We start from the raw sequence: 115,343 nt of genomic DNA, 5'->3' as shown, positions 1-115,343 counted from the left end.
GCAGATTATTGCTGAAGAAATGCAGATCCGCAAGCAATTAGACTATCACAGTCTTATTGAAATGCAAGACCGCATTTACCGTTCGCTGGGTCTGCTGCGCTATAGCCGTATGATTTCTATGGAAGAAGCATCAACGCGTTTGAGCGAAGTCAAATTAGGTATTGATTTAGGCTACATTGATGAATTGCCTGACTTTAATTTCAACCAAATGATGGTCGCAATTCAATCGCCATTCTTAATAGACGAAAACAATCGAATTTCAATTAAAGAACAAAGAGCAAATGTAATCAGAGAACATATAAAATAGGAGGTTTTGCTATGTTATTCGGCAGATTAACAGAACGTGCACAACGTGTATTAGCACATGCACAAGAAGAAGCGATTCGTTTGAATCACTCAAATATCGGAACGGAACACTTGCTGCTTGGATTAATGAAAGAACCTGAGGGTATTGCAGCAAAAGTATTAGAAAGTTTCGGTATTACAGAAGACTTGGTTGTATCAGAAGTTGAAAAACTGATCGGTCAAGGCCAAGAACAAATCGGTACATTGCACTATACACCAAGAGCTAAGAAAGTCATTGAACTTTCAATGGACGAAGCACGCAAATTACACCATAACTTCGTCGGAACAGAGCATATCCTGCTTGGTTTAATCCGCGAAAACGAAGGTGTAGCTGCACGTGTATTCGCAAACTTGGATTTAAATATTACAAAAGCACGCGCACAAGTGGTTAAAGCACTTGGCAGTCCTGAAATGAGCAATAAAAATGCACAAGCTGCTAAATCAAACAACACACCTACGTTAGACGGCTTGGCACGCGACTTAACAGTCATCGCAAAAGACGGCACATTAGATCCGGTTGTCGGACGCGATAAAGAAATTACACGTGTCATTGAAGTATTAAGCCGCCGTACTAAAAACAACCCAGTATTGATTGGTGAACCTGGGGTAGGTAAAACAGCAATTGCTGAAGGCTTAGCACAAGCAATCGTAAATAATGAAGTACCAGAAACATTAAAAGGCAAACGTGTAATGTCTCTTGATATGGGTACAGTTGTTGCCGGTACAAAATACCGCGGTGAATTCGAAGAAAGATTGAAAAAAGTTATGGAAGAAATTCACCAAGCAGGCAACGTTATCTTATTCATCGATGAATTGCACACATTAATCGGTGCCGGCGGTGCTGAAGGTGCTATTGATGCTTCAAACATCTTAAAACCAGCATTAGCACGCGGTGAACTGCAAGCAATCGGTGCAACAACATTAGATGAATACCGTAAACACATTGAAAAAGATGCAGCATTAGAACGTCGTTTCCAACCTGTACAAGTTGATGAACCGACAGTTGAAGATACAATTGCTATCTTAAAAGGTTTACGCGATCGTTACGAAGCGCATCACCGTATTAATATTTCTGATGAAGCGGTTGAAGCAGCTGCGCGTTTAAGCGACCGTTATGTTTCAGATCGTTTCTTACCAGACAAAGCAATCGACTTAATCGATGAAGCAAGTTCAAAAGTAAGACTGAAAAGTCATACGACACCTTCAAACTTGAAAGAAATCGAACAAGAAATTGAAAAAGTTAAAAATGAAAAAGACGCAGCAGTACATTCACAAGAATTCGAAAACGCTGCGAACCTTCGCGATAAACAAACAAAATTAGAAAAACAATATGAAGAAGCGAAAAATGAATGGAAAAATGCACAAGGCGGTTCTAACACATCATTAACAGAAAACGATATCGCTGAAGTTATTGCCGGATGGACAGGCATTCCATTAACACGCTTGAACGAAACAGAATCTGAACGTCTGCTTAACTTAGAGGACACATTGCACAAACGTGTAATTGGTCAAAAAGATGCTGTGACTTCAATCAGTAAAGCAGTACGTCGTGCACGTGCAGGTCTTAAAGACCCTAAACGTCCAATCGGAAGCTTCATCTTCTTAGGACCGACAGGTGTAGGTAAAACTGAATTAGTACGCGCATTAGCAGAATCAATGTTCGGCGACGAAGATGCAATGATTCGTGTCGACATGAGTGAATTCATGGAAAAACACGCAGTGAGTCGTTTAGTCGGAGCGCCTCCGGGCTATGTAGGTCATGATGACGGCGGTCAATTAACTGAAAAAGTAAGACGCAAACCTTACTCAGTTATCTTATTCGACGAAGTCGAAAAAGCACACCCTGATGTATTCAACATCATGCTTCAAGTTTTAGATGATGGTTTCTTAACGGATACAAAAGGACGTCGTGTAGACTTCCGCAATACAGTGATTATTATGACTTCAAACGTCGGCGCACAAGAACTTCAAGATCAACGCTTCGCTGGTTTCGGCGGCGGTAATGATGAAGGTGCGGACTATGAAACAATCCGCAGTACAATGTTGAAAGAACTGAAAAATGCATTCCGTCCAGAGTTCTTAAACCGTGTCGATGATATCATTGTCTTCCACAAACTTGATAAAGCTGAATTGAAAGAAATTGTTACGAAAATGGTTAACCAGCTTACAGATCGTTTATCTGAACAAGATATTAATATCGAAGTAACTGAAGCAGCGAAAGAAAAAATCGCTGAAGAAGGTTATGACCCTCAATACGGTGCACGTCCATTAATCAGAGCAATTCAAAAAACAGTTGAAGATAACTTAAGTGAATTGATCTTAGACGGCAACCAATTAGAAGGCAAAGATGTTGTAGTGGACCATAACGGTGAAAAATTCGAATATAATATTAATGATCGCAAAACAGATGAAACTGAAACTACAGCAACAAAAGCATAAGCGATGTTGAAGTAATATCAGTATTTGTTGAGCAAAGGCTCCTTTTGAAGCAGCAGCTGAAATCAGTGCTGCTTAAAGGGAGTCTTTTTATATTTTGAGGTTATAATAGGTTAAAGGTGTTATAATATGTGACCGCAAAGAAATCTGATATGATTATTTTAAATCATACTATTTATGATTGTGAGCAGACAGGATTCAGGTATAAAATAGTAAAGCAATCATTAATAGCATTTAAATGCATAAAGCGGTAAAATAGATATGTTTTTCACATAAAAATAGGTGGTGTAAATTTGGCGAAAAAGAAAGTGACATTCGAGTGTATGGCTTGTGGTTACCAATCACCGAAATGGATGGGGAAATGCCCGAATTGCGGAGCTTGGAACCAAATGGAAGAGGTAATCTCTCAAAAAGAAACACCCAGCGGAAGAGGGATGCGTACACGCGAACAAACAGCTAAAGTAACAAAATTAAATCAAGTGCAGCATGAAACGACACCGCGTATCCACACGAGCTCGCCTGAATTTGATCGTGTCTTGGGCGGAGGTATTGTACAAGGTTCGCTAGTGCTTATCGGCGGCGACCCGGGTATCGGGAAATCTACATTGCTGCTGCAGATTTGTTCTGCATTATCTCAAAATAAGAAAGTATTATATATTACCGGTGAGGAATCACTGAACCAAACCAAATTGCGTGCAGATCGCTTAGAAGAAGATTCAAGTCAATTGAATGTATTTGCGGAAACGGATTTAGAAGTGATTAAAGAGGCCGTAAAACAAACACAGCCTGATTTAGTCGTAGTAGACTCTATTCAAACTGTCTATCATCCTGATATCAGTTCAGCACCAGGTTCAGTATCGCAAGTCAGAGAAAGTACGCAAATCTTGATGGGAATCGCAAAACAGATGAACATTGCGACATTTATTGTGGGACACGTGACCAAAGAAGGTCAAATTGCCGGACCGCGTTTATTAGAACATATGGTGGATACCGTCTTATACTTCGAAGGCGATGAGCACCATGCATACAGAATTTTGCGTGCAGTGAAAAACCGTTTCGGTTCAACCAATGAAATGGGTATTTTCGAAATGAAACACAGTGGTTTAAAAGGAGTCAAAAACCCTTCAGAAATGTTTTTAGAAGAACGTTCAACGAATGTTGCGGGTTCAACGATTGTGCCGACTATGGAAGGAACACGTCCTTTATTAATTGAAGTACAAGCCTTAGTCACACCGACGACATTCAATAACCCGAGACGTATGGCGACAGGGATTGATCATAACCGCTTGAACTTGCTGATGGCGGTCTTAGAGAAGAAAGAAAGCTACCTGCTTCAGCAGCAAGATGCGTACGTTAAAGTGGCAGGCGGTGTACGTCTGACAGAACCTGCAGTCGACTTGGCTATCATCGCAGCAGTTGCATCCAGCTTCAAAGACCAGCCGGTCAATGGTATGGATTGCTTTGTCGGTGAGGTTGGTTTAACGGGGGAAGTACGTCGTGTATCACGTATTGAACAACGTGTGCAAGAGGCAGCGAAACTCGGATTTAAACGTGTCATTATTCCTAAAACAAATATAGGAGGTTGGGATTTTCCTGACAATATTCAAGTCATCGGTGTAACCAGTGTGCATGAAGCATTGAATTTTGCATTGATGAAAAGCTGATACCAAATATAAAGAAAGGGGGCTATCAGATGAATATTATAAAGACAATTGTCATTGTAAGCTATTTCATTTTGGGAATCAGCTTAGGCATTTTGATTATTCCTGACATTGCGAAAGATACGAATTTGGTACATACGTATCCATGGCTGACAAACAAGTATATCGCAGCATTATTAGGAATTATCGGCTTCTTTATCATTTTCGGTTTGTTAATACCGAAAATCACGCGGACACTGCGTCGATTAGAAGTGTTTATTATGCGTCACAGTGCTGTTGAAATTCTATTTGCGGCAATCGGATTGATTATGGGACTCTTTATTTCTGTAATGATTGCCTTTATTTTAAATATTATAGGTTCATCACTGTTCCTTCATGTCCTACCTATTATCATTACAGTCTTTTTAAGTTATTTAGGGTTCCAGTTCGGCTTGAAGAAAAGGGATGAGATGTTAGCATTCCTGCCAGAAAAGATGGCACGTTCAGCTTCTATGAACGCACTGCGCGCAACACCGAAAATTATCGATACCAGCGCTGTGATCGACGGTAGAATTTTAGATGTGATTCAATGCGGTTTCTTAGACGGTGAAATCTTGATTCCTCAAGGTGTAATCAATGAGCTGCAAGTGGTCGCAGATTCGACAGACAGCGTCAAAAGAGAGAAAGGCCAAAGAGGTTTGGATATCTTGAATAAAATTCATGACGCAGATCATCCTTCGCAAGTAGTGCATCCGCAAAAATCATATAATGATATCGACGCTTTATTGATTAAACTGGCACATAAATACAAAGCAGACTTGATTACGACAGACTTTAATTTAAATAAAATTTCACGTGTGCAAGGCATTAAAGTACTGAATGTCAACGACTTGTCAGAAGCAGTGAAGCCTACAGTACGTCAAGGGGATCAAATCAACCTTTTATTGACGAAAATGGGTAAAGAGCCGGGACAAGGTGTCGGCTATTTAGAAGATGGCACAATGGTAGTAATTGATGATGCTAAAACATTAGTCGGCCAGCATGTCGATATTGAAATCACAAGCATTCTGCAAACATCATCAGGACGTATCGTCTTTGCGAAATTGATGAAACGCTAGTTTGTTTATTGTTTCACATGGAACAAGGATGCATTTACAGCCGTTTAGTTGAAGCAATGGGCTTACCAAATACGGCTTGTAATGCTACAATAAGTAAGAATGGGTACAGAATTGCCTGGCTATTTCTTGTCAGTCAAAGTCATGCCGATACACAGGTTTTTGACCTTGTCTTGCAAACGATAATCAAGCATTTTCTGATTAATCACTATCTCAAAAGGAAGTATAAAATGTACGGACATTTTGCCGCTTTCTTTTTAATAATCTAAAAATACAGGAGTGAACGAAATAATGAGTGATCGCGTAAGAGTCAGATATGCACCGAGTCCAACAGGTTACTTGCATATCGGAAACGCTAGAACAGCACTATTCAACTATTTATTTGCTAAACATTATGATGGAGACTTTATTGTACGTATTGAGGATACGGATAAAAAACGTAACTTAGAAGACGGCGAATCTTCACAATTCAGCAACTTGAAATGGTTAGGTCTTGATTGGGACGAATCTGTTGATAAAGACAATGGTTATGGTCCGTATCGTCAATCTGAACGTGGTAAATTCTACGATCCTTTAGTAGAACAATTATTAGCAGAAGATAAAGCATATAAATGCTATATGACTGAAGAAGAATTAGAAGCGGAACGCGAAGGCCAAATTGCACGCGGAGAAACACCGCGCTATGCAGGTAAACATGCTCATTTAACACAAGAAGAAAGAGAAGCATTCGAAGCAGAAGGACGTCTTCCGGCAATTCGTTTCCGTGTACCAAAAGGCAAAGTCTATAAATTCGATGATATGGTTAAAGGCGAAGTATCATTTGAATCAGACAACATCGGCGACTGGGTTATTGTGAAAAAAGACGGTGTTCCGACTTACAACTTCGCAGTAGCTGCAGATGACCACTACATGGAAATCTCTGACGTTATCCGCGGTGATGACCATGTTTCAAACACACCTAAACAATTAATGATTTATGAAGCATTTGGTTGGGAACCGCCGCGTTTCGGCCACATTTCATTAATCGTGAACGAACAACGTAAAAAATTAAGTAAACGTGATGGTCAAATCCTTCAATTCATCGAACAATATCGCGACTTAGGCTACTTGCCGGAAGCATTATTCAACTTCATTACATTGCTTGGCTGGTCACCTGAAGGCGAAGAAGAAATCTTCTCTAGAGAAGAATTTATTAAATTATTCGATGAAAATCGTTTGCAAAAATCACCAGCATTCTTCGATAAGAAAAAATTAGCTTGGGTTAACAACCAATACATGAAACAAAAAGACTCAGAAACAGTCTTCGAACTTGCATTGCCGCATTTAATCAATGCAGGATTGATTCCAGAATCACCATCTGAAAAAGATTTAGACTGGGGTCGCAAATTAATCGGTTTATACCAAAAAGAAATGAGCTATGCAGGTGAAATCGTACCGCTTTCTGAAATCTTCTTCAGAGACGAAATCGAGTTAGGAGAAGAAGAACAAGAAGTTATCAACGGTGAACAAGTGCCAGAACTTATTGAACATTTATACGGTAAGTTAGAAGCGTTAGAACCGTTTGAAGCGGCTGAAATCAAAAAAACAATCAAAGAAGTTCAAAAAGAAACAGGTATTAAAGGCAAACAATTATTTATGCCGATTCGTGTTGCAGTAACAGGATCAATGCATGGTCCGGAATTACCGAATACGATTGAAGTATTAGGTAAAGAAAAAGTACTGAACCGTTTAAAAAAATATCTATAATTTCAATGGGGGACACTGCTTGAATTTTCAACGCAAACCACCTATTATTAGAAGTAATTACTGAGGATTAGTAGATAAAGTTTCAAGTCCAGAGAGTGTGCGGCTGCTGCGAGCACATCTTGAGCGTTATTGAATGCACCTTGGTTCAGACAATGATAAATACGGGATTTGAGAGAGTATGTCTTGAAACATTTGTATCACGCATACTGAAGAAGAGTGGAACCGTGCGAAGCACCTCTGACATTAAGTTGTTAGAGGTGCTTTCGTTATATATAGGAGGGGAATAACTTGTTTAAAAGAATGAGAGACGATATAAAAATGGTATTCGAACAAGATCCTGCGGCTAAGACGTCATTTGAGGTTGTGACAACTTATGCAGGATTGCATGCAGTTTGGAATCACTTGCTGGCACACAAACTTTATAATAAAAAGCACTACGTTGCTGCACGTATTATTTCACAAGTATCACGCTTTTTCACTGGGATTGAAATTCACCCCGGTGCCAAAATAGGCAAACGTTTATTTATTGACCATGGTATGGGAGTGGTTATCGGCGAAACTTGTACAATCGGCGATAATGTAACGATTTACCAAGGTGTCACACTCGGCGGTACAGGTAAAGAGAAAGGTAAACGCCACCCTGATATCGGAGATAACGTGTTGATTGCAGCGGGTTCAAAAATTTTAGGCAATATCAAAGTAGATTCAAACGTCAATATCGGCGCAAACTCAGTGGTATTAACGAACGTACCAAGTTATTCAACGGTAGTCGGTATTCCTGGTCATATTGTAAAACAACATGGCAAACGTATTGGTAAAAACTTCGACCATCTCAACTTACCAGACCCAATCTACGAACAAATGAAACAATTAGAGAAACAACTAGAGCAAGTTAAGAATGGAGAGATTCAAGATGATTACATTATATAATACATTAACAAGAAAAAAAGAACCGTTTAAGCCTTTAGAAGAAGGCAAAGTTAAAATGTATGTCTGCGGTCCGACGGTTTACAACTATATTCATATCGGGAATGCGCGTCCAGCTATCAACTACGACGTAGTCCGCCGCTATTTTGAATATAAAGGCTACGATGTGAACTATGTATCTAACTTCACGGATGTGGATGACAAATTAATCAAACGTTCAAAAGAATTAAACGAAAGTGTGCCTGAAATCGCAGACCGTTATATTAAAGCGTTCTACGAAGATACAGGCGCATTGAACGTTAAAAAAGCAACATCTAATCCGCGTGTTATGAATCATATGGATGATATCATCCAATTTATTCAAAACCTCGTGGACCAAGGTTATGCTTACGAAAGTGAAGGCGACGTATACTTCAGAACACGCAAGTTTGAAGGCTACGGCAAACTCAGCCACCAATCTATTGATGACTTAAAAGTCGGTGCACGTATTGAATCAGGCGAGCAAAAAGAAGATGCGTTAGACTTCACATTATGGAAAAAAGCAAAACCGGGCGAAATCAGCTGGGACAGCCCGTTCGGCAAAGGCCGTCCAGGCTGGCATATCGAATGCTCTGTTATGGCATACAATGAATTAGGCGAAACAATCGATATTCACGCAGGGGGCAGCGACTTGCAGTTCCCTCACCATGAAAACGAAATCGCACAATCTGAAGCACATAACCATGCGCCTTTTGCGAACTATTGGATGCATAATGGTTTCATCAATATCAACAATGAAAAAATGAGTAAATCATTAGGCAACTTCGTATTAGTACACGACATCATTAAAGAAGTAGACCCGGATGTACTGCGTTTCTTCATGATCAGCGTACATTACCGCAGTCCAATCAACTACAATATGGAGTTAGTAGAATCAGCGAAAGCAGGATTAGAACGTATCCGCAATAGTTATCAAGCTTTAGAAGAAAGAGAAGCGATTGCATCTGATATCGAAGATCAATCAGAATATATTGAACAAGTGGATGCATTGTTAGAACAATTTGAAACAGTGATGGACGATGACTTCAACACAGCGAATGCGATTACAACTTGGTATGACTTAGCAAAATTAGCGAATAAATATGTCATGGAAAATACGACATCTAAAAAAGTCATCGAACGCTTTAAAGAAGTCTTCCAAATCTTCAGCGATGTCTTAGGTGTACCGTTAAAAGGCAAACAAGAAGAATTGTTAGATGAAGAAATCGAAGCATTAATCGAAGAACGTAATGAAGCACGAAAAAATAAAGATTATGCGCGTGCTGATGAAATCCGCGATGAATTAAAAGCGAAAAATATTATTCTTGAAGATACGCCGCAAGGTGTGAGATTCAAACGTGGATAATGCGCAAAATATTAAACTGCTGAACCCCTTATCACTCGCATATATGGGGGATGCAGTTTTAGACCAATATGTCAGACAGCACATTATCTTAAAGCTGCGTGCTAAACCTAATCGTTTGCATCAGCAGGCGAAACGTTTTGTTTCGGCTAAAAGCCAAGCACTGACGTTGGAAAGCTTAATCGAAGCAGAGTGGCTGACTGAAGAAGAGTTGGAAATTGTCCGCAGAGGCCGCAATGCGAAAAGCCATACCAAAGCAAAAAATACAGATATTCAGACTTACCGCAAAAGTTCAGGGCTGGAAGCTGTTATCGGTTTCTTATACCTAGAAGGCCGTACAGAGCGCCTTGAAGCTTTGCTTTGTCGTATTGTATCTGAAGTAGAAGAAAGGGTGTGATGGATGTGGAAGATTCAGTGATTGTAGGAAGACATGCCGTTAAAGAAGCGATTACTTCTGGGCATCCAATCAATAAGATTCTGATTCAAGATGGTGTAAAAAAGCAACAACTTGATGAAATCTTAAAAAATGCAAAAAAGCAAAAATTAATCGTGCAAACCGTACCAAAAACGAAATTAGATGGATTAGCTGAAGCACCGCACCAAGGTGTTGCGGCCCTCGTTGCGCCCTATGAATATGTTGAGCTGGAAGACTTGTTAGCAAAATTAAAAGCACAAGATCATCTGCCGACTTTAATGTTGTTAGACGGCCTGGAAGATCCGCATAATTTAGGGTCGATTCTAAGAACAGCAGATGCGGCCGGAGTAGACGGTGTCATTATTCCCAAACGCCGTTCAGTGGCTTTAACGCAAACAGTAGCTAAGGCATCTGCAGGTGCGATTCAGCATATACCGGTCACACGTGTTACCAATTTAGCCCAAACAATGGATAAATTGAAAGAAGAAGGCTACTGGATTGCCGGAACTGCAGCTGATAACGCAACAGACTACCGTCAAATGAGTGCAGATATGCCGATTGCAATTGTAATCGGCAATGAAGGTCATGGCATGAGCCGTCTTGTCAAAGAGAAATGCGACTTTTATATTAAAATTCCAATGGTAGGGCATATCAACAGCTTAAATGCATCTGTAGCGGCAAGTTTGATGATGTACGAAATTTATCGCAAACGTCATCCGGTTGGAGAGTAAGTTATGAAGAATAAGGACCGTTATCTAATCATCGACGGCTACAATATGATTGGCCACAGTACCGCTTTGTCTAATCTTGCAAAAGAAAATTTAGAGGAAGCAAGAGAGAAGTTATTACTGGCCATTGGTAATTACAATGCGACTGTGGCAGACGAAGTCATTTGTGTTTTTGATGCATATGAACAAGAAGGTACTGAAAGCGAGTTCTATTATCATGGCGTAAGAACGATTTTTACGAAAGAAAACGAAACAGCCGACAGCTTTATTGAGCGCTTTGTATATGGGTTATATGACAAACATACAACCCATATTGCGGTTGTGACAAGTGATCTGAGCGAACAGCACGCTATATTCGGAACAGGTGCATACCGTATTTCATCCAGAGAAATGTGGCAAAACATCAAATTAAGCGAAGCAAGTGTCAGTTCGACCATGAAAACGTTCAATAATAACAAACCGCGTACACGTATTCAGCTTTCTGATGAAGTATTATCAGAATTTGAAAAAATCAGAAGAGGAGACAATGAAAAATAAGTTTTCTGTATCTTGCTTATTTGATAAGCATTCCGCTATGATAAGTTCACTTTTATGAAAGGATAGAACTTACAGCGATGCAGAAAACTCCATTTCCTCAAGACATTGTCCCTTTAATACAACTTGTACAAGCACATGATGCACAAGCAATGCATAAGCTGCTGAAAAAGCTGCACCCTGAAATTTGCAGGCGTGTTATGCATACATCAATTGCACCGCATGATTGCGAAGACTTGTTGCAAGATATCTCCATAAGAATCAGCAGAAATATTCATCACTTTAAAATCATCGAAGCGACACCCTTCGAGCATTACTTCAATCGCCTTGTCAAAACATCTAAATATGATTACTACCGAAAGCAAGAACGTTTAAAACTTCAGCAAGAGCACTTAATTGAAGAAGCAAAAAGTGTTTACCGCAGTGCGCGTCCTTCAATAGAAGAACAGCTTATTTTAAAAGAGCGTATAGAAATTCTTATGGACTGCTGCAAGAAATTAAGCAAATTAGAGCAAGAAGTAGTACAATATATGTTGGATGATTATTCCCCAAGTGAAACAGCAAAAGCGATGGGCATTAGTGAAAAAACGGTTTATAATGCATTGCACCGAAGTAAAACGAAGCTGCGCAAAATGCATGAATTATTGGATAGTTAAGTGCATTTCGTTACACTTATAGATACAAAGTACAATTCACTAGACGTTTGACAATTTGAGGGTTTCTTATGTATAGTTAGTGAGTATTTAATATAGGTAAGGTGAAGGTATTATGAAGAAAGTCCCGCTTAACTGTGAAATTTGCGGCAATAGAAACTATACCGTACCAAAAAACAGCAACCTTGCAGAAAGACTCGTGTTGAAGAAGTATTGCAAAAAATGCAATGCGCATACAATACACAAGGAATCGAAGTAATTGCTCTTAAGGCCAAGATGAAATTAATGATTAATTGGAGGTACGACAATGGCTGAAGATAAAAACAAAACACCGAAAGAAAGTTTCTTCAAAGGCGTTATATCTGAGATGGAGAAGACGAGCTGGCCGACTGGACCAGAACTCGTAAAATATACAACTATTGTAATTGTTACAGTAATATTTTTCTTAATCTTCTTCTATGCCTTAGATTTGGGAATCGGTAGATTAATAGAATTAATTAGTTAATGAGGAGTGACAGCATGTCTGAAGAAGTTGGAGCAAAGCGTTGGTATGCCGTGCATACTTACTCTGGCTACGAAAATAAAGTTAAGAAAAATTTAGAGAAACGTGTTGAATCAATGAATATGACAGAACAGATTTTCAGAGTTGTCATACCAGAAGAAGAGGAAACACAAGTTAAAGACGGTAAAGCGAAGAAATTAACGAAAAAGACATTCCCTGGTTATGTATTAGTGGAATTAGTCATGACAGATGAGTCTTGGTATGTCGTAAGAAATACACCAGGTGTTACAGGCTTTGTCGGTTCAGCAGGTGCTGGATCAAAACCTAACCCGCTGCTGCCGGATGAAGTTCGCTTTATTTTGAAACAAATGGGAATGAAAGAAAAAACTATCGATGTAGAAGTCGAAGTCGGAGAGCAAGTACGTATCAAATCCGGCCCATTTGCCAACCAAGTCGGTGAAGTTCAAGAGATTGAAGCAGACAAATTCAAACTTACAGTATTAGTAGATATGTTTGGCAGAGAAACTCCTGTAGAAGTAGAGTTTGATCAAATCGAAAAATTGTAATGCAATTCGGGTATTGATTTTACATTTTTTCAATGATATAATATTATGGTCGTGCTTTGGAAGAAGGCGGCCATTTCGTCACGAAATGTTTTAAGAGTGGGAGGGCAAAACTGAGCCCTGTGACCACATCACGATATCAAGGAGGTGCACATCGTGGCTAAAAAAGTAGAAAAAGTAGTTAAATTGCAAATTCCTGCAGGTAAAGCGAACCCAGCACCACCAGTTGGTCCAGCATTAGGTCAAGCAGGTGTGAACATTATGGGATTCTGTAAAGAATTCAACGCGAGAACACAAGAACAAGCAGGTTTAATCATTCCGGTAGAAATCAGTGTATATGAAGACCGTTCATTTACATTCATTACAAAAACTCCACCGGCTCCAGTACTACTTAAAAAAGCAGCTGGCGTTGACAAAGGTTCTGGTGAACCTAACAAAAACAAAGTTGCTACAGTAACTAAAGATCAAGTACGTGAAATCGCTGAAACAAAAATGCCTGACTTAAACGCGGCAGATATTGAAGCGGCAATGCGTATTGTCGAAGGTACTGCACGTAGTATGGGTATCACTGTAGAATAATAGCGTACTTATAAGCAGCTCAATGCAAATTGAGTACTTATTAAACGAAAACGAATAACAATTAGAAACTTGAAACAAATGCGGCAGATGACAAATAAGTGAATCCAATGAAACATGTTGCGAACAATTATGGCGTCATCTGCTCTTAACTTGCGATAGCAAGTAATGTGGGAGGACATTCCGCTAAAACCACTAAAGGAGGAAAATATAAATGGCTAAAAAAGGTAAAAAGTATCTAGAAGCTGCTAAAAAAGTTGACCGTAATGAATATTACGGTGTTGAAGATGCAATCAGCTTAGCTAAAGAAACTAGCGTTGCAAACTTCGATGCTTCTGTTGAAGTAGCATTCCGTTTAGGTATCGATACTCGTAAAAACGACCAGCAAATCCGTGGTGCAGTAGTATTACCGCACGGAACTGGTAAAACTCAACGTGTATTAGTATTCGCGAAAGGTGATAAAGCGACTGAAGCTCAAGAAGCTGGCGCAGATTACGTAGGCGAATCAGAATACGCAACTAAAATCCAACAAGGCTGGTTCGATTTCGATGTAGTAGTAGCTACACCGGACATGATGGGCGAAGTTGGTAAATTAGGTCGTGTATTAGGACCTAAAGGTTTAATGCCTAACCCTAAAACTGGCACAGTAACAATGGACGTTAAAAAAGCGGTTGAAGAAATCAAAGCAGGTAAAGTAGAATACCGTGCTGAGAAAGCTGGTATTGTCCACGCTTCAATCGGTAAAGTATCATTCAGTACTGAAGATTTAGTTGAAAACTTCAAAGCGTTGCAAGACGTTTTAACAAAAGCTAAACCAGCTTCAGCTAAAGGTACTTACTTCAAGTCTGTTGCAGTGTCAACTACAATGGGCCCTGGTGTTAAAGTAGATACTTCAAGCTTCAAACTTTAATATATAAATGAAACTAAGAACTAGAGAAAATGCTAAAGTTGCACAGTGCCAATCGTATAGATTCATATCTGCAAGGCTTTAAAAATATTTTCTCTAGTTTTTTTTAAAACATATTGACATATTACATCGTAACAGTTATATTTATTGATGTGATTATTTTACCTAAGACAGTAGGAGTTAGAAATAACTTAAAATAGTGATCCTACCGAGGCTAAAATTGACTTGAACGTGAACTATAAAACTTTCAAGCACTTTTTGCCGTGGGGTGAAAGTGCTTTTTTTATTGGGTAAGGCTCAAATAAAAAGCACCGAACAAAATTTATATGGAGGTGTCTAAATGTCTGGAATTATTGAAGCTAAAAAACAATTAGTTGACCAAATCGCTGATCAACTTAAAAATTCTGTTTCAACAGTAATCGTGAATTACCGTGGTTTAACAGTAGCTGAAGTAACTGAATTACGTAAACAATTACGTGAAGCAGGTGTTGAGTACAAAGTTTACAAAAACACTATGTTACGTCGTGCTGCAGAACAAGCGGGAATCGAAGGTATTGACGAATTCTTAGTAGGTCCGACTGCTATTGCAACAGCTACTGAAGACGTAGTTGCTCCTGCAAAAGTTATCGCTGGATTTGCTAAAGAACACGAAGCTTTAGAAATTAAAACAGGCGTGATGGACGGTAGTGTTATCTCAGCAGAAGAAGTTAAAACTGTTGGTTCTTTACCATCTCACGACGGTCTTGTATCTATGTTACTTTCTGTATTACAAGCTCCTGTACGCAACTTCGCTTATGCAGTTAAAGCAGTTGGCGAATCAAAAGAAGAAGAAAGTGCTGAATAATCAGTACGCACAAATAATTATTTAAAAAATGGAGGAAATATATAATGGCTAATCAAGAACAAATCATTGAAGCAATTAAAGAAATGTCAGTATTAGAATTAAATGACTTAGTAAAAGCAATCGAAGAAGAATTTGGTGTAACTGCAGCAGCTCCAGTAGCAGCAGCAGGTGCAGCAGGCGGCGGAGACGCAGCAGCAGAAAAAACTGAATTTGACGTTGAGTTAACTTCAGCTGGATCATCAAAAATCAAAGTTGTTAAAGCTGTTAAAGACGCAACTGGCTTAGGATTAAAAGACGCTAAAGAATTAGTAGACAACGCTCCTAAAGTAATCAAAGAAGCTTTACCTAAAGAAGAAGCTGAAAAACTTAAAGAAACATTAGAAGAAGTTGGCGCAACTGTAGAATTAAAATAATTCTATTTAAACAGCCAATAACTAAATGAAAAGAGAACGAGGCTAATTACCATTGTTAATATCGTGAAACATCGTTTCACAGCCTGAATTCTTTGAGAAATGAAAACCCCGTTATTGAGTTAACGGGGTTTTTCTAATGAGTGCAGTTCAATTTTGAATAAAAGGTATTTATAGCAAAACACTGATGTTATGTGTATCCTTAGAGTAAAGGGTGTGCTTGCCTTTATTTAGAATGAAACAAACAGGCTCAAATGATTTCTAAAGAAAAGCAATGAGGTGTAAGTATGAGTCATTATTATGACAAGGATCCAAATGTTGAAAGTCATAAAGAGACGTTTAAATACCATTATCATCAAAATGAATTGAATCTCGTGACAGATGCCGGTGTATTTTCAAAAGGAAAAATCGACTTCGGTTCGGATTTGCTTGTGCGTACGTTCTTAAAAGAACATCCGCCAGGACCGAGCAAAACCATTGTTGATGTCGGCTGCGGCTACGGTCCAATCGGATTGATGATCGCAAAAGTATCACCGCATCATCAAATTATCATGTTGGATGTGAACCACCGTGCACTGGATCTAGCAAAAGAAAATAGTGAAAAGAATCATATTGATAATGTCACTATTTTAGAGAGCGATGGTTTAGCTGAAGTTCAGGATGATTCATGCGACATGGTTGTGACGAATCCGCCAATCAGGGCAGGAAAGTCAGTGGTCCATGGTATTTTAGAAGATGCATATGAGAAGTTGAAGGCAGACGGCGAGTTGTATGTTGTGATTCAAAAGAAACAAGGCATGCCTTCAGCGAAAAAGAAAATGGAAGCTGTTTTTGGGAACGTTGAAACCCTGACTAAAGAGAAAGGGTATTATATTTTAAAAAGCAAGCGTTAACCATTGACAACCATATGAGTTTCTGATATAGTTATAGAATGTAAAAATTTATGTTCAAGAAGTGTGTACTTTTACGTATAAAATAACAAAGTAAATCTTTAATAACACAGAATAGAAAATGGTGTCATCGGGTGTGCTGCCGTTTTCTTTTTGTCTTGTTACCGTTTTGTTTATTTTATAATGTAAGAGACATTCGAACAATTTTTGAGGGGTGAATCTGTTTGGCAGGTAAATTTGTCCAATATGGAAGACATCGTAAACGTAGAAATTACGCGAGAATTTCTGAGGTTTTAGAATTACCAAACCTTATTGAAATTCAAACTAAATCTTATGAATGGTTCTTAAAAGAAGGCTTATTAGAAATGTTTAGAGACATTTCTCCAATCGAAGACTTCACAGGCAACCTTTCTTTAGAATTTGTAGATTATAGATTGGGTGAACCGAAATACGATTTAGAGGAATCTAAGAACCGCGACGCAACTTATGCTGCACCTCTTCGTGTCAAAGTGCGTCTTATTAACAAAGAAACAGGAGAAGTGAAAGACCAAGAAGTCTTTATGGGTGATTTCCCATTAATGACAGATACTGGTACTTTCGTAATTAATGGTGCGGAACGTGTTATTGTTTCGCAATTAGTACGTTCTCCATCCGTATACTTCAATGAAAAAATAGATAAAAACGGTCGCGAAAACTATGATGCAACAGTTATTCCTAACCGTGGTGCTTGGTTAGAGTTTGAAACTGATGCAAAAGATATTGTTTATGTGCGTATCGACAGAACAAGAAAATTACCGTTAACTATATTATTACGCGCGCTAGGCTATTCAACTGATCAATCAATTATTGATTTATTAGGCGATAATGAATACTTGCGCAACACATTAGAAAAAGACAGTACTGAAAATACTGATCAAGCTTTATTAGAAATTTACGAACGTTTACGCCCTGGCGAACCACCTACAGTAGAAAACGCGAAAAGCTTGCTTTATTCTCGTTTCTTCGATCCAAAACGCTATGATTTAGCAAGTGTTGGTCGCTATAAAATGAATAAAAAACTTCATTTAAAACATCGTTTATTCAACCAAAAATTGGCTGAACCGATTGTTAATACTGAAACAGGTGAAATTGTTGCTGAAGAAGGCACAGTTTTAGACCGTCGTAAACTAGACGAAATTATGGATGTTTTAGAATCTAATGCAAACATCGAAGTAGATGAATTAGATGACAGCATCGTTAACGAACCTGTTGAAACACAATCAATTAAAATCTATGTACCTAATGATGAAGAAGGCCGTACAACAACAGTAATCGGCAACGCATTCCCTGATTCAGAGGTTAAATGCATTACACCGGCTGATATTGTTGCTTCAATGTCTTACTTCTTCAACTTATTGTATGGTGTAGGTCAAACTGACGATATTGACCACTTAGGCAACCGTCGTTTACGTTCAGTAGGCGAATTATTGCAAAACCAATTCAGAATCGGTCTTTCAAGAATGGAACGTGTGGTACGTGAAAGAATGTCTATCCAAGACACTGATTCAATTACACCGCAGCAATTAATCAACATTCGTCCGGTAATTGCATCTATCAAAGAATTCTTTGGCAGCTCTCAATTATCACAATTCATGGACCAAGCGAACCCATTAGCAGAATTAACACACAAACGTCGTTTATCTGCATTAGGACCTGGTGGTTTAACACGTGAACGTGCCCAAATGGAAGTACGTGACGTGCACTATTCTCACTATGGCCGTATGTGTCCAATCGAGACACCTGAGGGTCCGAACATTGGTTTAATCAACTCGTTATCAAGTTATGCACGTGTTAACGAATTCGGATTTATCGAAACACCATATCGTAAAGTAGACCATGATAAAAATGCGGTAACAGATCAAATCGATTACTTAACTGCTGATGAAGAAGACAGTTATGTCGTTGCCCAAGCGAACTCTCGTTTAGATGACGAAGGTCGTTTCTTAGACGAAGAAATCGTTTGTCGTTTCCGTGGTAACAACACAACTATGGACAGAGAGAAAATGGACTACATGGACGTTTCTCCTAAACAAGTTGTTTCTGCTGCGACAGCATGTATCCCATTCTTAGAAAACGATGACTCTAACCGTGCGTTAATGGGTGCGAACATGCAGCGTCAAGCAGTACCATTGATGAATCCTGAATCTCCATTTGTAGGTACAGGTATGGAACATGTTGCTGCACGCGACTCAGGTGCTGCAGTTATCAACAGACATTTCGGTCGTGTTGAACATGTTGAATCAAACGAAATTAAAGTTCGCCGTATCATCGAAGAAGATGGTCAAGAATATGATGGCGAAGTAGATACGTATAGATTAGCTAAATTCAAACGTTCTAACTCAGGTACATGTTATAACCAACGTCCGATTGTTAAAGTCGGAGATGTTGTATCACAAGGCGAAATCTTAGCTGACGGTCCTTCTATGGAACTTGGCGAGATGGCACTTGGACGCAACGTAGTTGTAGGTTTCATGACATGGGACGGTTATAACTACGAGGATGCTGTAATCATGAGTGAACGTCTTGTTAAAGACGACGTTTACACTTCAATTCATATCGAAGAATATGAATCAGAAGCACGTGATACAAAATTAGGACCTGAAGAAATCACACGTGATATTCCGAACGTTGCAGAAAGCGCACTTAAAAACCTAGATGAACGCGGTATTGTTTATGTAGGTGCAGAAGTTAAAGACGGCGACATTTTAGTTGGTAAAGTAACACCTAAAGGTGTCACTGAATTAACTGCTGAAGAACGCTTATTACATGCAATCTTTGGTGAAAAAGCACGTGAAGTCCGCGATACTTCATTACGTGTACCACATGGTGCAGGCGGTATTGTTCTAGACGTTAAAGTCTTCAACCGCGAAGACGGCGACGATTCATTATCTCCAGGTGTAAACCAACTTGTACGTGTTTACATCGTTCAAAAACGTAAAATCCACGTTGGGGATAAAATGTGCGGTCGTCACGGTAACAAAGGTGTTATCTCTAAGATTGTTCCTGAAGAAGATATGCCTTACTTACCAGACGGAACACCTATTGATATCATGTTAAACCCATTAGGTGTACCATCACGTATGAACATCGGACAAGTACTTGAATTGCACTTAGGTATGGCGGCTAAAAACTTAGGTATTCATGTCGCATCACCAGTATTCGATGGTGCCAACGATGATGATGTTTGGTCTACAATCGAAGAAGCAGGTATGGCAAGAGATGGTAAAACTGTATTGTATGATGGACGTACAGGCGAACCATTCGATAACCGTATTTCTGTTGGTGTAATGTACATGTTGAAACTTGCACACATGGTTGACGACAAATTACATGCGCGTTCAACTGGACCATACTCACTTGTTACGCAACAACCACTTGGCGGTAAAGCTCAATTCGGTGGACAACGTTTCGGTGAGATGGAGGTATGGGCACTTGAAGCATATGGTGCTGCATACACATTGCAAGAAATCCTAACTTACAAATCTGATGACACTGTAGGTCGTGTAAAAACTTATGAAGCGATCGTTAAAGGTGAAAACATCTCTAGACCAAGTGTTCCGGAATCATTCCGCGTATTGATGAAAGAATTACAAAGTTTAGGTCTTGATGTTAAAGTCATGGATGAAGATGATAAAGAAATTGAAATGTCAGATATGGATGATGATGATGTGAACGAACATAAAGTGAACATCCAACAATCTTCAATCCCTGAATCTCAAAAAGAAATCACTGACTAATATATTTCAATGTTCAATAAGCAAATAGCGTAATGTTTAAAATTCAAATATCATAAGGCAGCATTAGGCAATGTACTGCATTGCCTTTATGCACCTTTAATATTTTTCAATTTATTGATCATTTATCAATCAAATAGCACAGCTAATCTAAATTGAAGGAGGTAGGCTCCTTGATTGATGTAAATAATTTCCATTATATGAAAATCGGCCTTGCTTCACCTGAAAAGATTCGTTCATGGTCATACGGTGAAGTTAAGAAACCTGAAACAATCAACTATCGTACTTTAAAACCTGAAAAAGATGGTTTGTTCTGCGAAAGAATTTTCGGACCTACAAAAGACTGGGAATGTAGTTGCGGTAAGTACAAACGTGTACGTTATAAAGGTATGGTTTGTGACCGTTGCGGCGTTGAAGTAACTAAATCAAAAGTACGTCGTGAAAGAATGGGCCACATTGAACTTGCGGCACCTGTATCACACATTTGGTACTTCAAAGGTATCCCAAGCCGTATGGGTCTATTATTAGATATGTCTCCAAGATCATTAGAAGAAGTCATTTACTTCGCATCTTATGTTGTGGTTGATCCAGGCCCAACAGGTCTTGAGAAAAAATCATTGCTTTCAGAAGCAGAATACAGAGATTACTATGACAAATTCCCTGGTCAATTCGTAGCAAAAATGGGTGCTGAAGGTATCAAAGACCTATTAGCAGAAATTGACTTGGATGAAGAGTTGAAAGAGTTGCGTACTGAATTAGAATCAGCTACTGGTCAAAGATTGACACGTGCAATCAAACGTTTAGAAGTAGTTGAATCATTCAGAAACTCTGGTAACGAACCTTCATGGATGATTTTGGATGTACTTCCGATTATCCCGCCGGAAATCCGTCCAATGGTTCAATTAGACGGCGGACGTTTTGCGACAAGTGATTTAAACGACTTATATCGTCGTGTCATCAACCGTAACAACCGTTTGAAACGTTTATTAGATTTAGGTGCACCTGGCATCATCGTTCAAAACGAAAAACGTATGCTGCAAGAAGCAGTAGACGCATTAATCGATAACGGTCGTCGCGGCCGTCCAGTAACTGGTCCGGGTAACCGTCCTTTAAAATCACTTTCACACATGCTGAAAGGTAAACAAGGTCGTTTCCGTCAAAACTTATTAGGTAAACGTGTCGACTACTCTGGTCGTTCAGTTATCGCCGTTGGTCCAAGCTTGAAAATGTACCAATGCGGATTACCTAAAGAAATGGCGTTAGAATTATTCAAACCTTTCGTAATGAAAGAATTAGTTCAACGCGAAATCGCAACAAACATCAAAAATGCGAAAAGCAAAATCGAACGTATGGAAGACGAAGTATGGGATGTTTTAGAAGATGTAATCAGAGAACACCCAGTACTTTTAAACCGTGCGCCTACACTTCACAGATTAGGTATCCAAGCTTTCGAACCAACATTGGTTGAAGGCCGTGCGATTCGTCTGCACCCATTGGTTACAACAGCTTACAACGCTGACTTCGATGGTGACCAAATGGCTGTTCACGTACCTTTATCTAAAGAAGCACAAGCAGAAGCACGTATGTTGATGCTTGCGGCACAAAACATCTTGAACCCTAAAGACGGTAAACCAGTTGTTACACCATCACAAGATATGGTACTTGGTAACTATTACCTTACTTTAGAGCGTGAAGATGCTGTGAATACAGGAGCTATCTTCAATGACGCTAATGAAGTCTTGAAAGCTTACCAAAACGGTTATGTACACTTGCATACACGTATCGGTGTACACGCAGGTTCATTCCATAACCCTACGTTCACAGAAGAACAAAACAGCAAGATTCTTACAACAACAGTTGGTAAAGTAATCTTCAACGAAATTATTCCGGATTCATTTGCTTACATTAATGAACCATCACAAACAAACTTAGAAGATAAAACACCTGATAAATACTTCGTCAGCGCAAGCGAATTAGGCGAAGGCGGCTTGAAAGCATACTTTGAAGAACAAGAACTTGTTGATCCATTCAACAAAAAATTCTTAGGAAATATCATCGCAGAAGTGTTCAATCGCTTCAGCATTACTGATACTTCAATGATGCTTGACCGTATGAAAGACTTAGGTTTCAAATTCTCTTCTAAAGCAGGTATCACTGTTGGTGTATCTGACATTGTGGTATTACCGGATAAACAAGAAATCTTAGACGAACACGAAAAATTAGTTGAACGTGTTCAAAAACAATATAACCGTGGTTTAATCACTGAAGAAGAACGTTATAATGCTGTCGTTGAAATTTGGACAGATGCTAAGGATGAAATTCAAGGCAAATTGATGAAATCCCTAGAGAAAACGAACCCTATCTTCATGATGAGTGACTCTGGTGCCCGTGGTAACGCATCTAACTTTACTCAGTTAGCCGGTATGCGTGGTCTGATGGCCGCTCCATCAGGTAAAATCATCGAGTTGCCGATCACATCTTCATTCCGTGAAGGTTTAACAGTGTTAGAGTACTTCATCTCTACTCACGGTGCGCGTAAAGGTCTTGCCGATACAGCACTTAAAACTGCCGATTCAGGTTACCTTACTCGTCGTCTGGTTGACGTGGCACAAGATGTTATTGTTCGTGAAGAAGACTGCGGAACTGACCGCGGCTTGCTTGTATCTGACATTAAAGAAGGTACAGAAATGATCGAACCATTCATCGAGCGTATTGAAGGCCGTTACTCTAAAGAAACGGTACGTCATCCAGAAACAGATGAAGTGTTAGTAGAACCAGATCAATTAATCACACCAGAAATCGCAAAACGCATTACAGATGCTGGTATTGAGCAAATGTATATCCGTTCAGCATTTACATGTAACACACGTCATGGTGTATGTGAAAAATGTTACGGTAAAAACCTTGCGACTGGTGAAAAAGTTGAAGTTGGTGAAGCGGTTGGTACAATCGCAGCACAATCTATCGGTGAACCAGGTACACAGCTTACAATGCGTACCTTCCATACAGGCGGGGTAGCCGGAAGCGATATCACACAAGGTCTTCCACGTATCCAAGAGATCTTCGAAGCACGTAACCCTAAAGGTCAAGCTGTTATCACTGACATTGAAGGTACTGTTGAAGACATCAAACTTGCGAAAGACCGTCAACAAGAAATCGTGATTAAAGGTGCAAACGAAACAAGATCTTATCTTGCTTCAGGTACTTCACGTCTTAAAGTTGAAAAAGGCCAACACGTTGAACGCGGTGAAGTCTTAACTGAAGGTTCTATCGAACCTAAGCACTACTTATCAGTAGCAGGCTTAAATGCGACTGAAAGTTACTTGCTTAAAGAAGTTCAAAAAGTTTACCGTATGCAAGGTGTAGAAATCGACGATAAACACGTTGAGGTTATGGTACGTCAAATGTTACGTAAAGTACGTATCATCGAAGCTGGCGATACTAAATTATTACCAGGTTCATTAGTAGACATCCATAACTTCACAGATGCGAACAGAGAAGCATTCAAAGAACGCAAACGTCCAGCAACTGCTAAACCAGTATTGCTTGGTATTACTAAAGCGTCTCTTGAAACAGAAAGCTTCTTATCAGCCGCATCATTCCAAGAAACAACACGTGTCCTTACTGATGCAGCTATCAAAGGTAAACGTGATGACTTGCTTGGACTTAAAGAGAACGTTATTATCGGTAAATTGATTCCTGCAGGTACAGGTATGAGACGTTACAGCGATGCTAAATACGAAAAACATATCGATCCTCAAGTTAAAGAGGCAGTTGAAGTACTTGCGGAAGATACACCGCAACAATAATAAATATTAATTTTGAAGCCAATACTGCTTTCGCAAGAAAGCGGGTATTGGCTTTCTTTTATTGGATAATTTGAAATAAAAATTGTAAGAAATCAGTGAAGATGTTTGAAATTCTTTCTGAATTTGTTATGATTAAAAAAGTCGACAGTATATTTAATAATAGTGTTGACGCAACCTATGGAAAGTGTTACTATTATAAAGGTTGATGCAAGCAAAACTTTGGAGGATAGTCAATGTCTAATGAAAAAGTTGCACGCTTTAACAAACACCATAGTGTTGTTGGTTTGAAAGAGACGCTCAAAGCGCTCAAAAAGAACCGAGTTACATCATTGATTATTGCTCAAGACGTTGAAGTTTATTTGCTGTCAGACGTGTTAAGTAAGATCAATCATAGCGATATATCTGTTTCATTTTTCGAAAGCAAGAAAGCTTTAGGAGAATTTGCAGGTATCAACGTAGATGCAGCAATTGTTGCTCTATTGAAATGAGAATTAGTAAGTAATTATGCTTACTAAATTTTATTTAACCTAAAAATGAACCACCTGGATGTGTGGGATTATAAAACAGGAGAGGAGGACATCTTAAATGCCTACTATTAACCAATTAGTACGTAAACCAAGAAAAAGCAAAGCTAAGAAATCAGATTCACCAGCTTTGAACAAAGGTTTTAACAGTATGAGAAAACAATTTACTGACTTGAACTCACCACAAAAACGTGGCGTTTGTACTCGTGTTGGTACAATGACACCTAAAAAACCTAACTCAGCGTTACGTAAATATGCGCGTGTTCGTTTATCAAACAACATCGAAGTAAACGCATATATCCCTGGTATCGGCCATAACTTGCAAGAACACAGTGTTGTACTTGTACGTGGAGGTCGTGTAAAAGACTTACCTGGTGTGCGTTACCATATCGTTCGTGGTGCACTTGATACTTCAGGTGTAGAAGGTCGTATGCAAAGCCGTTCATTATACGGTACTAAACGTCCTAAAAAATAAGTTTAAGATTACGTAAATTTTCGAGATAGATTATGAGATTATACTATAATATGAAGGGAGGACTCTGATTATGCCTCGTAAAGGATCAGTACCAAAAAGAGACGTTTTACCAGATCCAATTCACAACTCTAAGTTAGTGACAAAATTGATTAACAAAATCATGTTAGATGGTAAGCGCGGAACAGCTCAAAGAATTCTTTATTCAGCATTCGACCTTGTACAAGAACGCAGTGGTCGCGACGCAATGGAAGTATTCGATGAAGCAATCAACAACATCATGCCAGTATTAGAAGTTAAAGCTCGCCGTGTAGGTGGCTCTAACTACCAAGTACCTGTTGAAGTACGTCCAGAACGTCGTACTACTTTAGGTTTACGTTGGTTAGTGAACTATTCACGTCTTCGTGGTGAAAAAACTATGGAAGAACGTTTAGCTAACGAAATCTTAGATGCAGCTAACAACACAGGCGGCGCAGTTAAGAAACGTGAAGATGTACACAAAATGGCTGAAGCGAACAAAGCATTCGCTCACTACCGCTGGTAAGATTCAAGGTTTAACCCTGAGTATGTTCGCATGGTACTACCATAGGCATGCTTAGGGCATCGCCATATACAAAGTATTTACTCAGTAATTACTGGAAGGAGAAACAATACAATGGCTAGAGACTTTTCTTTGGAAAAAACTCGTAACATTGGTATCATGGCTCACATTGACGCAGGTAAAACAACGACTACTGAACGTATCCTGTTTTACACTGGACGTATCCACAAAATTGGTGAAACTCACGATGGTGGGGCACAAATGGACTGGATGGAACAAGAACAAGACCGTGGTATCACAATCACATCAGCAGCAACAACTGCACAATGGCATGATCATCGTGTCAACATTATCGATACTCCAGGACACGTAGACTTCACAGTTGAAGTTGAACGTTCATTACGTGTACTTGACGGTGCGGTTACAGTACTTGATGCGCAATCAGGTGTTGAACCACAAACTGAAACAGTTTGGCGTCAGGCTACTACTTACGGAGTTCCTCGTATCGTATTCGTAAACAAAATGGACAAATTAGGTGCTAACTTCGAATATGCAGTAAGTACTTTACACGATCGTTTAGACGCTAACGCTCAAGCGATCCAATTACCAATTGGTGCCGAAGACGAATTTGAAGCTATCATTGACTTAGTTCAAATGAAATGTTTCCAATACAATGGTGACTTTGGTGAAGAAGTAGTAGAAATCGAAATTCCAGATGACTACAAAGACAAAGCAGCTGAAGCTCGTGAAACATTAATCGAATCAGTAGCTGAAGTTAACGAAGAGTTAATGGAAAAATATTTAGAAGGCGAAGAAATTTCAGTTGATGAATTGAAAAAAGCTATTCGTCAAGCAACTCTAGATATCGAATTCTACCCAGTACTTTGCGGTACTGCTTTCAAAAACAAAGGTGTTCAATTAATGCTTGACGCAGTAATTGACTACTTACCATCACCATTAGATGTTAAACCAATCGTTGGTCACCGTGCTAGCAACCCTGATGAAGAAATCATTGCTAGAGCAGATGACGATGCAGAATTCGCTGCATTAGCATTCAAAGTTATGACTGACCCTTACGTTGGTAAATTAACATTCTTCCGTGTGTACTCAGGTACAATGAACTCTGGTTCATACGTGAAAAACTCTACTAAAGATAAACGTGAACGTGTAGGTCGTTTATTACAAATGCACGCAAACACTCGTAAAGAAATCAGCACAGTTTACTCAGGCGATATCGCTGCTGCGGTAGGTCTTAAAGAAACTGGTACTGGTGATACTTTATGCGGTGAGAAAAATGACATTATCTTGGAATCAATGGAATTCCCAGAACCTGTTATTCACTTATCAGTAGAACCAAAATCTAAAGCTGACCAAGATAAAATGACTCAAGCTTTAGTTAAATTACAAGAAGAAGACCCAACATTCCATGCACATACTGATGAAGAAACTGGACAAGTTATCATCGGCGGTATGGGTGAACTTCACTTAGACATTCTTGTAGACCGTATGAAAAAAGAATTTAACGTTGAAGCTAACGTTGGTGCGCCAATGGTTTCATACCGTGAAACATTCAAAACACCAGCTAAAGTTCAAGGTAAATTCTCTCGTCAATCTGGTGGTCGTGGTCAATATGGTGACGTTCATATTGAATTCACTCCAAACGAAGTTGGCGCAGGTTTCGAATTCGAAAACGCTATCGTTGGTGGTGTAGTTCCACGTGAATACATTCCATCAGTTGAAGCTGGTCTTAAAGATGCTATGGAAAACGGTGTATTAGCTGGTTATCCATTAATCGACGTAAAAGCTAAACTTTACGATGGTTCTTACCATGATGTCGATTCATCTGAAATGGCCTTCAAAATCGCTGCTTCATTAGCACTTAAAGAAGCTGCTAAAGTTGCAGATCCAGTAATCTTAGAACCAATGATGAAAGTTGAAATCTTAATGCCTGAAGAATACATGGGCGACATCATGGGTGACGTAACAGCTCGCCGTGGACGCGTAGATGGTATGGAACCACGTGGTAATGCTCAAATGGTTCGTGCATACGTACCGCTTTCAGAAATGTTCGGTTACGCAACTTCATTACGTTCTAATACTCAAGGTCGCGGTACTTACACTATGTACTTCGATCACTATGAGGAAGTTCCAAAATCAATTTCTGAAGAAATCATCAAGAAAAATAAAGGTGAATAATTGATTCATCTTTAGTTCTGAGCCAAGTTTCCGCTTGGCAGGGTTCCTTAATTGATTTTTTGAACCAAATGCTTTATAAAGGAATTAGCCCTTTACAACTTAACAATCAGCTCTCATGGTGGTGAGAAACTATCATGAGAGATAATTTAAATAACTTTTTAACAAGAAGAGGAGAGATTTCATAATGGCTAAAGAAAAATTCGATCGCTCAAAAGAACATGCCAATATTGGTACTATCGGTCACGTTGACCATGGTAAAACAACTTTAACAGCTGCTATCGCAACTGTATTAGCAAAAAATGGTGACACTGTAGCACAATCATACGACATGATTGACAACGCTCCAGAAGAAAAAGAACGTGGTATTACAATCAATACTTCACACATCGAGTATCAAACTGACAAACGTCACTATGCTCACGTTGACTGCCCAGGACACGCTGACTATGTTAAAAACATGATCACTGGTGCTGCTCAAATGGACGGCGGTATCTTAGTAGTATCTGCTGCAGATGGTCCAATGCCACAAACTCGTGAACACATTCTTTTATCACGTAACGTTGGTGTACCAGCTTTAGTTGTATTCTTAAACAAAGCTGACATGGTTGATGACGAAGAATTATTAGAATTAGTTGAAATGGAAGTTCGTGACTTATTATCTGAATACGACTTCCCTGGTGACGATGTACCAGTTATCGTTGGTTCTGCATTAAAAGCTTTAGAAGGCGACCCAGAATACGAACAAAAAATCTTAGACTTAATGCAAGCTGTAGATGACTACATTCCAACTCCAGAACGTGACTCTGATAAACCATTCATGATGCCAGTTGAGGACGTATTCTCAATCACTGGTCGTGGTACTGTAGCTACAGGCCGTGTTGAACGTGGTCAAATCAAAGTCGGTGAAGAAGTTGAAATCATCGGTATCACAGAAGAAAGCAAAAAAACAACAGTTACAGGTGTAGAAATGTTCCGTAAATTATTAGACTACGCTGAAGCTGGTGACAACATCGGTGCTTTATTACGTGGTGTTGCACGTGAAGACGTACAACGTGGACAAGTATTAGCAGCTCCTGGCTCTATTACTCCACACACTAAATTCAAAGCTGATGTTTATGTTTTATCTAAAGATGAAGGTGGACGTCACACTCCTTTCTTCACTAACTACCGCCCACAATTCTACTTCCGTACTACTGACGTAACAGGCGTTGTTAACTTACCAGAAGGTACTGAAATGGTAATGCCTGGGGATAACGTAGAAATGACTGTTGAATTAATCGCTCCAATCGCGATTGAAGACGGTACTCGTTTCTCTATCCGTGAAGGTGGACGTACTGTAGGATCAGGCGTTGTTACTGAAATCCAAGCATAATTTCGACTAGCTTAGTTGAATTTATAATAAAGGGTCTCTCTTATGAGGGACTCTTTTTTTACATAATAAAGCAGCAATGCGCCGCCCTTTTACGGTGTGCATTGCTGCTTTGTGTTTATAAATATTATTAATCCAGTTTGCTTTGATTATAGCCTCTCAGGAGATAAAACAGTCTCAAGTTCGAGTATTTTCAAGAATTCTGCTGCCGCATATTTAAGTGCAGCTTCATCAATATCGAAATAAGGACTATGGTGCGGGTAGTCAGTACCTTTTTGAGCGTTGCCGCAGCCTGTTAAGAAGAATGCGCCAGGTCTGACACGTTGATAGGCAGAGAAGTCTTCTCCGACCATCATCATTTCTGCTTCTGTAAATCTTAAATTAGAGTCATGTGCTGCTTGTTTTACTGTTTCATACGCTTGTTCATTATTATGAACAGGAACATAACCGCGTTCGTAATCCAGTGTATATTCGATATCATTTGCGACTGCTAAACCTTGCAAGAGTTTATCGAGTTTATTCATAATGTGGGTCTGCAGTTCTGAATCGAATGTTCTTACGGTACCGCGGCAGATAGCTGAGTCAGGGATAACGCTGTCTGATGCACCTGCTTGAATCATACCGAATGTCACCACAGCTTGTTTAATCGGGTCTACAGTACGAGAAACAATCTTTTGCGCACTTAAGATAAATTCAGCTAAGATGACAATCGGATCAATTGTTTCATGCGGTTTTGCGCCATGTCCGCCTTTACCTTGAATACTGACAGTGAATTCATCAGGTGATGCCATCATAGCACCAGGGCGTGAATAGATGATGCCTGTGGGATAGCCGCTCCATAAGTGGTTGCCGTAAACACGGTCTACACCGTCTAAAGCACCATCATCAATCATTTGCTGGGCACCGCCTGGGACAATTTCTTCGCCGTATTGGAAGATTAAAACGACATTGCCTTTTAAATAGGCTAAGTTTTCATTAATAATTTGTGCCACACCCAGTAAGATAGCCGTATGTCCATCATGTCCGCATGCGTGCATGCAGCCTTCGTTTTTAGAACGGTAGGGCTTATCGTTTAATTCAGTGATCGGCAATGCATCAAAGTCAGCACGCAGCGCAACAGTCGGCCCTTCTTCTTGTCCTTTAAACGTTGCGACAACCCCATTTTTACCGACAGGACGGCGGATATCGCAAGCAAGCTGTTCGAGCTGATTGACGATATAGTCATGTGTGTTGTGTTCTTCGAAAGAGAGTTCTGGATATTGATGCAGATGTCTTCTGATTTGAATCATAGACTTCTCTTTCTCTTGTGCAAGTTGATACCAATTAATCATGGTATTCACCTCTTCTGTAATTAGTATAGATGTACTTATTATAGCACGGACCCTTTGATTTAAACCCGAAAAGGGAAAGGCGATATTTTCAAACATTGAAAATGCTAAAAAATGCGAATTTAAAGTTATTTGAAAGTACTCAGCTTTTCTAAAAGAATAAAATGCGTTATGATATATGTAATCAAACACAAGGGGGATTTACTACCAATGGTTCAATCATTACACAATTTTTTAAGTGAAAATATCCAGCATTTAAAAGATAACGGACTTTACAACGAAATTGACACAATTGAGGGTGCAAACGGACCGGAAATTACAATTAACGGTAAAAACTACATCAACTTATCTTCAAACAACTACTTAGGATTAGCAACAAACGAAGATCTTAAAGAAGTAGCAAAAAAAGCAATTGATAAATACGGTGTAGGTGCAGGTGCTGTACGTTCAATCAACGGTACTTTAGATGTGCATGATGAATTAGAAAAAACATTAGCAGAGTTCAAAGGTACTGAAGCAGCAATCGCATACCAATCTGGTTTCAACTGTAACATGGCTGCGATTTCAGCAGTTATGAACAAAAACGATGCAATCCTTTCTGATGAATTAAACCATGCCTCTATCATTGACGGCTGCCGTTTATCAAAAGCTAAAATCATTCGTGTGAACCACTCAGATATGGATGATTTACGCCAAAAAGCAAAAGAAGCGGTTGAATCAGGCCAATACAACAAAGTTATGTACATTACTGATGGTGTCTTCAGTATGGACGGCGACGTTGCGAAATTACCTGAAATCGTTGAAATTGCGGAAGAGTACGGTTTAATCACTTACGTTGATGACGCACATGGTTCAGGTGTGATGGGCAAAGGTGCCGGTACAGTTAAACATTTCGGCTTGCAAGATAAAATCGATTTCCAAATCGGTACACTTTCTAAAGCAATCGGTGTTGTAGGCGGTTATGTAGCTGGATCTCAAGAATTAATCGACTGGTTAAAAGTACAATCTCGTCCATTCTTATTCTCAACTTCATTAACTCCAGAATCTTCAGCAGCAATTATCGCAGCAGTACGCAAATTAATGGATTCTACAGAGTTGCATGACAAGCTTTGGGAAAATGGCGACTACCTTAAAGAAGGTTTGAAAAAATTAGGCTATGATATCGGAAACTCAGATACTCCGATTACACCAGTAATCATTGGTGATGAAAAGAAAACTCAAGAATTCAGTTCACGCTTAAAAGATGAAGGCGTTTATGTAAAATCAATCGTCTTCCCAACTGTTCCAAGAGGTACAGGCCGTGTACGCAACATGCCTACAGCTGCACATACTAAAGAAATGTTAGATGATGCTTTAGCAGCATATGAAAAAGTAGGTAAAGAATTAGGTATTATTTAATAGACAAGTATGAAAAGAAGCGGAAAAGTTCAAGGATGAGCTTTTCCGCTTTATTTTTTGTGTTTTAAGAGTTTTATGTGTTCTGATTTGTTCATAAAATATATTAAGCATCAGGTTCTGCTTCTGTTAAATCAGTAAAGTTCAACTCAGGTTTGACGACATACGATTTTTCTTCGCCAGATGACAGCAATTCTTCGGTAAGTTTGATTTTATAAATATTATTGCTGCTGTAGTCTTTGAAATAATAAGTTAAATGATGTGTATCTGCTATGGCTTGGTATTGCGTGTAATAAATTGTGCCTTCGTCTAAGACAATACCGCGCGGAATACTGACAGTATCCAATAGCTTGAAGAGGTTATTCAAACGTTTGCGATCATCTTCTGTATCTTCGATAAATTGTCTGAAGTGTGCCATTTTCACAAAACGAGATGGTGAAGTATAACCGCCTGGCAATGTTTCAGTACCTGCTTCTACACCTAAGGGACGTATAGTTTCAATCCCAAGCAAAGAAGGTGAAGGTGCTTCGACATTGAAGTTGGTATATTGTCTTAAGTTCTGGTAGTGCCATTCGAGATTCGGATTATTTGTTAAGACACGGACAGGATTTTCTTTAATGATGAGCTGCCCATCTGCAGGAATCACTACAACACTTTGTCCTGTTTGATCTGTGACCATAAAGTGAAGCGGCGGTACACTATCTAAAGCGGGATTGACTTGTTTTAATAAGCGTACACTATCCGCTTGTTCCTTGAGTTCTTTAATAGAATCATTCATGCCTAATGCCCACATAATAAATTCTTCCGGTTCTAAATTAATGTTGTCGCTGGAAGTGGATGTAGCATAAGATGCTTCTTCTTGATAATAAAGCACTGAAACAGCTAAGCCTTGTTCATTTACGCCATCCGCAAAAACAACACCATTCACAGTCATTGCAGTACCGACAAAGCCGTAATCTAATGTAAAGCCGCGACCATTCATTGTCGTCCAATCATGATGTCTTGGAATGACTTTAGGGAATGAGTTTAACGCAAAAGAAAAATCCATGGTGCGTGCTAAATAATTGCTGTCGTACTGCGATGTATAAGTTAAGCTTGTACACATATTGAGTGCCTCCTTAGTTTGAGCAATGTTTACGTGAAATTGTTAGAATAAGCATAACATGAAGGAAGAACGATTATCGAATTAAAGGAAGAAGCGAAAGAGGGAAAGAGATATGAAAATAACAACATGCGAAGATGCAGCGTTATTAGCACGCTTGAATAAAAATGTACACACTTTGCATCATCAAGCCTATCCAGATATCTTCAAACCCTACCATTATTTAGATACATTAGATTTATTTCAAAAGCTGCTTGAGCGTCCAGAACATTATTTGCTAGTCGCAATAGAGAAAGAAGAAGCATTAGGTTACGTGTGGTGTCAGGTGCTTAGTTTGTATGAAACACCTTTTCGATATGCGCAAAAGACTTTATATGTACATCAAATCGGTATAGAACCTGAGTATCAAAATAAAGGGTATGGACATGCGCTTATGGATTATATTGAAAAGATTGCAGTTGAAGAAGCATGCGATACAGTAGAATTGGATTACTGGGTGCAAAATAATCATGCGGCTTTATTTTATGAAAAAGAAGGCTATGAAACTTTACGGCACTGTTGTCGCAAAAAACTTTAAAATGTATGTGCTTATTTAAAATTATAAGTAAAAATAATAAATTAGTGAAAAATTGCAATATGCAAATGTAAGCGCTTTACTTATCTTTGTACATATGATATATACAATAGTAAGGAGATATAGTAAAATATATTCAAATAGAAACAGAATATACATCTCAGAAATACACCTTGTCTTTATAAAAACACACTCAAATTCAAGGGGATGAAATTCATGAAAAGAATTATGATTACTGGTGCACTTGGCCAAATCGGTACGGAACTTGTATTGAAATGTCGTGAAATTTACGGAACAGAGAATGTATTGGCGACAGATATCAGAGAGCCTGAAGCAGACTCTCCAATCAAGGAAGGACCATTCGAAATTCTTGATGTGACAGATATAGAGCGTATGAAGGAAATCGTTTCTGAGTTTAAACCGGATGCGATGATGCACATGGCTGCATTACTTTCAGCAACTGCTGAAAAGAACCCGCAGCTTGCTTGGAATATCAACATGGGCGGTTTAGTCAATGCGTTAGAAACAGCACGTGAATATGACTTGCAATTCTTTACACCAAGTTCAATCGGTGCATTCGGACCGACAACACCTAAGAAAGATACACCTGCACTTACAATCCAACGTCCAACTTCAATGTACGGGGTAAATAAAGTATCGGGAGAATTGTTATGTGAGTATTACCATACTAAATTCGGTGTGGATACACGCAGTGTACGTTTCCCAGGGTTAATCTCATATGTTAAAGAACCAGGCGGCGGAACTACAGACTATGCCGTTGAAATTTACTTTGAAGCAGTACGTAAGGGAGAATACACTAGCTTCATCGATAAAGGCACATACATGGACATGATGTTTATGGATGATGCGATTGATGCAATTATTAAATTAATGGAAGCACCTGAAGATGAATTAAAACATCGTTGTGCTTTCAACTTAAGCGGTATGAGCTTTGAACCAGAAGAAATCGCAGCATCTATTCAAAAACACATTCCAGACTTTAAATTAAGTTACGATGTAGATCCTGTACGTCAAGGTATTGCGGACAGCTGGCCGGATGCGATCGACACAAGCTGTTCAAGAGACGAATGGGGCTTCGCACCCAAATATGACTTAGATAAAATGACTGAAGCTATGTTAAACGGTGTCAGAGAAAAAGAAGCAGCAGCACAAAAATAAATCATAATAGGTAAAGCGCAAAAGCAGGGCTGAATGTAATTAAAAAGACTTTTGTATCCAGCTTTACTTAATAGACAGGCAATAAAGAAGCAGGTGAAGCGGGTGACCTTGGGTTGAGGTGATTCGCATCACCTGTTTTTTAATTTGTATCCAGTTTTATGATGAAGTTGGAGGAGAACTGAATGAAACAGTTAATAGTACCAGAACACTTAAAAAGAGGAGATACGGTTGCGCTGGTTTCACCTTCTTCGGGAGTAGCAGGCGAATCTTTTGTGCAATATCGTGTACAAACAGCAATTGACCGCTTAAAGACAGTATTCGGTTTGAAAGTAAAAGTGATGCCGAATGCATTGAAAGGTCTGGATTTCGTATATCGTCATCCAGAAAAAAGAGCAGATGATATTCATCAAGCACTCTTAGATGGAGAAGTTAAAGCACTGATTACATTCATCGGCGGTGAAGAATCTATGAGAATTGTACCTTTTCTAGATGAGAAGCTGATACAGCAGTATCCTAAAATTTTCATGGGCTATTCAGATGCGACATCAATTCATTTGAAGTTTTTCAAAGCAGGAGTACGCAGTTATTATGGGCCTGCTGTTTTAACAGATTTCGCAGAACATATAGAGATGGACGAATATACAACAGATCATATATTCAAAACGCTGTTTGCCAACCAGATTATCGGAAATATCGACACTGCTACTTATTACCGTCAATTCGGTTTGAAGTGGGGGAAACAAAGCCGCTTTGTATCTCGGCCGAAAATTGAAAATACAGGCTATGAAGTGATTAATGGCAATGGTATTGCTGAAGGAAAGTTAATAGGCGGTTGTTTTGAAGTTCTTAATAACTTGAGAGGTACATCTGTATTTCCTGAAATTGAAGCATTTGAAAATAGTATATTATTTGTGGAAAACTCTGAATCACAATTACCGCCATACTTTTTAAAACAAGCGCTGCGTTCTTTTGTGTACATGGGTATATTCGATAAAATCAGTGGTGTAATTATTGGAAAGCCTCAGAAAATTGAGCAAACACAAATGATTAAAACAACATGGCAAGATGTCTTGAAAGAAAACGGCTATGATGATTTGATTGTTATGATTAATGCAAGTTTTGGCCATAATGAGCCTAAATGTATTTTGCCCTACGGTGCGCAAGCAGTATTAGATACCGAGACGCCTTCATTTTCGATTTCAGAACAAGGATGCAAGTAGAGAAATTATCTGCAAGAAAGCAGGCTTCTTAGTAATTGCTACCCCTCACAGTTGCATTCATCTATCTACTGTACAATAATGGAGATGTAAACAATTTTAGTGACATGCATCTTCAATCAATGAAACAGATACATAGGGGGAAAATGACAGGGAATACTGTTGATGTATCATTTTGATTAGGGGTATATTTTTGAAATTTTCTAAAAACTCATTGAATACAAGGTGTTTGATTGCTATACTTTTAGTATTATCTTATTTATAAGCAAATTTTTAGGAGGCAAAAATCATGTCAGAAAATGTTAAATTCGAGAAACGTGAAGAACTTAAACAAAAACCAGATCCAAGCAACTTAGGATTCGGTCAACACTTCACAGACTATATGTTAAGTTACGACTACGATGAAGATAAAGGTGGTTGGCATGATTTGAAGATTACACCTTATGCACCGATCGAATTAGATCCAGCTGCACAAGGACTTCATTATGGCCAAGCTGTCTTTGAAGGTCTAAAAGCATATAAACATAATGGAGAAGTTGATTTATTCAGACCAGACCAAAACTTCAAACGTATTAACCAATCATTAGCACGTTTAGAAATGCCTCAAATCGATGAAGAATTATTATTAGAAGGCTTAAAAGAACTTGTTAATGTTGAACGTGATTGGGTACCTGAAGGCGAAGGACAATCATTATACATTCGTCCATTCGTATTTGCGACTGAAGCAGGTTTAGGTGTACATCCAGCAACACACTACAAATTATTAATCATCTTATCACCATCAGGTTCTTACTATGGCGGAGATGCATTAAAACCTACACGTATCTATGTTGAAGACAAATACGTTCGTGCCGTACGCGGCGGTGTTGGTTTCGCTAAAGTTGCTGGTAACTACGCAGCAAGTTTATTAGCACAATCTAACGCAAACAAAGAAGGCTACGACCAAGTATTATGGTTAGACGGTGTAGAACAAAAATACATCGAAGAAGTCGGAAGCATGAACATCTTCTTCGTTGAAAACGGCGTACTTGTTACACCAAAATTAAACGGCAGTATCTTACCTGGTATTACACGTAAAACAGTAATCGAACTTGCAAAAGAATTAGGTTACAAAGTTGAAGAACGCCGTGTTTCTGTAGATGAGTTATTCGAAGCATACGACAGAGGCGAATTAGACGAAGTCTTCGGTACAGGTACAGCTGCAGTTATTTCACCTGTAGGTACTTTAAAATATGAAGACCGTGAAATCACTATTAATAACAACGAAACAGGTAAAATTACGCAACACTTATACGACCAATACACTGGCATTCAAAGCGGTAAATTAGAAGATAAACACGGCTGGAGAGTTGTGGTCCCTAAACACTAATAGGAAGTAGATGAATAAGTCGGAAATCGTAATACAGTGCGGTTTTCGGCTTATTCTTTTTTGTTTTGGTTTGATAGAAGTATGTTTCTGATTGTATTTTTATTTACAAGTGTCCGTCCTGTTGTATAATTGGAAATGATTATCGACAGAGGTGCTTTTATGAGATATATTTTGATTGCGATTGGACTCATCGCTGCAATTGTCGGTTTTATCGGAATTGTGGTTCCTTTATTGCCGACTACACCTTTTTTACTTTTAGCAGCTGTCTGTTTCTCTAGAAGCTCAGAGAGATTTAATCGATGGTTAGTCAATACAAAAATTTACGGCGAATATGTCGAGAGCTTTAAAAGAGATAGAGGCTTCACTTTAAAGAAAAAATTTAAGATATTGATGAGTTTGTATATAGTGATTGCTTTTTCAATTTTTATGATAGAACACAGTTTAGTGAGAATCGGCTTATTGATTATGGTAACGATTCAAACAGTTGTCTTGTTTACTTTGGTAAAAACTTTGCCGGAAGATTCGAAAGAAGATAAACAGCGTTAAGCTGAAACGGTTTGAAATAGAATGATTCAAAGTCTTGTATCCAGTTTTCGGAGACAAGGCTTTTTTAAATTTCCTTCATTTCAGCCGAACTGATAAAATGGGATAAAAGGTTAAAGAAAGAAGTGAAATCATTGGCAATTAAGTGGATCTTATTTGATAAAGACGGAACATTAATCGATTTTGATATGAGCTGGATGAAAATTGGTATTCAAATGGTAGACCAATTTGTTGAGCGCTTTATTTCGGATGAAGATCAAGCACACGTGTATCAAACATTAGGTGTGAATAAAGAGACAAATCAAATTGAACCAGGGACACCGATGGCATGTGGTTCACTTGATGAAATTATTCAAAATTTCAATGCGCTGGCAGGTGAAGATGTAGGTGAATGGACGCGTCAAACCAGTCAATATTTGATTGATCACAGAGAACCTGAAATCAAATGGATTGAGGGTATGGTAGAAGCATTAGAAACTTTAAAAGCACAAGGCTATCGCATCGGTATTATTACCAGCGACACTAAAAAAGGAACAGATCAATTTATAGAGACGACCGATACAGAAGCTTTCTTTGATTTAGTTATATCTACAGAAGCCAATGCGGCTGAGAAACCTGACCCTGCTGTATTAAACCCGCTCTTTGACCAAGAGAAGGGGCTTAAAGCAGAAGAAATCGCAATTGTGGGCGATAACCCTAATGACATCCAAACGGCTGTTAATGCCCATCTAGGCCTTTCTGTAGCGGTGTTGACCGGTGTAGGACAAGCACATGAATTTAAGCAGGCCGATTATGTCGTTGAAACGGCCCCTGAAGTGGTGAATATCTTAAAAGGACAATCATCAGATAAAGAATAACAGCGCAGATGCATAAAAAGAGGTGATTAACATGAACAATCCAGGCACAGTAGCAGATGGACGCTACGCAGAATATCAAGGAGAAGTGTTTCGTGTATTGAATGATTCCGGCAAAACATTGCATTTAGTGACTGAAGATGCCGGTGCACGTGCGTTAGGCTTTGAAGCTAAGACCACTAAGCATTCAAGCCATACACTCTATTATAAAGATGTAGCACGCCATGAAGTGGAAGCACTATATGATCTTAAACATGAAGCACGCTACGGCGGTACCTTATTTGATTTGTATTTTGATATGCAAGGTCAAAGTTATATCGGGACCAGCGATGTAAACAAAGCAGAAGCTTTTGGTTTAACAGAAAAGGATGAGGGCTATTTCAGTAAAGCTGTCAATGATGATGAATATGAACCTGTTATTTATCGCGAGGAATTAGAAATATAATTAATGTTGGAGGGGTGATATGATGCGTCAATTAATTCTATTTGATTTTGACGAAACGTATTATAAACATCAAACCACGAAAGAAGATATTCCAAAACTGCGTGAACTTGAATCGACATTGCGACTGGCTGAAGACAAGCATCAAGTGATTACTGCGGTGTTATCCGGCAGTATCTTTGAAAGCATCATGGAGAAAATGGAACATGTTGAAATGGAGTATAAACCGCACTTTATCTTTTCTGATTTATGTTCAAAACTATTTGAGCGAGATGATAAAGGTGTGTACCATCGTTCTAAAGACTATGACCAAGCTGTTTCAGAAACAACATTCACTAAAGAAAAAGTCGATGAAATTATCAACGACTTTGAGTCTGAACACCACGTTGAACTTCATCCGCAAAGAGCCTTCAGAGATGAAGAAACATTGTATGAATACTATTATTATGCACAAGGTGATGAAGCGCAAGATGCGCAGTATTTAAAAGATTTACAAGATAAAGCCGCAGCTTATGATTATGCCGTGCATTATAATAAAACGAATCCTAAAGCAGGCGACCCTGAAGATGCCTATGATGTACACTTTACACCGAAAAATGCTGGAAAGTTATTTGCTGTGCGTTATCTGTTAGATATGTATGACCTTGATTCAGAAGAAGTACTAGGTTTCGGTGACAGTGGTAATGATGAGGTTTATTTAAGTCATATTGGTCATCCGTTTGTGATGCATAACAGCACAGATGATGATATGAAAGAGAAATTCCCAGCCACACATTATGATTATTATAAAGGGTTAAATGATGAAATTAAGCGTTTCTTTGATAAACGAATTAATACAGATTGATTCAAAGTAAAAGAAAATCATGTATCTCACTCAGCTAAGAGAAGAGATACATGATTTTTTGGCTGCTCATTATTTTCTTGGATCTACATTACGGTGGATATCAATGATATGCGCAATTTTATCCAGCACCGGATCTAAGGTATCTGGGCTTTCATGCAAATCGTATTCGTTGATGTTCACGCGTACGACAGGGCAGGCATTGAAACTTGAAATCCATGCTTCATAACGACGGAAGAGTTTCTTCCAGTATTCTGGATCTGTATCGATTTCCATTTGGCGTCCGCGTTGTCGAATACGTTCAATGACTTCATCATAATCGCATTCAAGATAAATTAAAATGTCAGGTTTTGGGAAGTAAGGCGTCATGACCATCGCTTCAAACAACTCTGAATAGGTTTTGAAGTCTTCTGGCGACATTGTGCCTTGTTCTTCATGCATTTTCGCGAAGATATCAACGTCTTCATAAATGGAACGGTCTTGAATGAAACCGCCGCCGTATTCAAACATACGTTTTTGTTCTTTGAAACGTTCTGCCAAGAAATAGATTTGAAGATGGAAACTCCAACGTTCAAAATTATCGTAGAACTTATCAAGGTATGGATTATGATCCACATTCTCAAAAGAAGTGCGGAAATTTAATTTTTCAGCTAAAGCACGTGTTAAGCTGGATTTACCAACGCCCACGGTACCTGCGATAGTAATCACTGCATCTTGAGGGATACCGTAATTATTCATGCGTGTTGCCTCCTATCATTGATTGGACAATGTTTAATATATTGTTGTAATCGTCTGGACGATTAACGAAATCGATATTTGTTGTATTGATGCGGATGACTTGTTTCCCTTGTTGTTTTAAATCTTGATAAAAACGGTAATAAGCATCTTTTAAGTTCAACAGATAATCGTCTTCGATTTGTGCTTCAAAACTGCGATTGCGCTTTGCGATACGCTGTTTTAACACGTCTAAATCAGCATCGAGAAAAACAACAATATCCGGCATCATCAAATCTTCAGTTAAAATATCAAAGATACGATCAAATTTATGGTACTCTGTATCTGTCAAAGTTTGACGTGCAAAAATTTTATTCTTATAAACATGATAATCGCCGACAATACCTTTGTTATGATGTTTGAGGTCTTGAACTTGTTTATAGCGATTGCACAAGAAGAACATTTCTGTTTGGAAACTCCATTTTGAAATGTCGTCGTAGAAATCGGACAAGAAAGGGTTCTCATCCACAATTTCTTGTGCTTCATGGTAGTTAAGAGATTGACTTAATAAGTGTGCTAATGAGGATTTGCCTACTCCTATAGGTCCTTCAATAGCGATATAAGGTTGATTCATAAACAACACTCCAAGTGTTAAAATAGACAATAGATATTGTATCACATGGTAAGGGATTGAACCTATGACATTAGATGAAAAATATATGAAAATCGCATTAGATGAAGCAAAAAAAGCACAAGCCATCGGGGAAGTGCCGATTGGTGCTGTGATGGTTAAAGACGATGAAATTATAGCACGTGCACATAACTTAAGAGAAACCATTCAACTTCCGACGGCACATGCAGAACATATAGTAATAGAGAAAGCAGCAGAAGCGGTAGGCAGCTGGCGTTTAGAAGGGTGTACGCTTTATGTTACTTTAGAACCTTGTGTGATGTGTTCAGGCGCTATCGTTATGAGTCGGATACCTAGAGTGGTATATGGTGCAACAGATCCGAAAGGCGGATGCAGCGGCAGCTTAATGGACTTGCTGCAAGAAGATCGTTTTAACCACCGTGCTGAAGTAGTAAGCGGTGTATTAGAAGCAGAATGCGGACAAATTTTAAAAGACTTCTTTAAACAATTAAGAGATAAGAAAAAAGCAGCAAAGCAACAAAGAACAGAAGAATGATCAAACATCTTTCAGGATATAATTAAAATAAGCAAATAAGACAGACGAATTCTTGTGAGGAAGTTTGTCTTTGTTTTTTGTAAAGAGTGTAAAAAATATGTGAGTTTAAGGCGGTTTTAAGGCGATTTTAATACTTGATAGGGTTTATCTGAGAAATAGGCCGAACAGACGATAGAAGTATCCGGATGAAATTTGATAGAATGAGGTTAGACTACGTTGTAATATATTAAGTTTACGACACTGCGGTAAAGACAATAGAAACGAGGTTAATTCATGATTAAATTAATTGCGACAGATATGGACGGAACATTATTAAATGCAGCACATGAAATTTCAGAGGAAAATATTAAAGCGATTAAAGCAGCGCAAGACCAAGGGATTACGGTAGTAATAGCGACAGGACGTGCTTTCTATGAAGCCAATGCGCCTGTGGAACCTACAGGATTAAAAGTCCCTTATATTTGTTTGAATGGTGCAGAAGTACGTGATGAATCATTTGATATTATGCATACTTCAAGTTTGAATCATGAAATGATTGAACAGATTACACACGTACTGAACCGTGAAAATATTTATTACCAAGTGTATACGAACTTTGGTATTTATACAGAAGACCCGCAAAGGGATTTAGATATTTATATTGATATTGCTGAGCATGCCGGTCAAAAAGCAGATGTTGAAAAGATTAAAAAACATATTCAGCATCGTATTGACCAAGGGACACTTAAAGTTGTCAGCAATTATGACCAAATTGCGGAAACACCAGGTGAAATTGTGATGAAACTTTTAGCATTCGACGGCGATGTCGAAAAAGTAGACCGTGTCAGCAAAGAATTAGCAGAACATCCAAACTTGGCAATTTCATCTTCTGCACGCGGAAATATCGAGATTACGAATGCGTATGCGCAAAAAGGGATTGCGTTAGAAGAAATCGCCAGCCAATTAGGCATTAAAATGGAAAATGTCATGGCTATCGGCGATAACATGAATGATGTATCTATGCTTTCACGCGCAGGTTATCCGGTCGCAATGGAAAATGCGATTCCAGAAGTGAAGGAATACGCGAAATATGTGACAGACACAAACCAAAACAGCGGTGTCGGTAAAGCAATCAATAAAATGTTAGAAGAACAATCAAAATAATCTAGTTGAGGTGACGAATTTCATGAAGGGTGTCATTATTGTCGGGAGTGCACGTGTGGAATCACACACTAAAGCACTGGCACGATTCTTAAAGGGACAGTTTAATGAAAAAGAGGTAGAGGTTGAGATTTTCGACTTAGCAGATCGTCCGATTCATACATTGGACGTTTCAGGAACAAGTAATCCGCCAAGCGACTATCAAGAGAATGTGAAAGATTTACAAACATTGGCAAGAGAAGCGGACTTTATTATTTTAGGTACACCGAACTACCACGGTTCTTATTCAGGTGTACTGAAAAATGCTTTGGATCATCTGACTATGGATGATTTCAAAATGAAACCGGTCGGCTTAGTAGGCAACAGCGGCGGTATTGTAAGTGCGGAACCATTATCCCACTTGCGTTTGATTGTACGTACATTATTAGGTATCGCAGTACCTACGCAAATTGCGACACATGACTCTGATTATGGGAAGTTGGATGACGGAACATTCTTCTTACAAGACGAAGAGTTCCAATTACGTTCACGCTTATTTGTAGAACAAATTGTGTCATTTGCGGAAAGCCGTCCATATGAACATTTAAAATAAGTAGAATAGTAAGCAATCAAAAGCCCTGATTAATGTCATGAGACAAGGTAGTTAAACCTTAATCAACATTAAGTCAGGGCTGTTTAAATGAGTATACATTTAAATATGATTTTCGTACAGTTGTTGTTTTCATTTTTACTTAATTAGTCGTGATAAAATTCTTAAATTCCTTTATAAAATTCAGGGTTATATTTGAAGTATTTGATTTGTTAGTAATTAAATGAATATTAATATATTTAGGTTCTTTAAAATCCCAATAATGTAACGAGTCAATCTTAGGTATAAATGTAGTAGGAACTAACGCAATACCTAAACCAAGTTTAACCGATTCTAACATACCATTAAGAGAGTCAATCACAATAATTGATGGCTCTTGACAAAACTCATTTCTATACCAGGATATGAGTTTTTTTCTGTAGGGACAATTTTTATTGCTTGAAACAATTAATTTAGGTGAGCGTGTTTCTGTTTGTGAATAAGTTGATATAATTTCGAAATGATCTTTAAAACATATGTGTGACAAAAAAGGAGATTCTAAAAATTGTTCATCATCAATAAAGGCACAATCAATTTTATTATCATATAGTAATTGAGTCATTTCTGATTGGCTTGCTGAATATATTGTAATATCCACTAAAGGTTCTTTTTTAGTATATGAAGAGATGAATAAAGGAATAGATTTAGATGCTAAAGATTGAAATGCACCGACTTTAATTGTATGTCGTTTGTTAAACATTTCTTTGTTTGCAGAATCTATTATATCTGTGACTTTTATTGCATAAGACAACAATTTTCTACCTTCCTCTGTTAACTCAACTCCCTTATTACTTCTTATAAGTAATTGGCAATTTATTTCCTTTTCTAATTTTTTGATTTTATGAGTGATATTAGATTGGACATATCCTAAATTTAATGCAGCTTGTGAAATAGATTTTGTGATTGCAACTTCTTTAAAAATCCTTAATTCTAAACTTTCCATATTACATATCTCTCCTGTGGTATTACTTATTTTGATAATGAGCATGTCTTTTTTTCATTATACAACTAGCATTACAGAATGGATAATAAAAATATAAAGTATTGCACGCGTGAACTTTAGGAGGAAGTCAAAGAATAGAGCGAGGAGTACTGACAAAATTATTAGGAGAGGTTACTATAGATGGATTTAAAATTTTATAGATGGATTATTTTATTGATTGGTGTATTAGCACAAATGACATTCTCTATTGGATATGCTGGTGTAGCTGTTTCTGGACTATTTTATAGAGAGTTTTATGGATTTACATTATCGCAAGTTGGATTTATTTTAGGGTGTATGGCATTAGGAGTTGCTTTATCTGAATTAATATGGGGAGCTCTAACTGATTACTTAGGTGATAAACTTGTTCTTCTAATAGGGTTGTTAGGATCAGCAATTTGTTTCTTTATGATTGGGAAAATAAGCGGAAATATACCTAATTATTACATTTACTGTTTGCTTTTAATTTTAGCTGGTACTTTTGGAGGAAGTGTGAACTCAAGTTCTGGTAGAGCTGTTATGTCTTGGTTCACTTATAGCCAACGAGGACTAGCTATGAGTATAAGACAAACAGCAATTCCTATTGGAGCAGCTATTGGTTCGTTTTTATTCCCTACCTTTATATCTAAATATGGTTTTGTAAATACATTTTTTATGCAAGGATCTTTATGTATTATATCTTCGATATGTGTGTGTATTTGGTTGAAAAAATTGGAAAATAAGCAGCATAACAAAACATCTGAAGTTTCTGAAGATAATGATGTCAAATCTCCATATAAAAGAGTCTATGTATGGGAAGTAGCAATTGTTGGAGGGATATTGACTGTTTCCCAGATGGCTATTTTAACTTTTTCTTCTGTATATTTACATGATGTGTACGATGTGAAAATGATAGTTATAGTTTATATATTGATGGTGGTACAAATTTTAGGCGGTATTTTGAGAATAATACTTGGTGGATTAAGTGATAAATACAAAAATCGGGTTACATTTCTAATTTATTTATCACTCGGAATAGGTATAACAAGTATAATATTAAGCTTCATTGCAACGAGTTATATGATGATATCAATAATTTTGTTGTTTATTTTAGGAATTCTTTCTAACTCTTGGACTAGTATAGCATATACCTATATTGCTGAGATTTCAGGAGTTAAATTTGCTGGTAGAGCTTTAGGAATGATAGGTACGACAGTGTTTGTTGTAGCATTTATAATTCCATTCATTATACCTACGATTATTCACTATTTTAATTGGAACGGCTTATGGTTAATAGTAAGTATATTAACATTTCTAGCTATTGTTTTAATTAACAAAAAGAAGGATGAGGTACGAAAAATACTATAGCAATAGTTAATAAGAAGACTGATTAATAGTAAGTGGTTAAATTGAAATTTAAAATATAGAAACGTATTAGAATAAATGATATTAAAGAAAAGCCTGTAAGTTTTGGAGGTGAACTCTGAAACTTACAGGCTTTATGTTTTTCTATTCTAAATTAGCATGATTTTGCTGCATTGCAGTTTCATCAATGTTGAATGTTTCCATTAAGTTTAAGACAACTGCATCTAAGAATAATTGTGCAGATTGTTCGAAAAGACTGCCTAATGGTTGTGCTGAACCTTCAGCATCGTATTTAGTGCCGGCTGGCAACTCGATTGTTGTATCTGCAAGTTCACCGATTTTTGAGTCAGGTTTTGTTGTTACTAATGCAACACGTGCACCTTCGCCTTTAGCTTTTTCAGCTAATAAGCGTAAGTGTTCTGTGCTGCCTGAACCTGAAATAACGATAAATAAGTCGCCTTCATGAATTGAAGGTGTTGTAATACCGCCGATGATGAAAGCAGGTTGTTCAAGTTGATTTAAACGCATTGTGAAGCCATTAGCAACGAATCCAGAGCGGCCTTTGCCTGCGACAAAGATGTTTTTTGCGTCTTTGATTGCTTTTTCAAAGTTTTCAACATCTTCTTCTTTTACGTTAGCTAATGTTGTTTTCAGCTCGTCTAAAATAAGTTGATATTTTAATTCTGCCATAACTTATTTCCCTTCAACTGCGTCGCGGCAAGCTTTAGCAGCTTCTACTGGATCGTCAGCATTTGCGATGCCGCCGCCGACAATGACTAAGTCTGGTCCTTCAGCTACGATGTCTTTGATTGTATCTGGTTTGATACCGCCAGCAACTGCAACTTTAGAATTTTTGATAACTGATTTAACAGTGTGTAAATCATCTAATGGTGATTTACCTTGTGCTTGCAAGTCATAGCCGATGTGTACTGCGATATAGTCTGCACCCATTTCGTCTAATTCTTTTGCACGTTTTTCAATGTCTTGTACAGCAATCATGTCTACTAATAATTGCTTGTCATTTTTGTGTGCTTCTTCGATTGCTGCTTTGATAGAAGCATCTTCTGCAACACCTAAGATTGTTACAACGTCAGCGCCGAATTTCACTGCTTGGCTGACTTCGTAGTCTGCCGCATCCATGATTTTCATATCTGCAAGGACTTTAACACCGTCGATATTATCGTCCATGTATTGAACAGCTGGTAAACCTTCGTTATAAATGATAGGTGTACCGATTTCTACGATATCAACATAATCTTTCACTTTGTTAGCTAACTCTGCAGCGTCTTCTTTATTTAATAAATCAATTGCTAATTGTAGTTCCAAAATGATTCATCCTTTCATAATGTGAGTGTTGTAACTTTTGCTTTACCTAAATTGTATACCCTGTTTGATAATGTACAAACAATAGGCAAGTTTACTTATCAGGTGCTGCCGCATCATCTACATATATTTCTACATTCGGGTGATCATATAATACAGTTGCCGGTACATCTGGATCTTGAATACCGCTCGCAAGTTTGGTAATCGCATCTTTCTTTTTCTCTCCGAATGCTAATAAGATGATACGTTTTGCAGACAAGATTGTAGAAAGTCCCATTGAAATCGCTTGTTTCGGCACATCTTCTTCGTTGTCGAAGTAGCGGCTGTTAGCTTGAATTGTACTTTCTGTTAAATCTACGACACGTGTCACACTGTCTTTTGCTGTTCCTGGTTCATTAAAACCGATATGTCCGTTTTCCCCAATACCCAAGATTTGAATATCTACAGGACCTTGTTCTTTAATGAGTTGTTCGTAGCGTGATGTTTCAGCTTCTAAATCTTTTGCATCCCCAATCGGTAAATGTACATTTTCTTCTTTGAAATGCGGATAGCGATCGAATAGAACTTCATGCATATAATGATGGTAACTCTCAGGGTGATCTGCTGATAAACCAATATACTCATCTAAGTTGAATGTTTCTACATTTGAAACATCTAATTGGTTGCGTTCCAGCAGGTTGACGAAGTTGGAATAAACATCAACCATTGTACCGCCTGTTGCCATGCCCAGCTTACTGTCAGGATGACGGCTGATTTGATTGAATAATTCACATGCTGTATAAAACGAAGCATCGTCTCTATTGCCTAAATTAATAATTTTCATTATGAATGACCTCCTTATTATTTATCTGTTATGAAGACATACATGTCCATTATAACGGGGTGCTATACAAACAGATAGTAAATCCCCCTCATTTTATAGAAATGTTTCAATAACCTCTTTAGAAAGTGTTAGAACAGTTATATAATGTAAATATTGTTTCTAAATATTGAATAATAACCGATAATTCCTATGGTTTTTTATGGAATGAGCAAGTGGTTATATTTATTGACGCTGATTTAGTACAATTAAGTGATACAGAATAATAGATAAATTAAACACGGCACAGTATAGATGGGGTTAACAATTGAATTTGTTTTGTGTAAGGGAGTGAGCGACTTGGAGCCGATAGAATATGAGAAAGTGCAATCTTTATTATCATCTTATGTAGACCAGCCGGTATACTTGCATGTTGAGACGACTAATGGCGCATATGCGAACCATTTTGATCAACGTGTATTTAATGCTGGGACTTTCTTAAGAAATATTAAAGTTGTCTTTGAACATGCAAAGCTTAAAGGCGGCGGTAAAGACCCGTTCAGAGTAGGTTTGAAACTGCAAGATAACGGATGGGTTTATGTACAAGGTTTAACGCATTATGAAGTGAATGAGAATAATGAATTCTTGCTTGCTGGATTTAATTATGAAGGACAGTTAGCGGCAGCGCTGGAAATCAGTACTGTACCGTTTCAAATATAAGGAGGACGTATCATGTCAGAGGAACAACAAGTATTAGTTATCTTTCCGCATCCTGACGATGAGACGTTCTCATCAGCAGGAACATTAGCCAGATATATAGACAACGGTGTACCTGTTACTTATGCTTGCCTGACTTTAGGTCAAATGGCGCGCAACTTAGGGAATCCGCCGTTTGCGACACGCGAATCTTTGCCGGATGTCAGAGAGCGCGAGTTGGAAGAAGCAGCGAGAGTAATAGGTATCAAAGATTTAAGAAAGATGGGGTACCGTGACAAGACGGTAGAATTTGAACCTTATGATAAGATTGATGGAATGGTAGAAAGCTTAATCGATGAACTGCATCCATCAGTAATCATTTCATTCTATCCAGGTTATGCTGTACATCCTGATCATGAAGCGACAGCGGAAGCGGTTGTAAGAACAGTGGGACGTATGCCGAAGGCACAGCGTCCGCGTTTACAATTAGTGGCTTTTAGTAATGATGCAATTGATGAATTAGGGGAACCTGATATTGTGAACGATATCAGTGATTATAGAGAAGTAAAATTAGATGCATTCAAAGCACATGCATCACAATCTGGACCTTTCTTGCAGCAACTTGCTGAACCGCAAGTTCCAGATACAGCCAAAAGTTTCTTAGAACAAGAAACTTATTGGACTTATAATATTGAATCATGAGTGGAGGCGCACACAGATGACTGAATTTGATTTATCAACACGTGAAGGTCGTTGGAAACACTTTGGTTCTGTTGATCCGATTAAAGGTACAAAACCAACAGTAAAAGAAGAAATGACAGACTTGCAAAGCACGCACAAAGATTTCCTATTTGAAATTGAAGAAGTCGGGATTAAAAACTTAGTCTATCCCGTAATTATAGATGAATATCAAACTGCAGGCACATTCGCATTCTCAACAAGTTTAACAAGAGAAGAAAAAGGCATTAATATGAGCCGTATTTTAGAGAGTGTTGAAAGACACTATGACAATGGTGTGAGATTAACATTCGATAACTTACACACTGTATTAGACTCGCTTCAAAAACACATGAAGCAAAGTTCTGCGGGTGTAGATGTATCAGGTAAATGGTTCTTTAACCGCTACAGCCCAGTAACAAACTTAAAAGCTGTCGGCAACGCTGATGTAACTTACGGCATGGCAGTTGAAGGGGATAAAGTGACACGCCAAGAATTAACAGTTCAAGCAACAGTCACAACATTATGTCCTTGTTCAAAAGAAATCAGTGAATACTCTGCACACAATCAGCGCGGTGTGATCACTGTAAAAACGTATATTAATCCAGAGGCGACATTACCATCAGATCATAAAGAAGTTATCTTAGATGCAATGGAAGCCAATGCAAGCTCAATCTTATATCCTATCCTTAAACGTCCAGACGAAAAACGCGTCACAGAACGCGCTTATGAAAACCCGCGTTTTGTGGAAGATTTAATTCGTTTGATCGCAGCGGACTTAGTAGAATTAGATTGGTTAGAAGGCTTCGATATTGAATGCCGCAATGAAGAATCTATTCACCAACACGATGCATTTGCGAAATTAAAACACAGAAAATAATAAATAGGCAATCAACAATAAGCCGCCTTGCGTGATTCGGTACTTTGCCGAATCATGCTGGCGGCTTTTTATGTCTTTCAATAAAAAAAGAGCACTGCATATAACCTGTTGGGACGGCAGGCAACAAGAGAGAAGGGACGGTCTCACTTGTTTAGCAGTGCTCTTATTTTTAGGGTGAGCCGATAAGCAGTGTCAGGGGAAGGGTGTTGCTTATCGGCTTTTTTAATTCAATGATTAGATTAACTGTTAATGCTATCGCAATTTTATTGTTAGGATATGATTACCTTTTATTTAGGAGGTTAAATGCGATTTTTGCATTGTCTATGTCGGTGTAGAGGAAGCACTCAGCCTTTTAGGTGGGTAGAAAGGTGTAACGATTATTTATAGAATTTACATTTAGGATTGATTTAGGATTCACACATTACATTTTGCTTCCTCTACATTGATTATTGTATTAAATTTTTTGGAATGATACATGGGGCTTCGGTATCAACTTTTTCTAGGACTAATTGATGAGAGCGTGAACGTTGATTTTTTTGAATTGCGGTGCTTTTCCTCTTATGTATAAAAAGAGACAAGCTCAAAGAACGAGCTTGTCTGTATCATGAATTGCTATAGGTTTGTTTATACTTCAGCAACGGTTACATCGATTTTTTCGATACGGTTATAGGCACCGTGGTCAACCGGACCTACAAAGTCGTTCATTTTCCAACCGTTTTTAATCGCTGAAGCAACGAATGCTTTAGCGTTAATCACAGCATCTTTAGGTGATTGGCCGTTTGCTAAATTAGCTGTTGTCGCAGCTGCGAAAGTACAGCCAGCACCATGGTTATAACTTTGTTGGAACATGTCTGTTGTAAGTTGATAGTATTTATCGCCATCGTAGTATAAATCATATGATTTATCTTGATCTAAAGCTTTTCCGCCTTTGATTACAACGTTTTGTGCACCTTGTTCATGAATGATTTTAGCGGCTTTTTTCATATCTTCGATAGATTTAAGTGTACCTAAACCTGATAATTGACCTGCTTCAAAGAGGTTAGGTGTTGTTACTGTTGCTTTTGGCAATAAATATTTAATCATTGCATCTGTGTTGCCAGGGTTTAAGACTTCGTCTTCGCCTTTACATACCATTACAGGGTCAACAACGAAGTAGTCTGCACCTGATTCTTCAAATGCTTCGCCAGCACGTTTAATGACTTCCTCAGTACCTAACATCCCTGTTTTAACAGCATCTGGACCGATAGAAATTGCTGTTTCTAATTGTTTGTTGAAGACATCAAATGGAATAGGTGTTACATCATGCGACCATGTTTCTTTGTCCATAGTCACAATCGCTGCTAAAGCGACCATTCCGTAAGTGTCTAATTCTTGGAATGTTTTTAAATCTGCTTGCATTCCCGCACCGGCACTTGTATCTGAACCGGCAATTGTTAATACTTTTTTCAATGCCATAATACTACACTCCCTAACGTTTTCGTTTCTTTAATCATAACACGATTCCAAGGGAGGATTGAACTTTTTGATATATCCTGTGTTATCATATGTTTGAGGTGATACCATGGAGTGGTCTGAAGTATTTCATGACATAACAAGCCGTCATGATTTCAAAGCGATGCATGATTTTTTAGAGAAAGAATATACGACACAAACTGTCTATCCAGACAGAGAAAATATCTATCAAGCCTTTGATTTAACACCATTTGAAAAGGTGAAAGTCGTGATATTGGGACAAGATCCTTATCATGGTCCAAAACAAGCGCATGGTTTGGCGTTCTCGATACAGCCTGGGGCTAAATTCCCGCCTTCATTGCGCAATATGTACCAAGAATTAGCTGATGATATCGGTTGTCAGCGTACAGTATCTCATTTGCAGGACTGGGCACGTGAAGGTGTGCTGTTGTTAAATACTGTTTTAACTGTGCGTCAAGGCGAGGCACATTCTCATCGCGGCATAGGCTGGGAAATCTTTACAGATGAGATTATCAAAGCTGTTTCTGACCATAGAGACCATGTGGTGTTTATTTTATGGGGCAAACCCGCACAACAAAAGGAAAAGCTGATTGATACAACCAAGCATGATGTGATTAAGTCTGTGCATCCGAGCCCATTATCAGCGTACCGCGGTTTCTTTGGTTCTAAACCGTATTCACGGGCGAATGCTTATTTAGAAGCACATGATCAAACACCAGTGAATTGGTGCGGAGAGGGGGAAATGCGATGAACAAAGAGAAATTAATCGCATTGATTGAACGTGAATTAGTGCAGGCAGATGAAGCGCACAGCGAAGCGGAATTTAATAAGCATATGTATGCGATTCATACATTGACTTCGCTTTATACAGATGCAGAACCGTCTGATACAAGCAAAGTGTATGCGAAACAATCAGCACCGTATCAGCAACCTGCTGCGCATACTTCAGTGCAAAAACAATCTCCTTCAACATCCGGTGTGTCTGCTGAGGAAATCAAAGCGATGGGCGGCAAGGTTGCTTCTAATTCAGAAACACCGAATTCATCGACACCGCCAGGTGCTTCTAATAAAATGGTAACTGATGACCAACTCGGCAATGGCGATTCTATATTTGACTTTTAACTATAAAGGAGCGATTAAGCAATGAATCTTAAATCAATGAAAACATTTGTAGCACTCGGTGCAGGGTGTGCTGCATTATCAGTTGCGACAGGAGCATTCGGTGCACATGCGTTAGCTGATAAATTATCACCGCACTATTTAGATGTGTGGAATAAAGCAACAACATATGAAATGTATCACAGCTTAGGGTTAGTCGGTATCGGGATTTTAAGCGGTACAACTAAATTAAACTTAAAAGCTGCAGGATGGATGATGTTTGGCGGTATTGTCATCTTCAGCGGCTCACTTTATGTATTATCATTAACACAAATCAAACCTTTAGGTGCAATTACACCAATCGGAGGCGTGTTATTTATCGCTTCTTGGGTAACTTTACTCGTACAATCACTAAAATTAAAAAAATAAACCAATAAACGGTTCAAAAATTCATCTCACAGGGTATAATGTATCGAATGAGGTGAATTTTTTATTATGGGAGAAAGAGATAGAAAACACCATAAAAAAGTAGACCGAGGAGATTTACAACAGAACCTGTCAGAAAAGTTCGTCTGGGCAATTGCCTATGGTTCATGTATAGGCTGGGGTTCTTTTATATTGCCTGGGGACTGGATTAAACAATCAGGTCCGATTTCAGCAGCAATCGGTATTACAATTGGTGCATTATTAATGATTATTATTGGTGTAAGTTACGGGGCACTTGTGAAACACTTCCCAGTATCAGGAGGCGCTTTTGCCTTCAGTTATTTAAGCTTTGGGAGGTATGTGAGTTTCTTCTCATCATGGTTTTTAACTTTTGGTTATATTTGTGTTGTCGCATTGAATGCGACCGCCTTTAGTTTACTCTTGAAGTTTATGATGCCGAGCGTACTCGAGCATGGTAAACTTTACACCATCGCCGGATGGGATGTTTACATCACTGAAATTATTATCGCAACCGTTTTATTATTACTCTTTACGTTTATTACGATACGTGGTGCACACGTGTCAGGGAGCTTGCAGTATTATTTCTGTGTTGCGATGGTAATAGTTGTACTACTGATGTTCTTCGGATCGTTTTTCGGAAGCGAATTTTCATTCAGTAATTTACAACCTTTAACTAACGAGTCCAAAGGCTGGTTTACTTCAATTATCTTGATAGTGGCTGTAGCGCCATGGGCATATGTCGGGTTTGATAACATTCCGCAAACCGCAGAAGAATTCGACTTTGCGCCGAATAAAACATTCAAACTGATTGTTTACAGTTTGCTTGCGGCAGCAGGGACGTATGTCTTGATGATTCTTTATACAGCATGGTTAAGCAAAAGCAGTGAAAGCTTAAACGGCAACTTGTGGTTAACAGGTGCTGTAACACAACAAGCTTTCGGCTACATTGGTTTATTCATACTTGCTATCGCAATCATCATGGGTATCTTTACAGGACTTAACGGTTTCTTGATGAGTTCAAGCCGTTTATTATTCTCAATGGGCCGTTCAGGAATTATGCCGGGAATATTCAGTAAACTGCATTCAAGATACAAAACACCGTATGTCGCTATTTTATTCTTGGGTGCTTTAACACTGATTGCGCCATGGTTAGGACGTACTGCATTAACTTGGATTGTAGATATGTCTTCAACGGGTGTATCAGTCGCATACTTAGTCACATGTTTATCAGCTGCGAAATTATTCAGCTATAACAAAGCAAGCAATACTTACGCTCCGGTTTATAAAACCTTTGCGATTGTTGGTTCGGTATTTGCGTTTATTTTCTTAGGATTATTATTAATCCCAGGATCACCAGCCGCTCTATCATTACCATCTTATATTGCTTTAATCGCATGGCTAGTGTTAGGTTTGATTTTCTTCATCGTACGTTATCCTAAGCTTAAACGTATCGATAAAGATGAACTCAGCCGCTTGATACTTGATACAAGTCAAGAAAGAGTAGATGAGATTATTGAAGAACCGGGAGATAACGACACACCAGAAACAGATAGACCTTCAAATACAAGAGATTCAAATTATAAAAATCAATAGATACTTTTAAATAAGGTGAGGCCATCATTAAAGGTGCCTCACCTTTAATCGTTTATAGAGTTTGTTAAGCAACCCTATTTTACTTGCAAAATGCTTGGAATTTTTATAAGTTATAGCGAGTAAGGAAAAAGCAGATAGAAAGGAATCTGTTGTTTTTCTAAATAATAAATAGGAGGAACCTTATGGAACAGATGGTCGAAAATTTTATCGATCAGTTTGGTTACCTGGGAGTATTCTTATTAATCGCTCTAGAGAATATCTTCCCTCCAATCCCTTCTGAATTGATTTTAACTTTCAGCGGATTTTTAACGTTGCATTCAGATATGAACGTTGTTGGTGTAATTATTGCGTCTACACTAGGTTCAGTAGCAGGCGCTATTGTACTTTATTATGTAGGACGACTGCTCTCTGTAGAAAGATTGCAGAAACTGGTAAACGGTAAAGTAGGAAAAATATTGCGTTTTAAAGCAAGCGACATAGAAAAAGCAGATGACTGGTTTGATACACACGGCAATAAAGTTGTTTTCTTCGCAAGATTTATTCCAGTGATTCGAAGCCTGATTTCAATTCCAGCCGGAACAACAGGCATGCGACTCATACCATTCTTAATCTTTACCACACTTGGTACATTAATTTGGAACACCGTTCTTGTAATATTAGGTCAGCAAGCAGGATCAGCTTGGCCGAAAATTTCAGCTGCATTCGATTCATTCTCAAGTATAGTACTTATCGTCTTAGTTATTTTATTTATTATTTTAGTTCTATTATTTGTGAAGAAACGTTTCAGCAAATCAAACAAGTAAACATAAATACCGCACTTTCCGATGAAGAGGGAAGTGCGGTTTAATTATATTGCTTTATGCATATAAACGTATTAAAAGTGCCCGCGAACAGGAAATAAATCCAATGCTGAATATACAAAGATTTGTTCTGGTTTCATGTCTAATCTTGTACAAATAGAGTGGATGATGGAGTCTTTTGGTTGTTTGCTGTGCAAGTTGTAGTAATATTTACCGTTCTTTTCCAGCACGTAACGCCATGCGCCTAAATGTTTGAGCTTATTTAAGTCAGGCGGTCCATCAGTTGTTCGAATGGAAACGGAATAACTGAGGTAGAACTGATCGACGTAAGTTGGACAGCTTGTTCTGATTCGGTGTTTAATCATCAAATAAAATAGTACTATCGCAATAAATACACCGCTCATGATTTTCATAGGTAATGGTGCCATTACATTTGTATAGCCGATTGAAGTGAAATGAGCCCATAAAGCAATACAGATAAATAACGCTAAAATAGCAAGAGTTAAGATGGTATTTTGAAAGTGTTTAAGGTATTGATATTCTTCTGCTTTAGTATCTGTGTTGCTATAGATAGGGTTTTCAGTGTCTTTTAAATAGCTGTACACCAATGTATGTTTTGAGTAGTTGAGTTGTTTGGTTGTCATTGCGAAATAAGGACTGTTGTTATCGAGCGCAGGTTGCGTTTCTATATCCTTTGTTTTAATAAAGTTGACCTGGAGTTTTGTATTCTTAACTGCAGGATTATGTTTGAAAGTATAAACGCCGTTGATAACACGTGTTAAATAATAACCTTCTTGTTTTTTCTGTTCGAGAAACTTTTGTTCAGCAAGTGATCCTTTAAGGGTCAATTTAAGCTTTTTCATGATGTCTTCCTTCTTCCTGAATCTTATGTAAACGCTTTAATTATATTTTAAATATTCGGAAAATAAAAAGCAAGACCGATAGAGAAATATATGGATAAGTACTAAAGAACGCCTCGCTTTCGATAGAAAGGAGACGTTTTGTATTCTGAAATTCATTTTACTTTTTGTTTTACTGCACTCTTCCAAGTAATCAAAAGACGTGAAAGCTGATCGGCAAAAAGAAGACCTGCCGCAATTGCACCGGCAATTAAAGTAACCTCAAGCATGGTAGGTACTGCTTTGTTAAATTGAAGTATCACCAGGCTTTTTGTGGTGTCGAATGCAAGTCCTCCAGGTACCAAGGGGATAATACCAGGTACCATAAAGATAATGACTGGTTCTTTTTTCAACCGAGCCATGATATGGCTCAGCAAACCAAGTGCTAAACTGCCGAAGAAAGAAGCATAGATTGTATGAATATGCAGACCGGAATATAAAAAGATATAAACCATCCATCCGCATGATCCTACTAATCCTGCCCATACATACATGCGCTTCGGCGCATCGAAAATGACACAAAAGAAGAGGGAGGCAATATAACTAAAGAAAAAGTGAGAAATCCAATATAACATGTTGTGTCAGCCTCCTCCTTTAAAATATCAGCAGCATCGTACCTACGCCTGCACCTATGCCGAACGAAGTAACGAGTGCTTCTAATGATTTAGTCGTGAACATCATCATGTGTCCCCCGAATAAGTCTTGGATTGCATTGGTAATTAACACTCCTGGGACAATCGGCATGACTGCGGCGATAATAATCGCAGAGAGCGAACCGTCGGGGACCATATTATTTCCGAGTATTGCAATCCCTCCGATTACAACAGAACCTAGAAATTCTGGTATAAATAAAGTTTTTAAATTAGCGCGGTAGAGCATTTCTACAACCAGATAACCAAGGGAGCCAGCAAAAACGGTCGCAATAATATCTACGAAATTACCCGTCTGCAAGTATAAAAAGCTGATTGAAATGATAGCGGCAGCTATTCCTTTATAAATTAAATCATGTGTTTGTTTAGTTCTATAGACCTGTTTCAAACGTGTGTAAGCTTCTTCTAAACTAATATCACCAGATGCTAATTTACGAGAAACAGAATTGGTTTGGGAAATTTTAATTAAATTGGTATCACGTGATTCGATTCTATACATTCTTGGCGTTGTTTGATTATCAAGCAAGAAGTTGATCACTGTATTAGTCACAAAGCTGTTGCTTTGGTTAAAACCTAATGTTTCCGCAATACGTGTCATCGTACCTTCGACACGAGTACCTTCGGCACCAGACTCTAATAATATACGTCCTGCAAGCATAATCGTATCTTTCGCTAGGCGTTCTTTAGGCGTATCTTCTATATAACTTACTCTGTTATCTAATTCCATATCATCACTCATTTTCTTCTGTCGTAAAGTTGTCCTTATATTTTTGTGAATATTCAAATCAATACATCAATTATGTAGGAAAACAATGAGAGAAACAACCGAAGAATTCGTTTCGATTGTGTAAATTTTGAAAAATGAGGTATTCATATACCAACCCGTTATCGATAGTGAGTTTTACACAGTAAATGTATTTTTTATCCTATCAATAATTTCATAATTGACTTTATATAATTAAAAGAAGGCAATCAAATAATCCAATATTCTATCCAATGTTTCAAATATTTCAAAACGGTTAAAGTTATAGTGGTTGACTGTTGAAGTGTGTTAACTGGGTAGCGACGGTAACCGCTTCACAGTTAACCTGCTAAACAAGTAGTGGCAAAGTTCTCCAAGGACACTACAGGAGGGATGAGCAACACTGCATTCAAGCCGTGCAGTTGTATGCTTATACTATACGGCAGAAGCTGCCAACATTGGGAGTGGTAGATGCCGAAGAACGTGCCGCTAGCATGCAGGCTCAGATAGCCAGCATACGTGTGGTACATAGGTGTCATTCATTACTCGGTGCTGGCTAGCATTCTGCTTTAATTAATGAATCACACCAAAATATAGATTCTGTTAAAGAGAACTTGCACCACAACACATATGTGAGTGTGAGTTCTCATTTGTTCTTTTATTGCGATAGTTAAATTTTATTTGTGAAATTATGATGGTTTTGTAAAATAGCTATACATATTTATCTTCCGAAATTGTATAATTAACATATACAAAATGTTGTTTTGGAGGGATAATTATGTTTGATTCACAACGAGCAATAAAAAGTTTGAAATTAGCTGTGTTATGCACGATTTTACCCATGATTTTCAACATAGTGACAAGTGATCATTTTTTGAACCCTATTTTAGATAAGTATGATATAGAGCATTTATTAGGATTCGCATTGTTTGCGTATATTGTAATTTATATGATGTATTGGTTGAAAGATAAATAGGTGAAAGTTGAATAATAATGAAATTTAAAAACAGAGAGCGTATGCCTATGTGTAACACATAGCTTACGCCCTCTGTTTTTATCTCATTAGTTGTTTGTTAAATACTGAAGAATTTTTCTAAGCTGTCTTCAGGTAATTTATGGCCGACAAAGAAACTGCCGAATTCGCCATAACGCGCAGTTGTTTCATCAAAGCGCATTTCATAAACGATTTTCTTGAATTGAAGTACGTCATCTGCAAATAATGTAACGCCCCATTCGTAATCGTCAAATCCAACTGAGCCAGTGATGAATTGTTTGATTTTACCGGCATATTTACGACCAATCATACCGTGGTCATACATTAATTTTTTACGTTCATCCATTGAAAGCATATACCAGTTATATGTTTCATTGCGGCGTTTGTTCATTGGATAGAAGCAGATATAATCTGAATGCGGCAATTCAGGATAAAGACGTGCTTTAACATGCGGGTTCTCATATGGATCTTCGTCTGATTTGCCTGCAAGATAGTTGCTTAATTCGATAACAGATACGTATGAGTACGTTGGGATAAAGTAATCTGCGATACGTAATTTGTTTAATGCAAGTTCAATAGCGTTAAGCTCTTGCATTTCTGGACGTAATACCCAAAGTAAAACATCTGCTTTTTGGCCTGTAATATTATACAGTGCGTGATCACCGTTTTGATCTTTACGTACTGAACCTAATTTGTCTAAGAAGTCTTGGAATTCTTTGACAATTTCTTGACGGTCTTCACTAGGTACAAGACGTAATGTCGGCCAGTCGATTGCATAAAATAAATGGAGGCTGTACCAACCATCTAATGTTTCTGCTGCTTGACTCATTATTATCGCTCCTTTGAAATATCTATTGATTCACATCAAAGTTTATCATAAAGGTTGATGCAAAGCATACAAATTGATTGAAAGTAAGAGCGTGGTAATTACTTGTAAAATAGCGTATAATAATGGATGAAAAAATTTATAAAACCGTGATTTCCAAGGAGGATATTATGCCTAGTTTATTAGATGTATTGAAAGACAAACTTTCAGGAAAGAATGTAAGAATCGTATTACCTGAGGGTGAAGATGAACGTGTATTAACTGCAGCAACAAAATTACAAGCTTCAGATTTTGTGGAACCTGTTGTTTTAGGTGATGAAGACAAAATCAAATCACTCGCAGAAGACAAAGGTTTAGATATTTCAGGCATCGAAATTATTACACCAGAAACAAGTGAATTGAAACCAGAATTGGTGGAAGCATTTGTAGAACGTCGTAAAGGCAAAGCGACAAAAGAACAAGCAGAAGATATGCTGAACAATGTAAACTACTTCGGTACAATGCTTGTTTATACAGGTAAAGCAGAAGGGCTTGTCAGCGGTGCTGCACACTCTACAGGCGATACTGTACGTCCTGCATTGCAAATTATCAAAACAAAACCAGGCGTTGCGAAAACTTCAGGTGTGTTCTTCATGATTAAAGAAGATGAACAATATGTATTCGGCGACTGTGCAATCAACCCGACACTAGAAGCAACAGACTTAGCTGAAATTGCTGTAGAAAGTGCAAAAACAGCGAAAAGCTTCGGTATGGACCCTAAAGTTGCGTTATTAAGCTTCTCAACAAAAGGTTCTGCAAAATCAGACGACGTTGAAAAAGTAGCACAAGCAACAAAAGCAGCACAAGAAAAAGCTGAATCAGAAGGTTTAAACGATGTTGTTATTGACGGCGAATTCCAATTCGACGCAGCAATCGTACCAGAAGTTGCAGCGAAAAAAGCACCAGACGCTAAAATCAACGGCGATGCAAATGTCTTTGTGTTCCCTAGCTTAGAAGCAGGCAACATCGGCTATAAAATTGCACAGCGTTTAGGCGGTTATGAAGCAATCGGACCTGTATTGCAAGGCTTGAATTCTCCAGTAAACGACTTAAGCCGCGGCTGCTCAACTGAAGATGTCTTCAACTTATCAATCATCACTGCAGCACAAACATTGCAATAATGGATTTGGCAGAGCGCTATTTTAAAGATCAAGAATGGCGTTATATTGACCATTCTACAGGCTTTGCGCCGATGCAGTCTTTTGCATTTGATGATACATTTTCAGAAAGTGCGGGCAAGGATTTATCATGCAGTGTCGTCCGCACTTGGATTCATCAGCATACCGTAATACTAGGTACACATGATGCACGCTTGCCGCATTTAAATGACGGCATACGCTATTTGGTCGATGAACGCGGCTATAATGTAATTGTCCGCAATTCAGGCGGCTTAGGTGTGGTGCTCGATCAAGGTATTTTGAATTTCTCCCTTATCTTTAAGGGCAAGACCGAAGTTTCAATAGACGAAGCATTCAACTTAATGTATTTAGTAGTCGATAAAATGTTCGAAGATGAACATGTTACTATCGAAACGAAAGAAATTGAACGCTCTTATTGCCCGGGAAAATTCGACTTGAGTATCAATGACAAAAAGTTTGCTGGTATTTCTCAACGCAGAGTGAGAGGCGGTATTGCGGTACAAGTTTATCTTTGTGTAGAAGGTTCAGGCGAAGAACGTGCTGAAATGATGAAAGCTTTCTATGACAGAGCTTTGCAAGGAGAAACAACGAAGTTTAAATATCCTGATATTGATCCATCTTGTATGGCTTCGCTTGAAACTTTGTTTGGACATTCCATGACGGTTCAAGATGTGATGTTTAAATTGCTTTATGCGATTAAAGATTTAGGCGCAACATTAAATATGGAACCGATCAGCGATGAAGAATGGGAAAGATTCGAAAAGTATTTCGAGCGTATGATAGAACGCAATGCAAAAATAAATGCGAAAATGAACGATTAATCATAAAGGGATGTAAAATAGCTGCACAAGCTGTTTACATCCCTTTTCTGTTGCCTGAGTGCTGGTTTTTATAATTGGAATACGAGGATTTTATGACAAAGATATGATCAAATCGTTTAAATAAAGTGGAATTTTCGGTAGAATGAGGAAGTAGTTTATTATCAGGTATTAATTTTACAACTTAGGTATGATAAAACATCGAGATAAATAGGGTATAATAAAACGGTGTTTGAAGAAAAGTGAACAGTAAAGTGCAACATATTTTATAAATGACAAAAATATATAGGTTGAAAAATAAATGAGTATATTAATTAAGTCCCATGCATAAGCTTCCTGTCATTTTCATAAGGGCAACAAAGAAAGTGGCTGGAGGTCTTTGCATGTATACAACAGGAATTCAATATACTTTGAGAAACTAGGAAAGTATTAAAGGTGATGCAGATATGACACAAAAAGGCTACGGGGAATCTAATGGGAAAATCATATTAGTAGGTGAACATGCGGTGACGTTCGGCCAGCCTGCGATTGCAATTCCGTTTTCCTCTGGTAAAGTAACAGTTGAAATTGAAGAAATGCCGGAATTGGCAGTGTCTACGATGATCAGTGATGTCTATGAAGGCGAAGTTGCGGATGCACCGGAGCATTTACATGCATTAATCAGCAAATTCGAAGAAGAAAATCATATTGATTCACCTGTGATGATTAAAATCGATGCACAATTACCGCCTTCAAGAGGTTTAGGTTCTAGTGCTGCTGTAGCCGTAGCCTTCACTAGAGCTGCTTTTGACTATATGGGCAAACCTTTATCTGATGAAGCATTGATTGAACATGTCAACTGGGCAGAAATGATTGCGCATGGGAAACCTAGCGGTATCGATGCACAAACGATTGTGTCGAATAAACCGACATGGTTCCAAGAAGGTGTCTTTACACCTTTGAAAACTTTGAATGTTGCGGGATATATGGTCGTTTTAGATACCGGCATCAGAGGGAATACCAAAGAGGCAGTGAGCGATGTGCATGAACTTGTACAGCATAATCATGAGAATATGCAGTTTATCGAACGTATCGGCCGACTGGTACATGCAGCAAATCAAGCCATCAACACGCATAACTTTGAAGCGTTAGCTGACATTTTCAATGAATGCCAATCGTATCTAGCGACATTGACAGTCAGTCATCCGAAAATTGATCGGTTGTTGCAAGTGGCAAAACAAGCAGGTGCTGTGGCAGGCAAGCTGACAGGCAGTGGCCGCGGCGGCAGTGTCATTACGTTAGTGAAAGATTATGCGACAGCGAAAAAGGTAGCACAAGCGGTAAAAGAAGCGGGTGCTAATCATACGTGGATAGAGAATTTAGGAGGTTAATTCAATTGGCTAAGACGGGCAAAGCGAGAGCGCATACGAATATTGCGTTGATTAAATATTGGGGGAAAGCAGACGATGCACTGATTATTCCAATGAATAATAGTTTGTCGCTGACTTTGGATAAATTTTATACGGAAACACGTGCAACATTTGATGCGCAATTTGAAAAGGACCGTTTCTTCTTAAACGGGGAAGAAGCGGATGACAAAGAAACGCAAAAAATTTCAGCATACTTAGACATTGTCAGAGCACGCGCAGGTACTGACATGAAAGCACATATCGACAGCACTAATTTTGTGCCGACGGCAGCTGGATTAGCTTCTTCTGCCAGTGCGTTTGCGGCACTTGCGGCTGCATGCAATGAAGCGTTGGACATGCAGTTGTCTGATAAAGATTTATCCCGCCTCGCTAGACGCGGTTCAGGTTCTGCAAGCCGCAGTATTTACGGAGGATTTGCGGAATGGGAAAAAGGCCATGATGATGAAACGTCTTATGCACATGCCATCGATGCAGATCATTGGGAAGATAATTTGGCAATGATTTTCGTAGTGATTAATCAAAAATCTAAAAAAGTAAAAAGCCGTGCTGGGATGTCTTTAACACGCAATACTTCTCGCTTTTACCAATATTGGTTAGACCATATTGATGCGGATATCAAAGAAGCAAAAGCCGCGATTGCAGCTAAAGATTTCAAACGTTTAGGCGAAGTATTTGAAGAGAATGGACTGCGCATGCATGCGACAAACTTAGGGGCACAACCGCCATTTACATATTTGGTGCCGGAAAGTTATGAAGCTATGGCTTTAGTACATGAATGCCGCGAAGCAGGATTGCCGGCATACTTCACAATGGATGCAGGTCCTAATGTAAAAGTATTAGTACAAAAACAGCATCAGCAAGCAGTCATCGATAAATTAACAACTTACTTTGATCAAGACCAAATTATCGCAAGTGATATCGGTACTGGGATTGAAATTATAAATGAGGAAGATGAATCATGATTACAGTCAAAGCGCCAGGCAAACTCTATATCGCAGGTGAATATGCAGTAACGGAACCAGGTTATAAGTCTGTATTGATAGCAGTGGACCGTTTTGTGACGGCTACGATAGATACAGCAGCCGCAAATAACGGCGGTTCAATTCATTCTAAAACGCTGCATCATGAGCCGATTACATTCCAAAGAGAAGGCGATAAGATTGCAGTCTCAGATGCGAATGCGGCTAAACAATTAGAATATGTGATTACTGCAGTTGAAGTCTTCGAGCAATATGCTAAAAGCTGCGGTAAAGCGCTGAAACACTTTGATTTAGTGATCGACAGCAATTTAGATGATGCCTCTGGCCATAAATACGGTTTAGGTTCGAGTGCTGCTGTTTTAGTTTCTGTCGTTAAAGCACTGAATGAATTTTATGAGCTGGATTTAGCGAATTTAAATATTTATAAACTTGCGGTGATTGCGAATATGAAACTGCAAAGTTTAAGTTCATGCGGCGACATTGCAGTCAGTGTCTTTACTGGCTGGTTAGCTTACAGTACTTTCGACCATGATTGGGTCATGCAGCAGATTGAAACGTCTTCTGTTGCTGAAGTGGTAAAGAAAAACTGGCCGGGATTATATACTGAACCCTTGCAAGCCCCTGAGAATATGGAAGTGCTTATCGGCTGGACAGGTTCTCCAGCGTCATCTCCTTACTTAGTCAGTGAAGTGAAACGATTAAAATCAGATCCAGAGTTTTACAGCCGTTTCTTAGAACAATCTCAATCTTGTGTCGAGCGTTTGATCTATGCTTTCAAAACGAACAATTTAAAAGGTGTACAAGCTATGATTCGACGCAACCGTTCTATCATCCAAATGATGGATGCAGAAGCAATTGTCGACATTGAAACACCTCAGCTTAAACAATTATGCGATATCGCAGAAACTTATAATGCTGCTGCTAAAACATCAGGTGCAGGCGGCGGAGACTGCGGTATAGCGATTATCGGCAACCAAAAACACCGCAAAATGATTTATAACAGCTGGAAAGCAGCAAACATCAAACCACTGCCGTTCCACGTTTATCAAGGTCAATAATATAGTGTGCTGTCTCACTGTGAACCATTGCAGTGCGGCAGTTTTTTTATAGCAGATTTCAATGTTCTGTTAAGGTGTTAAAGACTGAGTATCATACGGTTCAAAGAATTGGGACTTGAAATTTTACGGAAAAAGCGTAGAATAGATAAGGTTAAATAATAGAAGTCGTTAGAGAAAATAGATGATTATAGAGATAAAGTGAGGTGGACATAGCAGTGCAAAACAAATTTTTGATTTGTGATGATTGCCAAGCCGTTAATTGCAAATCCCTAGAAAGAAAATTAAAGAAATTAGATCCAGAAGCTGAAATAGAAATAGGCTGCCAATCATACTGTGGTCCAGGTCGCAGAAAGACATTTGCGTTCGTCAACAACCGCCCTTTAGCAGCATTAACAGAAGATGAGTTAATGGAGAAAGTTGAAAAGCAACTTCAAAAACCGCGTGATCCAGAAGAAGAAGAGCGCTTGCGTCAACGTAATGAAGAACGTAAACGCAGAAAAGAAGAACAAGACCGAAAACTTAAAGAAAAATTAGCGAAACGTAAACAAGCTGAATAAATATATACCGAAATCCATTGAAAAACAGACCTGATGATGTGCGTGTAATACGTCACATTAGGTCTGTTTTTCTGGTGTTCATAGGTTTTTTCTAACTAAGTGTGTAAGTTATTTTCCGCTATTTTAAGTATTTTATTACGGTAGATTTTAGAGTTAAGTTTGCCACCTAGAAATAGCGACGTAATGTGAATTCATTTTAATTTGAAATCAAATAAGAGGAAAAGCTTTCATATAAATAATCAAATCAAGTTTTACTTAAGCTTGTTTTTTCAAATAGAAATACCGCAAAATAACTTGGACGTTCCCCTTAAACTATCAACAATAAAGTTTAGTGAGGCAATGTACAACAAATTAGATGGCAAGAAGTTAAACACAAAATTTATGAATATGAAACAGTGATTTATGCGTCTGAATTAGCACAAGAACGCTATGAAGAGAACCGAATACACTGTGGAGCTAAAGGGCTCTGGATTAAGAATCCAAGTTTTATTACTTGTGCTGATGACTTGAGGAAAAGACGAAAATGGTCGCAGAGTGCTGTTATCAGTTATGAATATAAAAATAGAGTATTTGACAATGAAATGATACCTTATTTTTTCGAAATATTTGCTAGACATTTTATACTTTCCTTTAGCAGGATCAACCACGTAAACATTATCGCCTTTTATCTTATCTAATACGACAAAGTGATGATATCCTTGTTGATTAATAATATGAACTATTGATGGGTATTCTATATTTTGTAATTCTTCTACCGAGTTTGCTTGAACACAGTTTAAATTAAGTCCAATTTTTTCACCAGCTTTTATCATTCCAAAAAGATTAGTTCCAGACTTATCTGTTTTAGCGTATTCCCTTAATTTTGGGATAGAAACGCATTTCCCAAAGTACTGAGAAATCATCGCAATGCATGTGGGTCCACAATCTTTTTTTCATATTGCTGAATATATTTGATTTTCATATCATTTTTCGTTCATATTAAAATATTTTATGGTTGATATATTAGTGATACTTATATTTTTTAGTGTAGAGTCAGTATTTATATATTAATAAAACTTGTAAATTGTTTTTTGTTATCTATATCACGAAGAGCAGTTATTTTATCGACGCCAGATAAGGTGCTATTTGTTTTAGTTCCCATTAATGTAAAAAAATTAATGGTTGCGATAATGTCGTCTACTGCACTTGTATCTAGGCCATTTAAATATATATGATGTGATTAAACAATCAGTGTTAAGGACTAACTATCCTTAATACTGCCCTGCTGAGATATTCATTCAGAAAATTAATTATTAGTTTATTTTCAATATTAGTTGTATTTTTTAGATGGTCTTTAAATTCATAAGATAATCACGAGTTACAACGCTGTATGCTAGGAATGCCAAGGAGGCAAGGTAAAGTCGAAATTACTATGTAACTTCTTGATGAAATACATGACTATCAATGTTAATTATATTTGAAAGAATCAGGGTTTTTATTAATGAGATACGCAAGTGTATTTTGAGGAAAATATGCATAATATATAACCTGAAATTAAAAGAAACATCGTGTTTGATTGTTTGGATAAAATTAAATTATTCAAATAAAAATGTTGAATTGATTTGAAATATTTTTTATGATAGCATAAAATTAAATAGAAAAGAGGGTTGAATATGAAAAAATCGAAAATAATAAACTTACAAAAATTTATGGTGGTAAAAAGGATCAAGGTAAATGTTTATTAGCTGAAGGCGGAGAAACTGTAGCTGGAGGTTTAGCTGGTCTAGGCGTTGCTGGTCCGGCTGGAATGGTTGCTGGGGGTCTAGCTGGTGCTGCTCACTCTGTTGAAACTAACCCAAATTGTTAATATTGTAATTCCCTTCTTAAATCTTGATAAGAAGGGAATTATTTTTGGGATTATGTCCATAAGAAAAGGAGTTATAGAATTATGAATAAATACAAGAAGTATATATATCCGTCGATATATATATTAGGTTTTGCTGTGCTATTTAGTTTTATATTCGGTTTTCCTATGGGGACCTTTATAGGATTAGCTATTGGAATTGGTATTAGCAAAAAGAATGAAGATTTATAAAGCGGTTGTTCAAAAGTAAAATGGATATACATTGATTAATTTGATTATGTGAAATTTAATAAGTTTCCGAATTAATGTAGTACAAAACAACACTTTTCTATAAATTTATTTTTGTACTTTTAAATTGAAGAAGTAATGCGCTTTTGCGTATGGACTACTTTCAATTAAAGATAGAGAACCATGTGAGTTTATGAGCGTAAAATCTTGCACCTGTACTGGCTTAGTTTTATTGGCTCTATGTCAAATTCAGTTGATGCATAAAAATTGAAATCAAATATTATAGTTACCATTAACTATGTCGCTCAGCTAGTATTGATTTAATTCCTATGGAATTTAGTATTACTAACTGAGCATTTTTTATTTTAAGCTGCTTTAGGCAATGGGGTATGGAAACGATGTTTTTTCTTAGCTAATAGCTTGAATTTAATTAGAATTCTACTCCTGAAGTTATAGAAATTTCTGTATCCATAAGCGATTCTTTTTAGTACTTTAATATTATTATTAATAGCTTCTATAGGACCATTTGAGCGACCAGGATGATTTAATGCATTCATAATTTCTGGTAAAAAACTTCTAAAGCTTTTAAGTACTCTTTTAAGTCCACCATCAGTATCTCTATCCTTAAGGTATTTAAGAATTTGATGAGTTAATTTATGGTTTTCATTGTTCTTTATTGATGTACGAAGCGCATTTACTTTGTCATAGACATCCTTTAACTCTGGGCTTTCATCCAAAATAAAATTTATCATTGATTTTTCTGATTCTAATCCTGGGAAAAGCTTGTTATCTTTATAAAGCGTACTGTGCAAGGATTCCTAAGGTTTAAGAATAAGCTTCCAATAATATTTAAGTTTTCTATAGTATTTGCCATCCTTATGCCTTTTTTCATTCATTACCCTGATACGAACTCTATTGAGTTCTCTATTTAATGCTTGAACAAGGTGAAATCGATCTAAAATGATTTTCGCATTTGGAAATAACTGCTTAAATAAAGAAATATATGGGCTGTACATATCGGTTGTAACTGTTTCAACTCTTTTTCTTACTTCTCTATCAAACCGGATAAAATAAGCAAATAATGCACGCTTTCTACGATCAGGTAAAATATCTACGATTTGATGCGTATCACCATCACAAAATATAAAACTCATTTTACCTACTACATTTTTAACACTTTTGAATTCATCCACCATGATATGTTTAGGCAGTTCATTAAATGGACCTAACTTAACACTATTTGCAGTTTTATTAATATAACGTATTACAGAAGCAGAACTAACATCGTTATCGTAAGCAATGCCTTTGCAAGACCTATTCTCATGGCTTTGATACAGAATATGCAGTGCTAATTTATTACAGAAATTATGATGCTTTTTCACAAAATTCGTCTTTGCAACAAATGATGAACGGCATGAACGACAAAAGAACCTTTGTTTTTTGAGTTCTAAATAACTAGGACTACCTTGAATTTTCATAAGCTTTATCATCGTTTTTCTTTTACCATTCTTTACTATTCTATGGTTTTCATTTACTGCTCCGCAGTTTTCACAACATTCTGGTGTATATGTCAAAGTGCCTTTAAATAGTAGAGTTCTTACCAAGTTAAAGTAAATTTCCTGAACATCATCAGCGAAAGTAATATTTTTCTCTTTATAATCAAGTATTTTTGCTATACAATGTGTCATAAGCGCAATTCCTCTCTTTATTTGTGTTGGTAACTTAAATATTAGGAGGTTGCGCCCTTTTTATGCAAAAAATTCGATTGAGAAATAACCGTAAGGTTATCTCATCAACCGAATTTATTATAGAGCCGTTTTATTTTACAATATGAAAAACAGACCTGATGATGTGCATGTTTATACATCACATCAGGTCTGTTTTTCTTTAGTTAAACTATCGCGAGATTCATCGCATATTGACTGCGGATAATGCTGTTGTTGTCTCGTGGTAGTGGATTCTCAATAAACTTTTACATATGACCTGCAAGCATTTAAAACATCTTTAGTATAGAAATGACGCAAATTGTCCTTTGTATACGATGGGATAAGTTCTTTTCTTTTCACCCATTTATCTATAAGAGATGGCGGGATGCCATCAACTGCCATTTCAGATTCATCAGTTACTAAAGTGTCCCAATCTAACGTTACAGGCTGCGAGTCAATATAAATGTTACCAAAGCTCGTATCATCCATATTTTAATCACCTTTTATTGAGTTTTTTAGTCCCTTTTGCTTGATTGAATAGGGTACTTTTTATCCTTCTTACTCAGTTCATATACCCAGTCTATCTTGAAGGTATTCGCATTTTTTACAAAAAATTTACGTTAGATTCATTAAGTTGGTATATTTAAATAATGTAACCTATAATTAGGCTTATTAAACAAGAGATAACAATGTTCATAAAAAGTTCACTTATATTCCAGAAAGGAACCTGCACATGATAACTGTTATATTCGGAGGAAGCAGACCAGAAGGCAATTCTGCTTCACTCGCAAAATTGGTTGTAGAGGGTTTAGATTATCAATGGATTGATTTAACGCAATACCGCTTCGCACCTGTCAGGGACGTCAGACATAATGGGGGACAAATTGACGGCTACTTGGATGATTATCCTGATATTATTGATCGTGTGTTAGAAAGCGATAGTGTGATATTGGTGTCGCCGGTATATTGGTATAGTGTTTCAGCCTCGATGAAAGCATTCATCGACCACTGGTCAGAAACATTGCGCGATAAAAATTATCGTGATTTTAAAGAAAAGATGGCGCAAATCGAATTTCGCTTAATTTTAGTGGGCGGTGATTGTCCTAAAATCAAAGCACGTCCATGTATGCATCAAATAGAATACAGCTTGGAATTTTTAGGTGCCCGCTTAGAAGATTATCTGATTGGTACAGCGAATGCGCCGGGTGATATTTTAAAAGATACATACGCGATGCATCATGCCAAGCAGTGGCATGAGCAATTAAAAGAAAAAGCAAGCACACGTACGTTATAGATAATATGTTGTATTAGATTTGAAGCGCTTAGGGTTATATCTGAATGCTTTTCATATTCATAAGCACAACAACTGATTCAGACTATATATTTATCATGTACATTGCGCTGTGTTTAGCAACACCCTGCAAGCGGGGTAGAACAATAAATAAGTCGTCATACGCGTGTTTGTTTAAACACAATTTTATATCTCGTATGATATAATTAATTTATTCATTTTGAAAGTTGAACTATGTAAGGAGACGTGATTAACGATGCATAAAGTGAGAGAAGCAACACCAGCGGATGTTGTCGGCATCAGAGATGTGGCAACAAAAGCATGGTATAACACGTATTTGAATATCTATGCTGCGACGACTGTCAATGAGTTATTGACAGCTTCATACAATGAGCAGCATTTGCTTAAAAGATTAAAAGAACAATTATTCCTAGTGGCAGAAGAAGATAATGAAATTGTAGGGTTCGCTAATTTTATTAACGGCAGCGAACTTTTCTTATCTGCGCACTATATTCATCCTAAAGCACAACGTAAAGGTTATGGTACTGCCTTGTTAAATAAAGGATTGGACCATTTCAAAGGACAATATGATGCGGTTTATTTAGAAGTAGATAACCAAAACGAAGAAGGTGTCGAATACTACCGCCAACAAGGCTTTGAAATGGTACGTGCTTATAACCGAGAAGTATACGGGGAAGTCATGGACCTTGCGCTAATGAAAAAGGCGTTTTAAATATATTGAATAGAATGAGATGGAGGGATCCTCATGGCGGAGACAGATTACGGCACTAAAAAATTATTTGAAGAGAAAGTATTCAAAGATCCGATTCACCGCTATATTCATGTTAAAGATCAAGTCATTTGGGATTTAGTAAAAACAAAAGAATTCCAGCGTTTGCGTCGTATTAAACAGCTCGGCACGCTGTATTTGTCTTTCCACACTGCAGAACACAGCCGTTTCGGCCATTCGCTGGGTGTGTATGAGATTGTCCGCAGAATTATAGATGAGTCGTTTCGCGGACGCGAAGCATGGCATGATGATGACCGTTTGCTCGCATTATGTGCTGCTTTGCTGCATGATTTAGGTCATGGTCCTTTCTCTCACAGTTTCGAAAAGATTTTCAATACAGATCACGAAGCATTTACACAAGCCATTATTACTGGAAATACTGAAGTGAATGCTGTGCTGAGCAGAGTTTCAAAAGACTTTCCGAAACAAGTCGCAGACGTGATTAATAAAACACATCCTAATAAGCTGGTTATTTCTATGATTTCATCTCAAATCGATGCAGATAGAATGGATTACCTGCAAAGGGATGCTTATTTTACAGGTGTGCAATACGGCAAATTCGATATGGAACGTATCTTAAGATTAATGCGTCCAACTAAAGAGGAAGTCTTGATTAAAGACAGCGGTATGCATGCGGTAGAAAACTTTATTATGAGCCGCTATCAAATGTATTGGCAGATTTATTTCCACCCGGTCAGCCGAGGCGGAGAAGTCTTGCTGAATAACTGTTTGAAACGTGCAAAAGCACTCTATCAAGAAGGTTATGAGTTTAATCTGTTCCCTAAAGATTTCATTCCGTTCTTTGAAGGAACGATGACAATCGAACAATATGTAGAGCTGGATGAAGCGGTAGTCTTATATTACTTGAAAGAATGGATTAAAGAAGACGATGATATCTTAAGTGATTTAGCACGCCGTTTTATTAATCGGGACTTATTCAAATATCTGCCGTTTGACGGTTCGATTATTACAATGAATGAGCTGAGAGAGTTGTTTGAAGCCGGCGGCATTAATCCAGATTACTATTTCGTGAGCGAATCGTTCTCTGATCTGCCTTATGATTATGACCGCCCGGGGTCTAACCGCCAACCGATTCATCTCCTTCAGCATAATGGCAAAATCCGAGAAATCAGCAGTCAGTCTATGGTGATTCAAAGTATCACAGGAATTAATCGCCAAGATTATAAATTATATTATCCTAAAGAACTGGTTCATAATATCAAAGATGATGCAGTACGCGAACGTATTTTGAGTATCTTAAATGAACTGAATTAAACGATGTGCATTGTATTCGAAAAGATACAGATGATACAGTAAAATAGAATAACATGAGCATATAATGGAGGTGTGGCTTGTGGCAGAGAATAAAGGGTTTAAATTCAATATTATTAAAAATGACCCGCTAGACGGCCATAAAGGAACAAATATCGGGGCAATCAGTTTAGATAACGTTGCACCTGTATTTATAGACATGCAATCTAAAGAAGCATTTATTGATATCGGTGCGATGCACGCACGTGCAGATGTTGAAAAAGGTGTAAAATGGATTACAGACAAAGAAACAGTCGAAGGACCTGAAGCGAAAGAATATTGGTTATGCTGGGTAACGACTGAACGCGGTGAACAAGGTGCATATTATGCAGGGTTAACCGCATGTTACCTCATGGTGAATAAAAAAATCCGCAGAGGCTACAAAAGCATGCCTGAACATGTGAATATGATGGATAAATCTATGAAACATAAAGTGGTCATCGATCACATCGGAGATGAATACATCGCGATTATCAGAGACTTCCTTAAAAATCATGATATTGAAATGTGGAATCATTCAAGCGATGAATTAAAAGAAGCATTGCACGATAAGTAAATGTTAAGCAGAAATCACACAAAGTGGTTTCTGCTTTTTTGCCCGTTCATCATTCTAAGTATGTTACAGTAGGTATATAAATTTTAGAATAATCTAAATTGTAAGATTATTGCAAAGGGGAGATAGTATGAGTTCAGAATTAATTCAGCGATTAAAAGAGAAAGAGGACCGTATGGTTGAAATCAGACGTTATCTGCATGCACATCCGGAATTATCTTTCAAAGAGGTTGAAACACCGAAGTATATAGCAGAATTCTATAAAGATAAGGATTGTGAAGTAGAAACTAATGTCGGAGAAAATGGTTTAAAGGTCACTATCGACAGCGGGAAACCGGGTAAAACAATTGCGATTCGTGCCGATTTTGATGCGTTGCCGATAGAGGAAGCAACAGGTTTGCCGTTCGCGTCAGAAAATCCTGGTGTTATGCATGCTTGCGGTCACGATGCACATACAGCTTATATGCTGATATTGGCTGAGACATTAATCGAAATGAAAGATCAGTTCTCAGGAAAAGTAGTTGTGATACATCAACCAGCTGAAGAAATGCCTCCAGGCGGTGCAATCGGAATGATTAAAGATGGCGTTTTAGATGGTGTAGATCATGTATTAGGGGTACATGTGATGAGTAATGGTGAGCGCGGTACAATTTATTATCGCGAAGGCAATGTACAAACAGGGCGCGGCTTCTTTAAATTAACGATTCACGGCAAGGGCGGTCATGGCTCATCACCGCATGACGCGAATGATGCGATTGTCGCAGGCGCAAACTTTGTGACAACTGTGCAATCTATCGTTTCAAGACGCTTAAGTCCATTTGAAACGGGTGTCGTTTCTATCGGTTCATTCGATGCCAAAGGTCAATTCAATGTAATTAAAGATAAAGTCGTCCTTGATGGAGATGTACGCGGACTGCAAGATGAAACAAAAGATAAAATCGCACAAGAATTACAACATGTCGTAGATGGTTTAGAAACAACATTCGGTGTGACTTGCGATTATGAATATACAGACGATTATCCGGCTGTCTATAATGATCCAAAATTTACGAAATATGTATCAGAGACATTAAACAACGCAGAAAAATCTGCAATACAAAAAGTCGAACGCTGCGAACCTTGGCCGCCTTCAGAAGACTTTGCATATTATTTACAAGAAGTCCCAGGGGCATTTATCTTTGCAGGTGCAGAACCAGAAGAAGGGGAAGTCTACCCGCACCATCATCCGAAATTCAATATCAGCGAATCATCTATGATGAGTGCAGCTGAAGCAGTGGGTACGATTGTGTTAGATTATTTGAAAGGCTAAATGAAGTGAGACACAATTTAATTTTGATTTTTAGGGTTATCAGCGCATACAGTGTGAATTTAGTCACTGTGTGCGCTGTATATTTATGTTATAATTCAGAGTATTAATGAATAAATAAGAATAGGGTGAGCGCGTCTTTGAATGAAAACATTCGTATACAAACATTTCAGATGATTGAACGCGATGGAGAAATAGATGAGTTTGAATTTGAAACCAACGGCACTTGGCAAGAGAAGCGGCAAGCTGAATATATACGTTATGATGAAGTCGTAGAAAACTTGGAAGTGCATGTTACATTGAAGATTCAAAATGGCGAAGTGAGGTTGCTGCGCAGCGGGAATATTAAACAGAATCTGCATTTTATAGAAGGTAATGATACGATGTCATTATACGAAATACCTACTGGTAAGATTCCTTTAACGATTCGTACGCTCAGCATTAATCATTATGTACAACCAGAACAGTCAAAACTCAAAGTTCGTTATGAACTCTATCAAAATGAAGAGAAGATGGGCACATACCTTTACCAAATTACCTACAAGGAGCTGAAGTAAGTGAATATTATTGATCAAGTCAAACAAACATTAATTGAAGAAATAACAGCAAGTGTTAAAGCCGCTGGACTTGCAGAAGAAGTTCCTGAAGTCAAAGTGGAAATTCCAAAAGATCCTAAAAACGGGGACTACTCTACAAATATCGCTATGGTTCTGACAAAAATTGCGAAACGCAATCCGCGTGAAATCGCACAAGAGATTGTTGATAACTTGGATAAATCAAAAGCGAATGTGCAAAAAATCGAAATTGCAGGACCTGGATTTATCAATTTCTATTTAAACAATGAATACTTAACTGAAATTATTCCGCAAGCCTTGAAAAAAGATAAAGACTTCGGACGTGCAGAAGTACCTAAAAACCAAAAAATCTTAGTTGAATATGTATCTGCGAACCCAACTGGCGATTTGCATATCGGACATGCGCGTAATGCGGCAGTCGGTGATACATTAAGCAATATTTTAGATGCGGCAGGCTATGATGTGACACGTGAATACTACATCAACGATGCCGGCAACCAAATTACTAACTTAGCACGCTCTATTGAAGCGCGTTATTATCAAGCGTTAGGCAAAGAAGCGGAATTACCAGCTGATGGTTATCACGGTAAAGATATCGTGAATATTGGTAAAGATTTAGCGAAAAAACGTCCTGACCTTCAAGAGCTGCCTGATGACGAACGCTTAAAAGTGTTCAGACAATTAGGTGTCGATTATGAAATGGAAAAATTGAAAAAAGACTTAGCAGACTTCAATACACACTTTGACGGTTGGTTCAGCGAAACAACTTTATATGATTCAGGCGAAATCAAACGTGTATTAGAGCTGATGAAAGAAAATGGTCATACGTATGAAGCCGATGGTGCGACATGGCTGCGTACGACAGAATTCAACGATGACAAAGACCGTGTGTTAATCAAAAAAGACGGCACATACACTTACTTCTTGCCAGATGTTGCTTATCACTATGACAAATTCCATCGCGATGGCGGTCAAGATATCTTAATCAACTTATTCGGAGCGGACCACCACGGTTATATCAACCGTTTGAAAGCTTCAGTTGAAACATACGGTATTGATGCAGATCGTTTAGAAATTCAAATCATGCAAATGGTACGTTTAATGCAAGACGGCGAAGAAGTTAAAATGAGTAAACGTACAGGCAATGCGATTACATTGCGTGAAATTATGGATGAAGTCGGCATTGACGCAGCACGTTACTTCTTAACGATGCGCAGCCCGGATACGCACTTTGATTTTGATATGGAACTTGCGAAAGAAAATTCAGCAGAAAACCCTGTGTATTATGCACAATATGCACATGCGCGTATTTCTTCAATCTTGAAACAAGCGGCTGAACGCGGCATTGTGCCAACGCAAAATGCGGACTTCAGTGTTATCAAAAATGATAAAGCAATCGACTTATTGAAAAAAATAGCTGAATTTGAACCGATGATTGAAAGTGCTGCAGAACAACGTGCACCGCATCGTGTAACAAACTATATTCAAGAACTTGCAGCAGCATTCCATAAATTCTACAATGCGGACAAAGTATTAACAGACGATGAAACTAAGACACAAGCTTATGTATCAATGATTGCGGCAGCGCAAATTACATTACGCAATGCCTTGGCATTAGTGGGTGTTACTGCACCGCATACAATGTAATTCACTTATTCGAAGTACTCTTTTCAGAGTGCTTCTTTTTTTATGCAAAATGTGTATAAAATTTTTGTAAAATTGACCTTTTCAGCAAGAGTAAATGTGCTAAAATGAGATTTACAATACAATATGAGGAGAAGTTGATGAAACAAAAATTATGGGTTTTTCTAATCTTAGTTATTTTGGTTGCGGCAGGGTGTGCTTCACCTGCAGAAAAGGATAAGAAAGACGATAAAAAACAATCTGAGCACAAAACTGAGCAGTCTATCAAATACCACCGCATCATTTCATTGATGCCGAGCAACACGGAGATATTGTATGAATTAGGTTTAGGTAAAGAAGTGATTGGGGTTTCTACTGTAGATGACTATCCTAAAGACGTTAAAAACAAGCAGAAATTCGACGCGATGAAGTTGAATAAAGAGCAATTGCTTAAAGCTAAACCGGATTTGATTTTAGCGCATGAATCTCAAAAAGGCATGGATAACAAAGTATTAAGCGACATAGAAAAGAAAGGCATCAAGGTGGTTTACATACCTGAAACCAAAAACTTTGAAGAAATCTATGGGACGTTTGAACAAATCGGCGATATTACAGGACGCAAATCACAAGCAGATACATTAGTGTATGATACTAAGCACCGTGTTGAAGCAGTGTTGAAAGATGTGCCGAAACATCAAAAAGCACCTAGTGTCTTCTTAGAAGTTTCGCATGAACCTGAAATTTATACAGCAGGCAAATCTACGTTCTTTAATTATATGTTAGAAGAGCTGCAAGCACAGAATACGTTTGATGATTTGACAGGTTGGAAGAAAGTCAGCAAAGAAAGTATCATTAAGCATAATCCAGATGTATTAATTACAACTGAAGGGATTACGCGTTCAGATTACTTGAAGATCATACGTAAGCGCGGCGGCTTTGAAAATATAGATGCTGTGAAGAAGAGAAGAATTGAAGCGGTGAATGGCGATACGATTTCAAGACCTGGTCCGCGTATCGACCAAGGACTTAAAGCATTAAGAGATGCCATTTATCGAGATGAACAATAAAATGAAACAAACTACAATGATTATAGGATGGTGTCTTGCACTCACAGCAAGCATCGGCATCAGCTTGTTTTGGAATTTAGGCAGCTGGTCGGACCCTTTAAATCAAAGTATCCTGTTTGAAGTGCGTTTGCCAAGAGTATTGGAAGCACTGCTCGCAGGTATCGGCTTGTCGATTGCAGGCCAAATGTTTCAAACCGTACTGAATAATCCGCTTGCAGACAGCCTGACATTAGGCTTAGCGAGCGGTTCTGTTTTAGGCGGCGGTTGTGCAGTCTTCTTAGGTCTCAGCAGTCTATGGATTCCTATGGCCTCAATGACAGCAAGTTTCATCACATTAGGTATTGTGCTGGGTGTGACGGCTGTTATTTCGCAAGGTTATCCGATGCGTGCTTTGATATTATCAGGTATTATGATAGGTGCTTTGTTTAATGCGTTGTTATATCTGTTGATATTGTTAGATGAACGCAGAATGAAAAGTATTGTGATGTATATGTTCGGCGGTTTTTCCAATGCGGAAATGTATGAAGTCTACTTCATTGTCCCTGTGATGCTTTTGTGTGTACTGCTGCTAGGTGTATTGCTGCCGAAGATTAAACTGCTGCAAGTCGGTACGCTGAAAGCCCGTTCGTTAAGTTTAAATGTGCAGCAGATGATGTTTATGGTATTGACACTTGCCTCTATTATGACAGCGATTATTGTTTCATATACTGGTATTATAGGGTTTATCGGAATGATAGTTCCTCAGTTGATCAGACGTACTGTTAAAACGACATTAGGTGTGCAGATGCTGATGAATGGTATTGTCGGCGGTGCGGTCATGGTCTTTGCGGATACTTTAGGTGCACAACTGTGGCACCCGATTGAAATTCCAGCCAGTATTATCTTGGCATTATTAGGAATACCTGTACTTGGGTATTTAATAGCAACACAGAAACGCTCGTATGAATGATCTTATTAATAAAGAAATGATAACAGAGATGCTTGATATGCATTTATAGGAGAGAAGAATAATGAATTTAGAGGGTATTAAGGCGGTCGTATTCGATTTAGAAGGAACACTGTTAGATCGTAATAAATCGAGAGAGAAATTTATTGAAGAACAGTATGAACGGTTCCATGACTACTTAGTTCATGTACAAGCTCAAGATTTCAAAAAGCAGTTTATTGAATTGGATGATGACGAGGATCATGATAAGCCGGAACTTTATAAAGCGATTATCAAACGTTTCCATGTCGATCGTTTAACGTGGAAAGATCTATTTCATGATTTTGAGAATCACTTCTATCGTTATGTCTTTCCGTATCATGATACACAGTATACGTTGGAACGTTTAGTAAACAGAGGATATTTGACAGGTGTGATTGCGAATGGTAAATCTAAAATAAAGCAATATCGTTTAGATAGTTTGGGTATATTGTCTTATATTCATTTTTTGTCTACGTCAGAGATGGTAGGCTACAGAAAACCGCATCCTAAAATCTTTGAAGATATTATGGAACAGCTCGGTGTAGAACCAGAAGAAGTGTTGTATGTAGGCGATGATGCTTTAAATGATGTTGCGCCGGCACGAGCGATGGGAATGGTCAGTGTTTGGTTTAATCATGAAGATGATGAAGTTGAACTTGAGCCGGAACCGGAAGAAATGGATTTTGAAATTGCGACGTTAGAAGAACTATTAGAGATTCTACCGCAAGAAGCCCCAGATTCTAAGGAGAGTGAGCAAGCGAATGGAACTATTTACGACTAAAGATCATACAACATTGCATTATGCGGCGATGGGAAGCGGACAGCCGATTGTATTGATACATTCCGCATTTGAAAATTTTTCAATCTTTAACGATATCGCTACAAAACTGTCTTACAGTTATGAAGTGATTTGTATAGATTTACGCGGCCATGGCTATTCAGACAAACCGCTGCAAATTGATTTTGCGGACTATGCTTCAGATATTAAAGAATTACTGGATTACTTATACATCCGACATGCATTCTTTATCGGACAAGAGCTTGGCGCAACCATTGCGGCAGACTTTGCGTCTAAATTTGATGCATATGTGGATGGACTTGTACTGGTTAACCCGGCAACACTGCAAGCAGAACTGCCAGAAGCACGTCTGTTTAGAAAATATGCTGATACAATCAGAACATGGGAAGACAACAAGCAGCAGAAATTCTTGGATAAACACACATATGGTTCAAAGAAAAAAGCAGGGAAAATGCTGAAGAACTATTCAGATATGACACCGATTATGACAGGACTCGAAAAGCGTTCTGTTACAGCTTCATTTGAACATACCGAAATTCAGCCTGCTTTAAATCATATTCAAGCACCTGTATTAATCATTCAAGGCAAACACGATGAACGTTTAACATCAGAAGAGTTGGCAGCATATACTGATCGTATTCAGCATGCACAAGTCGAAACATTTGAACGTTCTGGTCTGTATCCGATGGGTGAAGAGAAGAAAAGATTCTTAGAAACAGTGACAACTTTCATAAATATCAATGAAGCATTAGAAGACGAGCAGCAACGTATTAAAGCCTAAAAGCAAATTTATTCATTATTATTTGCAATTAAACTCCTGATTATTATACAATATTACAAAATATTACATCCGAAGACCGATTACATAACGGGTATTTAAGGGTATAGTATAATAAGCGCAGAAAAAATTACAGGAACATTACAAAAAGAGAGCAAAGGAGTTATTGCTTATGAAAAAATTACTTTCAGCGGCTATCGTTTCTGCAACCGTGGTAACCGGACTTGGCATCCATCAAGCAGATGCAGCGTCTGGCAATACAATTCAAACCGTGCAGCAAATCCAACATGGCGACACATCATTAGAGGGTGTGAAGTTGGGCCAAAATATTAAAGATGTTTTGAAAACGCACAAACTCACAGGCTATTCTTATAAACCTGATAAAACTAAACACTATTATGAATTTAATTCTGACAAAGGATTAATGATTGTGACTGCGAACGGCCAAAAAGATCGCGGCCAAGTCACACACATCACAATGAAGTACAACAAAATAGATGGACCAAGTTTCAAAACAGTACGCAACCAACTCGGTAACACTGTAACTTGGAGATATAACTATAATGAACAAACAGGTAATTTCGGCTATATCAAAGATAAAGATACTTCTTATCAATTTGCAAGCCAATCACCTAAAGATAAAAACCTGAAACTTTATCGTATTGATATCGGTAAATAAGAACAGGTTTGTGCAGGAAGACGGGAGAGCAAACTCCTGTCTTCTTTTTTCATTGAGTGGATAAATTAAGTGTGAAATGATAAATTGATAAGGATAGAATATTTAAAGGAGACACATCATGCGTCCTAATGACAAAATATTATTAGAAAATATCACCGATTATTTTAACTACAAAGGGATTTCTCCTAAGATGATTGATGATATCAAAGAAAAAATACGTAATGACCTGCCAAAATCAGAAGCAAAAGATGAAGATTATATAGAATACCGCAAGAAAGCACCAGCTGAAATTATTTTAACGATTCAACGTAATTTGTTTGGGATTCAATTGAATCCGATACTGTTCTTTATCGTCAATTTCTTGTTGATATCGTACTTATATGACAAACAGTTTGTGCCGTTTCAGGCTGCGACAGGCTTATCGATTGTCTACTGCCTCATTATTTTCCCGATAACAGTTTTTGTTTATACCAGAATTGTTAAAAAGAACTATTTATACAGCAATCGAACTGAAGTCATGATAGGTATAGGGATTATCATCATTGCGGCCATATTAGTGATGCTGCATGCATTTAATATAGATTTCGGTGTTGTGGTAGTAACGAAATATGCGCATATTTTTGTGTTCTTCTTCGGTATTATCATGGCGATATTCGGTGTTTATTACAAACGCTTTGAATTTACAGGTGTCGGATTGCTGCTGAGTCAAAAAACAATTGATGCAGTGGTATTAGATCCGAATCTGGCACAAATCGGCACAGTCATTATTTGGATTTTAATCTTAGTAGTAATTATTTATTATTCCATTAAATTATCAACACGTGAGAAGTAGGCTGATATAAGCTTCATTATCAAAATAAAAAGGTTCTCCGCCATAAAAGGTGAAGAACCCATAAAAAAGCGTGATGCTAGAATGAATCATCATTTTTGCATCACGCTTTTTGTATATACATAGCTTAAACAAATCAGATTTTAATTTCTTTGTTTGCAGTTAAGATACGTTCATTAATACGGTTTAATAACTCGTTGATTTTTTCGCGTTGTGTTGCATTCACTAAAATTAAAACTGTTCTTTCATCTTGTTCGTTACGTTTTTTATCGAAGTAATCTTCTTGAGATAAATTTTTAACCGCTTTAACAACTTGTGGTTGTTTGTAGTTCAAGTGGTTAATGATATCTTTTAAGTAGTATTCCTCGTCATTTGATTGACTAAGGAAAGTTAATACTGCAAATTCCTCGAAGCTGATTGTGAATTCTTTCTTGATAATACTTTTCATTTTATCAGCATATGTCACCATTGCTAATAAATCTGATGAATTTTTAATTTTTGATACTGCCATGTGTATTTCCTCCCTTAACATTCCCATTATCATTATACTATAGGTAAACAGACAGATTTTTAAACATTAATTTTCATAATTGGGACGAGATACTTTTCAAACAAAATATTCGTGTCCCTATTATTTATTTAATTATAACTAGATAAAAATGAATTGTAAACAAAAAAACATTATAAAACAATGGTTTTTTCAAACTAATGATTCTTTCAAAAAATTACCGAATGAAGCAAGACAATTTATTGAACATCATTTGAATAACACATTATTAATTAAGATAATGTCTATTTTCCTATTTACCGATATGATATGGGTTAATTATATAAGAACTCTAGTTTGATGTGAAGTTTTTGGGTTGAGCAACAACTTTTTCTCCCGGTAAAAGTCCTTCACTAATAATAACCATACCCGAATTTTCGCTATATTTAATAATTCTTTTAACCATTTGTTGATTTTTTTTAATTATTACTGCGTTTTTTCCGTATAAAACATCCTTAGGAAGTGCAATGAAATGCGTAGAAATTGAAATGTTAAAGCGGCTTCCTATTGGAAGACGTGCATTTGTGGAGATTTGTACTTCGTATTGCGAAGATTTACTGTCTTCAGACTGTGCGATAGGGAATGCGTCGATCTTTTGAATTTTACCTTTAAACAAAGCAGCGGTCTGTCCTTTGATCTCTGCTTCTTGATTAAGCTTCAGTTGATGTAAGACAGATTCAGAAACGTAGGCTTTAATGATACGTTTAGAACTGTATACTTCAGCGAACAATTGCTGCGGTTTGCTTGGGTGCTTGTCTATAATATGGACTACACCTTCCAAGGCAGTGAATTGTTTTACGCGCAGTCCTGCTTGGACAGCGTAAAATTGCTTTTCAAGGTCGGTATGCAAATTTAAGAAATTCGAACGTTTAGAATGCTGATCCAAATAATTCAGTTGTTTACGAAGTAAAGTCAGGTGCTGCTCGTTCTCCTTATTGTAGTATTCGAATAAGGGCTGATCTTTTTTTACTGTTTTACCTGAATCAACATACCAATCATGAATCATTCCCATCTTAGGGTCGTAGTAAAAAGAATGTTTTGTTTCGGCTGCTTGATGACCTGTAAATCGAATCGGGTGATTGTAAGCAGCAGTGTAGGTTTTAATATTTTGCTTTGCCTGGGGCGTGTGATGTCGGAGTGCGGCGTATAATCCGACGGCAGCTGCACTTAATAAGAGGATAGCTATTAAGGCGGACAACCAGTGGGTTTTTAACAAATAAAGTCACCTCTTCTTATATAATTTTATAGTTATTATACAATGGAGATAATGGTTGGGGCAACGCTGAAAATAATTATTTTGTTCCTTTTATTGAATTGTTATAATAAAAGAAAAAATAAAGGTATATCACGCTGAAAAAAGTGTTTTTTTTCAGTTTTTCGATTATTTCGTAAAGAATTAGGGAATAATAAGTACTTTTTATTTGTTAATTGTAAAAGTTGTAGATTTTTTCAATGTATCAATATATAATTTGGTAAACTGGCAATAAACAGAAGCATTGCAAAATGAGAAAATAGGGGGAACAGCCATGACACAGGTGTCTATTATTCGTTTGTTAGATGAAGAAATGTTTTTTATTGATGCAGGCCAAGATTCAGACATTCAGAAAAAGCAATTTGTTGAAGTATTAAATCCAAAACATGCTTATAAAAACTTAGCACAAGTCGTGGATGTTTTTGAAAGTTATGCATTATGCAAAAAGCTGGGGAAAGATCGCATCTTCTTCGGAGATATTGTAAAGCCGAGACCGCTTGATGCAGAGCAATAAAAAATCGAGCATACTCGTTTGAGTATACTCGACATGCAATGATTTAGAAAATGATGTGTGTTTCTTTTTCTATAATTTGTGCGCCTTTAATCGCAGCAATCTTGCCAGATGCAGGGTTTAAGACATTCAAGTCCAATAATGTACTCATCGCATTTCTGACCGTTTCTTCTTGCACTTGGCCTGATACGTCCGGAATTTGGAATTTAACAGGCTTGTGTGCTTCATTGAGATAGATAAGTTCTAATGTTTTAGTCATAAAGTGACAGCTCCTTCTTATAAAGTTTCTACAGTAGTGATTTCGACGTTGTCGAAAGTTTCGCCAGTTAATTTTTCAATAACTGATTTAAAACCGTTTAATTGTGTTTCAGTACTTTGAGGGTTTAAACGAGCGAAACGACGGCGTTTTGCGACAGGTTTTCCATCTTTTGTTTCTTCTAAACGAATTAGAGTCACAGCAAGTTCTTTGATTGTTTTCATGTTTCTCACCTCCTTGCTCACTCTATATATCGAAATCCGCAGAAAAAAAGCACACCCTTTTTGTAAATTATTTTAATTTTTTTCGTCTTAAGCACAAGCAAACGGGTAAACGTAGTGTGTATCGCTATTTCTATAGCTTTAGTTATAAAAATGTTGTGTGCAGAATTTAAGAGAATGAAAGATTATGGCTAAAGTTATATAAATAGATTTCACACAATTGAATATAGTATTATAAATAAAGACACTTGATAGATGTATGTGAAAATACATCATTATTTTCAATTGGGTTATAAACACAAGAGAGTGCACACAACATAGAAAGAGGTGACGCTGTGGAAATAGTTGAAGGATTACTTATATTTATTGCGGCTATTATCCTAAGTTCATTAATACATTCACTATTTCTCCCTAAAGTCCCTTTGGCATTCATCCAAATTATTTTAGGGGCATTAATATTTGTAACACCTATTCCTGTGGCATTTGATTTTGACACAGAGGTGTTTATGGTCGCATTGATCGCGCCGCTATTATTTATTGAAGGGGTACATGTTTCTCGTGTCGGCTTAAAACGCTACATAAAGCCAGTAATGATGATGGCTTTAGGCTTAGTCTTCACTACCGTGATTGGTGTAGGCTTCTTTATTCATTGGGTTTGGCCGAGCTTGCCGATGCCTGCCGGTTTTGCGTTAGCAGCGGTATTATGTCCGACAGATGCGGTGGCAGTTTCAGCGATTACCAAAGGTAAAGTGCTGCCGAAAGGTTCTATGACGATTTTAGAAGGGGAATCGTTATTAAACGATGCTGCAGGTATCATTTCCTTCAAGATTGCGGTGGCTGCGCTGATTACCGGCGAATTTTCTATTACTGACGCAGTAGGGCAGTTCTTAGTGTCTTCCATCGGCGGTTTAGTCGTTGGTTTGATTGTAGGTATTGTCTTAGTCAGATTGCGTATTATACTTGCGCGCCGCGGTGTTGAAAGTAATAACATGTTTATCTTTATTCAATTATTGACACCGTTTATTACTTATTTAGTTGCTGAAGTCTTCCATGCTTCTGGTATTATTGCGGCTGTTGTATCCGGATTGGTGCACGGCTTTGAACGTGATCGTATTACCCAAATCAGTACGCAGCTTCAATTAAGTTATACGCAGACATGGAATTTATTAAGTTATGTATTAAACGGCTTTGTCTTTGTAATTTTAGGTTATATTGTGCCTGAAACAGTGAAGAATATTATACGTACAGAGCCGCAGAACCTCGTGTTCTTATTAGGTACTACTGGACTTATTGCATTAGCAGTATACGTCTTTCGTTTCTTATGGGTATATGTATTATATCCTTACTTCTACTTGCCGGTCAGTCCGTTCCAACGTGCAATGAACGAAGGGGACGAACAAGGTCCGGGTGAAGTTAAACCTAAGCGCAGCAAATATGCATTGGTGATGACACTTTGCGGTGTGCATGGGACAATTTCACTTGCTATCGCGTTGACATTCCCGTATATGCTGGCAGAAGATAGATCATTCATTTATCGTAATGATCTGCTCTTTATTTCTTCAGGTATGGTGATACTCAGTCTTGTAATCGCACAAGTGTTGCTGCCGATTGTGACACCAATGATGAAACAAGTCAAAGTGGAAGGTATGAGTTTCAAAGAAGCGCGTATCTACATTTTAGAACAAGCAATCGAGTATTTAAGAAGCCATGCAACACCTGAAACATCATTCAAATACGGCAGTGTGATTAAAATCTATCACGACCGTATCGCATTTATGAAAGTCTTAGATGATGATGACGAAAACTCAAAAGAACTCGAACGCCTGCAAGGGATTGCGATTGATACAGAAACGAAGACTTTAAATGAATTAGTTAAAGAAGGCAAAATTACGCAAAGTGATTTTGATAACTATATGCGTTATGCAGAACGTACACAAGTATATCGTCAAGCTTCTTTAATCCGAAGAATGATTATGCGTATTAAAGTAGCTATCTTAAGACGCCGTGTCCGCGTTCAAACCAACGCTGCATCTTCATTAGATGTTCAACAAAACTTAAAAGAAATCTCTAAAATTATGCGTATTGTGCATTATAACGTCGTTAAGCGCTTAACCAAAGAAGCCAATGCTGACAACAAATTAGAAATCAGTACCATTTGCGACAGTTACTTAATGCGTACGGATAATTTAACATCATCGAACCTCTTCAATTACAAGAAGTTCAATCCGAACAACATTACAAAAATCAAACTGAATGCGTTGCGTGAACAACGCCATATCCTCAACGAATTAGTAGAAGACGGAGAAGTAAGTGAAAAAACTGCACTGAAAATCCGACAAGCCATCAACTATGATGAAATGGTGTTAGTAGATCGATTGACGTAATTTAAAACAGCAGCAGTGTGCCGTAAACCAACGCGTACACTGCTGCTGTTTTTATGCCAAAAATAAAAAAAGCGACAGCACTTCTGCACTGTCGCTTCGAAAATCGATGTCATCGCAAAGCACCGATTTTCTTAAGGAATTGTGGTCCAGTGGGAGGAAAGACCACAGCTATTTATGTTTAGGATAGATTATTTATGGACCATCAGAAATGGTATGGACATACTAGGAGGTCTTTTCTGATGGTTGAAAGGATAAATTAGTTTACTTCATACTTTTATGGATAGTTTCAATATTAGATTCCATCATTTTGTAATAAGAATCGCCTTTACTGCCTTTTTTGCCAATAGAGTCTGTATAGACTTCTCCTGAAATAGGAACGCCTGTTTCTTCGCTCAAGCTTTTCATGCTTTTATGATCGACGCTTGTTTCGACTAATAGATTTTTCAATTTGTGATCTTTAACGAATTGAATAGCTTGTTTCATTTGTTCAGGTGTACCTTGTTTTTCAGTGTTGATTTCCCAAATATAGCCGGGAGTAATGCCGTATTGTTTTGAGAAATATTTAAACGCGCCTTCGCTTGTAATCATCGCACGCTGTTCTTTAGGAATGTCATTAAATTTATTGTTGCTTTCTTTATTTAATTGTTTAAGTTTCGAGATATAGGCATCACCTCGTTTGTCGTAATCTGCTTTGTGTGCTTTATCGTGCTGGCTTACAGCTTGTTGAATATTTTCGACGTATTTGATGCCGTTGTCAAGACTTAACCAAGCATGCGGATCTTGTTTAGATGCATCACCTTTTGCACCGTTCAGATAAATCGGTTGAACGCCTTTAGAAACGCGTACGACACTGTCATCTTTTGTTGTTTTGCCAGCTTGTTCTAAAGCTTTGTTGAACCAGCCGTTGCCTGTTTCAAGATTAAGTCCGTTGTAGAGGATAATATCGGCATCTGTTAAGGCTTTGATATCTTTAGGTTTGACCTCATATTCATGGGGGTCTTGGCCGACAGGAACAATGCTATGTATCTCTGCATGGTCCCCAACTACATTGTCTGCCATGTCATATAGTATTGAATTGGTTGTGACGATTTTTAATTTATGATCAGAATCTGCTGATTTTGAATCTTTGCCTGTGCCGCAAGCTGCTAAGAGTAAGAGCATTATTGCTAACAAGGGTACTAATTTTCTCATGATGTAACTCCTTTTTTGATTTTGAGAGCGCATTTAGAATAGATAAATGTACCGATATAAATCGCAAATGCACACAAAACAATAGTTGCACCGCTTGGAATGTTATAAATATAGCTGAAATACATTCCGACAATTGCACTGATGACACTGAAAAGGCTGGCGACAATCATCATAGACCATAATTTCTTGGTAATGAGAAAGGCGCTGGATGCCGGTGTAATCAAGAGTGCAACGACTAAAATGATTCCTACTGTTTGAATACTTGCGACTGTCACAAGTGACAAGAGCAACATGACAAAATAGTGGATGAAAGTTGTGTTTAAACCACTCATTCTGCTAAACGTCGGATCAAAAGTAGAAATCATCAATGGGCGGTAGAAAATGATGATAAGCAAGAGGACAATAACGCTGACAATAATGGTTGACCAGTATGCTGTTTTGGTAATCGCTAGCAAATTACCGAAAAGAATATGGTACAAGTTCGTTGTACTATTAATCAGACTGATAATAATGACCCCGACCGCTAAAAATGCTGTAAAGCTGATACCGATAGCTGCATCTTGTTTTGTCTTGCTTCTATCAGAGATAAATCCGATAAACAGACTGGCTAACATTCCTGTGACTAAAGCTCCGACAAACATTGGAATGTTGAAAAGGAATGAAAGTGCAACGCCAGGCAATACAGCATGGCTCATCGCATCACCCATGAGCGACAATCCTCTTAATACAATCAGACTGCCGACTGTTCCGCACACAATGCCGACACATATGGAGATGATTAAAGCACGGTTTAAGAATTGATATTGTGTGAGTTGTTGTATAAATTCGAACATTGATCTAGCTCTCTTTCTGTTTCTATAGTGTCTTAGGTGCCTGATTCATGAATGTCTCATTTAAACGTTCTGTGGTCATTGCGTCTTTACTTGGTCCGAAGTAGCGCAATGTTTGGTTTAATAAAATAATGCGGTCAAAGTAGGTTGTCGCCTTTGATAAGTCATGATGTACGATTAAGATTAATTTGCCTTTTGCTTTTAATGCTTCGATCTTCTCCATAATCAATTGTTCGCTGGTGAAGTCGATGCCGACAAAAGGTTCATCTAATAAGTAAAGGCTGCTTGTAGTCATTAAAGCACGAGCGACTAAGACACGCTGCAATTGACCGCCGCTGAGTTGAGAAATCTGACGTTTTCGCAAATGCGTCAGCTGCATGTCTTCTAAAAGTGCTGTTAAACGTTGTTTGATGTTTGCAGAAGGGCGTTTAAACCATCCGATATCCTTATAGGCACCAGATAAGACAACACCTTCAACATCGATAGGAAAATCTAAATCTAAGTAAGCTTTTTGCGGTATGTATGTAATATTCTTCAGTTGTGTCTCGATGGGTCGGTTATCCAGCAAACGCTGACCTTGTGATTTGAATTCTCCGATTAACGCTTTAATAAGTGATGATTTACCAGCACCGTTCGGACCGATAATGCCGATAATCTCACCATGAGTCGGAATAGATAAGCTGATGTTGTGAAGTACATGCTTATTTCCTAAGTGTAAATCTAAATTTTTAATTTCTAACAATACCACACCTCCTAAAATAATTTTTAGGCTAACCTAATTTATTTCATAATAAGTCATGAATTTTCGCTTGTCAAGTCTTTTCGTGATACAATAAAGTGAATCTGGATGGAAGGAACGGTGACAAGATGTTAACGGAAGAAAAGGAAGATTACCTAAAAGCGATTTTGAATAATGGCGGCGCAACTTCATTCGTTACAAACAAACAACTCTCTCGGTATTTAAATATTAAACCCCCATCCGTGAGTGAGATGGTCAATCGTTTGGAAAAAGCAGGCTATGTGACTACGAAACCTTATAAAGGTGTTAAATTATCTGAAGAAGGTTTTAATCATACATTAGAAATTATTAAACGCCATCGCTTATTGGAACTTTTCTTAATCGAAATATTGAAGTACAACTGGGAAGAAGTGCATCAAGAAGCAGAGGTATTAGAACATCGTGTATCGGATTTATTTGTAGAACGTTTAGATGCACTGTTGAATTATCCGACAACCTGTCCGCATGGCGGAGTGATTCCGCGCGACGGCAATTTCGAGGAGATTTATAATCTTTCATTGAAGGAATTTGAAGCTGGAGATCGTGTAACTATCAGACGTGTCCGAGACCGTACTAAATTATTGATTTATCTCTCAAGCAAATCTATTTCTATCGGTGATGAAGTCACAGTAGCATCACGTGATGACACTAACCAAGTCATTGCGATTCAAAAAGGTGAAGATCCGTTGATTATCTTAAGTTATGAAAATGCTGATCACATTTTTGGTGAGAAAATAGATTAATACTGGCTACAGAGGCGTAATCTTTGATTGCGTCTTTTTTTATGCGCAAATTGAATCAGACTTAAAGCGGATTTAAATGGTTGTATGATGCGTTATAATCTATGAAAAGAGAAATGGAGTAATAGATTATGGATATAAAAAGAAAGGGCTCATTAGAAATATGGACAATGATTTTAAGTTTCATTGTGTTAGTGTTTACGATGCTTGGTGTATGTCTGCATATTGGATTTGTACATAAAATAGATTTAGCCGCATTTAATTGGTTTGATCGTATGTTTGAGGAGCCTGCAATGAATTATAGCGGCGGTTGGTTTAATGATATCATGACAATAGTAGCCTCTTACGGGGATGTTTTAACTTTTGTTTTGCTGTCAATTGCAGGTGCGATTATATTAATTGTAAAACGGTATTATTTACTGAGCTTATGGATACTTGCGACAGTAGGGTTCGGTGGAATTTTAGGGGTTATCTTAAAAGCGGTTTTTCATCGCAGTCGTCCCTACGATCACTTATTAGTAGATACCGGCTTTTCATTCCCTAGCGGCCACTCGCTATCAAGTACATTGATTGCGATGATTTTATTAAGTGTGGTGATGCCCAAATTCAGTAATAAAGCACTGCGTTTTACAGCTTATGTGATGATAGCAGTGTTATGGGGGAGTATCTTATTTTCAAGATTGTATTTCCATGCACATTTTTTAACCGATGTCCTTGGAGGTACAGCATTAGGTATATTATGGGTATTAGGAATGAAATATATCGGTCATCTCATCACACCTTTCTTACAAAAGCTGCCGCTGCTGAAGAAAAGTAAAATTTATACGCTTTGTACAAAATAAATAGGTGAAGTACAAGCTCAAAGATACAAAAAGCAACTGCCGGCTGATTATCAGTCTGGCAGTTGCTTTACGTTGCACAGTTATTTAATTTGTTTGCCCCAAATATTTAAATCTAAGCGCTTGTTATCAATGTGTGCAATTTGCGGTAATTCTCCCCATAGTGCATAACCCAGTTTTTTAAATAAATGGTTGCACGGTTGATTTTGCGCAAAGACATAACCGGTTAAGAAACGGATACCTAATGCTTTTGCTTCTTGTTCTAAACGTTCCATCACTTTGGTGCCGACCCCTTTGCCGCGCAAGTCTTCGTCTAAATAGATGCTGAGCTCTGCTGTTTCATCATAAGCAGGGCGGCCATAAAAGTGATTCAGACTCGCATATCCGATAGGGCGGTCTTCTTCATCGATGACAGTGAATAACGGACGTGTAGCGTCATGTTGATCAAAAATCTTAGCCAATTCCTCTTCAGTCACTTGATTGATATCAGCTGTAATATTTCTTTCTGCTATTGCTTGGTTGTATACCTTGGTAAATAAGGGTAATTCGATTTCTGTTGCTGGACGTAGCTTTACCATTTTCATCACCTTAATTTTGGAATAGTAAAATGTTTACAATAGAATACACGATATAGATGTTAAAGGCAATCCATAACAAACTGAACACAAAAACAGGGATGCCTGTTAACTTGCGCAGTGCCAAACCGTCCCAATCTATGTGACGGGTAAACGTTAATATTGCAATAGTCCAAGTCGATTGCAGCACTTCTCCGAATAGGACACCTAATATAAAGTGATACACAATCGACAATACAATGACGATAAATTCTGGCTGTCCATTTTGAATTAAACCATAAATCATGAGTGCTAACAATAATGTTAATAAAATCGGAATCCCTTTACGTGAAGTGATGATGACGAAATATATAAATAAAGCTGTATAACTTAAGACAAAGAGCGAGGGGTAATGATAGTAGCCTGCAAATAATCCAACAGCCAGCATAATCGGCGGCATCATATAACCGCCGAGCGTGGTAATAATCATTGTACTTCTATGTCTGGCTCTAGTTATTGCGAACCCTTGTCGCGATGTTTCGATTCTTTCTCTTCTTGAGGTTACAATCACTAAGTCTTCTGTGTGTCCGCCGCTGATTTTATTAAATAAGATATGTCCGAATTCATGTGTCAAAACAGGAATATAATTTAAAATAACATCCAACATCGCAAAACTTGAGCTGTGACGTTTTTGATGGACAACGATATAAGCTATCGCTATTAATACAACCCAATATAAATGGAGTGTCATGGATGTACTGAGAATATCTTTGATAAGCTGCATAATCTAACCTCTTAAATGTAATAGAAAAAAGTTGAGATAGCGCGACCTCAACTTTAAATTCATGTCTATTGTATTAAAAATCTCCTAAGATTGTCTTGCGTCTTCGGACCTATTTTAGTCTAACGGTACATCTTTGATATAACGTGCAGGATTGCCGGCATAAACTTTATTTGCGGGTACATCTTTAGTCACAACACTGCCGGCACCGATAATCGCATTGTCGCCGATAGTAATACCTGACAAGATAATGGCACCTGCACCGATCCAAACGTGATTGCCGATTGTAATAGGATACCCTAATTCTAAGCCTGTTGCGCGTTCTCTTGGATTCAGAGGGTGTGTAGCAGTGATTAATTGGACGTTCGGACCGAGCAAAACATGGTCTCCGATTTTGATTTTAGCAACATCTAACATTATCGGGTTGCAGTTAGCATAAAAGTGATCTCCGATTTCAATGTTATAACCGTAATCAAAATGAATATCTGGTTCAATGAAAGGATTTTCTCCGCATTTGCCTATACTTTGTTTGAATTGCTGCATACGTTCTTTGATAGAGAATGCATTATTGATTGCTTTGTTCGCATGCCGTGCTTTATGCCGTTCTTTTACAAGTTCAGGGTCTCTTGAATCATACAGTTCGCCATTTAACATTTTTTGTTTTTCAGTCATCATTTGTATCCTACCTCATTCATTCTATAGTGCATTCAGAATAGCACTTTTTGTTGTGAATGCAATCAATTCATCTGAAGTGTATAATGATAGAAATAAGGAAATTCAACCAGAGGCGTAAGATAGGAGTTTGAAGCGATGAGAAATCACATACATAAACATAATAAAGTAGATATTTTATCCGTGCCATTTGATGATGTGACAATGCAGGAAATGAGAGAAGCGGTACATGATTTTATAGAAAATGATACGACAGATAATATGTTTGTAGTGACTGCGAATCCGGAAATCGTTGATTATGCATTAGAAGATCACAACTATCATGCACTCATCAGCGAAGCAGATTATATCATTCCGGACGGAACAGGCATTATTCAAGCCGGCCGTATTTTAGGTATACCGTTAAAAGAACGTGTGCCGGGAATTGAATTTATGGCTGCTTGTTTAGAGATTGCAGAACGTTATCATCAACGTGTCTTCTTGTTAGGTGCAGCTGAAAATGTAGTACATGCGGCAGTGCGTGAATTGCAGAATAAATATCCGAATATTACTTTTGATGCACATCACGGCTATATCGATTTAGATGATGAAGCGGTGATACGCCAAGTCAGCCGTTTTAATCCGGATTATGTCTTTGTAGGTATGGGTTACCCTAAACAAGAACAATGGATTAAACAACATCGCCATCGCTTGCAGCACACATTGCTTATGGGTGTGGGCGGTTCGATCGAAATTTACAGCGGCACTAAAAAACGTGCACCGTATCTCTTCCGCAAAACCAATCTTGAATGGTTCTATCGTTTGATTACGGATTGGAAACGTATGGCTAGAATGCGACGTTTGCCTAGTTTTGTGACCAAAGTCTTTCGCAAACGATTGAAAAAGTAAATAGAAACTGTGTATGTTTAAGTTATTCATTTTAGACATTGCAGTGACAGGGAGTGTGGCATAGAATCACGCTCCTTGTTTTAAATTTTAAGATGCGTCTAGCTTATCAAGATAAAGTGCAGTCTTGCTTTGTTAAATATTTGCACATAACATTAAACAAACCGCTATAATGTAAACAACAATAATAGAAGGAGTGACATGCGTGGCTAGAAAAACAATCAATGCGATGAAAGTTTCAAGTGTATATCCGCACTATGTAACTAAAGTAGAGAAAAAAGGGCGCACAAAGGCAGAGTTGGATGAAGTGATCACTTGGTTAACCGGTTATGATCAAGCGGGTATCGAAAAAGTTTTGGAAAACGGGACTACGTTTGAGATTTTCTTTGAACAAGCACCGCAGTTGAATCCAAATCGTAAAATGATAACAGGTGTGATTTGCGGCGTACGTGTGGAAGAAATCGAAGAACCTTTAATGCAGGAAGTCCGCTATTTGGATAAATTAGTGGATGAATTAGCAAGAGGGAAAAAGATGGAGAATATATTGAGGAAGCCTTGATGTGAAGCGGTTTCAATTTTTACAGAATCATGAACATGTTCGTATGTCGATTGTCAAATCGAAATTGTTACGATATAATGAACATAATTTAAAAAACAATTTCTATGAGAAAGATACAAGATACAAAATTTAAGTCAGAGAGAGAAAGTCATAGGCTGGAAACTTTCTTATCACTTAAACTGTGTCTTACTACTTTCGAGATGTATATGAAAATATACCGATTTATGACATGTTACGTCATACCAATGAGGAAACAAGCAAACAAACACGTATGCTGTTATACGGCAGGTTGTATCCAGCTTGTTTCGAATGTGGGTGGTACCACGAGCATAAACTGCACTCGTCCCTTTTATCTAGGGGATAAGTGCAGTTTTTTATTTCAAAAATATGGATTATAAGAATTTAAGGAGGCAATTATTATGTCAGAACAAGTCATCGTTACTTTACCAGATCAACGCAAATTGGAGGTGGAACAAGGCACAACACTTTACCAAGCAGCTCAGCAAATCGGTAGTTCATTTGCGAAAAAAGCCGCAGTTGCGAATGTAGATGGTACATTATATGGTTTAAATGAATACATCAATGAAGATTGCCAAGTTGAATTCTTCACATACGAAGATGAACAAGGCTTAGAAGCCATTCGTTACACATTAGGTTATTTAGCAGGAGAAGCTTTAGCAAAACAAGGTGCAAAAGTAGCTGGTTTCGGTGCGAATAAAGAACAATTCTTTGTGGATTTCAAACCAGAAACTAATTTAAAAGCAGCTGACTTAGAAGATGTCGCAAAAGCAGTGAAAAAAGCAATCAGTGCCAATCATCCGATTGAAATCCGTGAATTATCTAAACTCGAAGCATTAGACCAATTCAGTGATAATGCATTTATGCAGCACCATATTGAACAAGCACAAGAGCCTGTTAAAGTGGCAGTACACGGCGATTATAAAGCAGTGATTGATCAACCATTAGTCAGCAACTTATCAAAAGTGAAACACTTCAGCTTGCAATCTATCTCAGCAACTAACTGGTTGCGCGATGTTAATAATGAATCATTGCAACGTGCGGCAGGTTTTGCGTTCGCAGATGCTAAAGCTTTAGAAGAACACTTAGCATTCATTGATAAATATGAACAAATCAACCACCGTCGTTTAGGTAAAGAATTAGATATCTTCTCATTCTCTGAATATGCACCAGGTATGCCGTTCTATGCACATAACGGACAAGTGATTCGTTTAGAGCTTCAAAATATGTTGAGACAATTACAGTTTGAATCAGATTACGAAGAAGTTTATACACCATTCATTATGGATGAAACTTTATGGAAAAACAGCGGACACTGGGATCACTATCAAGATAATATGTACTTCACTGAAGTAGACGAACAAACATATGCCTTAAAACCAATGAACTGCCCAGGTCATATGTTGATTTATAAAAATCATCTTCATTCTTATCGCGATTTACCGATTCGTATGGCAGAATTCGGCCAAGTACATCGTCATGAGTTAAGCGGTTCTTTAAATGGTTTATTCCGTGTAAGAACATTTAACCAAGATGATGCACATATCTTTGTACGCCGTGATCAAATCGAATCAGAAATTTTAGAAGTACTTGGATTAATCCATAAAGTATACAGCGTGTTCGGCTTCGATTACAGTATTGAATTATCAACACGTCCAGATGATTATATGGGTGAAATCGAATTATGGGATTTCGCAGAACAATCACTTGAAAATGTATTAAACCAACATAACTTTGAATATACAGTCAATGAAAAAGACGGTGCTTTCTATGGCCCTAAAATCGATATTCACATCAAAGATGCATTAGGCAGAAGCCACCAATGCGGTACTGTACAACTTGATTTCCAAATGCCGGAAAAATTCGACTTAACATTTGTAAATCAAGATGGTGAAAAAGAACGTCCAGTTGTTATCCACCGTGCTATTTACGGTTCAAGCGATCGCTTTATCGGTATTTTACTTGAACACTTCGGCGGCAACTTGCCATTATGGTTAGCTCCTGTTCAATTAGAAGTGATTCCGGTTAATGCAGACTTGCATTTAGATGCTGTGAAAGATTTAAAACGTCAATTAAAAGCAGAAGGTTTCAGAGTAGACTTAGATCTTTCAGATGAAAAAATGGGATACAAAATCCGTCAAGCACACTTGAAAAAAGTACCTTATACACTTGTAGTCGGTGACAATGAAGTTGAAAATGGTACTGTCGCAGTAAGAAAACGCGGCGATTCTGAAGAAACTAGCATCGATGTCAAAGATTTCATCAAACAATTGAAAGCTGAAAGAGATGTATTGAATTCAGTGGAATAAATAAAATGATGCAGTAATAAACCAATAAAAATAACGCATTGCAGTTGAAAGGGCAGCTGCAATGCGTTTATTTTGTTAAGGGTTATTTTTATAGATTTCAGTGTTTCAATTAAGAAGTTGAGGGAGCTTAATTGAACACGTTTTGACATTTTTTTGTTAAGGGTTATCAGAATGCAGGGCTGTTCACATTCTGAAATGTCGTGTGATTTAAGCGGTCGTTTGATTAACGGCCAGGTTTACATATACAATCTCATGCTTTGAATCGATGGTTGTATTTCAGAGCGACTTTAGAACTCTGTTTGATTTAAGTTAGGGTTGTGGTCAAGTATGAAATAGTACGGTATAGCTTTAATAGGGTTGAGGGATCTGCTGGTCGTACCTTATTTCATCACTTGATAGCGTTTAAGTGTTTTAACGCGAATGGTTGAAACCATCAATGAATGATAGCATCTGGCTATTTAGCATGAACACTGACTTATCGTTAGGGTTGTAAATAGTTGTTAGGGTAATGTGTGTGTCCGTTCGCCACGGCTCGCTAAGGGTTGCTTTTTTCAATCACTGTTACTATAGGGGATTTGCAAAGCAATGGTTGAAGCAGACACACTTTTCAATTTCGTACGCATCAGCAAGGGCTGTCAGCTTAATGCGCTTCAAGGGTTCATACAGTGCCTTACTATAGTGGTGAGCGTAAAGCGTTGTATATTATTTTAGAAATGAATGGTTGTTTATCAGATAAGTTCAACGTCATTGTATATGGAAAATAAAAAACTCGATCCTGTTTACATGCATCACCTCCTTGAAATGTCGTTTCGAGTTTCAAAGCGGGTTAGTAAACAGCACCGAGTACCTTACACCAATCCTGGAAATATTTGGTTTTATTCTATATTACGGTCAAATACAAAGACTGAAATGACCTCGTCATCTTCTAAATTTACGTCTGTAAATAGTTTTACAAATTTAGCGCCTACTAAATCTTCCATTTGTGTTGGAGGATGCTGCTTATAAAGCTGTTTGATTTCTTCTGTACGTCCGAATTTAAGCATTCTTTCAAATTCTTTGCTTTCGGTATTACGCAAATAGAAATTTTCAACTTTGCTTAGGCTGCCTGTCATATGAGCGATTGCCCAGTTGTCTTTGAAAAACACTTTGGTTTGTTCTGGTCCTTTGCCTATGTGTGATTTACGATAAGCACGGACAAGATTCGCAAAGGCTTGTGTTTTGTTTTGGTTAGCTATATCAATCACCTGCTTACTAGAGAAATGATATGACATATTGAGTTCAGGCTGTATTGCATCGATACATCTTCACTAAAATTTAATGAAGCATGCAGCAACGCTGAATATTATGCTCTGATCAAAATGCCGCGTTACAAGTGAGTAAGACATTATTTAAAGAGCAGCTTTAATGTGCCTGTTATTTTTACACTTGTATTTAATAATAATACTTTTTGCGCTTGATTTAAAGGGGTTTGTTTCAAAAATTGCTGATTCAGTCTGAGTTGTCTTGCAGGTTCCTTTACTTCATCACAAATCGTGTTTCGTCTAATTGTTTGCGGAATGCTTTTTGGTCTGCTTTTGATTTCTTTTTAAAGTCCTTTAAGAATTGTTCGTATTTCGGCAGAACCTCTTTCACATCTCCGAAATCTTTGAGACGGCCGCCCTCAATCCAAGCAATTTTAGTACAGAATTGACGGACTTGGCCGATATTATGACTCACGAAGAAGATAGTTTTTCCAGCTTCTTTGAACTCGTGGATTTTGTCTAATGATTTTTGCGTGAATGTTTGGTCGCCTACAGATAACGCTTCGTCAATTACTAAGATATCGGGATCGATAGTTACGTTGATAGAGAAGCCGAGTTTTGCGCGCATACCGCTTGAGTACTTTTTAACGGGTTGATAAATAAACTCGCCAAGTTCGCTGAATTCTACAATTTTAGGTGTTAATGCTTTGATTTGTTTGCGGTTGAACCCCATACAAAGCATTTTGAATTCGATATTTTCTAAGCCGGTCAATTGCGCGTTGAGTCCTGCGTTAATCGCAATAACACTCACTTCGCCGTTCTTTGTGATTTTGCCTTCTGTATTTGAAAGCGACCCTCCGATAATGTTGCTGAGGGTAGATTTTCCGGAACCGTTGATTCCGACTAAGCCGATGACATCTCCTTTATAAGCTGTCATCGAAACATCTTTCAAAGCGTAAAATGTTTTATTTTTATGATTAGGAATGAGCGCATCTTTGATTCGTTCTTTATTATTACGATAGATACGATATTCTTTTGTAATATTATCCATCTTTACAGATACATCTTTCATTGTATAACCTCTTCCTTAACCTCTATTTACTCTATTATAGTACAAATTGCGATGTCGAGAGGACAAAACGCATGTGTTTTCTTCAACGCTATAAATTTTACCATTTCTTGAAGAATAGGTCATTATTTTAGTGAGTGCAGTCATTTCTCCGTAAATAATAATGAAAATTATTCCAATCTATATTATAATTACGTATAATGTTGAGATGGATATATTTCAAGCATAGAGAAATTGTTACATAAGTGTATGTAATGAAAAAATGCGCAAAACGTTTGAAAGCGTGGTTTGAACATGGGAGCATTAATAACTGTTCTGAAAGAACATATTAAAGGATTTTACTTAATCCATAGGTTAGCACAATTCCAATTAAAAATTGCTAACCATAACAACTATTTAGGTACAGCGTGGGAAATTATCAACCCGCTGATCCAAATCTTGGTTTACTGGTTCGTGTTCGGTTTCGGAATTCGTACGAACGCACCGGTTGACGGTATACCATTCATCTACTGGATGCTTGTAGGTATCAGTATGTGGTTCTTTATCAACCAAGGTATTTTAGATGGGACACGTTCGATTGTATCGAAATTCAATCAAGTTGCTAAAATGAACTTCCCATTATCTATTATTCCGACTTATACCGTTACTTCAAAATTATACGGACATTTAGCATTACTTGGGATTATTATCATTTTCTGTATCGGTTCAGGAATTTACCCGACGATACACATTATTCAATTATTCTTATACGTCCCATTTGCTTATATCTTCACAAGTGCTGTAGCGTTGTTGACTTCAACACTAGGTGTATTGATTCGAGATACTCAAATGATGATGCAAGCGTTAATGCGTGTATTATTCTATGCGTCTCCGATTTTATGGGTCGCAAAACCTGGTACGATTGTCCAAAAGATTCTGATGCTGAATCCGATGTATTTCATCGCAGAATCTTACCGTGCAGCAGTGCTGTATCATAACTGGTACTTTATTGAACACTGGGAACTCGCGGTGTATAACATATTTATCGTATTATTCTTATACTTTGTAGGTTCTATTCTGCACATGCGCTACAGAGATCAATTTGCAGACTTTATGTAAGAAGATGAGCGATTCAACTCCAAGCATGTTTAGCGTGTTTGGAGTTTTTTTACAAGAAAACAGAGGTGAAATCCATGAGACAAGTCATTAAAAAGGTTTATTTGATGACCATCAAAGTGTTGAACACGCTGCTGTATAAAAAGAAAATCAAAGCGAATCATATTGTTTTATTTATGAGTTTTAAAGAAGATGTCTTGCCTTTAGTTGAAAGATTCAATAAAGAAGGGTATGACTTAACCGTTATCGGCAATGTGATGGATAAAAAAAGTGTCTCAGACTTTGAACGTGTTAAATTTTTAGCCAACGGCAATAAAAATGTCGTTGCACAACTCAATGCACTCGCAACAGCTAAAGTAATTTTTATTGATAATTATTACTTGCTGATGGGCGGGTATCGTAAAAAAGCAGGGCAGACGGTTATTCAAACATGGCACGCAGCAGGCGCTTTAAAGTACTTCGGATTAAAAGACCATTCCGTTGACTTGGCAAATAGACAAATGGTGAATCAATATATGCGTGTCTATAATGCGACTGACCGTTATTTGGTCGGAGGGGCACCGATGGAGATTTGTTTTACTAATGCCTTCAGCGCTAAACCGCACCAAATGCTTCGTTTTGGTTTGCCTAGAATGCAGCGTTACTTTACAGTGAATATAGAACAGCAAAAAGAAGAACTGAAACAACGTTATGGTATCAAAGGCAAACTTGCAGTATATGTACCGACATACAGAGAAAATCATCAAGCGAACAGAACGATAGATAAGAAACGTTTTGAAGAGGCACTGCCAGGTTTTACAGTTATTAATAAATTGCATCCTGCAGCTGTCAAGTTAGGTGAAGTGTGTACGATAGCGACACAGCATTTATTCTTAATGGCAGATGTAGTCATCACAGACTACAGCTCTCTGGCAATTGAAGCCGGACTGATTAATAAACCGGTGCTCTTTTACGTTTATGATCAAGCAGAATACGAGAGCGAACGCGGCTTGAATCATTTCTATTGGCAGATACCTGAAGAATATAAAGCCTATAATGAAAATGAGTTGCTGAGCAAGTTGCAAGAAGGACGCGAACACTATCCGCCGCTCTTTAAAGATTGGCATAGTTACAATAGCAAAGAAACAATGAATCAAATTTCAAATTATATAAAAGAATTGGTGAAACGATGAAAATATCTATTATTATTCCTGTTTATAATTCAGAAGATGTCATTAAAAAAGCAGTGAGCTCTATCGATACGAAGTATGATCATGAAATTATTTGTATCAATGACGGCTCAACAGATAATACTTTAGAAGCACTTGAAACACTGCAAAAAGAAAATAAACATGTCAAAATCATCAGTCAAACAAATAAAGGCGCAGCCGCAAGCCGTAATGTCGGTTTAGGGCATATTACCGGAGATGTCTTTATGTTTTTAGATGCGGACGATGAATTCTTGCCGAGTCGGATTGATGTGATGGCACGCCGTTATGAACAAAATGAAGATGTTGAAATTGTCATCGGCCAAACAGGACGCGACTATCACGGCGAGTGGCGTACGTTCCCGACACACGAGGAAATCAAAAAAGATGAAATCGTTAATTTGTCGCAATGTCCAGCCATGCTGCAATCTATCGGACCGAGAGATAAAATGTTCAGTGCGCGCTTTAAGAACTTGCGCTTTGATGAAGATATTGTCTTTTGCGAAGAACATACCTTTATGGCGCATGCCTTTAATCAAGCGCATGACATTCAATTACTGCCAGATATTATCGCAGGTTATAACGTTCGAGAAAATTCGATTACAGCACGCAGTGTCGAACGCTTCTTCGACTATATGCATGATGCTTATATTGTTCGTCAGCGTGTTATGGACTATTTAAGAATGCCGAATGTGCAGCAATATTATAGTTATCGTATGGATGAACTGATTGTCAGCTATATGCTGCAGGCTTATGTGACTGAAAAGCCTAAAATGACACAAGCTTTATTAGACACAGTCATTCAATACATTGAAGGGATGCAGGGCACGCATTATGACGGTGATGCACTCTTTAGAATCGTTAAAGTTGTAGAAGGCGGATGCAGCGGATGGACGTTGCATTTCTATAAACAGTGGCGTGAAGCTTTAAATAAAGTGGGCATCGGACGTCCGAATTATTTAGCATTTAAAGCACAGCTTGTACCTAAAAAGACAGCATTCAGAGGTCGTGCAGCATTAAAAAGCGCACTAAAACGTTGATGTATTAAGTTTGTAAGTGAAATAATGTTGAAAGTGTGTTATTTTTTACAGTAGCTTAACATTGTAAAGGAGGGTTTAAATTTGAAGAGAGTAATCACTTACGGTACATATGATTTACTGCATTATGGTCATATTGAACTATTAAGAAGAGCGAGAGAAATGGGAGACTACTTGATTGTAGCACTCTCTACAGACGAATTTAACCGCATTAAAAATAAAAAATCATATTACAATTACGAACAAAGAAAAATGATGCTGGAATCCATTCGTTATGTTGACTTAGTTATTCCTGAGGATGACTGGGGCCAAAAAGAACGTGACGTAGAACGTTACGATGTGGATACATTTGTAATGGGTCATGACTGGGAAGGCGAATTTGATTTCCTAAAAGATAAATGCGAAGTCATTTATTTAAAACGTACAGAAGGCATTTCTACAACTCAAATCAAAAAAGAGTTATATGGCAAAGATGCTAAATAATATAACAACAGAGGCGTTACTACCGAATGAGTTTCGGAGGTAACGCCTCTGTTTTATGCTGTACTGTTGTTAAAGCTGCCGTATCTTATTTTTTGCGGCGGAACAGTTCCATAATCATGTAAATAACAATAGCAAGTGCTGCGACAACGAATGCGCCGCCGATAATTGTAAGCACCGGATGCTCACTCCAAGATGATTTCGCAAATGTCGTTGCTTTATGTGTCAATGGACGATTGACATCTACTGAAGGCGGACCGTAATCTTTTGAGATAAATGTACGATCATAATCGATATGCAGTTTGCCGTCTTCAATGACATATTTATAATCATCTTTTGTAAAGTCTTGAGGAAGGACATCGTATAAATCTTTTTCTACAAAGTAAGTTTTACCATTGATTTTGTGTTCGCCTTTAGACATGACTTTTACATATTTATATTGTTCGAATGATTGATTCATTAAGCTGTTGCCGATTTTGTTGCGTTCTTTGTCTCCGCCGAGATTTTTGAAATCACCGGCACCCATAATCGCTTGATCGATACGGAAGCCGTCTCGTTTAGTAGTTAAGGTATGGTTGTAATCCGCTACATCGCTTGAACCGGTTTTCAAACCATCTGTACCTGGAAGGCTTAATTCAGAACCTTCTAAAGACCAGTTGAACGTATAGTATGTCACACCGTGCTGTGTCGGTGCGATGGCTTTAGTGAAGTCTAATACCTTCGGTGTATCTTGAACTACTCTTTGAGAAAGGATCGCAAAGTCTCTTGCAGTTGCTGTACTGCGTGTTTCATCTTTGTAGCGTTCTGGCGCAAAGCTTTCCAATAATCTATTTTCAGCACCTGTCGGGTTCACGAAGTGCGTATGGTTCATGCCGATATCTTTAGCAGTTTCATTCATTTTATCAGTGAAATCTGAAGTAGAATCAGAAACTTGGTTCGCAAGAATCAACGCAGCTGCGTTGCTGGAAGCTGAAACTGTAATTTGAAGCAGCTCTCTGATCGTATACGTTTCGCCAGGATACAGCTTCGTGTTGCTGAGTTCTGGAAGTGTCGACATTCTATAGTTATCCTCTGAAATTTTGACGGTATCATCTAATGATAATTTACCGTCCTTTACTGCTTTTAATGTGAGGTACATAGTCATAAGTTTAGACATTGAAGCAGGGTACCATTTCTTATCCATGTTATAGTCGTACAAGACTTGACCTGTTTGGCTGATGTTGACTGCACCTTCAGGTTCAAATCCTTCGGAAATATTTTGTCCGCGTTCATTTGCAATTTGAACGGGGGATTTGGTTTGTGTGTCTGCATTTGAAAATGGTGTTATAATTGTACTTACGAAGAATATTAACATTGTCAGTATTACTATCTTTTTCATTATGTATTTTTCAGTCCTTCAACAAAAATAATTTCACAAGTAAAACTATTTTATCATAAAAGTAGTTTGAAACAAGTGAGTAAAATGCATAGGCGCAAGGATTACAAATGGTGTCAGTCTGAGGGATGTCTGACCGAAGTGTGCTCGGGGGGTCTAAAAACAGGACGAATGAAGAAACGTACATAAAGTGTAAATGTTTTGTGAAGATAATTTAAAAATATAATTGAGGTAAGCGTGAAAAATGAAACATTCTACTAAAACATCAAATCCACTCTTATTTTTACTTAAGAAACTGACATGGCCAATCGGCTTAATTGCGATTGCAGTATCCATTTCCTCATTAGGCAGTATCAGTGGTTTAATCGTACCTTTATTCACAGGAAAAATGGTTGATAAATTTACTGGCAGTCAATTCAACATGCAGTTTATTTTGATATTCATTATTGTTTTTGCGCTCAATGCAGTACTGAGCGGGATTGGTCTTTATTTGCTGAGTAAAATCGGTGAAAAGATTATATATGCGATTCGTACAGTCGTGTGGGAACATATTATACGTCTTAGAATGCGCTTCTTTGACGTGAACGAAAGCGGACAGCTGATGAGTCGGCTGACTGATGATACAAAAGTGATTAATGAGTTTGTATCGCAAAAACTGCCGAATGTCTTACCGTCCATTATTACACTGATCGGTTCGCTGATTATGCTGTTTATTATGGATTGGCAAATGACGTTGCTGACGTTTATTACGATTCCGCTCTTTGTGGTCATTATGATTCCACTAGGCAAAGTGATGCAGAAAATTTCTACGAAAACACAAGCTGAAATTGCGAATTTCAGCGGCTTGCTCGGTCGTGTATTGACTGAGATGCGCTTAGTCAAAGTTGCGAATACAGAACAAGTGGAGCTGGATAAAGCACATGTGAATCTAAAGGAAATTTATAAACTAGGTTTAAAACAAGCGAAGATTGCGGCGGTTATCCAGCCTATTTCAGGTTTGATTATGTTATTAACTATCGGAATTATTTTAGGGTTCGGCGGTATTCGTATTTCTTCAGGCGCAATCACAGCCGGAACATTGGTCGCAATGATTTTCTATGTGATTCAAATGTCTATGCCGCTGGTGAACCTTTCGACATTAATGACAGATTATAAGAAAGCTGTCGGTGCCAGCAGCCGTATTTATGAAATTATGCAAGAACCATTGGAAGAAGTGTATTTGCCGACGGGTCAAACTTTAGAAAACGGCAATATCGACTTTGAACATGTTCATTTTGCGTACGATACAAAAGAAGTCTTGCATGATTTGGAATTTGCAATTCCAAAAGGGAAAGTGACTGCCTTTGTAGGGCCTTCTGGTTCCGGTAAAAGTACCATTTTCAATTTGATTGAACGTATGTATGATGTGACACAAGGAGATATCCGTTATAACGGTGTTTCGATTTACAATCTTCCTTTATCCGATTGGCGAAACAAAATCGGTTATGTCATGCAGTCGAATGCGATGATGAGCGGTACAATTCGAGATAATATCTTATATGGTATTAACCGTGAAGTCACAGATGCAGAACTAATGAAATATACGCAACTTGCAAATTGTCATGACTTTATCATGGATTTTGATGAAGGTTACGATACTTTAGTCGGTGAACGCGGATTGAAATTGTCAGGCGGGCAGCGCCAAAGAATTGATATTGCACGCAGCTTTGTAAAAAATCCGGATATTCTGCTTTTAGATGAAGCGACAGCCAATTTAGACAGTGAAAGCGAGAAAAAGATTCAAGAGTCGTTAGAGACATTAATGGAAGATCGTACCACAGTTGTCATTGCACACCGTCTCTCTACTATCATGAAAGCAGATCAGATTATTTTCTTAGACGGCGGTCGTGTCACAGGTATCGGCAAACATAAAGAATTGATGGCTTCTCATCAAAAATACAAAGAGTTTGTGATGACACAAAAATTAACAGATTAAATGCATAGTATGATTAAAAGGTTGGAATTCAAAAGCGTTCCAACCTTATTTTTATTGCGATTTTAAATTGTTGAAGAAAAGTGACAAATCGAAAATCGTTGAAAATTTTTGATTCGTTTCTTGAAAAATCTAATTCAAAGGCATGAGACAACATGATATACTAAAAAAGCACTTTAATTTTTTACAATTTGTAAATACGAACAATCTCTGGTATTAGAAGGATATTGTATAGAACATAGGGAATAAAACAGTAAATTATGATTCTAACAGTACTGACTCGTACGTAATAAAGTTATAGAAATGGTGGGTGTAAAATGTATTTACTGATCAATATTGTTGGTTTGATTGTATTTTTAGGTATTGCGGTGCTTTTCTCTAGAAACAGAAAAGCGATTCAGTGGAAGTCCGTAGGTATCCTAGTAGTAGTTAACTTGATTTTAGCTTGGTTCTTCGTGTTCTTCCCATGGGGCAACTTAGCAGTTTCTAAAATGGCAGATGGTATTTCGTGGATTATTGAATCTGCAAATGCCGGAACAGGATTTGCGTTCCATAGTTTTGTAGATACAAAACAAATGGATATGGCGATTGCGGCATTGTTCCCTATCTTATTAGTCGTGCCGTTATTCGACATTCTAATGTACTTTAATATTTTACCTAAAGTTATCGGCGGTATCGGCTGGGCTTTAGCAAAAATCACTCGTCAGCCTAAATTCGAATCATTCTTTGGTATCGAAATGATGTTCTTAGGCAACACTGAAGCTTTAGCAGTTTCAAGTGAACAATTAAAACGTATGAATGAAATGCGTGTTTTAACAATTGCGATGATGTCAATGAGTTCTGTTTCTGGTGCGATTGTAGGGGCTTATGTCACTATGATTCCTGGTGAATTAGTACTTACAGCAATTCCATTGAATATTATTAACGCAATTATCGTTACTTCAATCTTAAACCCTGTCAGCGTTGAAGAACGTGAAGATATTATTTATCACATTCAACAAGAAGGCGTTGAACGTCAACCGTTCTTCTCATTCTTAGGAGACTCTGTTATTAATGCGGGTAAATTAGTATTAATCATTATCGCTTTCGTTATCAGTTTCGTAGCATTAGCTGATTTGATTGATCGTCTCATCCACATTCTTTCAGGTACTGTTATCGGCTGGTTTAATGTTAAATTCAGCTTTGGTTTAGATCAGATTTTAGGTGTGATTATGGTGCCGTTCTCATTATTGCTTGGTTTACCTTGGAGTGAGGCATGGCCTGTAGCACAACAAATGGCAAAGAAAATTGTCACAAACGAATTCGTAGTAATGGGACAAATCTCAGATGCGGTTAAAACATACGATCCGCACAGAAGAGCAGTTATTTCAACATTCTTAGTATCATTTGCGAACTTCTCAACAATCGGTATGATTATCGGTACATTAAAAGGAATTGTCGACAAGAAGACGTCGGACTTTGTATCTAAATATGTACCTATGATGTTATTATCTGGTATTTTAGTATCATTATTAACAGCAGCATTCGTAGGATTGTTTGCTTGGTAAGCAATGAACAAAAAAGCACGATATTCGGAGGCTTCATCCGAGTATCGTGCTTTTTCATTTCTAAAACACAGAAAACAGGTTAATGTATGTGGGGAGACACAAACATTACCTGTTTTCAACGGGAAATGAATTTGATACACGAAGTCAGTAAGGACTAGGTACTGAACGTGCATTCGAGCGAAAATTTTGCTTGTTTATTGTAAACAACACAAAGGAGATAACTTCCTTAATCTCTTGATTAAGGAAGTTGAAATTTATTATAGCAAAGCTTTCACACAAAGTAAACAAAATTTTCAGAATAATTAATTTAATATTTCATCCGCCGTGATTCTGCGGTCCAACATTGTAGGTGTAAAGGGGACTGTGCTAGTATTTAAATTGTCTATACAATTTTATAAGGGGGCGGTTGGTATGAATAAAAAGACATGGCGTGATATAGCACTGGTTGTATTCGGAAGCTTTATGTTTTCTTTTGGTGTTAACACGTTCATCATTTCCGCACAATTAGGTGAAGGCGGCGTAACAGGACTTTCTATCGTATTGTACTACGCATTCCATCTTTCACCTGCCGTTACAAACTTTGTGTTGAATGCGATTTTAATTGTAATCGGTTATAAGTTCTTAAGTAAACGCAGTATGTATTTAACTATTCTTGCGACTGTCTTGATTTCAGTTTTCTTAAGTTTAACGGAATCATGGCATGTTGAAACAGGGAATATGATTGTAAATGCAATTTTCGGGGGTTCTTCTGTAGGACTAGGCATCGGGGTGATTGTTCTAGCAGGAGGTACAACAGCAGGTACAACCATTTTGGCGCGATTAGCCAATAAATATTTAGATGTCAGTACATCTTATGCATTGTTATTCTTTGATTTAATTGTTGTTGCGATTTCAATTACTGTTATTCCGATGAGCAAAATTTTAGTGACAATTATTTCATTATATATCGGAACAAAAGTAATGGAATTTGTAATTGAAGGTTTAAATACGAAGAAAGCGATGACGATTATTTCGAGCCGACCAGATGAAGTGGCTAAAGTCATTGATGAAAAGGTCGGACGCGGGGTTACGATTATGGATGGCCGCGGCTATTTCTCTAAAGAAGAGAAAGAGATTTTATATGTCGTTATCAGTAAGACGCAAGTCTCTAAAGCGAAACGACTTATCCGAAAAATTGATGAGCAAGCCTTCTTAGTCATTCACGATGTGCGTGATGTATACGGCAACGGCTTTTTAGTAGATGAATAACTGTAAAGGGATCGAGGCATTTGCCTCGATTTTTTGCGTTCTGTGCAATAATATTTGTTAGGAAATGAGCAGAAAAGATGTTATAATGTATCCTATGATAATGATTATCAATTACAGTTTGGTAATTGAGATAAAGTGATAAACACAACTATAAGGTATTTGAGATACACACAATTATTTTGTAAATAGATGTATAGATTATGCGAAATTGAAGATAGCGGCAAACCTTGAAATGAGGCGGTTATTACGGTAACTGTATTCAAGGAATCAATGTCGTATCCAACGGAGGATGAAGTATATTGACTAATCGTTTAAATGGTCAGCAAGTGACAATTGGATATGGGGATCATGTAATTGTCAATGATTTAGATGTAGAGATTCCTGATGGTAAAGTAACGTCAATTATTGGGCCTAACGGTTGCGGTAAATCGACATTGTTGAAAGCATTATCTAGATTATTAGCGGTCAAAGGCGGACAAATTACGCTTGACGGCAAAAATATTCATACACAATCAACAAAAGAAATCGCAAAGAAAATTGCGATTCTGCCTCAATCACCTGATGTCGCAGATGGTTTAACTACAGGTGAATTGGTATCTTATGGTCGCTTCCCGCACCAAAAAGGTTTCGGACGTTTAAGTGCAGAAGACAAAGCAGAAATTGATTGGGCACTTAGAGTTACGGGCACATACGACTTTAAACACAGACCGATTAATGATCTGAGCGGCGGACAAAGACAACGTGTCTGGATTGCGATGGCATTAGCTCAAAAAACAGATATTATTTTCTTAGATGAGCCTACTACTTATTTAGATATCAGCCACCAACTAGAAATTTTAGAGCTGGTTCAAGAATTGAACCGTGAACAAGGCTGTACAATAGTTATGGTCTTGCATGATATCAACCAAGCGATACGTTTCTCAGATCATTTGATTGCGATGAAAGCAGGAGAAATTGTATCCAGCGGCGAAACACAAGAAGTGTTGACGAAAGATATTCTAGAGAGATGTTTCAATATTGATGCGGAACTCAGTACTGATCCGAGAACAGGCAAACCTATGCTTGTGACGTATGATTTATTGTGCAAACATTACTCGAAAGTGTGAGGCAATCATCAATGGGTGAGAGAGAGAAAAAACAGAGATACACCAAATTTACAGCAACACTATGTATATCGCTGATATTACTTTTAGTCATGCTGGTGCTGTCCATTTTATATGGAGATGCGCATATTCGTTTATCAACGATTTATGATGCGATTTTCCATTATAATGCCTCAAATGAACAGCATAATATTATCAGTGAAATCAGAATACCGAGAGACTTAGGCGCTATTTTAGTCGGCATGGCTTTAGCCGTTGCCGGTGCAGTTGTACAAGGCGTGACGAAAAATGGTTTAGCTGACCCGAGTTTAATCGGTTTAAACGCAGGTGCCAGCTTCATGCTGGCTTTAACCTATGCATTCATGCCGCAAGCTGCATTCGGTATATTGATGCTTGCTGGTTTTATCGGGGCAATCATGGGCGGTACGATTGTATTAATGATGGGCCGCTCTCGTACAGATGGTTTCAATCCGATTCGTATTATATTAGCGGGTGCTGCAGTCAGTGCTTTCCTTACGGCATTAAGCCAAGGTATCGCACTGGCTTTTAAATTAAACCAAGATCTTAACTTTTGGAGTATGGGCGGTGTTTCCGGTACTACATGGTCACAGCTGAAGTGGAGTGCGCCTGTCATCTTGATTACGATTGTATTGATTGTTTTATTAAGCAGACAATTAACTATCTTAAATCTTGGTGAAAGTCTTGCGAAAGGCTTAGGACAAAATGTCGGTTTTATCCGAGCATTGAGTCTGGTTTTAACGATGCTGCTGGCTGGTATTGCCGTTGCGATGGTAGGTCAAATTGCCTTTGTCGGTTTGATTGTACCGCATATTGTACGCTTTTTAATCGGTACAGATTATGCCAAAGTCATACCCGTCACAGCAATATTGGGTGCACTGTTAGTACTATTGGCTGATACTGCAGCGCGTATGCTTGGCGATGCACCTGTCGGTGCTATCGTGTCATTTATCGGTGTGCCTTACTTTATCTATTTGATTAGAAAAGGAGGGCGCACGATATGATAGAGAAAAGTTTAAGAATCAAACAAATTATCGTATTGACGATTTTGATTATACTGCTTTTGTGTGCATGTGCTTGGAGTATGACTTCAGGCGAATATCAAATGTCTATCGGTACATTTTTTAAAACACTGTTCGGCTTTGGTGAATACACAGACAGTTTAATTTTATTAGAGTTCAGAATGCCGCGAATGCTGATTACTATTCTTGCAGGTGCTGCCTTAAGTTTAAGCGGCGCAATGATGCAGAGTGTGACGAATAACCCGCTTGCAGAGCCGGGTATCCTTGGTATTAATGCGGGCAGCGGTTTCTTTATCGCATTGTTTATTGTTATCGGACAAGTCAATGCGGACAGCTTTATTTATGTATTGCCGATTTTAAGTATGATCGGCGGTATTTTAACAGCGCTGGTTATTTTCTATTTCAGTTATTCTAAAGAACGCGGCATGACACCTGCGAGTATGGTGCTCGTCGGTGTAGGTTTATCGGCAGCTTTATCCGGCGGTTCCCTGACTTTAATGTCAAAATTTGATAAAGACCAAGCTGAATTTATGGCGACATGGCTGGCCGGAAATATTTGGGGTGACGAATGGACATTTGTTATCGCATTGCTGCCGTGGCTGATAGTTATTGTACCGTTCTTATTTATGAAAGCTAATACGCTGAACATCTTAAATACCAACGAACAATTAGCACAAGGCTTAGGTGTGAATGTCAGACGTGATCGCATGGTCATTTTACTGCTGGCCGTAGCGTTGTCATCGGCAGCAGTCGCAGTCAGCGGCGCCATCAGCTTTATCGGTTTAATGGGTCCGCACATTGCGAAGACGATTGTAGGACCGAGACACCAATTATTTATGCCGCTGGCGGTTGTAATCGGAGCTTTCTTACTGGTCTTTTCTGATACAGTAGGTCAAGTGGTTTTACAACCTTCCGGCATTCCTGCAGGTATTGTCGTTGCTTTAATCGGTGCGCCGTATTTCTTATATCTGATGTATCGTACTAAGTCCTTCTATTGATTGTATTTGAAATTATATGTATAAGGCTGAAAGATATTGATGTGAAATCAAGAAAATATATGATAGAATTATGTTAATTGTAGATAAAATCTGTTCAACTATAGGAGGACATTGGCATGAAAGATTTAATAAAGCGACATGTCTTAAACGGTGAATTTGAATCAGTAAAACGATTAATGTCCGAATCAGATTTTATGGAATTTGAAGAACATTACATTTCAAGTGCGCATGAAGTAGAAAGTATCATGTTTTACACGTGTATCTTAGATATGATCAAAGATGGAGAAACTGCCGAAATGCACGATTTAGCATTCTTGCTGCTGGTTTATCCATTAAGCGAATTAGAAGGTGCGCTTGACTCTGCTTATTATCATGCTGAAGCTTCCATAAAACTCACTGAGGGCAAAGAAGTGAAGAGTTTACTACAAATGTTGTTACTCCATGCAATTCCTGAACCTGTTATTTCTGATAAAAAAGCTTTCGATATTTCTAAACAGATTTTGAAGCTGGATCCGAACAATAACGTAGCCCGTAATATTCTTAAACAGACAGCGAAACGAATGGATAACGTTGTGGTCAGCATTGACGAACTTAATCAAAACCGTGATGCAAAATAATAATCAACCCATTACAGAGAGTACCGTAAAAGGTGCTCTCTTTAGTTTTTTTCTGCAAGGAAAAACGATACTTAAGTATTTCTAATGATAACGTTCACAAAGTTTAATGAGTAATTCTATCGAGTTGAGGGTAATTTATTGTTGTGTTTGTTCAATTACACAGAACGCCTATTGCGCTTTGTGGTAGTTTATTGTTACTATAAACTTTTCATGGAAAAAGTAATGGCCTTTTCAGACAGAAACGCTATGGATAGTAAGTAAAACGTTGGCAAGCATTGGTTTAATTACACGAGGAGGTATTTAACGTTATTATGACGTTTAATAAAGAAACTGTAAAAATTGGCTTTGCCTATGTCGGTGTAGTCGTCGGCGCAGGTTTTTCAACAGGTCAAGAAGTTATGCAATTCTTCACCGAGTTCGGCTTATGGGCTTATATCGGTGTATTACTTTCAGGAATTATCTTAGGATTCATCGGAAGACAAGTAGCGAAAATCGGAACGGCTTTCGATGCTGAAAACCACGAATCGACTTTGTCTTATTTATTTGGGAAAGGCTTAGGACGGATCATCGACTATATTTTAGTCTTCTTCTTATTCGGAATTTCTGTCACAATGATCGCAGGGGCAGGTTCTGCATTCCATGAAAGTTACGGCATACCTACATGGTTAGGTGCCTTGATTATGGTTATCGCAATTTACATTACATTATTGATGGACTTCAACAAAATTGTTCGTGCATTAGGTGTAGTCACACCATTCTTAATCATTTTAGTGATTATTATTGCAGGAACATATTTAGTGAAAGGTGAAGTGCCAATCAGCGAAATCAACGCGACAATGCCGAAAGCAAATCCATTATTAGGTATCTTCTGGGGTACTGTATACGGCGGTTTAGCTTTCGCAGTTGGATTTAGTACTATCGTTGCAATCGGCGGTGATGCAAGTAAAAGAAAAGTATCTGGTGCCGGCGCATTATTCGGCGGTATCGTTTATACGATTCTATTAGCTCTAATCACATTTGCATTGCAAACGGAGTATCCAACAATTAAAGACGCGGCTATTCCAACATTGAAATTAGCACATGGTATTCACCCAGCTGTGACAATTGTGTTATCGGTTGTAATGTTAGCCGTAATGTACAATACAATTTTGGGTCTGCTGTATTCATTCGCAGCAAGATTTACAACACCATACAGTAAGAAATACCATATTTTAATCGTGATTATGATGTTAGTAGGTTACGGATTAAGTTTCGTAGGCTTCTCAAGTCTGATTAACTTCTTATATCCTATGATGGGTGTTATCGGACTCTTAATCGTAGTCGGCGTATTAATTAAGTATTTCAAACGTAAGAAAGAAAATGAACAACATATCGCATAAAAGCCCAATTTGTTAATTTACTTGATATAGCAAAACAAAAATGAAGGTCAACTTATTGTAAAAACAATAAGGATGAAAATAGTAGAACATGGCGCAGCAGATGATGCTGCGCTTTTTTAAGGTTCTCCACCATTTGTGGTGGGTGAATAATTTAAAGAACTTAATTTTGATTGGAATTCTTCGAATTCTATCATTTAGACAACCATCCGAT

At 37.9% G+C, this 115,343-nt stretch carries 115 protein-coding genes, 1 pseudogene and 1 other annotated feature (1 of these 117 running past the window's edge); of the genes and pseudogenes, 87 read left to right on the top strand and 29 right to left on the bottom strand.

Annotated elements, in window-relative coordinates:
• The 26 genes from DVJ99_RS09125 to tuf form a co-directional block, all read left to right on the top strand.
• Positions 1–307, top strand: the end of a protein-coding gene (locus tag DVJ99_RS09125; protein WP_105994735.1) for a protein arginine kinase. The gene continues 701 nt to the left of window position 1, outside the view; the window shows 307 of its 1,008 coding nt (coding positions 702–1,008); its start codon lies beyond the left edge, outside the window; its stop codon occupies positions 305–307.
• A gap of 11 nt (positions 308–318) precedes the next feature.
• On the top strand, positions 319–2,784 hold the full coding sequence (locus tag DVJ99_RS09120; RefSeq protein WP_114603975.1) for an ATP-dependent Clp protease ATP-binding subunit: 2,466 nt from the start codon (positions 319–321) through the stop codon (positions 2,782–2,784).
• Between the two features lie 290 nt (positions 2,785–3,074).
• On the top strand, positions 3,075–4,445 hold the full coding sequence (gene radA, locus DVJ99_RS09115) for a DNA repair protein RadA (RefSeq protein ID WP_114603974.1): 1,371 nt from the start codon (positions 3,075–3,077) through the stop codon (positions 4,443–4,445).
• A 29-nt stretch (positions 4,446–4,474) separates the two neighbouring features.
• On the top strand, positions 4,475–5,539 hold the full coding sequence (locus tag DVJ99_RS09110; RefSeq protein WP_114603973.1) for a PIN/TRAM domain-containing protein: 1,065 nt from the start codon (positions 4,475–4,477) through the stop codon (positions 5,537–5,539).
• Between the two features lie 288 nt (positions 5,540–5,827).
• Complete coding sequence (gltX, locus tag DVJ99_RS09100; RefSeq protein ID WP_105994731.1) at positions 5,828–7,282, top strand: glutamate--tRNA ligase; 1,455 nt, start codon at positions 5,828–5,830, stop codon at positions 7,280–7,282.
• A 300-nt stretch (positions 7,283–7,582) separates the two neighbouring features.
• Positions 7,583–8,212 (top strand): serine O-acetyltransferase, encoded by a 630-nt coding sequence (gene cysE, locus DVJ99_RS09095; RefSeq protein WP_199790696.1) that lies wholly within the window; start codon positions 7,583–7,585, stop codon positions 8,210–8,212.
• Positions 8,196–9,593: a cysteine--tRNA ligase gene (gene cysS, locus DVJ99_RS09090; RefSeq protein WP_114603971.1), complete on the top strand. Its 1,398-nt coding sequence runs from the start codon at positions 8,196–8,198 to the stop codon at positions 9,591–9,593. Before cysE ends, cysS begins: the two co-directional genes overlap by 17 nt.
• A complete protein-coding gene (locus tag DVJ99_RS09085; protein WP_232166814.1) occupies positions 9,586–9,987 on the top strand; it encodes a Mini-ribonuclease 3 in 402 nt (133 codons plus the stop codon). Before cysS ends, DVJ99_RS09085 begins: the two co-directional genes overlap by 8 nt.
• 5 nt (positions 9,988–9,992) lie before the next feature.
• On the top strand, positions 9,993–10,736 hold the full coding sequence (gene rlmB, locus DVJ99_RS09080) for a 23S rRNA (guanosine(2251)-2'-O)-methyltransferase RlmB (protein WP_114603987.1): 744 nt from the start codon (positions 9,993–9,995) through the stop codon (positions 10,734–10,736).
• Positions 10,737–10,739: 3 nt separating this feature from the next.
• The gene (locus DVJ99_RS09075) at positions 10,740–11,270 is read left to right on the top strand and encodes an NYN domain-containing protein (RefSeq protein WP_105994728.1); all 531 of its coding nucleotides are present in this window, start codon (positions 10,740–10,742) and stop codon (positions 11,268–11,270) included.
• Positions 11,271–11,347: 77 nt separating this feature from the next.
• Entirely contained in the window at positions 11,348–11,923 is a 576-nt protein-coding gene (locus DVJ99_RS09070) for an RNA polymerase sigma factor (protein WP_114603970.1), read from the top strand.
• 112 nt (positions 11,924–12,035) lie between these two features.
• Positions 12,036–12,179 carry a 50S ribosomal protein L33 gene (gene rpmG / locus DVJ99_RS09065; protein ID WP_105994726.1) on the top strand — a complete coding sequence of 48 codons (144 nt, stop codon included), beginning with the start codon at positions 12,036–12,038 and terminating at the stop codon, positions 12,177–12,179.
• Between the two features lie 48 nt (positions 12,180–12,227).
• Positions 12,228–12,425 carry a preprotein translocase subunit SecE gene (secE, locus tag DVJ99_RS09060; RefSeq protein ID WP_105994725.1) on the top strand — a complete coding sequence of 66 codons (198 nt, stop codon included), beginning with the start codon at positions 12,228–12,230 and terminating at the stop codon, positions 12,423–12,425.
• A gap of 14 nt (positions 12,426–12,439) precedes the next feature.
• Positions 12,440–12,988 (top strand): transcription termination/antitermination protein NusG, encoded by a 549-nt coding sequence (gene nusG / locus DVJ99_RS09055; RefSeq protein WP_012664220.1) that lies wholly within the window; start codon positions 12,440–12,442, stop codon positions 12,986–12,988.
• A 153-nt stretch (positions 12,989–13,141) separates the two neighbouring features.
• The gene (rplK, locus tag DVJ99_RS09050) at positions 13,142–13,564 is read left to right on the top strand and encodes a 50S ribosomal protein L11 (protein WP_002481326.1); all 423 of its coding nucleotides are present in this window, start codon (positions 13,142–13,144) and stop codon (positions 13,562–13,564) included.
• 211 nt (positions 13,565–13,775) lie between these two features.
• On the top strand, positions 13,776–14,471 hold the full coding sequence (gene rplA / locus DVJ99_RS09045; RefSeq protein ID WP_105994724.1) for a 50S ribosomal protein L1: 696 nt from the start codon (positions 13,776–13,778) through the stop codon (positions 14,469–14,471).
• Positions 14,472–14,614: 143 nt separating this feature from the next.
• Positions 14,615–14,761 (top strand) — a sequence feature (ribosomal protein L10 leader region).
• Positions 14,762–14,808: 47 nt separating this feature from the next.
• Entirely contained in the window at positions 14,809–15,312 is a 504-nt protein-coding gene (rplJ, locus tag DVJ99_RS09040; protein WP_105994723.1) for a 50S ribosomal protein L10, read from the top strand.
• 44 nt (positions 15,313–15,356) lie between these two features.
• Positions 15,357–15,725, top strand: coding sequence for a 50S ribosomal protein L7/L12 (rplL, locus tag DVJ99_RS09035; protein ID WP_002481329.1), 369 nt, complete (start codon positions 15,357–15,359; stop codon positions 15,723–15,725).
• A 284-nt stretch (positions 15,726–16,009) separates the two neighbouring features.
• A complete protein-coding gene (locus tag DVJ99_RS09030; RefSeq protein WP_114603969.1) occupies positions 16,010–16,615 on the top strand; it encodes a class I SAM-dependent methyltransferase in 606 nt (201 codons plus the stop codon).
• 221 nt (positions 16,616–16,836) lie between these two features.
• A complete protein-coding gene (rpoB, locus tag DVJ99_RS09025) occupies positions 16,837–20,388 on the top strand; it encodes a DNA-directed RNA polymerase subunit beta (protein WP_114603968.1) in 3,552 nt (1,183 codons plus the stop codon).
• 197 nt (positions 20,389–20,585) lie between these two features.
• On the top strand, positions 20,586–24,194 hold the full coding sequence (gene rpoC, locus DVJ99_RS09020) for a DNA-directed RNA polymerase subunit beta' (RefSeq protein ID WP_232167249.1): 3,609 nt from the start codon (positions 20,586–20,588) through the stop codon (positions 24,192–24,194).
• A gap of 233 nt (positions 24,195–24,427) precedes the next feature.
• Positions 24,428–24,682: a ribosomal L7Ae/L30e/S12e/Gadd45 family protein gene (locus tag DVJ99_RS09015; protein ID WP_105993383.1), complete on the top strand. Its 255-nt coding sequence runs from the start codon at positions 24,428–24,430 to the stop codon at positions 24,680–24,682.
• 97 nt (positions 24,683–24,779) lie between these two features.
• Complete coding sequence (gene rpsL / locus DVJ99_RS09010; RefSeq protein WP_002481334.1) at positions 24,780–25,193, top strand: 30S ribosomal protein S12; 414 nt, start codon at positions 24,780–24,782, stop codon at positions 25,191–25,193.
• Between the two features lie 70 nt (positions 25,194–25,263).
• Positions 25,264–25,734, top strand: coding sequence for a 30S ribosomal protein S7 (rpsG, locus tag DVJ99_RS09005; protein WP_002481335.1), 471 nt, complete (start codon positions 25,264–25,266; stop codon positions 25,732–25,734).
• A 111-nt stretch (positions 25,735–25,845) separates the two neighbouring features.
• Positions 25,846–27,927: an elongation factor G gene (gene fusA / locus DVJ99_RS09000; protein ID WP_105993384.1), complete on the top strand. Its 2,082-nt coding sequence runs from the start codon at positions 25,846–25,848 to the stop codon at positions 27,925–27,927.
• A 184-nt stretch (positions 27,928–28,111) separates the two neighbouring features.
• Positions 28,112–29,299 (top strand): elongation factor Tu, encoded by a 1,188-nt coding sequence (gene tuf, locus DVJ99_RS08995; protein ID WP_105993385.1) that lies wholly within the window; start codon positions 28,112–28,114, stop codon positions 29,297–29,299.
• 146 nt (positions 29,300–29,445) lie between these two features.
• Here tuf and DVJ99_RS08990 read toward each other — a convergent pair whose 3' ends face one another.
• Entirely contained in the window at positions 29,446–30,627 is a 1,182-nt protein-coding gene (locus tag DVJ99_RS08990; protein WP_114603966.1) for a M20 family metallopeptidase, read from the bottom strand.
• A 207-nt stretch (positions 30,628–30,834) separates the two neighbouring features.
• On the opposite strand from DVJ99_RS08990, the gene DVJ99_RS08985 reads away from it, so the two are divergent.
• Complete coding sequence (locus DVJ99_RS08985) at positions 30,835–32,022, top strand: glycine C-acetyltransferase (RefSeq protein ID WP_105993387.1); 1,188 nt, start codon at positions 30,835–30,837, stop codon at positions 32,020–32,022.
• A gap of 103 nt (positions 32,023–32,125) precedes the next feature.
• On the opposite strand, the gene DVJ99_RS08980 is transcribed toward DVJ99_RS08985, so the two are convergent.
• Positions 32,126–33,124, bottom strand: coding sequence for a choloylglycine hydrolase family protein (locus tag DVJ99_RS08980; RefSeq protein WP_114603965.1), 999 nt, complete (start codon positions 33,122–33,124; stop codon positions 32,126–32,128).
• Positions 33,125–33,236: 112 nt separating this feature from the next.
• On the opposite strand from DVJ99_RS08980, the gene DVJ99_RS08975 reads away from it, so the two are divergent.
• The 8 genes from DVJ99_RS08975 (at position 33,237) to DVJ99_RS08940 (ending at position 40,143) form a co-directional block, all read left to right on the top strand.
• Positions 33,237–33,698 carry a GNAT family N-acetyltransferase gene (locus DVJ99_RS08975; protein WP_114603964.1) on the top strand — a complete coding sequence of 154 codons (462 nt, stop codon included), beginning with the start codon at positions 33,237–33,239 and terminating at the stop codon, positions 33,696–33,698.
• Between the two features lie 213 nt (positions 33,699–33,911).
• On the top strand, positions 33,912–34,874 hold the full coding sequence (locus tag DVJ99_RS08970; RefSeq protein WP_114603963.1) for an L-threonine 3-dehydrogenase: 963 nt from the start codon (positions 33,912–33,914) through the stop codon (positions 34,872–34,874).
• 182 nt (positions 34,875–35,056) lie between these two features.
• Positions 35,057–36,094, top strand: coding sequence for a S66 family peptidase (locus DVJ99_RS08965; protein ID WP_114603962.1), 1,038 nt, complete (start codon positions 35,057–35,059; stop codon positions 36,092–36,094).
• Between the two features lie 286 nt (positions 36,095–36,380).
• On the top strand, positions 36,381–37,460 hold the full coding sequence (locus DVJ99_RS08960; RefSeq protein ID WP_105993392.1) for a branched-chain amino acid aminotransferase: 1,080 nt from the start codon (positions 36,381–36,383) through the stop codon (positions 37,458–37,460).
• A gap of 159 nt (positions 37,461–37,619) precedes the next feature.
• Positions 37,620–38,006, top strand: coding sequence for a YbaN family protein (locus tag DVJ99_RS08955; protein WP_114603961.1), 387 nt, complete (start codon positions 37,620–37,622; stop codon positions 38,004–38,006).
• Between the two features lie 137 nt (positions 38,007–38,143).
• The gene (locus DVJ99_RS08950; RefSeq protein WP_114603986.1) at positions 38,144–38,860 is read left to right on the top strand and encodes an HAD family hydrolase; all 717 of its coding nucleotides are present in this window, start codon (positions 38,144–38,146) and stop codon (positions 38,858–38,860) included.
• A gap of 31 nt (positions 38,861–38,891) precedes the next feature.
• Positions 38,892–39,302: a hypothetical protein gene (locus DVJ99_RS08945; protein WP_114603960.1), complete on the top strand. Its 411-nt coding sequence runs from the start codon at positions 38,892–38,894 to the stop codon at positions 39,300–39,302.
• 22 nt (positions 39,303–39,324) lie between these two features.
• Complete coding sequence (locus tag DVJ99_RS08940; RefSeq protein ID WP_240430829.1) at positions 39,325–40,143, top strand: HAD-IIB family hydrolase; 819 nt, start codon at positions 39,325–39,327, stop codon at positions 40,141–40,143.
• Between the two features lie 69 nt (positions 40,144–40,212).
• Here the strand turns inward: DVJ99_RS08940 and DVJ99_RS08935 are convergent, their stop codons facing one another.
• Complete coding sequence (locus DVJ99_RS08935; protein ID WP_114603958.1) at positions 40,213–40,878, bottom strand: deoxynucleoside kinase; 666 nt, start codon at positions 40,876–40,878, stop codon at positions 40,213–40,215.
• Positions 40,871–41,488: a deoxynucleoside kinase gene (locus DVJ99_RS08930; protein WP_114603957.1), complete on the bottom strand. Its 618-nt coding sequence runs from the start codon at positions 41,486–41,488 to the stop codon at positions 40,871–40,873. Before DVJ99_RS08930 ends, DVJ99_RS08935 begins: the two co-directional genes overlap by 8 nt.
• A 64-nt stretch (positions 41,489–41,552) precedes the next feature.
• Between DVJ99_RS08930 and tadA the strand changes: the two genes are divergently transcribed.
• The 3 genes from tadA (at position 41,553) to DVJ99_RS08915 (ending at position 43,773) form a co-directional block, all read left to right on the top strand.
• Complete coding sequence (gene tadA / locus DVJ99_RS08925; protein ID WP_114603956.1) at positions 41,553–42,041, top strand: tRNA adenosine(34) deaminase TadA; 489 nt, start codon at positions 41,553–41,555, stop codon at positions 42,039–42,041.
• A 273-nt stretch (positions 42,042–42,314) separates the two neighbouring features.
• Positions 42,315–43,184, top strand: coding sequence for a Cof-type HAD-IIB family hydrolase (locus DVJ99_RS08920; RefSeq protein WP_114603955.1), 870 nt, complete (start codon positions 42,315–42,317; stop codon positions 43,182–43,184).
• 22 nt (positions 43,185–43,206) lie between these two features.
• Positions 43,207–43,773, top strand: a complete 567-nt coding sequence (locus DVJ99_RS08915) for an NADPH-dependent FMN reductase (RefSeq protein ID WP_105993400.1) — start codon at positions 43,207–43,209, stop codon at positions 43,771–43,773.
• Positions 43,774–43,912: 139 nt separating this feature from the next.
• On the opposite strand, the gene DVJ99_RS08910 is transcribed toward DVJ99_RS08915, so the two are convergent.
• Entirely contained in the window at positions 43,913–44,752 is an 840-nt protein-coding gene (locus DVJ99_RS08910; protein ID WP_162912165.1) for a LysR family transcriptional regulator, read from the bottom strand.
• Positions 44,753–44,932: 180 nt separating this feature from the next.
• Here DVJ99_RS08910 and DVJ99_RS08905 point away from each other — a divergent pair, with 180 nt between their 5' ends.
• Entirely contained in the window at positions 44,933–46,138 is a 1,206-nt protein-coding gene (locus tag DVJ99_RS08905; protein ID WP_114603953.1) for an MFS transporter, read from the top strand.
• A gap of 141 nt (positions 46,139–46,279) precedes the next feature.
• On the opposite strand, the gene hxlB is transcribed toward DVJ99_RS08905, so the two are convergent.
• The 3 genes from hxlB to nagB form a co-directional block, all read right to left on the bottom strand.
• Positions 46,280–46,825, bottom strand: coding sequence for a 6-phospho-3-hexuloisomerase (gene hxlB / locus DVJ99_RS08900; protein WP_105993401.1), 546 nt, complete (start codon positions 46,823–46,825; stop codon positions 46,280–46,282).
• Positions 46,826–46,828: 3 nt separating this feature from the next.
• Positions 46,829–47,461, bottom strand: a complete 633-nt coding sequence (hxlA, locus tag DVJ99_RS08895) for a 3-hexulose-6-phosphate synthase (RefSeq protein WP_114603952.1) — start codon at positions 47,459–47,461, stop codon at positions 46,829–46,831.
• Between the two features lie 91 nt (positions 47,462–47,552).
• Entirely contained in the window at positions 47,553–48,281 is a 729-nt protein-coding gene (gene nagB / locus DVJ99_RS08890; protein ID WP_114603951.1) for a glucosamine-6-phosphate deaminase, read from the bottom strand.
• A gap of 336 nt (positions 48,282–48,617) precedes the next feature.
• Here nagB and DVJ99_RS08885 point away from each other — a divergent pair, with 336 nt between their 5' ends.
• From DVJ99_RS08885 to folE2, 3 genes are read left to right on the top strand one after another with little or no spacing between them, the layout of a single operon-like run.
• Complete coding sequence (locus DVJ99_RS08885; protein ID WP_162912164.1) at positions 48,618–48,977, top strand: YojF family protein; 360 nt, start codon at positions 48,618–48,620, stop codon at positions 48,975–48,977.
• Positions 48,978–48,989: 12 nt separating this feature from the next.
• On the top strand, positions 48,990–49,655 hold the full coding sequence (bshB2, locus tag DVJ99_RS08880) for a bacillithiol biosynthesis deacetylase BshB2 (RefSeq protein WP_114603950.1): 666 nt from the start codon (positions 48,990–48,992) through the stop codon (positions 49,653–49,655).
• A 16-nt stretch (positions 49,656–49,671) separates the two neighbouring features.
• Entirely contained in the window at positions 49,672–50,550 is an 879-nt protein-coding gene (folE2, locus tag DVJ99_RS08875; protein WP_114603949.1) for a GTP cyclohydrolase FolE2, read from the top strand.
• Positions 50,551–51,174: 624 nt separating this feature from the next.
• Here the strand turns inward: folE2 and thiD are convergent.
• The gene (thiD, locus tag DVJ99_RS08870; protein WP_105993407.1) at positions 51,175–52,005 is read right to left on the bottom strand and encodes a bifunctional hydroxymethylpyrimidine kinase/phosphomethylpyrimidine kinase; all 831 of its coding nucleotides are present in this window, start codon (positions 52,003–52,005) and stop codon (positions 51,175–51,177) included.
• A 106-nt stretch (positions 52,006–52,111) separates the two neighbouring features.
• Here thiD and DVJ99_RS08865 point away from each other — a divergent pair, with 106 nt between their 5' ends.
• The 5 genes from DVJ99_RS08865 to DVJ99_RS08845 all read left to right on the top strand — a co-directional run bounded on the left by DVJ99_RS08865 (position 52,112) and on the right by DVJ99_RS08845 (position 55,964).
• Positions 52,112–52,774, top strand: coding sequence for a uracil-DNA glycosylase (locus DVJ99_RS08865; RefSeq protein ID WP_105993408.1), 663 nt, complete (start codon positions 52,112–52,114; stop codon positions 52,772–52,774).
• Positions 52,771–53,145: a DUF5327 family protein gene (locus DVJ99_RS08860; RefSeq protein ID WP_114603948.1), complete on the top strand. Its 375-nt coding sequence runs from the start codon at positions 52,771–52,773 to the stop codon at positions 53,143–53,145. The genes DVJ99_RS08865 and DVJ99_RS08860 overlap by 4 nt, the downstream gene beginning before the upstream one ends.
• A gap of 21 nt (positions 53,146–53,166) precedes the next feature.
• Entirely contained in the window at positions 53,167–53,550 is a 384-nt protein-coding gene (locus DVJ99_RS08855; RefSeq protein WP_105993410.1) for a DUF423 domain-containing protein, read from the top strand.
• Between the two features lie 66 nt (positions 53,551–53,616).
• The gene (locus DVJ99_RS08850; RefSeq protein WP_114603947.1) at positions 53,617–55,161 is read left to right on the top strand and encodes an APC family permease; all 1,545 of its coding nucleotides are present in this window, start codon (positions 53,617–53,619) and stop codon (positions 55,159–55,161) included.
• A 182-nt stretch (positions 55,162–55,343) separates the two neighbouring features.
• Entirely contained in the window at positions 55,344–55,964 is a 621-nt protein-coding gene (locus DVJ99_RS08845; RefSeq protein WP_114603946.1) for a DedA family protein, read from the top strand.
• 71 nt (positions 55,965–56,035) lie between these two features.
• On the opposite strand, the gene DVJ99_RS08840 is transcribed toward DVJ99_RS08845, so the two are convergent.
• The 3 genes from DVJ99_RS08840 to DVJ99_RS08830 form a co-directional block, all read right to left on the bottom strand.
• Positions 56,036–56,824, bottom strand: a complete 789-nt coding sequence (locus DVJ99_RS08840; RefSeq protein ID WP_114603945.1) for a DUF2812 domain-containing protein — start codon at positions 56,822–56,824, stop codon at positions 56,036–56,038.
• 152 nt (positions 56,825–56,976) lie between these two features.
• A complete protein-coding gene (locus tag DVJ99_RS08835) occupies positions 56,977–57,435 on the bottom strand; it encodes a threonine/serine exporter family protein (protein ID WP_105993414.1) in 459 nt (152 codons plus the stop codon).
• A 19-nt stretch (positions 57,436–57,454) separates the two neighbouring features.
• Complete coding sequence (locus tag DVJ99_RS08830) at positions 57,455–58,237, bottom strand: threonine/serine exporter family protein (RefSeq protein WP_114603944.1); 783 nt, start codon at positions 58,235–58,237, stop codon at positions 57,455–57,457.
• A 793-nt stretch (positions 58,238–59,030) separates the two neighbouring features.
• Between DVJ99_RS08830 and DVJ99_RS08825 the strand changes: the two genes are divergently transcribed.
• Positions 59,031–59,228, top strand: coding sequence for a hypothetical protein (locus DVJ99_RS08825; protein ID WP_114603943.1), 198 nt, complete (start codon positions 59,031–59,033; stop codon positions 59,226–59,228).
• Positions 59,229–59,325: 97 nt separating this feature from the next.
• On the opposite strand, the gene hemQ is transcribed toward DVJ99_RS08825, so the two are convergent.
• Positions 59,326–60,075, bottom strand: coding sequence for a hydrogen peroxide-dependent heme synthase (gene hemQ, locus DVJ99_RS08820; RefSeq protein WP_114603942.1), 750 nt, complete (start codon positions 60,073–60,075; stop codon positions 59,326–59,328).
• 167 nt (positions 60,076–60,242) lie between these two features.
• Here hemQ and pta point away from each other — a divergent pair, with 167 nt between their 5' ends.
• From pta to DVJ99_RS08790, 6 genes are all read left to right on the top strand, one after another.
• Positions 60,243–61,232, top strand: a complete 990-nt coding sequence (gene pta / locus DVJ99_RS08815; RefSeq protein ID WP_114603941.1) for a phosphate acetyltransferase — start codon at positions 60,243–60,245, stop codon at positions 61,230–61,232.
• Positions 61,232–62,071 (top strand): lipoate--protein ligase family protein, encoded by an 840-nt coding sequence (locus DVJ99_RS08810; protein WP_114603940.1) that lies wholly within the window; start codon positions 61,232–61,234, stop codon positions 62,069–62,071. The genes pta and DVJ99_RS08810 overlap by 1 nt, the downstream gene beginning before the upstream one ends.
• Before the next feature lie 443 nt (positions 62,072–62,514).
• Complete coding sequence (gene mvk / locus DVJ99_RS08805; protein WP_114603939.1) at positions 62,515–63,438, top strand: mevalonate kinase; 924 nt, start codon at positions 62,515–62,517, stop codon at positions 63,436–63,438.
• Between the two features lie 5 nt (positions 63,439–63,443).
• Entirely contained in the window at positions 63,444–64,439 is a 996-nt protein-coding gene (gene mvaD / locus DVJ99_RS08800; protein WP_114603938.1) for a diphosphomevalonate decarboxylase, read from the top strand.
• Positions 64,436–65,515, top strand: coding sequence for a phosphomevalonate kinase (locus DVJ99_RS08795; protein WP_114603937.1), 1,080 nt, complete (start codon positions 64,436–64,438; stop codon positions 65,513–65,515). The genes mvaD and DVJ99_RS08795 overlap by 4 nt, the downstream gene beginning before the upstream one ends.
• A gap of 215 nt (positions 65,516–65,730) precedes the next feature.
• Entirely contained in the window at positions 65,731–66,072 is a 342-nt protein-coding gene (locus DVJ99_RS08790; RefSeq protein ID WP_114603936.1) for a YuzB family protein, read from the top strand.
• Positions 66,073–66,485: 413 nt separating this feature from the next.
• Here the strand turns inward: DVJ99_RS08790 and DVJ99_RS08785 are convergent, their stop codons facing one another.
• Entirely contained in the window at positions 66,486–66,974 is a 489-nt protein-coding gene (locus DVJ99_RS08785) for a cysteine peptidase family C39 domain-containing protein (RefSeq protein WP_240430828.1), read from the bottom strand.
• Between the two features lie 1,025 nt (positions 66,975–67,999).
• Between DVJ99_RS08785 and DVJ99_RS13125 the strand changes: the two genes are divergently transcribed.
• Positions 68,000–68,146, top strand: coding sequence for a hypothetical protein (locus DVJ99_RS13125; protein ID WP_162912163.1), 147 nt, complete (start codon positions 68,000–68,002; stop codon positions 68,144–68,146).
• A gap of 362 nt (positions 68,147–68,508) precedes the next feature.
• On the opposite strand, the pseudogene DVJ99_RS08770 reads toward DVJ99_RS13125, so the two are convergent.
• Together DVJ99_RS08770 and DVJ99_RS08765 are read right to left on the bottom strand one after the other, a co-directional pair.
• Positions 68,509–69,831, bottom strand: a pseudogene (locus tag DVJ99_RS08770) (ISL3 family transposase).
• A gap of 273 nt (positions 69,832–70,104) precedes the next feature.
• The gene (locus DVJ99_RS08765; RefSeq protein WP_114603933.1) at positions 70,105–70,338 is read right to left on the bottom strand and encodes a hypothetical protein; all 234 of its coding nucleotides are present in this window, start codon (positions 70,336–70,338) and stop codon (positions 70,105–70,107) included.
• A 244-nt stretch (positions 70,339–70,582) separates the two neighbouring features.
• Here DVJ99_RS08765 and DVJ99_RS08760 point away from each other — a divergent pair, with 244 nt between their 5' ends.
• From DVJ99_RS08760 to DVJ99_RS08700, 13 genes are all read left to right on the top strand, one after another.
• Positions 70,583–71,143 (top strand): flavodoxin family protein, encoded by a 561-nt coding sequence (locus DVJ99_RS08760; protein ID WP_114603932.1) that lies wholly within the window; start codon positions 70,583–70,585, stop codon positions 71,141–71,143.
• 253 nt (positions 71,144–71,396) lie between these two features.
• Positions 71,397–71,873, top strand: a complete 477-nt coding sequence (locus tag DVJ99_RS08755; protein ID WP_114603931.1) for a GNAT family N-acetyltransferase — start codon at positions 71,397–71,399, stop codon at positions 71,871–71,873.
• A gap of 33 nt (positions 71,874–71,906) precedes the next feature.
• The gene (locus DVJ99_RS08750; protein WP_114603930.1) at positions 71,907–73,205 is read left to right on the top strand and encodes an HD domain-containing protein; all 1,299 of its coding nucleotides are present in this window, start codon (positions 71,907–71,909) and stop codon (positions 73,203–73,205) included.
• Between the two features lie 79 nt (positions 73,206–73,284).
• Positions 73,285–73,797 carry a YwhD family protein gene (locus DVJ99_RS08745; protein WP_398577357.1) on the top strand — a complete coding sequence of 171 codons (513 nt, stop codon included), beginning with the start codon at positions 73,285–73,287 and terminating at the stop codon, positions 73,795–73,797.
• A 127-nt stretch (positions 73,798–73,924) separates the two neighbouring features.
• Positions 73,925–75,103, top strand: a complete 1,179-nt coding sequence (locus DVJ99_RS08740; RefSeq protein WP_114603929.1) for a M20 family metallopeptidase — start codon at positions 73,925–73,927, stop codon at positions 75,101–75,103.
• Positions 75,104–75,240: 137 nt separating this feature from the next.
• Positions 75,241–75,657 (top strand): YwiB family protein, encoded by a 417-nt coding sequence (locus DVJ99_RS08735; protein ID WP_105993429.1) that lies wholly within the window; start codon positions 75,241–75,243, stop codon positions 75,655–75,657.
• Positions 75,658–77,322: an arginine--tRNA ligase gene (argS, locus tag DVJ99_RS08730; protein ID WP_114603928.1), complete on the top strand. Its 1,665-nt coding sequence runs from the start codon at positions 75,658–75,660 to the stop codon at positions 77,320–77,322.
• A gap of 137 nt (positions 77,323–77,459) precedes the next feature.
• Complete coding sequence (locus DVJ99_RS08725; protein ID WP_114603927.1) at positions 77,460–78,365, top strand: ABC transporter substrate-binding protein; 906 nt, start codon at positions 77,460–77,462, stop codon at positions 78,363–78,365.
• Position 78,366: 1 nt separating this feature from the next.
• Positions 78,367–79,314, top strand: coding sequence for a FecCD family ABC transporter permease (locus DVJ99_RS08720; RefSeq protein WP_114603984.1), 948 nt, complete (start codon positions 78,367–78,369; stop codon positions 79,312–79,314).
• Between the two features lie 61 nt (positions 79,315–79,375).
• Entirely contained in the window at positions 79,376–80,113 is a 738-nt protein-coding gene (locus DVJ99_RS08715; protein ID WP_105993432.1) for an HAD family hydrolase, read from the top strand.
• The gene (locus tag DVJ99_RS08710) at positions 80,094–80,912 is read left to right on the top strand and encodes an alpha/beta fold hydrolase (RefSeq protein WP_114603926.1); all 819 of its coding nucleotides are present in this window, start codon (positions 80,094–80,096) and stop codon (positions 80,910–80,912) included. The genes DVJ99_RS08715 and DVJ99_RS08710 overlap by 20 nt, the downstream gene beginning before the upstream one ends.
• Positions 80,913–81,081: 169 nt before the next feature.
• The gene (locus DVJ99_RS08705; RefSeq protein ID WP_105993434.1) at positions 81,082–81,588 is read left to right on the top strand and encodes an SA0570 family protein; all 507 of its coding nucleotides are present in this window, start codon (positions 81,082–81,084) and stop codon (positions 81,586–81,588) included.
• A 118-nt stretch (positions 81,589–81,706) separates the two neighbouring features.
• The gene (locus tag DVJ99_RS08700; protein WP_105993435.1) at positions 81,707–82,420 is read left to right on the top strand and encodes a hypothetical protein; all 714 of its coding nucleotides are present in this window, start codon (positions 81,707–81,709) and stop codon (positions 82,418–82,420) included.
• Between the two features lie 133 nt (positions 82,421–82,553).
• Here the strand turns inward: DVJ99_RS08700 and sarA are convergent, their stop codons facing one another.
• Complete coding sequence (gene sarA, locus DVJ99_RS08695; protein ID WP_105993436.1) at positions 82,554–82,928, bottom strand: global transcriptional regulator SarA; 375 nt, start codon at positions 82,926–82,928, stop codon at positions 82,554–82,556.
• Positions 82,929–83,256: 328 nt separating this feature from the next.
• Positions 83,257–84,180 (bottom strand): efflux RND transporter periplasmic adaptor subunit, encoded by a 924-nt coding sequence (locus tag DVJ99_RS08690; RefSeq protein ID WP_114603925.1) that lies wholly within the window; start codon positions 84,178–84,180, stop codon positions 83,257–83,259.
• A gap of 310 nt (positions 84,181–84,490) precedes the next feature.
• On the opposite strand from DVJ99_RS08690, the gene DVJ99_RS08685 reads away from it, so the two are divergent.
• Positions 84,491–84,730 carry a hypothetical protein gene (locus DVJ99_RS08685; protein WP_105993438.1) on the top strand — a complete coding sequence of 80 codons (240 nt, stop codon included), beginning with the start codon at positions 84,491–84,493 and terminating at the stop codon, positions 84,728–84,730.
• 43 nt (positions 84,731–84,773) lie between these two features.
• Here the strand turns inward: DVJ99_RS08685 and DVJ99_RS08680 are convergent, their stop codons facing one another.
• Positions 84,774–84,986 carry a DUF2922 domain-containing protein gene (locus DVJ99_RS08680; RefSeq protein ID WP_105993439.1) on the bottom strand — a complete coding sequence of 71 codons (213 nt, stop codon included), beginning with the start codon at positions 84,984–84,986 and terminating at the stop codon, positions 84,774–84,776.
• A 17-nt stretch (positions 84,987–85,003) separates the two neighbouring features.
• Positions 85,004–85,207 carry a DUF1659 domain-containing protein gene (locus DVJ99_RS08675; RefSeq protein WP_105993440.1) on the bottom strand — a complete coding sequence of 68 codons (204 nt, stop codon included), beginning with the start codon at positions 85,205–85,207 and terminating at the stop codon, positions 85,004–85,006.
• A gap of 332 nt (positions 85,208–85,539) precedes the next feature.
• Here DVJ99_RS08675 and DVJ99_RS08670 point away from each other — a divergent pair, with 332 nt between their 5' ends.
• A complete protein-coding gene (locus tag DVJ99_RS08670; RefSeq protein ID WP_114603924.1) occupies positions 85,540–87,588 on the top strand; it encodes a cation:proton antiporter in 2,049 nt (682 codons plus the stop codon).
• Between the two features lie 261 nt (positions 87,589–87,849).
• Here DVJ99_RS08670 and mntC read toward each other — a convergent pair whose 3' ends face one another.
• From mntC to DVJ99_RS08655, 3 genes are read right to left on the bottom strand one after another with little or no spacing between them, the layout of a single operon-like run.
• Positions 87,850–88,779: a manganese ABC transporter substrate-binding lipoprotein MntC gene (mntC, locus tag DVJ99_RS08665; RefSeq protein WP_114603923.1), complete on the bottom strand. Its 930-nt coding sequence runs from the start codon at positions 88,777–88,779 to the stop codon at positions 87,850–87,852.
• On the bottom strand, positions 88,776–89,612 hold the full coding sequence (locus DVJ99_RS08660) for a metal ABC transporter permease (protein WP_114603922.1): 837 nt from the start codon (positions 89,610–89,612) through the stop codon (positions 88,776–88,778). Before DVJ99_RS08660 ends, mntC begins: the two co-directional genes overlap by 4 nt.
• A 22-nt stretch (positions 89,613–89,634) precedes the next feature.
• Positions 89,635–90,351, bottom strand: a complete 717-nt coding sequence (locus DVJ99_RS08655; protein ID WP_114603921.1) for a metal ABC transporter ATP-binding protein — start codon at positions 90,349–90,351, stop codon at positions 89,635–89,637.
• Between the two features lie 125 nt (positions 90,352–90,476).
• Here DVJ99_RS08655 and DVJ99_RS08650 point away from each other — a divergent pair, with 125 nt between their 5' ends.
• On the top strand, positions 90,477–91,130 hold the full coding sequence (locus DVJ99_RS08650; protein WP_105993445.1) for a metal-dependent transcriptional regulator: 654 nt from the start codon (positions 90,477–90,479) through the stop codon (positions 91,128–91,130).
• Positions 91,131–91,258: 128 nt separating this feature from the next.
• A complete protein-coding gene (locus DVJ99_RS08645; protein WP_114603920.1) occupies positions 91,259–91,969 on the top strand; it encodes a phosphatase PAP2 family protein in 711 nt (236 codons plus the stop codon).
• 80 nt (positions 91,970–92,049) lie between these two features.
• Here the strand turns inward: DVJ99_RS08645 and DVJ99_RS08640 are convergent, their stop codons facing one another.
• The 3 genes from DVJ99_RS08640 to DVJ99_RS08630 all read right to left on the bottom strand — a co-directional run bounded on the left by DVJ99_RS08640 (position 92,050) and on the right by DVJ99_RS08630 (position 93,976).
• On the bottom strand, positions 92,050–92,544 hold the full coding sequence (locus tag DVJ99_RS08640; RefSeq protein ID WP_114603919.1) for a GNAT family N-acetyltransferase: 495 nt from the start codon (positions 92,542–92,544) through the stop codon (positions 92,050–92,052).
• 10 nt (positions 92,545–92,554) lie between these two features.
• A complete protein-coding gene (locus DVJ99_RS08635) occupies positions 92,555–93,304 on the bottom strand; it encodes a M50 family metallopeptidase (protein ID WP_114603918.1) in 750 nt (249 codons plus the stop codon).
• Positions 93,305–93,418: 114 nt separating this feature from the next.
• Positions 93,419–93,976: a sugar O-acetyltransferase gene (locus DVJ99_RS08630; RefSeq protein WP_114603917.1), complete on the bottom strand. Its 558-nt coding sequence runs from the start codon at positions 93,974–93,976 to the stop codon at positions 93,419–93,421.
• A 135-nt stretch (positions 93,977–94,111) separates the two neighbouring features.
• On the opposite strand from DVJ99_RS08630, the gene tarA reads away from it, so the two are divergent.
• The 3 genes from tarA to thrS all read left to right on the top strand — a co-directional run bounded on the left by tarA (position 94,112) and on the right by thrS (position 97,744).
• Positions 94,112–94,861 (top strand): N-acetylglucosaminyldiphosphoundecaprenol N-acetyl-beta-D-mannosaminyltransferase TarA, encoded by a 750-nt coding sequence (gene tarA, locus DVJ99_RS08625; protein ID WP_114603916.1) that lies wholly within the window; start codon positions 94,112–94,114, stop codon positions 94,859–94,861.
• A gap of 226 nt (positions 94,862–95,087) precedes the next feature.
• Positions 95,088–95,417, top strand: a complete 330-nt coding sequence (locus DVJ99_RS08620) for a DUF2200 domain-containing protein (RefSeq protein ID WP_114603983.1) — start codon at positions 95,088–95,090, stop codon at positions 95,415–95,417.
• 419 nt (positions 95,418–95,836) lie between these two features.
• Positions 95,837–97,744: a threonine--tRNA ligase gene (gene thrS, locus DVJ99_RS08615; protein WP_114603915.1), complete on the top strand. Its 1,908-nt coding sequence runs from the start codon at positions 95,837–95,839 to the stop codon at positions 97,742–97,744.
• Between the two features lie 875 nt (positions 97,745–98,619).
• Here thrS and DVJ99_RS08610 read toward each other — a convergent pair.
• The gene (locus DVJ99_RS08610; RefSeq protein ID WP_481900534.1) at positions 98,620–98,988 is read right to left on the bottom strand and encodes a Na-translocating system protein MpsC family protein; all 369 of its coding nucleotides are present in this window, start codon (positions 98,986–98,988) and stop codon (positions 98,620–98,622) included.
• Positions 98,989–99,259: 271 nt separating this feature from the next.
• Positions 99,260–100,057, bottom strand: coding sequence for a teichoic acids export ABC transporter ATP-binding subunit TagH (gene tagH, locus DVJ99_RS08605; RefSeq protein WP_105993455.1), 798 nt, complete (start codon positions 100,055–100,057; stop codon positions 99,260–99,262).
• Between the two features lie 291 nt (positions 100,058–100,348).
• On the opposite strand from tagH, the gene DVJ99_RS08600 reads away from it, so the two are divergent.
• From DVJ99_RS08600 to tagD, 4 genes are all read left to right on the top strand, one after another.
• Complete coding sequence (locus DVJ99_RS08600; RefSeq protein ID WP_105993456.1) at positions 100,349–101,152, top strand: ABC transporter permease; 804 nt, start codon at positions 100,349–100,351, stop codon at positions 101,150–101,152.
• A 74-nt stretch (positions 101,153–101,226) separates the two neighbouring features.
• Positions 101,227–102,321, top strand: coding sequence for a teichoic acid glycerol-phosphate primase TarB (tarB, locus tag DVJ99_RS08595; RefSeq protein WP_114603913.1), 1,095 nt, complete (start codon positions 101,227–101,229; stop codon positions 102,319–102,321).
• Positions 102,318–103,376 carry a glycosyltransferase family 2 protein gene (locus tag DVJ99_RS08590; protein ID WP_105993458.1) on the top strand — a complete coding sequence of 353 codons (1,059 nt, stop codon included), beginning with the start codon at positions 102,318–102,320 and terminating at the stop codon, positions 103,374–103,376. The genes tarB and DVJ99_RS08590 overlap by 4 nt, the downstream gene beginning before the upstream one ends.
• A gap of 81 nt (positions 103,377–103,457) precedes the next feature.
• Positions 103,458–103,856 (top strand): glycerol-3-phosphate cytidylyltransferase, encoded by a 399-nt coding sequence (gene tagD, locus DVJ99_RS08585; RefSeq protein ID WP_105993459.1) that lies wholly within the window; start codon positions 103,458–103,460, stop codon positions 103,854–103,856.
• 85 nt (positions 103,857–103,941) lie between these two features.
• On the opposite strand, the gene pbp4 is transcribed toward tagD, so the two are convergent.
• A complete protein-coding gene (gene pbp4 / locus DVJ99_RS08580) occupies positions 103,942–105,231 on the bottom strand; it encodes a penicillin-binding protein PBP4 (protein ID WP_114603912.1) in 1,290 nt (429 codons plus the stop codon).
• A 241-nt stretch (positions 105,232–105,472) separates the two neighbouring features.
• On the opposite strand from pbp4, the gene DVJ99_RS08575 reads away from it, so the two are divergent.
• From DVJ99_RS08575 to DVJ99_RS08540, 8 genes are all read left to right on the top strand, one after another.
• Positions 105,473–107,203, top strand: coding sequence for an ABC transporter ATP-binding protein (locus DVJ99_RS08575; protein ID WP_114603911.1), 1,731 nt, complete (start codon positions 105,473–105,475; stop codon positions 107,201–107,203).
• A gap of 314 nt (positions 107,204–107,517) precedes the next feature.
• Complete coding sequence (locus DVJ99_RS08570; protein WP_114603910.1) at positions 107,518–108,747, top strand: NupC/NupG family nucleoside CNT transporter; 1,230 nt, start codon at positions 107,518–107,520, stop codon at positions 108,745–108,747.
• 411 nt (positions 108,748–109,158) lie between these two features.
• Positions 109,159–109,995, top strand: coding sequence for a YitT family protein (locus DVJ99_RS08565; protein WP_114603909.1), 837 nt, complete (start codon positions 109,159–109,161; stop codon positions 109,993–109,995).
• 299 nt (positions 109,996–110,294) lie between these two features.
• A complete protein-coding gene (locus DVJ99_RS08560; RefSeq protein ID WP_114603908.1) occupies positions 110,295–111,101 on the top strand; it encodes an ABC transporter ATP-binding protein in 807 nt (268 codons plus the stop codon).
• Between the two features lie 11 nt (positions 111,102–111,112).
• Positions 111,113–112,120, top strand: a complete 1,008-nt coding sequence (locus DVJ99_RS08555; RefSeq protein WP_114603907.1) for a FecCD family ABC transporter permease — start codon at positions 111,113–111,115, stop codon at positions 112,118–112,120.
• Complete coding sequence (locus tag DVJ99_RS08550) at positions 112,117–113,136, top strand: FecCD family ABC transporter permease (protein ID WP_114603906.1); 1,020 nt, start codon at positions 112,117–112,119, stop codon at positions 113,134–113,136. Before DVJ99_RS08555 ends, DVJ99_RS08550 begins: the two co-directional genes overlap by 4 nt.
• Positions 113,137–113,252: 116 nt before the next feature.
• Positions 113,253–113,753, top strand: coding sequence for a hypothetical protein (locus DVJ99_RS08545; protein WP_105993467.1), 501 nt, complete (start codon positions 113,253–113,255; stop codon positions 113,751–113,753).
• Between the two features lie 311 nt (positions 113,754–114,064).
• On the top strand, positions 114,065–115,132 hold the full coding sequence (locus tag DVJ99_RS08540) for a YkvI family membrane protein (protein WP_114603905.1): 1,068 nt from the start codon (positions 114,065–114,067) through the stop codon (positions 115,130–115,132).
• The last annotated feature ends 211 nt before the right edge of the window (positions 115,133–115,343 follow it).

This window comes from Staphylococcus sp. EZ-P03, assembly GCF_003344575.1.
Lineage (GTDB): Bacteria > Bacillota > Bacilli > Staphylococcales > Staphylococcaceae > Staphylococcus > Staphylococcus simulans_B.
Note: the sequence above shows the minus strand (reverse complement) of the source record. Positions and strands in the feature narration are given on the sequence as shown.

Excerpts from the sequence above, each read along its gene's own strand:
- DVJ99_RS09120 (WP_114603975.1), top strand. The coding sequence starts at position 319 with ATGTTATTCGGCAGATTAACAGAACGTGCACAACGTGTATTAGCACAT.
- DVJ99_RS09110 (WP_114603973.1), top strand. The coding sequence starts at position 4,475 with ATGAATATTATAAAGACAATTGTCATTGTAAGCTATTTCATTTTGGGA.
- gltX (WP_105994731.1), top strand. The coding sequence starts at position 5,828 with ATGAGTGATCGCGTAAGAGTCAGATATGCACCGAGTCCAACAGGTTAC.
- cysE (WP_199790696.1), top strand. The coding sequence starts at position 7,583 with ATGAGAGACGATATAAAAATGGTATTCGAACAAGATCCTGCGGCTAAG.
- cysS (WP_114603971.1), top strand. The coding sequence starts at position 8,196 with ATGATTACATTATATAATACATTAACAAGAAAAAAAGAACCGTTTAAG.
- DVJ99_RS09075 (WP_105994728.1), top strand. The coding sequence starts at position 10,740 with ATGAAGAATAAGGACCGTTATCTAATCATCGACGGCTACAATATGATT.
- DVJ99_RS09070 (WP_114603970.1), top strand. The coding sequence starts at position 11,348 with ATGCAGAAAACTCCATTTCCTCAAGACATTGTCCCTTTAATACAACTT.
- rpmG (WP_105994726.1), top strand. The coding sequence starts at position 12,036 with ATGAAGAAAGTCCCGCTTAACTGTGAAATTTGCGGCAATAGAAACTAT.
- secE (WP_105994725.1), top strand. The coding sequence starts at position 12,228 with ATGGCTGAAGATAAAAACAAAACACCGAAAGAAAGTTTCTTCAAAGGC.
- nusG (WP_012664220.1), top strand. The coding sequence starts at position 12,440 with ATGTCTGAAGAAGTTGGAGCAAAGCGTTGGTATGCCGTGCATACTTAC.
- rplA (WP_105994724.1), top strand. The coding sequence starts at position 13,776 with ATGGCTAAAAAAGGTAAAAAGTATCTAGAAGCTGCTAAAAAAGTTGAC.
- rplJ (WP_105994723.1), top strand. The coding sequence starts at position 14,809 with ATGTCTGGAATTATTGAAGCTAAAAAACAATTAGTTGACCAAATCGCT.
- rplL (WP_002481329.1), top strand. The coding sequence starts at position 15,357 with ATGGCTAATCAAGAACAAATCATTGAAGCAATTAAAGAAATGTCAGTA.
- DVJ99_RS09030 (WP_114603969.1), top strand. The coding sequence starts at position 16,010 with ATGAGTCATTATTATGACAAGGATCCAAATGTTGAAAGTCATAAAGAG.
- rpoC (WP_232167249.1), top strand. The coding sequence starts at position 20,586 with ATGAAAATCGGCCTTGCTTCACCTGAAAAGATTCGTTCATGGTCATAC.
- DVJ99_RS09015 (WP_105993383.1), top strand. The coding sequence starts at position 24,428 with ATGTCTAATGAAAAAGTTGCACGCTTTAACAAACACCATAGTGTTGTT.
- rpsL (WP_002481334.1), top strand. The coding sequence starts at position 24,780 with ATGCCTACTATTAACCAATTAGTACGTAAACCAAGAAAAAGCAAAGCT.
- rpsG (WP_002481335.1), top strand. The coding sequence starts at position 25,264 with ATGCCTCGTAAAGGATCAGTACCAAAAAGAGACGTTTTACCAGATCCA.
- fusA (WP_105993384.1), top strand. The coding sequence starts at position 25,846 with ATGGCTAGAGACTTTTCTTTGGAAAAAACTCGTAACATTGGTATCATG.
- tuf (WP_105993385.1), top strand. The coding sequence starts at position 28,112 with ATGGCTAAAGAAAAATTCGATCGCTCAAAAGAACATGCCAATATTGGT.
- DVJ99_RS08990 (WP_114603966.1), bottom strand. The coding sequence starts at position 30,627 with ATGATTAATTGGTATCAACTTGCACAAGAGAAAGAGAAGTCTATGATT.
- DVJ99_RS08985 (WP_105993387.1), top strand. The coding sequence starts at position 30,835 with ATGGTTCAATCATTACACAATTTTTTAAGTGAAAATATCCAGCATTTA.
- DVJ99_RS08980 (WP_114603965.1), bottom strand. The coding sequence starts at position 33,124 with ATGTGTACAAGCTTAACTTATACATCGCAGTACGACAGCAATTATTTA.
- DVJ99_RS08975 (WP_114603964.1), top strand. The coding sequence starts at position 33,237 with ATGAAAATAACAACATGCGAAGATGCAGCGTTATTAGCACGCTTGAAT.
- DVJ99_RS08970 (WP_114603963.1), top strand. The coding sequence starts at position 33,912 with ATGAAAAGAATTATGATTACTGGTGCACTTGGCCAAATCGGTACGGAA.
- DVJ99_RS08965 (WP_114603962.1), top strand. The coding sequence starts at position 35,057 with ATGAAACAGTTAATAGTACCAGAACACTTAAAAAGAGGAGATACGGTT.
- DVJ99_RS08960 (WP_105993392.1), top strand. The coding sequence starts at position 36,381 with ATGTCAGAAAATGTTAAATTCGAGAAACGTGAAGAACTTAAACAAAAA.
- DVJ99_RS08955 (WP_114603961.1), top strand. The coding sequence starts at position 37,620 with ATGAGATATATTTTGATTGCGATTGGACTCATCGCTGCAATTGTCGGT.
- DVJ99_RS08945 (WP_114603960.1), top strand. The coding sequence starts at position 38,892 with ATGAACAATCCAGGCACAGTAGCAGATGGACGCTACGCAGAATATCAA.
- DVJ99_RS08940 (WP_240430829.1), top strand. The coding sequence starts at position 39,325 with ATGCGTCAATTAATTCTATTTGATTTTGACGAAACGTATTATAAACAT.
- DVJ99_RS08935 (WP_114603958.1), bottom strand. The coding sequence starts at position 40,878 with ATGAATAATTACGGTATCCCTCAAGATGCAGTGATTACTATCGCAGGT.
- DVJ99_RS08930 (WP_114603957.1), bottom strand. The coding sequence starts at position 41,488 with ATGAATCAACCTTATATCGCTATTGAAGGACCTATAGGAGTAGGCAAA.
- tadA (WP_114603956.1), top strand. The coding sequence starts at position 41,553 with ATGACATTAGATGAAAAATATATGAAAATCGCATTAGATGAAGCAAAA.
- DVJ99_RS08920 (WP_114603955.1), top strand. The coding sequence starts at position 42,315 with ATGATTAAATTAATTGCGACAGATATGGACGGAACATTATTAAATGCA.
- DVJ99_RS08915 (WP_105993400.1), top strand. The coding sequence starts at position 43,207 with ATGAAGGGTGTCATTATTGTCGGGAGTGCACGTGTGGAATCACACACT.
- DVJ99_RS08910 (WP_162912165.1), bottom strand. The coding sequence starts at position 44,752 with ATGGAAAGTTTAGAATTAAGGATTTTTAAAGAAGTTGCAATCACAAAA.
- DVJ99_RS08905 (WP_114603953.1), top strand. The coding sequence starts at position 44,933 with ATGGATTTAAAATTTTATAGATGGATTATTTTATTGATTGGTGTATTA.
- hxlB (WP_105993401.1), bottom strand. The coding sequence starts at position 46,825 with ATGGCAGAATTAAAATATCAACTTATTTTAGACGAGCTGAAAACAACA.
- nagB (WP_114603951.1), bottom strand. The coding sequence starts at position 48,281 with ATGAAAATTATTAATTTAGGCAATAGAGACGATGCTTCGTTTTATACA.
- bshB2 (WP_114603950.1), top strand. The coding sequence starts at position 48,990 with ATGTCAGAGGAACAACAAGTATTAGTTATCTTTCCGCATCCTGACGAT.
- folE2 (WP_114603949.1), top strand. The coding sequence starts at position 49,672 with ATGACTGAATTTGATTTATCAACACGTGAAGGTCGTTGGAAACACTTT.
- thiD (WP_105993407.1), bottom strand. The coding sequence starts at position 52,005 with ATGGCATTGAAAAAAGTATTAACAATTGCCGGTTCAGATACAAGTGCC.
- DVJ99_RS08865 (WP_105993408.1), top strand. The coding sequence starts at position 52,112 with ATGGAGTGGTCTGAAGTATTTCATGACATAACAAGCCGTCATGATTTC.
- DVJ99_RS08860 (WP_114603948.1), top strand. The coding sequence starts at position 52,771 with ATGAACAAAGAGAAATTAATCGCATTGATTGAACGTGAATTAGTGCAG.
- DVJ99_RS08855 (WP_105993410.1), top strand. The coding sequence starts at position 53,167 with ATGAATCTTAAATCAATGAAAACATTTGTAGCACTCGGTGCAGGGTGT.
- DVJ99_RS08850 (WP_114603947.1), top strand. The coding sequence starts at position 53,617 with ATGGGAGAAAGAGATAGAAAACACCATAAAAAAGTAGACCGAGGAGAT.
- DVJ99_RS08845 (WP_114603946.1), top strand. The coding sequence starts at position 55,344 with ATGGAACAGATGGTCGAAAATTTTATCGATCAGTTTGGTTACCTGGGA.
- DVJ99_RS08840 (WP_114603945.1), bottom strand. The coding sequence starts at position 56,824 with ATGAAAAAGCTTAAATTGACCCTTAAAGGATCACTTGCTGAACAAAAG.
- DVJ99_RS08835 (WP_105993414.1), bottom strand. The coding sequence starts at position 57,435 with ATGTTATATTGGATTTCTCACTTTTTCTTTAGTTATATTGCCTCCCTC.
- DVJ99_RS08830 (WP_114603944.1), bottom strand. The coding sequence starts at position 58,237 with ATGGAATTAGATAACAGAGTAAGTTATATAGAAGATACGCCTAAAGAA.
- DVJ99_RS08825 (WP_114603943.1), top strand. The coding sequence starts at position 59,031 with ATGTTTGATTCACAACGAGCAATAAAAAGTTTGAAATTAGCTGTGTTA.
- hemQ (WP_114603942.1), bottom strand. The coding sequence starts at position 60,075 with ATGAGTCAAGCAGCAGAAACATTAGATGGTTGGTACAGCCTCCATTTA.
- pta (WP_114603941.1), top strand. The coding sequence starts at position 60,243 with ATGCCTAGTTTATTAGATGTATTGAAAGACAAACTTTCAGGAAAGAAT.
- DVJ99_RS08810 (WP_114603940.1), top strand. The coding sequence starts at position 61,232 with ATGGATTTGGCAGAGCGCTATTTTAAAGATCAAGAATGGCGTTATATT.
- mvk (WP_114603939.1), top strand. The coding sequence starts at position 62,515 with ATGACACAAAAAGGCTACGGGGAATCTAATGGGAAAATCATATTAGTA.
- DVJ99_RS08795 (WP_114603937.1), top strand. The coding sequence starts at position 64,436 with ATGATTACAGTCAAAGCGCCAGGCAAACTCTATATCGCAGGTGAATAT.
- DVJ99_RS08785 (WP_240430828.1), bottom strand. The coding sequence starts at position 66,974 with ATGATTTCTCAGTACTTTGGGAAATGCGTTTCTATCCCAAAATTAAGG.
- DVJ99_RS13125 (WP_162912163.1), top strand. The coding sequence starts at position 68,000 with ATGAATAAATACAAGAAGTATATATATCCGTCGATATATATATTAGGT.
- DVJ99_RS08765 (WP_114603933.1), bottom strand. The coding sequence starts at position 70,338 with ATGGATGATACGAGCTTTGGTAACATTTATATTGACTCGCAGCCTGTA.
- DVJ99_RS08760 (WP_114603932.1), top strand. The coding sequence starts at position 70,583 with ATGATAACTGTTATATTCGGAGGAAGCAGACCAGAAGGCAATTCTGCT.
- DVJ99_RS08755 (WP_114603931.1), top strand. The coding sequence starts at position 71,397 with ATGCATAAAGTGAGAGAAGCAACACCAGCGGATGTTGTCGGCATCAGA.
- DVJ99_RS08750 (WP_114603930.1), top strand. The coding sequence starts at position 71,907 with ATGGCGGAGACAGATTACGGCACTAAAAAATTATTTGAAGAGAAAGTA.
- DVJ99_RS08740 (WP_114603929.1), top strand. The coding sequence starts at position 73,925 with ATGAGTTCAGAATTAATTCAGCGATTAAAAGAGAAAGAGGACCGTATG.
- DVJ99_RS08725 (WP_114603927.1), top strand. The coding sequence starts at position 77,460 with ATGAAACAAAAATTATGGGTTTTTCTAATCTTAGTTATTTTGGTTGCG.
- DVJ99_RS08720 (WP_114603984.1), top strand. The coding sequence starts at position 78,367 with ATGAAACAAACTACAATGATTATAGGATGGTGTCTTGCACTCACAGCA.
- DVJ99_RS08715 (WP_105993432.1), top strand. The coding sequence starts at position 79,376 with ATGAATTTAGAGGGTATTAAGGCGGTCGTATTCGATTTAGAAGGAACA.
- DVJ99_RS08710 (WP_114603926.1), top strand. The coding sequence starts at position 80,094 with ATGGAACTATTTACGACTAAAGATCATACAACATTGCATTATGCGGCG.
- DVJ99_RS08705 (WP_105993434.1), top strand. The coding sequence starts at position 81,082 with ATGAAAAAATTACTTTCAGCGGCTATCGTTTCTGCAACCGTGGTAACC.
- DVJ99_RS08700 (WP_105993435.1), top strand. The coding sequence starts at position 81,707 with ATGCGTCCTAATGACAAAATATTATTAGAAAATATCACCGATTATTTT.
- sarA (WP_105993436.1), bottom strand. The coding sequence starts at position 82,928 with ATGGCAGTATCAAAAATTAAAAATTCATCAGATTTATTAGCAATGGTG.
- DVJ99_RS08685 (WP_105993438.1), top strand. The coding sequence starts at position 84,491 with ATGACACAGGTGTCTATTATTCGTTTGTTAGATGAAGAAATGTTTTTT.
- DVJ99_RS08680 (WP_105993439.1), bottom strand. The coding sequence starts at position 84,986 with ATGACTAAAACATTAGAACTTATCTATCTCAATGAAGCACACAAGCCT.
- DVJ99_RS08675 (WP_105993440.1), bottom strand. The coding sequence starts at position 85,207 with ATGAAAACAATCAAAGAACTTGCTGTGACTCTAATTCGTTTAGAAGAA.
- mntC (WP_114603923.1), bottom strand. The coding sequence starts at position 88,779 with ATGAGAAAATTAGTACCCTTGTTAGCAATAATGCTCTTACTCTTAGCA.
- DVJ99_RS08660 (WP_114603922.1), bottom strand. The coding sequence starts at position 89,612 with ATGTTCGAATTTATACAACAACTCACACAATATCAATTCTTAAACCGT.
- DVJ99_RS08650 (WP_105993445.1), top strand. The coding sequence starts at position 90,477 with ATGTTAACGGAAGAAAAGGAAGATTACCTAAAAGCGATTTTGAATAAT.
- DVJ99_RS08645 (WP_114603920.1), top strand. The coding sequence starts at position 91,259 with ATGGATATAAAAAGAAAGGGCTCATTAGAAATATGGACAATGATTTTA.
- DVJ99_RS08640 (WP_114603919.1), bottom strand. The coding sequence starts at position 92,544 with ATGGTAAAGCTACGTCCAGCAACAGAAATCGAATTACCCTTATTTACC.
- DVJ99_RS08635 (WP_114603918.1), bottom strand. The coding sequence starts at position 93,304 with ATGCAGCTTATCAAAGATATTCTCAGTACATCCATGACACTCCATTTA.
- DVJ99_RS08630 (WP_114603917.1), bottom strand. The coding sequence starts at position 93,976 with ATGATGACTGAAAAACAAAAAATGTTAAATGGCGAACTGTATGATTCA.
- tarA (WP_114603916.1), top strand. The coding sequence starts at position 94,112 with ATGAGAAATCACATACATAAACATAATAAAGTAGATATTTTATCCGTG.
- DVJ99_RS08620 (WP_114603983.1), top strand. The coding sequence starts at position 95,088 with ATGAAAGTTTCAAGTGTATATCCGCACTATGTAACTAAAGTAGAGAAA.
- thrS (WP_114603915.1), top strand. The coding sequence starts at position 95,837 with ATGTCAGAACAAGTCATCGTTACTTTACCAGATCAACGCAAATTGGAG.
- tagH (WP_105993455.1), bottom strand. The coding sequence starts at position 100,057 with ATGAAAGATGTATCTGTAAAGATGGATAATATTACAAAAGAATATCGT.
- DVJ99_RS08600 (WP_105993456.1), top strand. The coding sequence starts at position 100,349 with ATGGGAGCATTAATAACTGTTCTGAAAGAACATATTAAAGGATTTTAC.
- tarB (WP_114603913.1), top strand. The coding sequence starts at position 101,227 with ATGAGACAAGTCATTAAAAAGGTTTATTTGATGACCATCAAAGTGTTG.
- DVJ99_RS08590 (WP_105993458.1), top strand. The coding sequence starts at position 102,318 with ATGAAAATATCTATTATTATTCCTGTTTATAATTCAGAAGATGTCATT.
- pbp4 (WP_114603912.1), bottom strand. The coding sequence starts at position 105,231 with ATGAAAAAGATAGTAATACTGACAATGTTAATATTCTTCGTAAGTACA.
- DVJ99_RS08575 (WP_114603911.1), top strand. The coding sequence starts at position 105,473 with ATGAAACATTCTACTAAAACATCAAATCCACTCTTATTTTTACTTAAG.
- DVJ99_RS08570 (WP_114603910.1), top strand. The coding sequence starts at position 107,518 with ATGTATTTACTGATCAATATTGTTGGTTTGATTGTATTTTTAGGTATT.
- DVJ99_RS08565 (WP_114603909.1), top strand. The coding sequence starts at position 109,159 with ATGAATAAAAAGACATGGCGTGATATAGCACTGGTTGTATTCGGAAGC.
- DVJ99_RS08555 (WP_114603907.1), top strand. The coding sequence starts at position 111,113 with ATGGGTGAGAGAGAGAAAAAACAGAGATACACCAAATTTACAGCAACA.
- DVJ99_RS08550 (WP_114603906.1), top strand. The coding sequence starts at position 112,117 with ATGATAGAGAAAAGTTTAAGAATCAAACAAATTATCGTATTGACGATT.
- DVJ99_RS08545 (WP_105993467.1), top strand. The coding sequence starts at position 113,253 with ATGAAAGATTTAATAAAGCGACATGTCTTAAACGGTGAATTTGAATCA.
- DVJ99_RS08540 (WP_114603905.1), top strand. The coding sequence starts at position 114,065 with ATGACGTTTAATAAAGAAACTGTAAAAATTGGCTTTGCCTATGTCGGT.